Origin of the sequence: Streptomyces sp. MMG1121 (genome assembly GCF_001280015.1) — a bacterium.
In the GTDB taxonomy this organism is placed as follows: Bacteria; Actinomycetota; Actinomycetes; order Streptomycetales; family Streptomycetaceae; genus Streptomyces.
In genome coordinates this window covers 1-86,564 of record NZ_LGDV01000193.1, presented here as the reverse complement: position 1 = coordinate 86,564, position 86,564 = coordinate 1, and the positions used below count along the sequence as shown (strand labels likewise).

The 86,564-nt window shown below is 71.4% G+C and carries 73 protein-coding genes, 2 tRNA genes and 2 pseudogenes; 57 read left to right on the top strand and 20 right to left on the bottom strand.

The features are described from left to right. The 3 genes and pseudogenes from ADK64_RS45150 to ADK64_RS22320 all read right to left on the bottom strand — a co-directional run. A pseudogene (locus tag ADK64_RS45150) lies at positions 1 to 122 on the bottom strand (UTP--glucose-1-phosphate uridylyltransferase); the annotation flags it as partial. A gap of 64 nt (positions 123 to 186) precedes the next feature. Next, the gene (locus ADK64_RS22325) at positions 187 to 2,487 is read right to left on the bottom strand and encodes a bifunctional glycosyltransferase/CDP-glycerol:glycerophosphate glycerophosphotransferase (RefSeq protein WP_053661616.1); all 2,301 of its coding nucleotides are present in this window, start codon (positions 2,485 to 2,487) and stop codon (positions 187 to 189) included. A 204-nt stretch (positions 2,488 to 2,691) separates the two neighbouring features. Further along, a complete protein-coding gene (locus ADK64_RS22320; protein ID WP_053661615.1) occupies positions 2,692 to 3,789 on the bottom strand; it encodes a hypothetical protein in 1,098 nt (365 codons plus the stop codon). Positions 3,790 to 4,162: 373 nt separating this feature from the next. On the opposite strand from ADK64_RS22320, the gene ADK64_RS22315 reads away from it, so the two are divergent. The 7 genes from ADK64_RS22315 (at position 4,163) to ADK64_RS22285 (ending at position 16,496) form a co-directional block, all read left to right on the top strand. Continuing rightward, entirely contained in the window at positions 4,163 to 10,711 is a 6,549-nt protein-coding gene (locus tag ADK64_RS22315; RefSeq protein ID WP_053661614.1) for an RHS repeat-associated core domain-containing protein, read from the top strand. Then, positions 10,701 to 11,423, top strand: coding sequence for a hypothetical protein (locus tag ADK64_RS22310; RefSeq protein WP_053661613.1), 723 nt, complete (start codon positions 10,701 to 10,703; stop codon positions 11,421 to 11,423). Before ADK64_RS22315 ends, ADK64_RS22310 begins: the two co-directional genes overlap by 11 nt. 146 nt (positions 11,424 to 11,569) lie before the next feature. Next, complete coding sequence (gene proB, locus ADK64_RS22305; protein WP_053661612.1) at positions 11,570 to 12,676, top strand: glutamate 5-kinase; 1,107 nt, start codon at positions 11,570 to 11,572, stop codon at positions 12,674 to 12,676. A gap of 165 nt (positions 12,677 to 12,841) precedes the next feature. Further along, positions 12,842 to 13,267 (top strand): hypothetical protein, encoded by a 426-nt coding sequence (locus ADK64_RS22300; RefSeq protein ID WP_053661620.1) that lies wholly within the window; start codon positions 12,842 to 12,844, stop codon positions 13,265 to 13,267. Positions 13,268 to 13,337: 70 nt separating this feature from the next. Next, complete coding sequence (locus ADK64_RS22295; protein WP_053661611.1) at positions 13,338 to 14,624, top strand: glutamate-5-semialdehyde dehydrogenase; 1,287 nt, start codon at positions 13,338 to 13,340, stop codon at positions 14,622 to 14,624. Between the two features lie 72 nt (positions 14,625 to 14,696). Further along, on the top strand, positions 14,697 to 15,326 hold the full coding sequence (locus tag ADK64_RS22290) for a hypothetical protein (protein WP_199829686.1): 630 nt from the start codon (positions 14,697 to 14,699) through the stop codon (positions 15,324 to 15,326). A 90-nt stretch (positions 15,327 to 15,416) separates the two neighbouring features. Beyond that, positions 15,417 to 16,496, top strand: a complete 1,080-nt coding sequence (locus ADK64_RS22285) for a hypothetical protein (RefSeq protein ID WP_053661609.1) — start codon at positions 15,417 to 15,419, stop codon at positions 16,494 to 16,496. A 55-nt stretch (positions 16,497 to 16,551) separates the two neighbouring features. On the opposite strand, the gene ADK64_RS22280 is transcribed toward ADK64_RS22285, so the two are convergent. After that, on the bottom strand, positions 16,552 to 17,649 hold the full coding sequence (locus ADK64_RS22280) for a M48 family metallopeptidase (RefSeq protein WP_053661608.1): 1,098 nt from the start codon (positions 17,647 to 17,649) through the stop codon (positions 16,552 to 16,554). A gap of 102 nt (positions 17,650 to 17,751) precedes the next feature. Between ADK64_RS22280 and ADK64_RS46685 the strand changes: the two genes are divergently transcribed. The 10 genes from ADK64_RS46685 (at position 17,752) to ADK64_RS22245 (ending at position 22,878) form a co-directional block, all read left to right on the top strand. Further along, positions 17,752 to 17,916: a hypothetical protein gene (locus tag ADK64_RS46685; protein WP_199829685.1), complete on the top strand. Its 165-nt coding sequence runs from the start codon at positions 17,752 to 17,754 to the stop codon at positions 17,914 to 17,916. 119 nt (positions 17,917 to 18,035) lie between these two features. After that, positions 18,036 to 18,194 (top strand): hypothetical protein, encoded by a 159-nt coding sequence (locus tag ADK64_RS46070; protein WP_159046315.1) that lies wholly within the window; start codon positions 18,036 to 18,038, stop codon positions 18,192 to 18,194. A 56-nt stretch (positions 18,195 to 18,250) separates the two neighbouring features. Then, positions 18,251 to 18,877: a nicotinate-nucleotide adenylyltransferase gene (gene nadD / locus ADK64_RS22275; RefSeq protein ID WP_053661607.1), complete on the top strand. Its 627-nt coding sequence runs from the start codon at positions 18,251 to 18,253 to the stop codon at positions 18,875 to 18,877. A gap of 16 nt (positions 18,878 to 18,893) precedes the next feature. After that, positions 18,894 to 20,621 carry an LCP family protein gene (locus tag ADK64_RS22270; protein ID WP_053661606.1) on the top strand — a complete coding sequence of 576 codons (1,728 nt, stop codon included), beginning with the start codon at positions 18,894 to 18,896 and terminating at the stop codon, positions 20,619 to 20,621. A 157-nt stretch (positions 20,622 to 20,778) separates the two neighbouring features. Continuing rightward, positions 20,779 to 21,222: a ribosome silencing factor gene (rsfS, locus tag ADK64_RS22265; RefSeq protein ID WP_053661605.1), complete on the top strand. Its 444-nt coding sequence runs from the start codon at positions 20,779 to 20,781 to the stop codon at positions 21,220 to 21,222. After that, positions 21,222 to 21,890, top strand: a complete 669-nt coding sequence (locus tag ADK64_RS22260) for a histidine phosphatase family protein (RefSeq protein WP_053661604.1) — start codon at positions 21,222 to 21,224, stop codon at positions 21,888 to 21,890. The genes rsfS and ADK64_RS22260 overlap by 1 nt, the downstream gene beginning before the upstream one ends. A 92-nt stretch (positions 21,891 to 21,982) precedes the next feature. Continuing rightward, positions 21,983 to 22,055, top strand: a tRNA-Ala gene (locus tag ADK64_RS22255). Between the two features lie 194 nt (positions 22,056 to 22,249). Further along, positions 22,250 to 22,423, top strand: coding sequence for a hypothetical protein (locus tag ADK64_RS46065; RefSeq protein WP_159046314.1), 174 nt, complete (start codon positions 22,250 to 22,252; stop codon positions 22,421 to 22,423). Between the two features lie 3 nt (positions 22,424 to 22,426). After that, the gene (locus ADK64_RS22250) at positions 22,427 to 22,660 is read left to right on the top strand and encodes a hypothetical protein (RefSeq protein ID WP_006136074.1); all 234 of its coding nucleotides are present in this window, start codon (positions 22,427 to 22,429) and stop codon (positions 22,658 to 22,660) included. A 145-nt stretch (positions 22,661 to 22,805) separates the two neighbouring features. Next, a tRNA-Ala gene (locus tag ADK64_RS22245) sits at positions 22,806 to 22,878 on the top strand. 131 nt (positions 22,879 to 23,009) lie between these two features. Here ADK64_RS22245 and ADK64_RS22240 read toward each other — a convergent pair. Both ADK64_RS22240 and ADK64_RS22235 read right to left on the bottom strand, forming a co-directional pair. Then, entirely contained in the window at positions 23,010 to 24,620 is a 1,611-nt protein-coding gene (locus ADK64_RS22240; protein ID WP_053661603.1) for an NADH-quinone oxidoreductase subunit NuoF family protein, read from the bottom strand. After that, positions 24,617 to 25,885, bottom strand: coding sequence for a cytochrome b/b6 domain-containing protein (locus tag ADK64_RS22235; RefSeq protein WP_199829684.1), 1,269 nt, complete (start codon positions 25,883 to 25,885; stop codon positions 24,617 to 24,619). The genes ADK64_RS22240 and ADK64_RS22235 overlap by 4 nt, the downstream gene beginning before the upstream one ends. Positions 25,886 to 26,308: 423 nt before the next feature. Here ADK64_RS22235 and leuS point away from each other — a divergent pair, with 423 nt between their 5' ends. From leuS to holA, 9 genes are all read left to right on the top strand, one after another. Continuing rightward, complete coding sequence (gene leuS, locus ADK64_RS22230) at positions 26,309 to 29,182, top strand: leucine--tRNA ligase (protein ID WP_053661601.1); 2,874 nt, start codon at positions 26,309 to 26,311, stop codon at positions 29,180 to 29,182. Between the two features lie 116 nt (positions 29,183 to 29,298). Then, a complete protein-coding gene (locus tag ADK64_RS22225; protein ID WP_053661600.1) occupies positions 29,299 to 29,991 on the top strand; it encodes a hypothetical protein in 693 nt (230 codons plus the stop codon). A gap of 72 nt (positions 29,992 to 30,063) precedes the next feature. Further along, complete coding sequence (locus ADK64_RS22220) at positions 30,064 to 30,909, top strand: DegV family protein (RefSeq protein ID WP_053661599.1); 846 nt, start codon at positions 30,064 to 30,066, stop codon at positions 30,907 to 30,909. Positions 30,910 to 31,011: 102 nt separating this feature from the next. After that, positions 31,012 to 32,076 (top strand): ComEA family DNA-binding protein, encoded by a 1,065-nt coding sequence (locus ADK64_RS43285; RefSeq protein ID WP_107093050.1) that lies wholly within the window; start codon positions 31,012 to 31,014, stop codon positions 32,074 to 32,076. Beyond that, entirely contained in the window at positions 32,073 to 34,742 is a 2,670-nt protein-coding gene (locus ADK64_RS22210; protein ID WP_078992778.1) for a ComEC/Rec2 family competence protein, read from the top strand. The genes ADK64_RS43285 and ADK64_RS22210 overlap by 4 nt, the downstream gene beginning before the upstream one ends. 4 nt (positions 34,743 to 34,746) lie before the next feature. Next, complete coding sequence (locus tag ADK64_RS22205; RefSeq protein WP_053661597.1) at positions 34,747 to 35,583, top strand: arylamine N-acetyltransferase family protein; 837 nt, start codon at positions 34,747 to 34,749, stop codon at positions 35,581 to 35,583. 126 nt (positions 35,584 to 35,709) lie between these two features. Further along, entirely contained in the window at positions 35,710 to 36,591 is an 882-nt protein-coding gene (locus ADK64_RS22200) for a YceI family protein (RefSeq protein ID WP_053661596.1), read from the top strand. A 41-nt stretch (positions 36,592 to 36,632) separates the two neighbouring features. Continuing rightward, positions 36,633 to 36,878, top strand: a complete 246-nt coding sequence (locus tag ADK64_RS22195; protein ID WP_053661595.1) for a hypothetical protein — start codon at positions 36,633 to 36,635, stop codon at positions 36,876 to 36,878. A 70-nt stretch (positions 36,879 to 36,948) separates the two neighbouring features. Next, positions 36,949 to 37,938 (top strand): DNA polymerase III subunit delta, encoded by a 990-nt coding sequence (gene holA, locus ADK64_RS22190; protein WP_199829683.1) that lies wholly within the window; start codon positions 36,949 to 36,951, stop codon positions 37,936 to 37,938. A gap of 242 nt (positions 37,939 to 38,180) precedes the next feature. Here holA and rpsT read toward each other — a convergent pair whose 3' ends face one another. Next, positions 38,181 to 38,447 (bottom strand): 30S ribosomal protein S20, encoded by a 267-nt coding sequence (gene rpsT / locus ADK64_RS22185; protein ID WP_053661593.1) that lies wholly within the window; start codon positions 38,445 to 38,447, stop codon positions 38,181 to 38,183. A 226-nt stretch (positions 38,448 to 38,673) separates the two neighbouring features. Here rpsT and lepA point away from each other — a divergent pair, with 226 nt between their 5' ends. The 4 genes from lepA to hemW all read left to right on the top strand — a co-directional run bounded on the left by lepA (position 38,674) and on the right by hemW (position 45,907). After that, positions 38,674 to 40,548 (top strand): translation elongation factor 4, encoded by a 1,875-nt coding sequence (lepA, locus tag ADK64_RS22180; RefSeq protein WP_053661592.1) that lies wholly within the window; start codon positions 38,674 to 38,676, stop codon positions 40,546 to 40,548. A gap of 283 nt (positions 40,549 to 40,831) precedes the next feature. After that, entirely contained in the window at positions 40,832 to 42,706 is a 1,875-nt protein-coding gene (locus tag ADK64_RS22175) for an AMP-dependent synthetase/ligase (RefSeq protein WP_053661591.1), read from the top strand. A 121-nt stretch (positions 42,707 to 42,827) separates the two neighbouring features. Beyond that, the gene (locus ADK64_RS22170; RefSeq protein ID WP_199829687.1) at positions 42,828 to 44,648 is read left to right on the top strand and encodes an ATP-binding SpoIIE family protein phosphatase; all 1,821 of its coding nucleotides are present in this window, start codon (positions 42,828 to 42,830) and stop codon (positions 44,646 to 44,648) included. 26 nt (positions 44,649 to 44,674) lie between these two features. After that, positions 44,675 to 45,907 carry a radical SAM family heme chaperone HemW gene (gene hemW, locus ADK64_RS22165; protein WP_053661590.1) on the top strand — a complete coding sequence of 411 codons (1,233 nt, stop codon included), beginning with the start codon at positions 44,675 to 44,677 and terminating at the stop codon, positions 45,905 to 45,907. Positions 45,908 to 46,130: 223 nt separating this feature from the next. Here the strand turns inward: hemW and ADK64_RS22160 are convergent, their stop codons facing one another. Together ADK64_RS22160 and ADK64_RS22155 are read right to left on the bottom strand one after the other, a co-directional pair. Continuing rightward, positions 46,131 to 46,946 (bottom strand): DUF3097 domain-containing protein, encoded by an 816-nt coding sequence (locus ADK64_RS22160; protein WP_053661589.1) that lies wholly within the window; start codon positions 46,944 to 46,946, stop codon positions 46,131 to 46,133. 34 nt (positions 46,947 to 46,980) lie between these two features. Continuing rightward, positions 46,981 to 47,703 carry an MBL fold metallo-hydrolase gene (locus ADK64_RS22155; RefSeq protein ID WP_053661588.1) on the bottom strand — a complete coding sequence of 241 codons (723 nt, stop codon included), beginning with the start codon at positions 47,701 to 47,703 and terminating at the stop codon, positions 46,981 to 46,983. Between the two features lie 169 nt (positions 47,704 to 47,872). Between ADK64_RS22155 and hrcA the strand changes: the two genes are divergently transcribed. The 10 genes from hrcA (at position 47,873) to ADK64_RS22105 (ending at position 58,600) form a co-directional block, all read left to right on the top strand. Further along, positions 47,873 to 48,889, top strand: coding sequence for a heat-inducible transcriptional repressor HrcA (hrcA, locus tag ADK64_RS22150; protein ID WP_053661587.1), 1,017 nt, complete (start codon positions 47,873 to 47,875; stop codon positions 48,887 to 48,889). After that, positions 48,890 to 50,026 (top strand): molecular chaperone DnaJ, encoded by a 1,137-nt coding sequence (dnaJ, locus tag ADK64_RS22145; protein WP_053661586.1) that lies wholly within the window; start codon positions 48,890 to 48,892, stop codon positions 50,024 to 50,026. Between the two features lie 123 nt (positions 50,027 to 50,149). Next, on the top strand, positions 50,150 to 51,226 hold the full coding sequence (locus ADK64_RS22140; protein ID WP_053661585.1) for a nitronate monooxygenase: 1,077 nt from the start codon (positions 50,150 to 50,152) through the stop codon (positions 51,224 to 51,226). Next, positions 51,223 to 51,960 (top strand): 16S rRNA (uracil(1498)-N(3))-methyltransferase, encoded by a 738-nt coding sequence (locus ADK64_RS22135; protein ID WP_053661584.1) that lies wholly within the window; start codon positions 51,223 to 51,225, stop codon positions 51,958 to 51,960. The genes ADK64_RS22140 and ADK64_RS22135 overlap by 4 nt, the downstream gene beginning before the upstream one ends. A 16-nt stretch (positions 51,961 to 51,976) precedes the next feature. Beyond that, on the top strand, positions 51,977 to 52,369 hold the full coding sequence (locus tag ADK64_RS22130; RefSeq protein ID WP_053661583.1) for a VOC family protein: 393 nt from the start codon (positions 51,977 to 51,979) through the stop codon (positions 52,367 to 52,369). A 71-nt stretch (positions 52,370 to 52,440) separates the two neighbouring features. Further along, entirely contained in the window at positions 52,441 to 52,995 is a 555-nt protein-coding gene (locus ADK64_RS22125; protein ID WP_053661582.1) for a hypothetical protein, read from the top strand. 45 nt (positions 52,996 to 53,040) lie between these two features. Beyond that, positions 53,041 to 56,256 carry a S41 family peptidase gene (locus tag ADK64_RS22120; RefSeq protein ID WP_107093049.1) on the top strand — a complete coding sequence of 1,072 codons (3,216 nt, stop codon included), beginning with the start codon at positions 53,041 to 53,043 and terminating at the stop codon, positions 56,254 to 56,256. Positions 56,257 to 56,305: 49 nt separating this feature from the next. After that, positions 56,306 to 56,659, top strand: a complete 354-nt coding sequence (locus ADK64_RS22115; RefSeq protein WP_053661580.1) for a histidine triad nucleotide-binding protein — start codon at positions 56,306 to 56,308, stop codon at positions 56,657 to 56,659. Between the two features lie 6 nt (positions 56,660 to 56,665). After that, positions 56,666 to 57,571 (top strand): ribonuclease Z, encoded by a 906-nt coding sequence (locus ADK64_RS22110; protein ID WP_053661579.1) that lies wholly within the window; start codon positions 56,666 to 56,668, stop codon positions 57,569 to 57,571. A 21-nt stretch (positions 57,572 to 57,592) separates the two neighbouring features. After that, positions 57,593 to 58,600, top strand: a complete 1,008-nt coding sequence (locus ADK64_RS22105; protein ID WP_053661578.1) for an adenosine deaminase — start codon at positions 57,593 to 57,595, stop codon at positions 58,598 to 58,600. Here ADK64_RS22105 and ADK64_RS22100 read toward each other — a convergent pair. After that, a complete protein-coding gene (locus ADK64_RS22100; RefSeq protein WP_053661577.1) occupies positions 58,549 to 59,781 on the bottom strand; it encodes a hypothetical protein in 1,233 nt (410 codons plus the stop codon). The two genes, ADK64_RS22105 and ADK64_RS22100, sit on opposite strands and share 52 nt — an antisense overlap. A gap of 209 nt (positions 59,782 to 59,990) precedes the next feature. Here ADK64_RS22100 and ADK64_RS22095 point away from each other — a divergent pair, with 209 nt between their 5' ends. The 8 genes from ADK64_RS22095 (at position 59,991) to ADK64_RS22060 (ending at position 67,952) form a co-directional block, all read left to right on the top strand. Next, positions 59,991 to 60,947 (top strand): 5-dehydro-4-deoxyglucarate dehydratase, encoded by a 957-nt coding sequence (locus ADK64_RS22095; protein ID WP_053661576.1) that lies wholly within the window; start codon positions 59,991 to 59,993, stop codon positions 60,945 to 60,947. Continuing rightward, positions 60,944 to 62,233, top strand: coding sequence for a glucarate dehydratase family protein (locus ADK64_RS22090; RefSeq protein ID WP_053661575.1), 1,290 nt, complete (start codon positions 60,944 to 60,946; stop codon positions 62,231 to 62,233). Before ADK64_RS22095 ends, ADK64_RS22090 begins: the two co-directional genes overlap by 4 nt. Before the next feature lie 97 nt (positions 62,234 to 62,330). Next, positions 62,331 to 63,488, top strand: coding sequence for a carbohydrate kinase family protein (locus tag ADK64_RS22085; RefSeq protein ID WP_053661574.1), 1,158 nt, complete (start codon positions 62,331 to 62,333; stop codon positions 63,486 to 63,488). 150 nt (positions 63,489 to 63,638) lie between these two features. Continuing rightward, positions 63,639 to 64,718, top strand: a complete 1,080-nt coding sequence (locus ADK64_RS22080; protein WP_078992776.1) for a PhoH family protein — start codon at positions 63,639 to 63,641, stop codon at positions 64,716 to 64,718. A gap of 12 nt (positions 64,719 to 64,730) precedes the next feature. After that, positions 64,731 to 65,228: an rRNA maturation RNase YbeY gene (ybeY, locus tag ADK64_RS22075; RefSeq protein WP_053661572.1), complete on the top strand. Its 498-nt coding sequence runs from the start codon at positions 64,731 to 64,733 to the stop codon at positions 65,226 to 65,228. Between the two features lie 12 nt (positions 65,229 to 65,240). Continuing rightward, positions 65,241 to 66,527: a hemolysin family protein gene (locus ADK64_RS22070; RefSeq protein WP_053661571.1), complete on the top strand. Its 1,287-nt coding sequence runs from the start codon at positions 65,241 to 65,243 to the stop codon at positions 66,525 to 66,527. Further along, entirely contained in the window at positions 66,524 to 66,883 is a 360-nt protein-coding gene (locus ADK64_RS22065; RefSeq protein WP_053661570.1) for an MmcQ/YjbR family DNA-binding protein, read from the top strand. Before ADK64_RS22070 ends, ADK64_RS22065 begins: the two co-directional genes overlap by 4 nt. Before the next feature lie 43 nt (positions 66,884 to 66,926). Further along, positions 66,927 to 67,952 (top strand): S66 family peptidase, encoded by a 1,026-nt coding sequence (locus ADK64_RS22060; protein ID WP_053661569.1) that lies wholly within the window; start codon positions 66,927 to 66,929, stop codon positions 67,950 to 67,952. On the opposite strand, the gene ADK64_RS22055 is transcribed toward ADK64_RS22060, so the two are convergent. After that, positions 67,931 to 69,364: an MFS transporter gene (locus ADK64_RS22055; protein ID WP_053661568.1), complete on the bottom strand. Its 1,434-nt coding sequence runs from the start codon at positions 69,362 to 69,364 to the stop codon at positions 67,931 to 67,933. The genes ADK64_RS22060 and ADK64_RS22055 overlap by 22 nt on opposite strands. Positions 69,365 to 69,517: 153 nt before the next feature. On the opposite strand from ADK64_RS22055, the gene ADK64_RS22050 reads away from it, so the two are divergent. From ADK64_RS22050 to ADK64_RS22030, 5 genes are all read left to right on the top strand, one after another. Then, the gene (locus ADK64_RS22050; RefSeq protein WP_053661567.1) at positions 69,518 to 70,339 is read left to right on the top strand and encodes a helix-turn-helix transcriptional regulator; all 822 of its coding nucleotides are present in this window, start codon (positions 69,518 to 69,520) and stop codon (positions 70,337 to 70,339) included. A gap of 28 nt (positions 70,340 to 70,367) precedes the next feature. After that, positions 70,368 to 70,721, top strand: coding sequence for a cytidine deaminase (locus ADK64_RS22045; protein ID WP_053661566.1), 354 nt, complete (start codon positions 70,368 to 70,370; stop codon positions 70,719 to 70,721). Positions 70,722 to 71,111: 390 nt separating this feature from the next. Beyond that, positions 71,112 to 71,588 carry a hypothetical protein gene (locus tag ADK64_RS22040; RefSeq protein ID WP_053661565.1) on the top strand — a complete coding sequence of 159 codons (477 nt, stop codon included), beginning with the start codon at positions 71,112 to 71,114 and terminating at the stop codon, positions 71,586 to 71,588. A 216-nt stretch (positions 71,589 to 71,804) separates the two neighbouring features. After that, on the top strand, positions 71,805 to 73,133 hold the full coding sequence (locus ADK64_RS22035; protein ID WP_053661564.1) for a beta-xylosidase: 1,329 nt from the start codon (positions 71,805 to 71,807) through the stop codon (positions 73,131 to 73,133). A gap of 59 nt (positions 73,134 to 73,192) precedes the next feature. Continuing rightward, entirely contained in the window at positions 73,193 to 74,203 is a 1,011-nt protein-coding gene (locus ADK64_RS22030) for a WxL protein peptidoglycan domain-containing protein (RefSeq protein ID WP_053661563.1), read from the top strand. Here ADK64_RS22030 and ADK64_RS22025 read toward each other — a convergent pair. After that, positions 74,097 to 74,435, bottom strand: coding sequence for a P-II family nitrogen regulator (locus ADK64_RS22025; RefSeq protein WP_053661562.1), 339 nt, complete (start codon positions 74,433 to 74,435; stop codon positions 74,097 to 74,099). The genes ADK64_RS22030 and ADK64_RS22025 overlap by 107 nt on opposite strands. Then, positions 74,432 to 75,742 (bottom strand): ammonium transporter, encoded by a 1,311-nt coding sequence (locus tag ADK64_RS22020; protein ID WP_053661561.1) that lies wholly within the window; start codon positions 75,740 to 75,742, stop codon positions 74,432 to 74,434. The genes ADK64_RS22025 and ADK64_RS22020 overlap by 4 nt, the downstream gene beginning before the upstream one ends. 201 nt (positions 75,743 to 75,943) lie before the next feature. On the opposite strand from ADK64_RS22020, the gene era reads away from it, so the two are divergent. Continuing rightward, positions 75,944 to 76,897 carry a GTPase Era gene (gene era / locus ADK64_RS22015; protein ID WP_053661617.1) on the top strand — a complete coding sequence of 318 codons (954 nt, stop codon included), beginning with the start codon at positions 75,944 to 75,946 and terminating at the stop codon, positions 76,895 to 76,897. Between the two features lie 21 nt (positions 76,898 to 76,918). On the opposite strand, the gene ADK64_RS22010 is transcribed toward era, so the two are convergent. Then, positions 76,919 to 77,770 carry a helix-turn-helix transcriptional regulator gene (locus ADK64_RS22010; protein ID WP_053661560.1) on the bottom strand — a complete coding sequence of 284 codons (852 nt, stop codon included), beginning with the start codon at positions 77,768 to 77,770 and terminating at the stop codon, positions 76,919 to 76,921. 128 nt (positions 77,771 to 77,898) lie between these two features. On the opposite strand from ADK64_RS22010, the gene ADK64_RS22005 reads away from it, so the two are divergent. Beyond that, positions 77,899 to 78,756, top strand: coding sequence for an NAD-dependent epimerase/dehydratase family protein (locus ADK64_RS22005; protein ID WP_053661559.1), 858 nt, complete (start codon positions 77,899 to 77,901; stop codon positions 78,754 to 78,756). A gap of 32 nt (positions 78,757 to 78,788) precedes the next feature. On the opposite strand, the gene ADK64_RS22000 is transcribed toward ADK64_RS22005, so the two are convergent. The 4 genes from ADK64_RS22000 to ADK64_RS21985 all read right to left on the bottom strand — a co-directional run bounded on the left by ADK64_RS22000 (position 78,789) and on the right by ADK64_RS21985 (position 82,792). Beyond that, positions 78,789 to 80,042 carry an MFS transporter gene (locus ADK64_RS22000; protein WP_053661558.1) on the bottom strand — a complete coding sequence of 418 codons (1,254 nt, stop codon included), beginning with the start codon at positions 80,040 to 80,042 and terminating at the stop codon, positions 78,789 to 78,791. A 10-nt stretch (positions 80,043 to 80,052) separates the two neighbouring features. Next, positions 80,053 to 81,366: a GH1 family beta-glucosidase gene (locus tag ADK64_RS21995; protein WP_053661557.1), complete on the bottom strand. Its 1,314-nt coding sequence runs from the start codon at positions 81,364 to 81,366 to the stop codon at positions 80,053 to 80,055. A gap of 70 nt (positions 81,367 to 81,436) precedes the next feature. Next, entirely contained in the window at positions 81,437 to 81,703 is a 267-nt protein-coding gene (locus tag ADK64_RS21990) for a protealysin inhibitor emfourin (protein WP_053661556.1), read from the bottom strand. A 21-nt stretch (positions 81,704 to 81,724) separates the two neighbouring features. Beyond that, positions 81,725 to 82,792, bottom strand: a complete 1,068-nt coding sequence (locus ADK64_RS21985) for a M4 family metallopeptidase (protein WP_053661555.1) — start codon at positions 82,790 to 82,792, stop codon at positions 81,725 to 81,727. Positions 82,793 to 83,121: 329 nt separating this feature from the next. Between ADK64_RS21985 and leuA the strand changes: the two genes are divergently transcribed. Together leuA and ADK64_RS21975 are read left to right on the top strand one after the other, a co-directional pair. Continuing rightward, complete coding sequence (gene leuA / locus ADK64_RS21980) at positions 83,122 to 84,843, top strand: 2-isopropylmalate synthase (protein ID WP_053661554.1); 1,722 nt, start codon at positions 83,122 to 83,124, stop codon at positions 84,841 to 84,843. Between the two features lie 183 nt (positions 84,844 to 85,026). Then, on the top strand, positions 85,027 to 85,722 hold the full coding sequence (locus tag ADK64_RS21975) for a TerB family tellurite resistance protein (protein WP_053661553.1): 696 nt from the start codon (positions 85,027 to 85,029) through the stop codon (positions 85,720 to 85,722). 14 nt (positions 85,723 to 85,736) lie between these two features. Here the strand turns inward: ADK64_RS21975 and ADK64_RS21970 are convergent, their stop codons facing one another. Both ADK64_RS21970 and ADK64_RS21965 read right to left on the bottom strand, forming a co-directional pair. Beyond that, complete coding sequence (locus tag ADK64_RS21970; protein WP_053661552.1) at positions 85,737 to 86,381, bottom strand: response regulator; 645 nt, start codon at positions 86,379 to 86,381, stop codon at positions 85,737 to 85,739. After that, positions 86,378 to 86,564: pseudogene (locus tag ADK64_RS21965) on the bottom strand (hypothetical protein); the annotation flags it as partial. The pseudogene ADK64_RS21965 and the gene ADK64_RS21970, both read right to left, overlap by 4 nt.

The following is an 86,564-nucleotide window of genomic DNA, read 5'->3' as shown; positions in this document are numbered from 1 at the left end:
ATCGCCGGCTTGTCGACAACCGGCAGCATCTCCTTGGGAGTGGCCTTGGTGGCCGGCAGGAACCGGGTGCCAAGGCCTGCCGCGGGAATGACAGCCTTGGAAATGGTGGGGCGGGAAACCATGCGCTGCTCGTCTTTCTCGTTCTGCACGTCAATCCGTACGTCAGGCTGCACGTCAGACCGCAGGTCAGGCGCCGATGAGGCCACGCTCGCCGGTCGGCTGCCGCGGGATGTGCGCCGCGGTGACGACGTCCGGCGCGGGCGCGGGAGTCCGCTCGTCCAGCGGCAGCACCGCGGGGGCGGGCTTCTCGCCGAGGAACAGGTGGCGCACCACGCGCTCCGCCGCGTTTCCGTCGTCGAACCGCACGAACCGCTCCCGGAACGCCGCCCGCAGCTCGGCGGCCTCGGCGCCGTTCCAGGCACCGGAGCGGAAGGCCTCGATCAGCTCGTCCTCCGTGCCGGCGGTCGCGCCGGGGGTCTCGCCCGGCTTCCCGGACAGGACGTCGAAATAGACACCGCGGGCCTTGCTGTAGACCTCCCAGTCGTCCGCGTAGGTGACGATCGGGCGGTCGAGGCACGCGTAGTCGAACATGATGGAGGAGTAGTCGGTGATCAGCGCGTCGGCGGCCAGGCAGAGGTCCTCCACGACCGGGTACTTCGACACGTCCTTGATCAGCCCGCGCTCCTGCAGGGCCTCCAGCCGGGGGTCGGCACCGTAGAAGTAGTGGGTGCGCACCAGGACGACGAAGCCGGGCCCGAGCTCGCGGCAGAAGCGCTCCAGGTCGATACGGGGCACGTAGCCCTTCTGGTAGTCGCGCACCGTCGGGCAGTAGAGGATGGCGGTCTTGCCGTCCTCGATGCCGAGGTCACGGCGAACCCGCAGGACGTCCTCGGCGGTGGCCCGGAAGTAGACGTCGTTGCGCGGGTAGCCGTACTCGACCGCCTCGAACGCGCAGGGGTAGACCCGCTCCCATATCTCGGTGGAATGCTGGTTGGAGGTGAGGCTGAGATCCCACTTGTCGGCCCGCTCCAGCATCTTGGCGAAGCTCATGTTCTTGGCGGCCGCGGGGTACTTCTGCTGGTCGATGCCCATCTGCTTCAGCGGGGTGCCGTGATGCGTCTGCAGGAAGACCTGCTCGGGGCGCTTGACGATGTTGTTGGGGAAGTTGACGTTGTTGACCAGGTACTTGGCCCGGGCCATGACCTCCCAGTAGCGCGGCGAGTTGGCGACCACGTAGTCGACCCCCGCGGGGACGCTCTCCACCATGTCGCGTCGGACGACCCAGACACCGTGGACGTTCGGAGCCAGTTCCTTCGCCTTCTCGTACACGGCTGCCGGGTTGCAGGCCACGCCGCGGTTCCAGTAGGCCGCGTAGACCGCGAGGTTCTCGTCGACGGGGCGGCGCAGGTGCAGCTGGTACAGCCGGTTGTAGGCGGTCTTGCCGAGCTTGGTCTTGACCCTGGCGGCCCGCCGGATCATCTGGCGACGGGTGTTGCCGGCGGCCATCACCGCCGCGTAGGCCGTGTAGGAGCCGCGCTCCAGCAACTGGAACCTGGTGCCCTGCGTGCCCTCCGGAAGGACGAGGTTCTTCGGCCTGAAGCGCTTGTACTGGGCGGCCGACAGCTTGAAGAACTCCGTGCGGTCCTTGGGGACGATACGGTCCTCGCGGGCCAGGGTGAACAGGAAGTGGCTGACCATGCGCTCGAACAGCAGTGTCCGCACCGGCTCCAGGTGGGGACGCTCGTCGAGGAACTCGAAGAGCCGGGCGTACTGCTCGAAGATCCCGAAGTGCTTGCGGCCGGGCGTGCGCATGGAGTTGCCCTGGCGGCGCTGGCGGTACTCGACGCAGACGTGGTCGGTGGCGGCGATGCGCTCCGCGGTCAGCATGGTCTTGTAGACCATGAGCGCGTCCTCGTAAATGCCGTCGGTGAAGATGAAGTTGTTGCCGACGTAGAACTCGCGGCGGTACGCGCGGTTCCAGACGACGGCGAACATGCCGAGGAACTCCGGCCGTTCGAGGGCGGTGAAGACATCCGTGCCCGCGCCGGCGAGCAGTTCACCGGCCGCGCTCTCCTGGACGCGGTTGTTCCAGTACGTGCGGACGTGGTTGAGCAGGAGGATGTCCGGGTTGCCGGTGTCGGCCAGACGGTCGGCCATCGCCTGCAGCGCGCCGTCGGCGAGCGTGTCGTCGCTGTCGAGGAAGAGGATGTACTCGCCGCGGGCCTTCAGCGCACCGGCGTCCCGCGCCTTTCCGATGCCCTGGTTCTCCTCGAAGTGCACCGGTATGACGCGCTCGTCCAGGGCCGCGTACTCATCGAGTATCCGGCCGCAGGAGTCGGGGGAGTGGTCGTCGATGGCGACGATCTCGAAGTCCTCGAAGGACTGGGAGAGAATGGAGTCCAGGCATGCGCGCAGATATCCCTGAACTTTATAGACAGGGACGACAACGCTTATTTTCGGCGAAGCGTTTCCATTCGCGAGGGGCATGCTCGGGACTCCTGGGCTGTCGGTCAGACTCAACCGCGTCCCGCTGCTGGCCGGCGGTACGGGCGGCGAGAGGCACAAGTGGTGCAAGGTTAAGGTTGGTTTAAGCCTACCCTAACGTGAATCGTGGGACGTTCTTACTGCAGCCCTTCCGTCACTGGTCAGCCGGGGTGTGGCAGGACTCACCCCCCGGCCCCTGTGTCCGATTTAGACAAGAAGATCCTTGTAATAGATGCTCACCCTCTTACTCTGGTCCGTGTCGGACGTGTAGGAGGCGAAGCCGCTGCACAGTCGCAGCGACTGCGGGTTGCCCGGGTCGGGGATCTGGATGGCCATGCCCTCGGGCTCGCGGTAGAGCAGGGTGTACGCGGCTTTCGTCAGCTTCTGTTCCGCGACGGTGCCGGTGTTCCAGTTCACGCTGGTGATGTACGTGTTGCCGTTCGGGGAGGCGGACCCGTCCACGCCGTAGGCGGAGCCGGCCAGCAGGTAGAGGTAGCTGCCGTAGCTGGCGAAACCCTGGAAGGTGTCGGTGTAGCCGGGCTGGAGATCCGCGGGCTGGGCGACGTCGGCGAGCGTGGTCCTGCCGCCGGCCTTGAAGGCGGCGAGGTCGTAGAGGCGGAAGCGGAAGGCGCCGGCCACCCGGCAGCGGACCGCGAGCAGGTTGTTGACCGGGTCGATGGTGCAGGTGGTGCGGTCCACGCCGCTTTCCAGGGTGTACTGGGTGAGTGCGGGGGAGTCCGCGGTGAGCACCGCTCCGTTGGCGAACTTGAACCGGGCGAGCCGGTCACCCCATCCGGTGTACGTGCCGTCTGAATTCGCGGTGCGAATGTTGTGCGTCTCGGTCCACAGATAAGTGCCGTAAGTGGTGGATTCGACCCCGATCTGCACGCCGTGCCCGAATCCGCGGAGATACATGGTGCCGAGAATGTTCCCCGAGGCGTCCAGTCGCGTCAGGCACAGGTCGCCGTCCGCCTCGCGGTCGGCACCGGAGTAGGTCTGCGTCTCTCCCGGGAGCTGGAGTCCGCCGTCGACCAGCTGCACGGCGAACAGGTGCCCGCGGGTGTTGTCGAAGGCGAAGGACTGGAGCACGCGCGTTCCGGTGAGCGGGACTTCGCGCAACAGCTCGACGGACGGATCGGTCAGATCGAACCGCTTGCTCGCGGTCACCGCACCGGGAGTGGCACCGTCCCGTGCCGTGTGCCGGGAGTGCGTGACGGCTTGTGCCGCGCCGATGGCGACGGTCGGAACGGCCGCCGCGCCGATGACGATGCCGCCGGTGCGCAGAAAGCGTCTGCGATCGAGCATGGCGATGGAACCCCCAAGACCGGAAGAGAAAAGCGCCAATGTCCGCGCCTTTGGCATGCAAATAGGACATGCCGTACCAAGGGGGAGTTGGCTGGATTGCTGGCCGGTCATTAAAGCACCTGGTAAGAGATCGCGGTAGCGACGCTGGAATCAGATGTTCCGTTGACCATGAAGGCGTAAATCTTCCGCCAAGGCGCTGGTGACATTTGAGGGATCACGAGTCGATTTGACGGAAATGGGCCGATTAAGTTTCTGGTTAATCTCCGGCCTGCGTGTGTTCGCCATGTGTTGGCTTTGTGACGTCTCGCGTCGCGGACCCGCTCTTTTTGACCGTTTGGGGTCGATATTCGGCCAGAGGGGTGGGGGGTTCGTGATGCGTGCGTCGTACAGACGCGGCTTCGTCGTAGCGGTCTCCGGTGTGTTGTTGTCGGGTCTCGTGTCGGTTCCCGCGTTCGCCGTGGCCGACGCCGTGGCCAAGGCGAAGGACCGGACCGTCAGTGTGTCGGCCCGCAAGGGCACGGCCGTGCCCAGGCAGCAGGCGGAGCCGACCATGACCAAGGCACCGAAGGTGGCCTGGCCGAAGGGGGTGAGCGCGCGGGTCGACCTCTCGAGGACCGGGACGGGACACGCCCGGGCGGTGTCCCCGTCGGGCACCGTTCTCGACGCCCAGGCCGGCACCGCCGCGGCCAAGTCGGCCGTGGTGTCGGTGCAGACCCCGACGGCGGCGGAGATCCGGACCGCCGGGCTGCCCCCGCAGTCCGCGTTCGCGCTCGGCCAGAAGGCCGCGAAGGACGCCATGGCCGGGGGCGGGAAACTCGCCTTCAGTCCGTCCGGCGGTGCTCCCGGCGACGTCGACGTGCAGGTCCTGGACCACACGAAGATCAAGGCGATCGGCGGCGTGGGCATGGCGCTGCGCCTGACCCGCAAGGACAAGAGCGCCGCCCCGGGACCGGTCGGCGTCACCGTCGACTACAACGCCTTCAAGAACGCCTACGGCGGTGACTTCGCCTCCCGGCTGCGGCTGGTGCAGATGCCGGCCTGTGCGCTCACCACTCCGAAGAAGCGCGGTTGCTCGCCGGACACCCGCCGCTATCTCCCGGTCCACAACGACGTGAAGTCGGGCAGGCTGACGGCGACGGTGTACGCGGACGCGGACCCCGCCGCGACGACCGCCGCCCCGAAGCCCGGCATCGCGATGATGTCGGCCGCCACCACCTCGACGGTGACGACGCTGGCCACGGGCTCGTCCTCGGACACCGGTGACTACCGGGCCTCCACGCTCAGCCCGACCGGCAAGTGGAGCGTGTCGAACGGCTCCGGGGACTTCACCTACGACCTGCCGATCACCCTGCCGAAGGCCCCCTTCGGCGCCACGCCCGACCTGTCCCTGTCCTACGACTCCCAGTCCGTCGACGGCCGTACCTCGGCGACGAACAACCAGGCCTCCTGGGCGGGCATGGGCTGGGACCTGGACGTCGGCTACATCCAGCGCATCTACCGGAACTGCTCGCAGGACGTCAACAACACCGTCGGCGACCTGTGCTGGCAGTCGCCGAACCACAGCACCGAGCCCGATGGCGCCAAGTACGTCATCAGCCTCAACGGCGTGAACTCGGCGCTCATCCAGGACGGCAACGGCACCGGCTCCTACCACGTGCAGGACGACCCGGGCTGGCGCGTGCAGCACCTGACCGGCGGCCACGGCTCGGACGACGAGTACTGGGTGATCTCCTCCCAGGACGGCATGCGGTACTACTTCGGCTGGGGCCGCGCGGAGCGCACCAAAGACGCGACGAACTCCGTCCTGACCGTCCCGGTGGCCGGCGACGACGCGGGCGAGCCCTGCCACGACGTGTTCCCCGAGCCCTGCACCCAGGCCTGGCGCTGGAACCTGGACCGCGTGGTCGACCCCAACGAGGTCGAGAACGCCTACTTCTACGACAAGCAGACCAACCACTACCGCTCGGTCATCAACACCGACAAGGCGCGCGCGTACGACGCGGCCGGCTACCTGACCCGCATCGAGTACGGCTGGGCCTCCCAGATCACCGGCGCGAAGCTGCCCGCCAAGGTCGAGCTGCGCCATGTCGGCCGCTGTGTGGAGCGGATGAGCGACGCCGACCCGCTGGGCAAGGAGCCCGCGGACTGCCCGGGCATCTCGTCCAACCCCGACTCGTACCCCGACGTGCCGACCGACCTGATGTGCGACGGCACCGCGGCGGACAACTACTGCGCGGGCAAGACGTACTACCCCACGTTCTTCACCACCGACATGCTGTGGGACATCAAGACCTACGTCAGCGACGACGGCGGTACGACGTGGGACCCGGCGATGCAGTACCAGATGAAGTACGGCCTGCCGAACCCCGACGGCACCGTCGGCAAGACCCTCTGGCTCGACTACGTCCAGCGCGAGGGCTACGGCGACGGTCCCGACCAGCGTCTGCCGGTCATCAACTTCAACGGTGAGTGGCTGGACAACCAGGTCGGCTCCTCGACCCTCAACTTCCGCCGGGTCGACAAGATCTACGGCGACCTGGGCTCGGTGACCAGCGTCACCTACAGCCAGCCCGACGCCTGCGACATCAACAGCCTGCCGAGCGAGTCGTCCAACGCCCAGGACTGCTTCTGGCAGAAGTGGACACCGGAGGGCGCCGGCGCGGCCAAGACGGGCTGGTTCAAGAAGTACCTCGTCAGCCAGGTCTCCGTGGACCCGGGCGTGGGCCAGGGGGCCGGCACCGACGGCGACCCGGTCATGACGACCCGCTACGAGTACCACGGCGGCGCCGGCTGGGCGTTCACCAACGACCCGCTGATACCCGACTCCGACGAGACCTGGTCCGAATGGCGCGGCTATCCGCAGGTCGAGGTCTTCACCGGCACGAAGAGCAACGCGGCCTCCACCTACTACTGGCTCTACCGGGGCCTGGACGGTGACCGCACTTCCAAGACGGACACCTCCGCCACCCGCAGCGTCTCGGTCACCGACGGCTACGGCACGTCCTGGACGGACTCCGCGTGGCTGGCCGGCAAGACCCTGGAGTACTCCAAGCGCGACGGCGACGGCGGCTCGCACCAGCGGGTCCGCCAGGAGTACTGGGTCCATGACACGGCCCAGTACGACGGCCTGCCCGACGCCCGCTTCGTGCGTGAGAGCAAGACCACGACCGACGACCTGACCTCCACGGGCTGGCGCGAGCACGTCGTCAACAACGAGTTCGACGACACCAGCTCCACCAGCACCACCTACGGCCTGCCCCTGCGCACCAACGACTGGGGCCAGGTCGACGTCGACGACAACCGGTGCACCACCTACGGCCGCGCGTACAACACGTCCAATTTCCCGGACTCGGACGTCAAGCGCTGGATGGTCTTCCAGGACGAGGTGCGCCACTACGACGCCGACTGCGCCTCGCGCGGCTCCGCCAACCAGGACTCCTACAAGGTGACGCTGTACGACGGCTCGACGTCCGTCGCGAACAACGACGCGGCGCTGGTCGACGGCAACGCGACGGAGACGCGGACCTATACGGACGCCTCCACGTACCGCTCGACCAAGGCCGACTACGACGGTGCCGGCCGCGTGATCGCCGCCTACGACGGCAAGGGCAACAAGACGACCACGACGTACTCGCCGGCTACGTCCTGGCCGACCAGCGGTGTCACGGTCACCACCCCGGACCCGGACGGCGGCGCCGGTCCGGGTCCGGCGGAGTCCACCACGACCTGGTACTCGCGTCTGTGGGGCACCCCGTACGAGGTGCTCGACGCCAATGGTCACACCACCCGACTTGTGCACGACTCGGTGGGCCGCTATGTCCAGGTCTTCAAGCCGACCGAGATAGCGAACTATCCCGACGGCCACCCGTCGATGCAGTTCAGCTATGACACGCCCACCGCCACCAACAGCGACGGAGTACCCGACACGGTGGCCGGGCCGAGCCAGGTGACCACCGGGGTTCTCCAGTCCGGCACCACGTACGTGAACTCCCACGACTACCTGGACGGCCTGGGCCGAATCCGCGAGGACCAGTCCACGGCGCCGGACGGCACCGGCCGCGACGTGGTCTCCACCCGCTACGACACCTCGGGCAACGTCACCGGCAGCTCCGCGGCCTTCTACAACTCCAGCGCCGCGGGCTCCGGGATGGTACTCCCGACGGTGGACGACCTGCCCTCCTACACCGACCCGATCATCGACTGGGCCGGCCGGACGACCGAGACGCAGATCCTGGTCAACGGCACCCCACAGGCGACGGGCCACACCCGCACCTACTACTACGGCGACCACACCACCAGCGTCCCGGCGAGCGGTGAGCCCACCGACACCTTCACCGATGTGTTCGGTCAGGTGACCAAGGTCGTCGAACACGGTCCTCAGGGGGCGCAGACGACGTCGTACGCGTACACGCGCAGCGGCAAGCTGAAGCAGATCACGGACGCCAAGGGCAACGTCACCACATACGGCTATGGCTGGGCCGGTGACCGGACCTCCGTGAACGACCCGGACGCCGGAACCTCCTCGACCCAGTACGACGAGAACGGCAAGGTCGGCACGGAGACCGTCAACGGCACGACACTCACGTACCAGTACGACAACATCGGCCGGCAGACGACGGTTTCCCAGGGTTCCACCGTGCTGTCGCAGTTCGCCTACGACACGGCCCCGGGCGGTCTGGGGCAGCTCGCCTCGTCGACCAGTTACGCGAGCGGCAAGGCCTACACCGTCGCTGTCACCGGCTACGACAACCGCGGCCGCGCGACGGGCAAGCGGGTCACCGTCCCGGACGACGGCTCCGGCTTCGCCGGCAGCTACACCGTGGGCTACGGCTACGACCAGGCCGACCACATGACGTCGGTCTCCTACCCGGCGGTCGGCGGTCTGCCCGCGGAGACGGTCACCACCGCCTACACCGCCCAGGGACGGCCTTCGACGGTGTCCTCGCCGCTGGCCACCTATCAGTCGTCCTTCGGTTTCGACCGCGTGGGACGTCTCGACGCCCGTACGTACGGCACCAGCGGCGGCACGGACGCCACGGTCAACCGCGCCTACACCTTCGACGACACGAACGGCACCGGCGCACTGGCCGACATCCGCACCACCGTCACCGCCGACAGCACCACGAAGACAGCACAGGACGACACCTACACCCGTGACCTCGCCGGCCAGATCACCGGCATCACCGACGGCGTGACCCAGCAGAGCGAGTGCTACACCTACGACGAGCTCAACCGGCTCAGCCAGGCCTGGACCACCGAGGCGACCGACGGCTGCACCGGCGCGGCCACGCCGGACCTGAGCAGCAGCCTGGACCCCTACGACCAGACGTACACCTACGACGAACTCGGCGATCTGATGTCCGTCAAGGACACCACCGCCAGTGGTTCGACGACCAGGAGCTACACCTACCCCGGCTACAGCACCGACGGCACCGCCTACACGGCCGGGCAGGCGCACCCGCACGCGGTGACTCAGGCCGGCTCCGACACCTTCTCCTACAACACGTCCGGGCAGATGACCGCCCGCACGGTGAACGGGGTCAGCTCCAGCATCGACTGGACCGCGCAGAACAGGGTCAGCCGGATCACCCAGCACAAGACCGGCGGCGACGAGACGTCCACCTACGTCTACGACACCGACGGCACCGTCCTGCTGCGCACGTCGCCGCAGGAGAACGTGCTCTACCTCGACGGCCAGGAACTCCACAAGGCCACCGGCGGTGGCGTCGAGGCCACCCGCCTGTACTCGGCCGCCGGGACGACGGTGGCGATGCGCCAGGACGACGGCACCAGTGGCGGAAAGCTGACCTGGCTGTTGAGCGACACCCAGGCCTCCACCTCCCTGCTGATCGCCGCGGGCGGCGCGGTCACCCGCCGCAAGTACACGCCGTTCGGCGAGCAGCGCGGCAGCACCGCCCTTCCCTCCGCCACCGACCGGGGCTTCCTCGGCAAACCCGAGGACGACTCCACCGGCCTGTCCATCCTCGGCGCCCGTATGTACGACGCGGCACTCGGCCGCTTCATCAGCCCGGACGACCTGACCAAGCCGTACGCACCGCAGAACCTCTCGGCCTACAGCTACAGCGGCAACAACCCGGTCAACTTCGCCGATCCCAGCGGGCTCATGAGAGCCCCGCTGCCGGGTGATTCCTATGGGCCTCCGGAGCAGCCGAAGGGTTCGAGCGCCCTGGTGGACACGGGCGCGATCAGCAGCGGCACGTCCTCCGGCGGCGGTGGCGGCTGTGACGCCGCGTGCGTACGGAGTCTGAACTCTCTCGTCACCAATGAAAAGCCCGGCCTGCACAAGCAGCTGGCGATTCAGCTGCGCGAGTACATCGAGGCTGTCGCCGGAAACACGCGTCCTTGCACTCCGGGCGCCTCGGTCAAAAGCGGAGAAGCCGCCGCATGTAATTATCTTGGCGGTAATTCTCCGCAGCTCAGCTGGCGGGATCTCTTCTACCTGTGGGCCGATGGGAAGGGAGACGTGAACAACATTCCCTTCGATGACGGCAGTCCATTGACTCAGCAACTGATGCTGGACTCGTCCCACAAGAAAGTCATAGAAGGTCTGGCTCGCAAGATCCTCAGCGCCGACTTCGATGCTCCGGCGAGCGAGCTCGGAGGCAACGCGGATCACGCGGACGCGAAGTCGAACATCGGTAAGGACCTGCTTGGTATGATCACGGACGGCGGGGCCGGGAGCGAGACTCCGGCCGCGTTCCTCGGTAGCTACAACATCGAGTACCAAGTGATCGCACAGTCGAGGGAATCCCACTCCTTCACGGTTGCTTTCGCCTCCTACAACAAAACGGGCATGGCCTCACTATCACATGCCCCCCTGGTGGGAGACGTTCCTTCCGGTCACGCCTTCTCCAGCATCGCGCAGGAGTTCTATGGAACGGTGACGGTAAGTGTCCAATGACTCCGGCATCAGCACGCCGCTCAGCCTTTCTGGATCGTTGACCAAGGCGGCCCGATTCATCGCTCTGGCGGTCTTGGTCGCGTCCTATGTGGCGTGCCTGTTCCAGTTCTTTCCGATTCCGAGTACCCAGGAGGACCTGCTGAGTGCTCTCCGGTCGGACAGGCCCCCGGTCGTCGAGATCGGCTATGACGACCAGGGAGTGAACCTGCTCTGGGAGGCCGCCCCGCTGATCTACCGCGAAGTGCACACCGGAGTGCCGGGCGCGCTCCCCGGTAGCGGCGATGTGGCCGCTGTCGAGAAAGTGATCGCCGCCAAGGCGGGCATGCCCGTCGACGACCTCCCGTTCCGCGACCGGTCGGCCGGTCAGGGGCCAGGCGCGTTGGACGTTCTCCTGCCCGCCACTTATCCGCTCTTTCTGCGGTCCGCAGTCCTGCGCTGGGCTGCGGTCGGCGTGGGCGTGGCCGTACTGACCGCGGCCTACGCGCTGCCGAGGAGGTACACGCGGGTGAAGAATCGAGGGGTGTGGTTCGCCGTCTGCCTGGTCACCGGCTTCGGATTCTTCGCCTTCCTGCTGCTCGAACCCTGTGTGGCTCCCGATACCGGCGAGCCGCCCGAGCTCAAGCCGCGCTACGCATGGGGGGCATCCGTTACGACGGGGGTGCTACTTGCGCTGGGCGGGTGGGGTCTGATGCGCGGGGTGCGGCTGATGTAGGAACGCCTGTCACCTCGCGGTGGTGCCGCGGGCGTCCATGCCTTGAGCGCATGGGCGCCACCCGGCCCACGTCGCGTAGATTGCCGCACAGGCAGCCGGACCTACGCGAGGGGACAGACAGCAAGGTGACAAGGGCAAGGCAGGCCGTGAACGAGGCCCGCAGGATCGTCGTCAAGGTGGGCTCCTCCTCCCTGACCACCGCCGCCGGCGGCCTCGACGCCGACCGTGTCGACGCACTCGTCGACGTGCTCGCCAAGATCCGCAGCGGCGGAGAGCGGGAGATCGTCCTCGTCTCCTCCGGTGCCATCGCCGCCGGGCTCAGCCCGCTCGGCCTGCGCCGCCGCCCCAAGGACCTCGCCCGCCAGCAGGCCGCCGCCAGCGTCGGCCAGGGCCTGCTCGTCGCCCGCTACACCGCCTCCTTCGCCCGCTACGGCGTCCGCGTCGGCCAAGTCCTGCTCACCTCCGACGACATGAGCCGCCGGGCCCACCACCGCAACGCCTCGCGCACCCTCGACCAGCTCCTCGCGATGGGTGCCTTCCCGATCGTCAACGAGAACGACACCGTCGCCACCGACGAGATCCGCTTCGGCGACAACGACCGCCTCGCCGCCCTCGTCGCCCACCTCGTCCACGCCGACCTGCTCGTCCTGCTCTCCGACGTCGACGGCGTCTACGACGGCGACCCCAGCAAGCCCGGCACCTCGCGGATAGCGGAGGTGAAGGGTCCCGGGGACCTCGCCGGCGTCGAGATCGGCAGCGCGGGCAAGGCGGGCGTCGGCACCGGCGGCATGGTCACCAAGGTCGAGGCCGCCGGGATCGCGGCCGCCGCCGGCATTCCCGTCGTCCTCACCAGCGCCGTGCACGCGGCGGAGGCGCTGAGCGGCGGCGACACCGGCACCTACTTCCACCCCACCGGCAAGCGCTCCGCCGACCGGCTGCTGTGGCTCCAGCACGCCTCCACCCCGCAGGGCGCGCTGACCCTGGACGACGGGGCCGTCGAGGCCGTGGTCAAGGGCCGCAAGTCGCTGCTCCCCGCCGGAATCGCCGCCGCGGAGGGCGAGTTCAGCGCCGGCGACCCCGTCGAACTGCGCGACATGGCCGGCCGCGCGGTCGCCCGGGGACTCGTCAACTTCGACGCCAAGGAGATTCCCCGGCTGATCGGGCGTTCGACCCGGGAGCTGGCCCGCGAACTCGGACCGGCGTACGAACGCGAGGTCGTACACAGGGACGACCTGGTGCTCCTGCACCCGTAACACTCGCAAAACCGCTCGTAAAACGGGGCGTAAGGAACGCCCCCGGTGGGGGACGTTCCGTAAAACCACCACGCGAAGGCCTGCAGCCTGCTCAACTTTGTCTCTGGGACATGTTGAAAGGACACGTTCCGTCAAGGGGCCGAGCGAGTCATGAAGGAGGCCGTCGTGAGACGAGTGCGCCCTAAGGCGACGTCCCGCGGTGCTCTGACGAGCGTCGTGGCCGGGGACACCTACGAGGAGCCCAGAGACCTGCCCCGGCTGTGGCACGTCACCCTCAGCGTCTCCGGGAAGGCGGTCCCCCTGCCCGACCTGCGCCGTGCCCTGGAACAGCTGGCCCACGACCACCCCTTCCTCCTGACCAGCAGATACGCGACCGACCACGCCGAGATCCGGTACTGGGAGGAGGCCCGCGACCTGCACGACGCCGCCGCCGTCGCCCTGCGCCTGTGGGGCGAGCACCGGCAGAGCGCCGGACTGCCCCCGTGGGAGATCGTCGGCCTGGAGGTCATCGACCGCGAGACCTACCACCACCGCATCGCCGAGGGCTACGGCCCGGCGCCCGCGACACCGGTGGGAGTGCACCCCTTCTGAGCCCCTTTGGGGTGTCTCGGGGTGTGGGACGACCGCGGAGCGGTCCGGCCCCGCGCACTACCCTTCCCTCATGACCACGCTCTCGCCGTACGACTCGATGTCCCCGGTCACCCAGGCCGCCTACCGGGCCAAGGCCGCCGCCGCCGACCTCGCGCCGCTGCCGCGTGCCGTGAAGGACGACGCGCTGCTCGCCATCGCCGACGCCCTGGAGGTCCGGACCGCCGAGATCGTCGAGGCCAACGCCAAGGACGTGGCCAAGGCCCGGGAGAACGGCACCAGCGAGTCCGTCGTCGACCGGCTCACCCTCACTCCCGAGCGGGTCCGCGCCATCGCCTCCGACGTCCGCGACGTCGCGGGGCTGCCCGACCCGGTCGGCGAGGTCGTCCGTGGCTCCACCCTCCCCAACGGCATCGACCTGCGCCAGGTCCGCGTCCCGCTCGGCGTCGTCGGCATCATCTACGAGGCCCGCCCGAACGTCACCGTCGACGCCGCCGCCCTCTGCCTGAAGTCCGGCAACGCCGTCCTGCTGCGCGGCTCCGCCTCCGCCTACGAGTCCAACACCGCCCTCGTCCGCGTCGTCCGGGACGCCGTCGGCGGCGCCGGGCTGCCCGCCGACGCCGTGCAGCTCGTGCCCGGCGAGAGCCGCGACTCCGTGCGCGAGCTGATGCGCGCCCGCGGCCTGGTCGACGTCCTCATCCCGCGCGGCGGCGCCTCCCTGATCCAGACCGTGGTCAGCGAGTCCACCGTCCCCGTCATCGAGACCGGCACCGGCAACTGCCACGTCTACGTCGACGCGCACGCCGACATCGACATGGCCATCGGCATCCTGATCAACTCCAAGGCCCAGCGGGTCAGCGTCTGCAACGCCGCCGAGACCCTCCTGGTCCACCAGGACATCGCCGCCGAGTTCCTGCCGCGCGCCCTCGACGCCCTCGCCGAGGCCGGCGTCACCGTCCACGCCGACGAGCGGGTCATGGCCTACGCCAAGGACTCCGAGGCGACCGTCGTGGAGGCCGTGGCCGAGGACTGGGAGACCGAGTACCTCTCCTACGACATCGCCGCCGCCGTCGTCGACTCCCTCGACAAGGCCGTCGAGCACATCCGGCTGTGGACCTCCGGCCACACCGAGGCGATCGTCACCACCTCCCAGCAGGCCGCCCGCCGCTTCACCCGGCTGGTCGACTCCACCACCGTCGCCGTGAACGCCTCCACCCGCTTCACCGACGGCGGCCAGTTCGGCTTCGGCGCCGAGATCGGCATCTCCACCCAGAAGCTGCACGCCCGCGGCCCGATGGGCCTGCCGGAGCTGACCAGCACGAAGTACATCGTCACCGGCGACGGCCACCTGCGCCCCTGAGAATCACCTGTTCGGCTGAACGTTCCGGCCGCGGCCGCATGTTCGGGGAGCGTCCGGAAAGCGTCTCAGCAGATGGATGAATTTCCCTACCGTCTGCCCAAATTGACCCCCCAGGTCTACTCTGGAGAGGTGCCGGAGGACGTGGGGGGCACGCCGTTCCCTGACGGCTGGGAGCCCGACGACGACCACGACCACGGGGTGCCGGACGAAGAGTTCGCCTCCGTGGTCTTCGACGAGGCCTTCGTACAGGCGGCCACGATCCATGAACCGAGCGCCGTGGAACGCCTCCTGGCCGCCGCACAGGCCAGAGCCGAGGCCTCCGAGGCGGAGGCCCGCCGCGCCCGCGCCCGAGGCGAGCGCTACAGCGAGAAGTACGCTCCCGAGGGAACCGATCTCAGCCAAGATCGGGACGAGGACGAGCTGGACGACACCTACGTCCTCGGCGACGGCCACGGTCCCTTCGGCGCCTACGGCAGACAGGTCCGCTGGCATCGCCCCGTGGCCTGGCTGCTCGCCGTCGTGATGGGCATAGGCATGGTCGCCCTCGCCTTCGCCGCCGTCTACCGGGGCGGCTCCTCCGGCCCCCGCGACCGGGTGCCCGCCCCCGCCTCGACCGGCGTGGAACAGGGCAGCGCCGCCGCTCCCTCCGTCTCCGCCGACACGGGCCGGCCGGTCGCCTCGGCCGTCCCGCGCACCCCCTGAGTGCCCTCACCCGCTTCTTGCTGAGCACCTGTCAGAAGTTGTCGTGTACCAGGGCGTTTACCTGAGGCTCATGAGACCTACTCTGAAAGTATGGGCGGGCCAGGAGACCCACCGGAGGGGACACCCGAGGGCGGCCCCGTGGGTGGCGAGGACGAGTACCGATCCGTCGTCTTCGACGAGTCGTTCGTCCGCGCTGCCCGTCTCCAGGAGTACTCCGCCGAGGAGCGGATGGCCGACCACGCGCCCGCCGTGCGCCGCCGTCCGTCCCTGCACCGCGGACTCGCACGGCAGTTGATGGCCCTCGTCGTGCTGATCGCCGTCGCCATGGGCACCGCGGTCTATCTGAGCGTCCGCCACCCCTACGGCTCCCCGCAGGCCCGGCGCCCCGTCGAGCCCCTGCGGATGACGGTGATCCCGCTCGCCCCGACGGGCAAGGTGCCCGGCGCCGTCGACGCCGAGCGCCTGTACGCGCACAGCCCCGCCCGCCAGTTCGCCGTCGGCGCCGAGGGGATACCGCTGCCGGTCGTGAGCGGTACCGCCCACTTCTCCGACAGCCAGGTCATGACCGCACTCACCGCCACCAAGGACTACATCGTCCGCTCCGCGCTCTACCCCGAGGTGCTGACCGGCGGACAGGTCAACCCCGCCCGGGCCCTCCTCGACGGCGACCAGCTCGACCAGTTCGACCAGAGCGTCCAGAGCACCCCCCACCCGGCGGCCGACGGCCGGCACGCCGCCACCGGCTGGCTGGTCCGCTTCGACCCCACCCGCGTCCAGCTCGCCGACAAGGGGATCCGCGTCCAGGGTGACCTGCAGGCCGTGGAGGCCGACGCGGACTCGCTGGAGGTCACCGCCGACCACACCCTGGTCTACGCCGTGCGCCCCGCCGGCGCCGCGGCCGGCGCGCCCGTCTCCCTCTTCACCGTCCGCCGCGAGCTGACCTTCCGCTTCAGCCGCGACGATCTGCGCACCCACCAGGTCCAGCTGGTCACGTCGTACGTCCAGGCGGGTCCCATGGCCTGCGCCGAGGACTCCAGCGCCTACCTCCGGCCGCTGCTGGCCGGCCAGACGGCCCGCAGCGGCGTCCCCGCGGGCAGCGACCCCTACGCCACGGACAGCCCGGCGGCCCTGTGCGGGACGCTGGCCGTCCGGGCCCAGCCGACGGTCTGAGCGGCGTTTCCGTGCCGAGCGCAGTGACAGCCGCCGGGGTGCGGCGGGGAAAGGGCTACTCCGTGTCCTGCGGCCCCCCCTTGTCCTGCGGCCCCTCCTTCGCCGTCGGCGGGCTCCTGAAGCCGTCGAAGCCGCGCCGCACCCTGCCGCCCAGGTCTCCCGCGCCGCCCGCGAGGTCCGAGACCAGCTTCATCAGCGGGTCCTTGGAGCTCTTCACATCGCTCGCGTAGGTGGCCGCCGACTCCCGGAAGGAGTCGCTGACCTTGGTGTCCTTGTCCTCGTCGCGCCGCGTGTAGTGGCCGTCCATGATCCGCTGGAAGTCCCGGGACTCGGCCCACTTCTTCAGCTCGGCCGCCCGCACCGTGGTGAACGGGTGCGAGCGGGGCAGCACGTTCAGGATCTTCAGCACCGAGTCGCGCAGATCGCCCCCGGAGTCGTACTCCTCGGCCTGCTCCAGGAAGGCGTCCACGTTCATCTCGTGCAGGTGGTTGCCGCCCGCGATCTTCATCAGGCCGCGCATCGAGGCCTGTACGTCCTGGCCCACCAGCAGCCCCGCCCGGTCCGCGGACAGCTCCGACTTGCGGAACCACTCCCGCAGCGCCGTGATGATCGCCATGATCGCGACGTTGCCCAGCGGGATCCAGGCGACCTTCAGCGCGAGGTTGGTCAGGAACAGCAGGATCGTGCGGTACACCGAGTGGCCGGACAGCGCGTGGCCCACCTCGTGCCCGACGACCGCGCGCATCTCCTCCTCGTCGAGGAGTTCCACGAGCCCCGTGGTGACCACGATGATCGGCTCGTCCAGGCCGATGCACATCGCGTTCGGCTGCGGGTCCTGGTTGACGTACATCGGCGGGACCTTCTCCAGGTCCAGGATGTGACAGGCGTCCAGGAGCATGTCGTTCAGGTGCTGGAACTGCCGCTCGGAGACGCGCACCGAGTCGGACAGGAACAGCAGTCTCAGGCTCCGCTCCGGCAGCAGCCCGCTGAGCGCCTTGAAGACCGTGTCGAATCCGCTCAGCTTGCGCAGCGCGACCAGGGCCGAGCGGTCGGCCGGGTGCTCGTAGGCACGCGAGGAGATCCCGGGGAAGCTCCTGCGCTGCCGGCTCGGCACGCGCTCGTGCCCCGTCTGCTGCTCACCGTCGTCGGACATGTCTTCCCCCAAGTACGTGTGAGTGCCCACTGTGCCCCCGAGGCAGGGCCCAGCCTAGGCGGAGATACCGTGGACGGGCAGTACAGCCGAAGGAGTCCACTGATGGATCACCACCCCGCAGCCGCCCGGCTGACCGAGGCCGCCACGCTCGCCGTCCAGCAGCACGGGACGGGGAATCTGCTCCGCATCGTGCTGATCGTGATGTTCCTGGGCTGTGCGCTGACCGCCTGGTTCCTGCTTCGCGGCTACAAGCGGAAGGACGACTGACGGGCGGCGGAAGTTCCCCGCCCGCCCCAACGGCGGAGTCGGCGTGATCGTCGCCGGGCCGCCCGCATACGATGAGCCGACATCTTTATCCCGCCCACACGCGATAGGTCCTGACGAAGATGATGAGCCTTCACAGCACGGCAGCCCAGCTGGCCACCCTCGCCGAGAGCGAGGGCGGTCACCACAACAGCCTCAACCCGGCCATCACCGGCGGCGGCGCCTTCATCGTCCTGCTGCTCCTGCTGTGGATCACCACCCGCTTCAACCGCGACCGCTGAGCCCGGACCCCGTCCCGGGCGGGAGCCTCCAGGCCGGGCCGGTAGGGTCTGCACGCATGGGAGAGCAGGACATGCCTACCGGTCCGGTGCACGCGGGCAAGCGTCGCCTGGGCGTGATGGGCGGAACGTTTGACCCGATCCACCACGGGCACCTCGTGGCGGCCAGTGAGGTCGCCGCGCAGTTCCAGCTGGACGAGGTGGTGTTCGTGCCCACCGGCGAGCCGTGGCAGAAGTCCCACCGCAAGGTCTCCCCGGCCGAGGACCGCTATCTGATGACGGTCATCGCGACCGCTGAGAACCCCCAGTTCTCCGTCAGCCGCATCGACCTCGACCGCGGCGGCCCCACCTACACCGTGGACACCCTGCGCGACCTGCGCGTCCTCAACCCCGACACCGACCTGTTCTTCATCACCGGCGCCGACGCCCTCGCCCAGCTGCTGACCTGGCGCGACAGCGAGGAGCTGTTCTCCCTCGCGCACTTCATCGGCGTCACCCGCCCCGGCCACCACCTGACCGACCCGGGTCTGCCGGAGGGCGGTGTGTCGTTGGTCGAGGTTCCGGCGCTCGCCATCTCCTCCACAGACTGCCGTGCGAGAGTCGCGAAGGGGGACCCCATCTGGTACATGGTGCCGGACGGAGTCGTGCGCTACATCGCCAAACGCGAGCTGTACCGCGGCGAGTGAGCCGAGAGGGGCACCGGTGAACGACCGATACGACGCGGGTGACGCCGGCTACGGCGCGAGCCCGTACGAACTCGTCGGCTACGACGAGTACGGCCAGCCCATGTACCGGCAGGTCCCGGCACAGCAGGCACCGCAGGCCACCTACGACCCGTACGCCCAGCAGCAGGGCTACGGCTACGACCCGTACGCCACCGGCCAGCAGCCGCCGGTACCCGCCTACGACTCCGGGCAGCAGCCGGTGTACGACCCCTACGCCGCCCAGAGCCCGTACGACCCCTACGGGACCGGCACCGCAACGGACACCCAGCACACCGCCGGCCACGACCCCTACGGGCAGGCCGCGAGCAGCGGGCAGCAGCCCCGGGTCGCCGGGCAGACCGCCTACATCCCGCAGCAGACCGGCCCGGCGCAGGAGCCGAAGAGCGCGGGGGAGGGGCACGAGGCGCCCCGTGAGGAGGGCGAACGGGACTACCGCACCGAGCAGTTCGCCTTCGTCGAGGAGCCGGACGGCGACTCCGAGGACGTCATCGACTGGCTGAAGTTCACCGAGAACCGCACCGAGCGCCGCGAGGAGGCCCGCCGCCGCGCCCGCAGCCGGATCATCGCCCTCGCCGTCGTCCTCGCCCTCGTCGCCGCCGGCGGCGTCGGCTACCTCTGGTACGCCGGAAAGCTGCCCGGCCTGTCCTCCGACGGCTCCGGGCCCGGCGCGGCCACGCCCGTCGGCGCCCAGAAACGCGACGTGATCGTCGTCCACCTGCACAACACCGGCAAGGGCGGCACCTCCACGGCGCTGCTGGTCGACAACACCACCACCAAGCAGGGCAGTACCGTGCTGCTGCCCAACAGCCTCGCCCTGAGTGACGACTCCGGCGCCACGACGACCCTCGCCAAGTCGGTGGACGACGACGGCTCCTCCGGCACCCGCGACCAGCTCGACACCGTGCTCGGCACCAGCATCCAGGGCACCTGGCGCCTCGACACCCCGTACCTGCAGAACCTCGTCGACCTGGTCGGCAACATCGTCATCGACACCAACACCGACGTGCCCGACCCGGACACCGAGAAGAAGGGCGCCGAGCCGCTCGTCACCAAGGGCAGCCAGCAGACCCTCAGCGGCAAGATGGCCGTCGCCTACGCCACCTACCGCGCCTCCGGCGAGTCCGAGAACGCCCAGCTGGAGCGGTTCGGACAGGTCATGCAGGGGGTGCTGCGCAAGCTGTCCTCGGACCCGTCGTCGGCCGTCACCACCGTGCAGACCCTGGCGCAGATCCTCGATCCGCCGCTCACCGACAAGGACCTCGGCACCTTCCTCGCCAAGCTCTCCGACCTCGCCAAGAGCGGCGACTACAAGACCGCCCTGCTGCCCGTGCAGACCGACGGCACGCTGAGCGCGAAGACCAGTGACAGCGTGGTGAAGGACATCCTCGGCGGCACCGCCAAGAGCCCCGCCGCCGGCTCCGCGGTCCGGGTCTCCGTGCAGAACGCCACCGGTGTGAAGGACGACACCGAGAAGGCCCGCGTGGTGCTCCTCAACGGCGGCTTCACGTTCCTGGAGGGCGGCAGCGCCGCCGGCACCCAGACCGCCTCGAAGGTGCTCTACGCGGACGCCTCCGACAAGGAGAACGCCACCGAGGTCGCCAAGACCCTCGGACTGCCGGACGGCTCCGTGACCAAGGGCACGGTCTCCTCGGGCGCCGACGTCTCGGTGGTCCTGGGCCAGGACTACAAGCCGTCCGCCTCCTGACAGCGGCCGGGGGCACTCCGCGCGATCCGTTTATCACGTGGGGTGCCCAGGGCGGTCCGTGAGACCCTTGAGGGCAAGACCGCCGACGGGCTGTGCCCTGTGGGGGCCGCCTCCACACCCCCAGCCGATCTCCTGTTCCCCGACCGAAAGCTTCGTAGTGACCGCCACCGACCGTTCCCTTGAGCTCATCAACACCGCCGCCCAGGCGGCGGCCGACAAGCTCGCCCACGACGTCATCGCCTACGACGTCAGCGACGTGCTGTCGATCACGGACGCCTTCCTGCTCGCCTCCGCGCCCAACGACCGCCAGGTCAAGGCCATCGTCGACGAGATCGAGGAGCGCCTGCAGAAGGAACTCGGCGTCAAGCCGGTGCGCCGCGAGGGCGACCGCGAGGCCCGCTGGGTGCTGCTCGACTACGTCGACATCGTCGTCCACGTCCAGCACAGCGAGGAGCGGGTCTTCTACGCCCTGGAGCGGCTGTGGAAGGACTGCCCCGAGCTGGAGCTGCCCGCCGACGCCAAGGCCACCCGCGGCAAGGCGAAGGAACACGCCGAGCTGCAGGCCGAGGAGGCCGCCGCGGAGCCGGGCGGGGAGTGGTGATGAGCGCCACCGGTGAGGTGACCGACCGCACGAGCCGGGGCCGTCGCGTCATCCTGTGGCGCCATGGCCAGACCGCCTGGAACGTCGAGCGCCGCTTCCAGGGCAGCACGGACGTCGCGCTGACCGAGACCGGCATCGGCCAGGCCCGCCGCGCCGCCCGGCTGCTGGCCTCCCTGGGGCCGGACGCGATCGTCTCCTCGGACCTTCAGCGGGCGGCCGACACGGCCGCCGAGCTGGCCTCCCTCACCGGCCTCGACATCACCCGTGAGGAGGGCCTGCGCGAGACCTACGCGGGCGTCTGGCAGGGGCTGACGCACGAGGAGATCATCGCCCGCCACGGCGAGGAGTACGCCGCCTGGAAGCGCGGCGAGGCGATCCGTCGTGGCGGTGGCGAGCTGGAGACCGAGGTCGCCGACCGGGCCGCACCCGTCGTACTGCGGCACGCCGAGAAGCTGCCCGAGGACGGCACGCTCGTCGTGGTCAGCCACGGCGGCACCATCCGCACCACCATCGGCCGGCTGCTCGGCCTGGGGTCACAGCACTGGGAGAGCCTCGGCGGTCTGTCCAACTGCTGCTGGTCCGTGCTGGGCGAGGGCGCCCGCGGCTGGCGTCTGCTGGAGCACAACGCGGGCACCCTCCCGGAGCCCGTCCTCGGCGACGACGACTGAGCTTCCGGACCCTCCGGCCCCCGGATTTCACTTTCTGGCAGGTCACAGGCTAGAGTTCTTCTTGTTCGCCCCGCCGAGCGGGAAGAACGCAAGGGGCTATAGCTCAGTTGGTAGAGCGCCTGCATGGCATGCAGGAGGTCAGGAGTTCAATTCTCCTTAGCTCCACTGATCGACACTCTGTCGAGTGGTCAAAGATCGGTGATGAAGATCCCGTCCCTCAGGGGGCGGGATTTTCTGCGTTGGTACCTGTGCCAGGTGCTGAGTCGCTCGGGGCCCTCGCTCGTATACCCCCGTGGAGGCGTTCCCGTGGCAGAATCAAACGGCCGGAAGGGGGCGCGGCCCGACGGGAGGGAGTAGCGATGCCTGCGAGCATCCTTGGGGAGGGCGGCCACCTCCTCGGTGCGGCGTTGATACGGGGCACGATCACCCGGCTCAGCTGCCCTTCCTGCGGTTCCGCGCACGTGGCCCAAGTCCTCGGCGACAACGGCGGAATCTCCTACGTGTGCACGGCCTGCGGCCACAGCTGGAGCTGATCGATGGGTGCACACAGGCGAAAGTGCGACTGGTGCGGCAGCGGTACGCCGATCGTCCGTGACATGGAGCCGATCAACCCCGACTACCAGTACTGGTGCGAGGAATGCGCGCGGGCGCTGATCATAAAGGGCGACCCGATCGAGACGTACCGGGAGCTGGAGGGCGAGCCGATCTACGGCCGGCTGCTCGAAGAGCACTGCACGCTCAAGCGGTTCTACTCCTTCGTGACGGCTTGAGGCGCCCCGCGCGCGGGGCGCCGCGCGACACGGAATCCGACATCAGGGACGTATCGGGGCGGACGGGAAACCGATTTGGTGCTGCGTCGAGCGGCCTGTAATGTTTACGACGTCGCCAGGGAGACCGGGCGGGACAACAAAACAAGGGGCTATAGCTCAGTTGGTAGAGCGCCTGCATGGCATGCAGGAGGTCAGGAGTTCAATTCTCCTTAGCTCCACAGAAGTAGAAGGCGGACCATCCCTCGGATGGTCCGCCTTCTGCGTGTTGCCACGCTGTACGGAGGCTGGGCGGGGGGAGACGGAAAGGGGCGGGTCACCCGGCTCGGGTGACCCGCCCCTTTCCGTGTGCTCAGCGGCCGAGCGCCCGCCGGCCGCGGCCCTGGGAGAGGACCGGAAGGTTGCGCGACGGCGCCTGCCCGCGCGTGTCCTCCTCGAGGCGCAGGGCGAGCGCCGGGCAGCGGCGTACCGCGCGCAGGGCCTTCGCCTCCGCGTAGCGCGGCACCTGCGCCTGGGCGACGGTCGGGAAGCCGTCGGCGCCGAGTTCGAACACCTCGGGCAGGATGTCGGCGCACAGACCGTGGCCCCGGCACAGTGTCCAGTCGACGTGGATCTTCTGGCGGCTGGCGCCGGTCTCCTCGGGCTCCGCGCCGCCCGGGATGCCCGTGGGGGCCCTGCCTCCCTCGAAGAGCGGCAGAACGCCCTCCACGGGCCGTCCGCAGCCGTTGCCGAGGACATGGGCGGCCAGGTCGTCGGTGAACGCCTTGATGGTCGACTCCAGGAACATCGCCGAGCCGTCCGGGTGCGAACACGCGCCCCGGCGCTTGACGTTCTTCGCGACCTGCTTCAGCGCCTCCAGAGCGGCCGGACCGCCACCGTTGAGGATGTCCTCCAGCCCGCGCGCGGCGGCGGGCAGTCCGAGGTAGCAGGGGCCGCACTGGCCGGCGCTCTCCTCGGCCAGCCACTGCGCCACCCGCAGCGACTCGCCCAGCGGGCAGGTCTCCTGGCTGATCGGCAGGATCGCGCCCGCGCCCAGCGAACCGCCCACCGCGTCAAGGGAGTTGCGCGAGACGATCGCCTCGTCGACGGTCGCCGCGTCGATCCACTTGCCGTGGTAGCCGCCGGTCAGCACGCCCTGCGGCACCGGCGGGGCGCCCGCCAGCTGGAGCACGTAGCGCAGCGGCACGCCCGTGGGGACCTCGAGCACCATCGGGCGGGCCACCGCGCCGGACACGGTCAGCATGACGGTGCCCGGCTCGTCGTACAGGCCGGTGTTGCCGTAGCGCTCGGGGCCGATGCGGGCGGCGATGGCCAGCTGCGCGAACGTCTCCGCGTTCGACAGCAGTGTGGGCGCTCCGCCGACGCCGGACTGCGAGGCGCTGATCTTGCGGCCGGGCGGGATCGCCGGGCCGCCGTCGACCGAGCGGATCAGCGAGGCGGCCGCGCCCGTGACCATGCGCACGGGGTTGCGCTGCACCCACGCGCGCAGCGCCGATCTACGGCTGTTGCTCAGCCCGCGTTCGGCGAGCGCGGCCTCCATGGAGCGCTGCGTGGACTCGCGGGTGACACCGATCACCAGCGTGCGCGCGCCGAGCGCTTCGGCGCACAGCAGCGCGCCGTCCAGGATCAGGTGCGGGGCGCGGTTGATCAGCACCGTGTCCTTGCGGCAGGCCGGCTCGTCCTCGCTGCCGTTGACCACGACGACCGGCCGCACCCCGCGTTTGATCGCCGACTCGGCGACCGAGCGCAGCTTCCTGTGGAAGGGGAAGCCCGCGCCGCCGCGGCCCTTGAGATTGATGTTCTCGGCGAGCTGTGCGAGCTGTTCGCCGCCCAGGGGGTCGAGCGGCCCGTGCACCTTCAGGTGCATGGGCAGGTCGAGTCGTTCCACAAGGTCGAAGCCCGACGTGAGCTGCGGAAGGCCGACCACGCGGACTTCGGGGACGTCGGGCAGGGCCTCGTTCACTTAAAGCCTCCGGAGGGCGTGTTCCAGGGTTCGCCCGAACCCGGCGTCTCGAAGGACGCGCCGGGCAGTGTTTCGGTCGCGGGACCGCTGTCGAACGTGTCACTCGGGTTGTACGTGCCATAGCGGCCGTTTGTCTCACCGGTGTCGTACATGTCACTTCCGCCGTATCCGGACGTGTCTGCATTGCCATAGACCGGGATGGTGTGTCCGGTGTCCTGGAGCGGGTCGTACACGGACGGCGGGGCCTCGCCGACCGGCGGCGGGGACGGGATCGGCCAGCTGCCCGAGGTGCTGGAGGGGCCGTCCACGCGCGGGACGGGCTGCGTGGCCTGGAAGTCCAGCGGCAGGTCCGTGCGGGCGCTTTGGCCGGCCGCGAACGGCGGCTGGGCGCCGCCGCGCGGGGACACCGCGCGGTAGGCGGCGGCGAAGCCCGACGCGGGCTGGGCGGCGGGGGCCGCGGGTGACTGGTACAGCGGGGCGGCGGCCGCCTCGGGTCCGCGCCTGCTCCCGAAGCCCGGCGGCGCCGCCTCGGCCATCCGGGAGCGGCTGGTGTCCAGCTCCTCGCGGCCGGGCCGCTCCGGGCTGCCGAACAGCGTCACCAGCCGGTCGGCGACCCTGCGCTTGACCGGGCGCGGGGCGGCGCGCAGCGCGAGGGCGCCCATGACGCCCAGCAGTGACGCGCCGTAGAGGATCACGAAGACCGGCTTGGCCGAGCGGCCCGCGTACAGGCCGTGGACCAGCGCCGCGCACCAGGCCGGGTAGGCCAGCATGTGCATCGCGCGCCAGCGGGCGGCGACCGGGGCCGGAGTGGCGAAATTGCTGCGCAGGGCGCCGGTGACGCCCACGAAGATCATCAGCAGGCCCGCCAGGGAGCCCAGTCCGATCAGGCCGCCGAGTCCGGTGACGCCGAGCGAGAACGGAATGACCGCGGCGATGAGCTGGGTGTGGCCGAGCACGATCTTTGTGGTGATGTGCAGCAGCAGGAATGCGATCGACGCGACCGCGGTCGTGCGGTGCACCGCCTGGCCGACGATCCGCTGCCGGGTGTTGAGGAAGATCCGGTCCTGGGCGAACAGGCCCCAGATCACCGAGCAGCTGAGCGAGACCAGGGACAGCACGCCCGCGCCGAAGTTCAGGAAGTCGCGGACCGGGCCGCCTCCGACCAGCACGACCACGGGTATCAGCAGCAGGGCGACGGCGGTCGCCACCCCATAGGCCGAGCGGCCTGGTTTGGGGAGTGAGCTGGTACTACGACGAGGGTTCATGGGGGCAACTCCGAGCAGTTTCGGGAAAGCGGTCCCGCTGCCGAACTCTAAGTGGCGCCATACCGATCGGTACGGGGTTTCAGTTATTGCGTTGTTATCAACGGGCAATATGACTAGGGCGATGTCCCAAAGGGGACAGTACGCGAAGTAATTTTTGACCTTGGTTCAGTTCCGGCGGGCTTCCTGGCATGTCCACAGGGGATACGGAAGCGCGTCGCCGCTTGCTCAAGGCCGTCGCGGCCCGCTCAGGGCCTGCGGTACCCTAGCGCCATGCGTGCCGTACGCCTTCTGCTTAGCGGGCCGCGCTGATCAGTACCGACCCCCGGTCGAACCCGTGAGGTCGGCATCGGCGCGGCGTCCCCTCCTGTGCGAGGGGATTTTTCATTTCCGCAGGCAGAGACGATCGATGGAGCTTTGAGGATCATGAGCGAGACGAACCCCGCTGCCACCGCCGAGGTGGCCGCGCCGCACCGCTACACGGCCGCGATGGCAGCCGAGATCGAGGCACGCTGGCAGGACTTCTGGGACGCCGACGGCACCTACGCGGCGCCGAACCCCAAGGGTGACCTCGCGGGCGACCCCGAGCTGGCCGCCCGGCCCAAGAAGTTCATCATGGACATGTTCCCGTACCCCTCCGGTGCGGGCCTGCACGTCGGCCACCCGCTGGGCTACATCGCCACCGACGTCTACGCCCGGTTCCAGCGCATGACCGGCCACAACGTCCTGCACACCCTGGGCTTCGACGCCTTCGGCCTGCCCGCCGAGCAGTACGCCGTGCAGACCGGCACGCACCCGCGTGTGTCCACCGAGGCCAACATCGAGAACATGAAGTCCCAGCTGCGTCGGCTGGGCCTGGGCCACGACAAGCGCCGGTCCTTCGAGACGATCGACCCGGACTACTACAAGTGGACCCAGTGGATCTTCCTGCAGATCTTCAATTCCTGGTACGACCCGGAGGCGGGGAAGGCCCGCCCGATCTCCGAGCTGATCGCCCGGTTCGAGTCCGGTGAGCGCGCGATTCCGGGCACCACGCGCGCGTGGAGCGAGCTGAGCACCGGCGAGCGCGCCGACATCCTGGGCGAGTACCGCCTGGCCTACGCCTCCGAAGCACCCGTGAACTGGTGCCCGGGCCTGGGCACCGTGCTGGCCAACGAGGAGGTCACCGCCGACGGCCGCTCCGAGCGCGGCAACTTCCCCGTCTTCAAGAGCAAGCTGCGCCAGTGGAACATGCGCATCACCGCCTACGCCGACCGGCTGCTGGAGGACCTGGAGGAGCTGGACTGGCCCGAGGCCATCAAGCTGCAGCAGCGCAACTGGATCGGCCGCAGCGAGGGCGCCCGCGTCGACTTCCCGATCGACGGCGAGCGCATCACCGTCTTCACCACCCGCCAGGACACCCTGTTCGGCGCGACCTACATGGTGCTGGCGCCCGAGCACCCGCTGGTCGAGAAGTTCACCCCCGAGGCGTGGCCCGAGGGCACGCACGCGGTGTGGACCGGCGGCCACGCCACCCCCGCCGAGGCCGTCGCCGCCTACCGCGCGCAGGCCGCGTCGAAGTCCGACGTCGAGCGGCAGGCCGAGGCCAAGGACAAGACCGGTGTCTTCATCGGCGCGTTCGCGACCAACCCGGTCAACGGCGACCGGATCCCGGTCTTCATCGCCGACTACGTCCTGATGGGCTACGGCACCGGCGCGATCATGGCCGTCCCCGCGGGCGACCAGCGCGACTTCGAGTTCGCGCGCGCCTTCGAGCTGCCGATCCACTGCGTCGTCGAGCCGACCGACGGCCGCGGCACCGACACCTCGACCTGGGACAACGCCTTCGGGTCGTACGACGCGAAGATCATTAACTCCACGAACGACGCCATCTCGCTGGACGGCCTGGGCGTCGTCGAGGCCAAGGCACGCATCACCGAGTGGATGCGGGCGAACGGCGTCGGCGAGGGCACCGTCAACTTCCGCCTGCGCGACTGGCTGTTCAGCCGCCAGCGCTACTGGGGCGAGCCCTTCCCGATCGTCTACGACGAGGACGGCGTCGCCCACGCGCTGCCCGAGTCGATGCTGCCGCTGGAGCTGCCCGAGGTCGAGGACTACAGCCCGCGCACCTTCGATCCGGACGACGCCGACACGCAGCCCGAGACGCCGCTGTCGCGCAACGAGGACTGGGTCAACGTCACCCTGGACCTGGGCGACGGACCGAAGAAGTACCGCCGCGAGACCAACACCATGCCCAACTGGGCCGGTTCCTGCTGGTACGAGTTCCGTTACCTGGACCCGCACAACGACCAGAAGCTGGTCGACCCCGAGATCGAGCGGTACTGGATGGGCCCGCGCGAGGGTCAGCCGCACGGCGGTGTCGACCTGTACGTCGGCGGCGCCGAGCACGCGGTGCTGCACCTGCTGTACGCGCGCTTCTGGTCCAAGGTCCTGTACGACCTGGGGCACGTCTCCTCCGCGGAGCCGTTCCACAAGCTGTTCAACCAGGGCATGATCCAGGCCTACGTCTACCGCGACAGCCGCGGCATCGCGGTGCCGGCCGCCGAGGTGGAGGAGCGCGACGGCGCCTACTACTACCAGGGCGAGCAGGTCAGCCGTCTGCTGGGCAAGATGGGCAAGTCCCTGAAGAACGCGGTGACTCCGGACGAGATCGCCGCCGAGTACGGCGCCGACACGCTGCGCCTGTACGAGATGGCGATGGGCCCGCTGGACGTCTCCCGGCCGTGGGACACGCGCGCGGTGGTCGGCCAGTTCCGGCTGCTGCAGCGGCTGTGGCGCAACGTCGTCGACGAGGACACCGGCGAGCTGACCGTGGTGGACGCGGCGCCCGACGAGGACACGCTGCGTGCCCTGCACAAGGCCGTCGACGGCGTCCGCCAGGACCTGGAGGGCCTGCGGTTCAACACCGCCATCGCCAAGGTCACCGAGCTGAACAACCACCTGACCAAGGCGGGCGGCCGGGTGCCGCGCTCGGTCGCCGAGCCGCTGGTGCTGATGGTGGCCCCGCTGGCCCCGCACGTCGCCGAGGAGCTGTGGCGCAAGCTGGGCCACACCGACTCCGTCGTGCACCGGGACTTCCCGGTCGCCGACCCGCGGTACGTGGTCGACGAGACCGTGACCTGCGTCGTGCAGATCAAGGGCAAGGTCAAGGCTCGTCTGGAGGTGCCGCCGGCCATCTCCGAGGAGGAGCTGGAGAAGGCGGCGCTGACCGACGAGGGCGTCGTCCGGGCGCTGGGCGGTGCCGACATCCGCAAGGTGATCGTGCGCGCGCCGAAGCTGGTGAACATCGTCACGGCGTAATCCCCTACGGGCAGATTCGGGGCAGGCTCGGGGTTCTTCCGGAACTCGGGGCCTGCCCGCCGCGTTTACCGTGGAGAGCGCAGCGGCGAGTGCCGCGTCGGTCGAGGAGGAGCGTCATGGAAGCAGTGATCGCCGTGTTCGCCCTGCTCTTCCTGCTGCTCATCGGCCTGGGCGCGTACGCCACGGTGAAGGCCGTCGGCGCCGCCAAGCGGGGAGTGGACCGGACGATCGAGCAGGCCCGGCGCACGGTCGAGGACCACACCCTGCGCGCGAAGTCCTTCGTCCAGATCGGCCCGGCCGCCGAGATCGCCCAGCTGAGGCTCGCGCTGCGCACGTCCATGCGCGCCACCCAGGACGCGCTGCGCACGGGCGCGGCCGAGGACGAGTCGCTGAAGGAGTCCCTCGGCCTCTTCGAGCGGCTCAGCGCGCACGGACACCAGTTGGACGCCGACCTGAGGCGTCTGGAGGCCGAGCCCGACCGGGCCGAGGTCAGCGCGCGGCTGGCCGAGCTGCGCGAGCGCACCGAGCGCATCACCAAGTCCGCGGACTCGCTGCGCAGGGCCGTCCGGGACCGGGAGCGCCGCTTCACCGACGACGATCTCGGCGCGCTCAGCGACCAGATCGACATAGAGGCGGACGCCCTGCGCCACTGGACCCCGGCCGGACCCGCCGGGACACCCCCGCAGTGGACCGATGCCCCGGCCGCTTCGTCCACCGCCGAGGAGCCGCCCCCGCAGGCGATCACTCCGCCGTCGGCCCGCCCCGTCCACCCCTGGCAGAAGAAGCCCCGCCCCGAGAGCACCGCCTGAGCGGAGCGCTCCGCTCCCGCACCGCAGGGGCCGGGCTGCCGCGTGAGTAATACGGCAGGTAACCTCCAGCTCATGTCCCGCCATGTCGCGATCGTCACCGATTCAACGGCCTACCTGCCGCCACGGACGATGGAGCGTCACGGCATCACCGCGGTACCCCTGACCGTGGTCCTCGGCGACGAGGCGCTCGAAGAGGGCACCGAGATCTCGACCCGCTCGCTGGCCCAGGCACTCCAAAAGCGCCGCCCCGTCACGACGTCCCGCCCGAGCCCCGAGATGTTCGCGCAGACCTACCGCAGGGTCGCCGAGTCCGGCGTGAGCGGAATCGTCTCGCTGCATCTGTCCGCCGAGTTGTCCGGCACCTACGACGCGGCGGTCCTCGCGGCGCGCGAAGCACCGGTGCCGGTACGGGTGGTGGACACGGGCATGGTCGCGATGGCCCTCGGCTTCTGCGCGCTCGCCGCGGCCGAGAGCGCGGAGGCCGGCGGCACGGTGGACGAGGCCGTCACGGCCGCCGAGAAGCGCGCCGCGGGCACGTCCGCCTACTTCTACGTCGACACACTCGACTATCTGCGTCGCGGCGGCCGCATCGGCGCCGCCCAGGCCCTGCTCGGTTCCGCCCTCGCCGTCAAACCCCTGCTCCAGCTGGACGGCGGCCGTATCGAGCTCCTGGAGAAAGTCCGTACGGCCTCCAAGGCCATCGCGCGCCTGGAGGAACTGGCCGCGGAGCGGGCGGGCGGCGCCGCGGTCGACATCGCCGTCCATCACCTCGCCGCCCCTGAGCGTGCCGCCGCGCTGGCCGACCGGCTCCGGGCACGAGTGCCGGGCCTGGCCGATCTGCATGTGAGCGAGGTCGGGGCGGTGATCGGGGCACACACCGGCCCCGGTCTGCTGGGAGCGGTGGTCTCGCCGCGTTGAGTCCTCACTCGTGCGAGTGGCGGAGTTTTCCACAACTGGGCGGTAACCCCCGGGAATTGACCAAGATCATCGCGAATCGGCGGGATGACCCATTCTCGTCGCATGGCACTTCGATCACGTACACGCACCGTCACCGCGAGCAGTGGACCCGGCCGCGGGCCGTCCTCGGACGGCCGCGTCCGCTATCGCCGTGCCCGTGCCCGTCCGCCGGCACCCGCTGAGGAACTGCGCCGGCGAGCGGAACTTCTCTTCGGTGAACGGGCCGTGCGGCGGCGGGAGTCGGACCATGGCGCTGCGGCTGCGGCTGCGGCTGCGGCTGCAGCGACGGCGACGGCGACGGCGACGGGTCCGGCGCCCGGGCTGAGTCCGGCGAGGACGCTGATCAGCACCCTGGCCCTCGACTCCGAACTGGCCGATTCCGCCCGCCCGTCGGAGCCGCCCTGTTCCGCTGCTCCCGGCTGGCGGGAGCGGGTCGGGCCGGCGGTGCGGGAGCGGATGCCGGTGTGGTGGCAGGCGCGGTGCGGGATGGAGCGGCGGGGCGTCGTGGCGCTCGCCGTGGTGCTCGCGGCTGCCGCCGTGTTCGCCGTACAGCACTTCTGGACCGGGCGGACCGAGTCCCTGAAGGCACCTCAAGTGGTCCGCGCCGAGGCGCCTTTCGTCAAGAAGGGCGCGGAGGCGAAGGACGGTGCGCGGGCCTCGGCGGCTTCCCCGGCGGCGCCGGGCGGGCAGATCGTCGTGGACGTCAGCGGCAAGGTCCGCGAACCGGGGATCCGGCGGCTGCCGGCCGGTTCGCGGGTGGCCGACGCGCTGCGGGCGGCCGGCGGTGTCCGTCCGGGCGTGAGCACCGAGGGGCTCAACCGGGCCCGGTTCCTGGTCGACGGCGAGCAGGTTGTCGTCGGCGCACTCGTCGGCGCGGTCGCCCCGCCCGGGCCGGCGGACGCGGCGGCATCCGGAGCGGCGGGCGCGGGCCCCATGGCCCCGGTCTCCCTCAACACGGCCACGGCGGACCAGCTCGACGCCCTGCCCGGGGTCGGCCCGGTGCTGGCCCGGCACATCATCGACTACCGCACCCAGCACGGCGGTTTCCGCTCGGTGGACGAGCTGCGCGAGGTCAACGGCATCGGCGACCGTCGCTTCGGCGATCTGCGCGAGCTGGTACGGCCATGAGCCGCGCGATCGATGCCGGACCGCCCGAGGCCGCCGCAGGCCGTGGGCCCGAGGGGCGGCAGGGTCCGGGTGCGGCGCGGGGGGCTTCACCCGGCGGCGACCGGGCGGGTCCCCTGGACCTGCGCCTGGTGCCACCCGCGCTCGCGGCCTGGGCCACGGCGGCCCTGACGCTGGACGCACCGGCCGGCTGGACCGCCGTGCTCGCGGGCGTCTGCGCGCTGGGCGGGGTCGTGCTGCTGTCGGCCCGGTCCGGGCGGGGGATGCGGACCGCAAGGACGGGGCGGGCGGCCGGGCTGCCGGGCCGGTTCATGTGGGCCCGGACCTCGGTCGCCGCCGTGCTGCTCTGCGTCGCCGCGGCGGGCGTCTCCGCCGGGCTGCACGGCGCGGATGTGCGGCGCGGCCCGGTGCCTGAGCTGGCCCGGCGGTTCGCGACCGTGACCGCCGAGGTCGAGGTGAGCGACGATCCCCGGCTCAGCCGGGCGCGGGTGCGCGGCGATCACCCGGCGCCCGTGGCGGTCCTGGTGCGGGCGCAGGTGCGCGTCGTGGAGGAGAGCGACGGGACGCGGGTGCGGACCCGCAGTTCCGTGCTGCTGGTCGTCGACGCGGACGTCCCGGCGGCGGAGAGCGCCGGGCACGGCACGGCCTCCGGGACGGCTGGCGCCCGGCGTACCCGGGAGGCGCGGGCCGCCTGGCTCGGGCTGGTGCCGTCCACGCGGCTGCGGGTGAGCGGGCGGCTGGCGCCCGCGCTGTCGGGTGGGGAGCGGACCGCGGCCGTGTTGCGGGTGCGCGGGCGGCCGGGGCCCCGCATCGTGGCGGGGCCCAGTGGGCCGCAGCGGCTGGCGGCACGGCTCAGGGCCGGGTTGCGGGAGGCGACCGACGGCCTGCCGGGGGACGCCCGGGCGCTGCTGCCCGGGCTGGTCGTCGGGGACACCGCGCGGATCACACCCGAGCTGGACGACGCGTTCAAGGAGACGGACCTGGCGCACACACTCGCCGTGTCCGGCAGCAACCTCACCGTGCTGCTCGCCCTGCTCATCGGACCGCCCGGGCTGGCCCAGCGGGCCGAGCGCCGAGGCCTGGCCCCGCGCCTGGGGCTCTCGTTGCGGGCGACCGCGCTGGTCGCCGGGGTGCTCACGCTGGGATTCGTGGTCGTGTGCCGGCCCGACCCCAGCGTGCTGCGGGCCGCCGCCTGTGGCGCGGTCGCGCTGCTCGCGCTGGCCACCGGGCGCCGCAGATCCCTGGTCCCGGCCCTCGCCACGGCCGTCCTGCTGCTGGTGCTCTACGACCCGTGGCTGGCCCGGAGTTACGGCTTCCTGCTCTCCGTGCTGGCCACCGGCGCGCTGCTCGTCCTGGCGCCGGGCTGGAGCGAGGCGCTGCGGCGGCGCGGGCTGCCGCCGAGGCTCGCGGAGGCGCTGGCGGCGGCCGCCGCGGCGCAGGCGGTGTGCGCGCCGGTCGTGGTGGTGCTGTCGGCACGGGTGAGCCTGGTGGCGGTGCCGTGCAACCTGCTGGCCGAGGCGGCGGTGGCGCCGGCGACGGTGCTGGGGTTCGCGGCACTGGTGACGGCACCCGTGGCGATGCCGGTGGCCAAGGTGCTGGCCTGGTGCGCGAGTTGGCCCGCCGGGTGGATCGCACAGGTCGCCCGGACGGGGGCGGCGCTGCCCGGCGCGGGCATCGACTGGCCCGGTAGCTGGCCGGGGGCGCTGGTGCTCGCGGCGCTCACCGTGGCCGTCGTCCTGGCGGGGCGGCGGTTGGCACGGCACCGGTGGTGGTGCGGGCTGCTCGGGCTGCTGCTCGTGCTGGCGGTGGTGCGGCCGGCGCCGCTGACCCGGGTGCTCACGGGCTGGCCGCCGCCGGGCTGGAGATTCGCGATGTGCGATGTCGGCCAGGGCGACGCGACCGTGCTGGCGGCGGGCGACGGCACCGGGGTGGTCGTGGACGCCGGACCCGATCCGGCGCCGGTCGACCGCTGTCTGCGACAGCTGGGCATCACCCGCATCCCGCTCCTCGTCCTGACCCACTTCCACGCCGATCACGTGGCGGGACTGCCCGGTGTGCTGCGGGGCCGCGCGGTGGCCGCGATCGAGACCACGGGCTTCGAAGAACCCGCCGACCAGGCCGAGTTCGTCAGGAAGGAGGCGGCGCGACGGCACATCCCGCTCACGCGGGCCGTGGCCGGGGAGGAACGGTGCACCGGTCCGCTCGCCTGGCGGGTCCTGTGGCCGCCGCCGAGCGGCGGGGCGTCGCCGGATGCGGGGGTTCCGGCGTGGCCGGGCCCGGTGCCGGAGCCGGACGGGCCGAACGACGCCAGTGTCGCGATGCTGGTCCGCTCCGGCGGCCTGCGGCTGTTGCTGCTCGGCGACCTCGAACCCCCGGCCCAGCAGGCGCTGTCCCGGTCCCCGCTGGCGGCCGAACTGGCCGGTGTGGACGTGCTGAAGGTGGCCCACCACGGCTCGGCCTACCAGGACCCGGCGCTGATACGGCTCGCGGCTCCCCGGGTGGCCCTGATCTCCGCGGGCGCCGGCAACCCCTATGGCCACCCGGCACCGGCGACCGTGGCCGCGCTGCGGGCGGGCGGCGCGCTGGTGCTGAGCACCGACCGGGAAGGCGGGCTCGCGGTCACCGGGGCGGCAGGGCCGGGCGGTCAGGTGCGGGTGACGGGAGACTGAGCGCATGGACTCATCCCAGGTCGACGCCTATCTCCACCGGATCGGGGCCGCGCGCCCGCAGCGGCCCACCGGCCAGGCGCTGCGCGAACTGCAGCTGTGCCATCTGCGATCCGTGCCCTTCGAGAATCTCTCCATCCACCTCGGCGAGGAGATCGTGCCGACGGAGGAACGGCTGCTGGCCAAGGTGGTCGGGGCACGCCGGGGCGGTTTCTGCTACGAACTGAACGGCGCCTTCGGCGCGTTGCTCACCGCCCTCGGCTACGAGGTCGAGCTGCTCGCGGCACGCGTGTACGGCGACGAGGGGCGGCTCGGCATCCCGTACGACCACCTCGCGCTGCGGGTGCGGTCGGCGGAGGGGGTCAGCTGGCTCGTCGACGTCGGGTTCGGGGCCAACAGCCACCGTCCGCTGAGGTATGCGGAACGCGGGGAGCAGGCCGACCCGGCCGGGGTGTTCCAGCTCGTGGAGGCCGGGCCGGACGCGGCAGGGGTGCGTGGCGACGGGCCGGCCGGGACCGGGGACCTGGACGTCGTACGGGACGGCGAGCGGCAGTACCGGCTGGAGGGGCGGCCCCGGGCGCTCGGGGACTTCAGGGCCGGTGTCTGGTGGCACAGCACCTCGCCGCTGTCGCACTTCACGGGGTCGCTGGTCTGTTCACGGGCCACCGAGGACGGGGGGAGGATCACGCTCAGCGGGCGCACGCTGACGACGACGGCAGCCGACGGCGCGCGCGAGACACGGGAGTTGGAGACGGACGAGGAGGTGCTGGCGGTGTACCGGGAGCGGTTCGGGATCGAACTGAGCTGTGTGCCGACCGTACGAAACCGGAACCCGCACGACTAATTCGGATCACTTCCGGCGCATGTGCTGGATTCCCGCGATGTGGTCCCGTGTTGCCTCGAAAGCCGCATCAGTGATCGAATGGATCTTCGGCTACGGATGATGTCGAGGCGCACAGGGGAGTCGTGGATGTTCGGCCGCTGGCTCGGTAACGGGACGAACCGGAAGCAACGGACGAGTCCTCTGGGGGCGGTGCAGACACCTCCCGACGCCGGGGTGCTCAGCTGCCGGGTGGTCGATCCGGTCAACGAACCCGTCCGGGGCGCCGAGTTCGCGGTCAGCGACACCATGGGCCGCAAGGTCATGACCGGCGGCACGGATCCCTACGGGACGTTCCTGGCGACGGTGCCGGCGGGGAAGTACCGGCTCGCGGTGTCCGCCGAGGGCTACACGCCCTACCGGGCCACCGCGCTGGTCGGCGAGAACTCCCTCGCCTCGCTGGGCGATGTGACCCTCCAGGTGTCCCAGCCGCCAAAGCCGCCGGGACCGGGCGACTGGGAGATCGAGTCCATGCACTCCTCGATCGGCTTCACCGCGCGACACATCGGGCTGGCCCGGATCCACGGGAAGTTCGGCTCCTTCGCCGGAGCGGTGCGGATCGGCGAGCGGGTGGAGCGGTCGGCGATGCACGTCGTGATCGACGCCGCGTCCATCGACACGGGGGTGCGGATGCGGGACGACCATCTGCGGTCGGCGGACTTCCTGGACGTGCAGCGGTTCCCGACGCTGGAGTTCTACAGCGACCGGTTCGCGCACAAGGGCGGCAACCGGTGGGCGGTCACCGGCGCGCTGTCGCTGCACGGGGTGACGCGCACGGTCACGCTCGACACCGAGTACCTCGGGCTCGGCAACGGCATGGAGGGCGAGATGCGGGCCGCCTGCCGGGCCACCACCGAGCTGCACCGCGACGACTTCACGGTCAGCTGGCAGTCCATGCTGGCGCGGGGCATCGCGGTGGTCGGATCGAGCATCCGGGTCGACCTCGACGTGCAGCTCGTGGCCAAGGGCTGACCTGGCGGTCCGGTGCTCCTGCGGTGCCGGAGAATGGGCCCGTGAGCGATGTGAGACATGTGCTGGTGCTGCCCGACCGGGAGGCCGCGCAGGAGGCGGCCGAGGTGCTCCGGGAGCGGTTCGGCCTGGAGGAGGAGCCCCGGCTGGTGCGGGACGCACTGGCCGGCGAGGACGACGCCGAGGACGCGCAGTGGCTGGTGGTCCTGCGGGACGAGAGCGAGCGGCTGGACCCCGCCGAACTGGACGCGTTCGCCGGCGAGTGGGACGGCTGGCGCGAGGAGCCGTAGGCCCTGCCCGAGCCCTGCCGGCCGGTCGGGCCCGGGGGCGTTGTCAGTGGGGCGTGGGATGCTTGTCCCGATGGCCAGGAAGACTGCGAACGACGACCCTCTCGCCCCGGTGACCCTCGCCGTGGGCCAGGAGGACCTGCTGCTCGACCGTGCCGTGCAGGAGGTGGTGGCCGCCGCCAGGGCCGCCGACGCCGACACGGACGTACGGGATCTGACCCCGGACCAGGTGCAGCCCGGCACGCTCGCCGAGCTGACCAGTCCGTCGCTCTTCGCCGAGCGCAAGGTCGTGGTCGTACGCAACGCGCAGGACCTCTCGGCCGACACGGTCAAGGACGTGAAGGCGTACCTCGGCGCGCCCGCCGAGGAGATCACGCTCGTGCTGCTGCACGCGGGCGGCGCCAAGGGCAAGAGCCTGCTGGACGCCGCGCGCAAAGCGGGGGCGCGGGAGGTGGCCTGCCCGAAGATGACCAAGCCGGCGGACCGGCTGGCCTTCGTGCGCCAGGAGTTCCGGGCGGTCGGGCGCTCCGCGACACCCGAGGCGTGCCAGACGCTGTGCGACGCGATCGGCAGTGATCTGCGGGAGCTGGCCTCGGCGGTGTCCCAGTTGGTCGCCGACGTGGAGGGGACGATCGACGAGGCGGTCGTCGGGCGCTACTACACCGGCCGGGCCGAGGCCTCCAGTTTCACGGTCGCCGACCGGGCCGTGGAGGGGCGTACGGCGGAGGCGCTGGAGGCGCTGCGGTGGTCGCTGGCGACGGGGGTGGCGCCGGTGATGATCACCAGCGCGCTGGCCCAGGGGGTGCGGGCGATCGGGAAGCTGTCGTCGGCCCGGGGCGGGCGGCCGGCCGATCTGGCGCGTGAGCTGGGGATGCCGCCGTGGAAGATCGACCGGGTGCGGCAGCAGATGCGGGGGTGGACGCCGGACGGGGTGGCGGTGGCGCTGCGCGCTGTCGCCGACGCGGACGCGGGCGTCAAGGGGGGCGGGGACGATCCCGAATACGCCTTGGAGAAGGCGGTTGTGATCATCGCCCGGGCCGCTCGGTCCCGCGGGCGCGGATAGCTGTCCCCGGGGCTGTGCCGCAGCCCCCGCCCGCTCACCAGCGGGCGGGATAAGGCGGAAGCCCAACCAAGAACCCCGCCACCACCCTGGGGAAGGGAAAGGTGCCGGGGTTCCGGTTCAAGCTGATGAGCCCGTACCCGCGTGGCGAACGCAGGCCGCGTACAGGCTCGGGGGTGCCGGACGGGAGCGGATGAGAGAGGGCCCGCTCTGGGTCCATCCGGCGGTCAGATCAGAAGGAAAGCTCAGCCCTTGAGGGACGCGACCTTGGAAGCAAGCGCCGACTTCTTGTTGGCGGCCTGGTTCTGGTGGATGACGCCCTTGGAGACGGCCTTGTCGAGCGCACGCGCGGCAGCGCGCTGCAGCTCGGTGGCCTTCTCGAGGTCACCCGCGGCAGCGGCCTCACGGGCCTTGCGGATCGCGGTCTTGAGGGAGGACTTGACGGCCTTGTTGCGCAGCCGAGCCTTCTCGTTGGTCTTGATCCGCTTGATCTGGGACTTGATGTTCGCCACGAAGGAGCCTTTTCAGGTTCAGGTGCGGGGCCGCTCGGGTCCCGTACCGGTGATCCAAAATTTCTCGGACATGCCTCACGCTGAGAGGGCATGAGGCACAGCCATCCACACTACCAGCGGTCCCCGGGGCGGCCCAAAACGGTCCTCGGTCCCTCCGCGTGGGACCATGGAGACTACGTATCGATCCGACCCGAGGCATAAGGCGCCTCAAGAGACAGGACCCTGCGTGCCCGCGACCCCTAACCATGTGCCCGAGCCGAGCCGTACCGCCCCGGCGCTGATCCGCAATTTCTGCATCATCGCGCACATCGACCACGGCAAGTCCACGCTCGCCGACCGGATGCTCCAGCTGACCGGGGTGGTCGAGCAGCGGCAGATGCGTGCTCAGTACCTCGACCGGATGGACATCGAGCGCGAGCGCGGCATCACGATCAAGTCCCAGGCGGTGCGTCTGCCCTGGGCCCCCACCGAGGGCCCCGACCAGGGCACGACCCACATCCTCAACATGATCGACACCCCGGGGCACGTCGACTTCACCTACGAGGTCTCGCGGTCGCTGGCCGCCTGTGAGGGGACCGTCCTCCTCGTCGACGCCGCCCAGGGCATCGAGGCGCAGACCCTCGCCAACCTCTACCTGGCGATGGAGAACGACCTCACGATCATCCCCGTGCTGAACAAGATCGACCTGCCGGCCGCCCAGCCGGAGAAGTTCGCCGAGGAGCTGGCGAACCTCGTCGGGTGCGACCCGTCCGACGTGCTGAAGGTCTCCGCCAAGACCGGACTCGGCGTCGACGCGCTGCTGGACAAGGTCGTCAAGGAGATCCCGGCCCCGGTCGGCGTCGCCGACGCGCCCGCCCGCGCGATGATCTTCGACTCGGTCTACGACTCCTACCGCGGTGTCGTGACGTACGTCCGTGTCATCGACGGCCAGCTCAACAAGCGCGAGCGCATCAAGATGATGTCCACCGGCGCCACGCACGAGCTGCTGGAGATCGGTGTCAGCTCGCCCGAGATGCTGCCGGCCGACGGCCTCGGCGTCGGCGAGGTGGGCTACCTCATCACCGGCGTGAAGGACGTCCGCCAGTCCAAGGTCGGTGACACCGTCACCAGCCAGCACAAGGGCGCCACGGAGGCGCTCGGCGGCTACAAGGACCCGAAGCCCATGGTCTTCTCGGGTCTGTATCCGCTCGACGGCTCCGACTACCCCGAGCTGCGCGAGGCCCTGGACAAGCTCCAGCTCAACGACGCCGCCCTCGTCTACGAGCCGGAGACCTCCGCGGCCCTCGGCTTCGGCTTCCGCGTCGGTTTCCTCGGTCTGCTGCACCTGGACGTGATCCGGGAGCGGCTGGAGCGCGAGTTCGGCCTCGATCTCATCGCCACCGCGCCGAACGTGGTCTACCGGGTGGTCATGGAGGACGGCAGCGAGCACGTCGTCACCAACCCGAGCGAGTTCCCCGAAGGCAAGATCAACGAGGTGTACGAGCCGGTCGTGCGGGCCACCATCCTCGCGCCGACCGAGTTCATCGGCTCGATCATGGAGCTGTGCCAGACCCGGCGCGGCACGCTGCTCGGCATGGACTACCTCTCCGAGGACCGGGTCGAGATCCGCTACACCCTGCCGCTCGCCGAGATCGTCTTCGACTTCTTCGACCAGCTGAAGTCGAAGACGCGCGGTTACGCGTCGCTGGACTACGAGCCCACCGGCGAGCAGACCTCCAGCCTGGTCAAGGTCGACATCCTGCTGCACGGCGACAAGGTGGACGCCTTCTCGGCGATCACCCACAAGGACGCCGCGTACGCGTACGGGGTGCGGCTCGTCGCCAAGCTGCGCGAACTCATCCCGCGGCAGGCGTTCGAGGTGCCGATCCAGGCCGCCATCGGCTCCCGGGTCATCGCCCGCGAGACCATCCGCGCCATCCGCAAGGACGTCCTCGCCAAGTGCTACGGCGGTGACATCTCCCGTAAGCGGAAGCTGCTGGAGAAGCAGAAGGAAGGCAAGAAGCGGATGAAGATGGTGGGTTCCGTGGAGGTTCCGCAGGAGGCCTTCATCGCGGTCCTGTCCAGCGATGACAGCGCGGGGTCGGGCAAGGGCAAGAAGTAACCACTGGTAACAGTGGGGCGTGTCCGCAAACCGGGCATGACGGGGCTCGTCGTACGAAAGCGCGACGGGCCCCTACGCGTGCGTAACGTCGCTCTGCGTGGAGCAGGCGGGGAAACAGACAGGCCGATGCCCCTTACGCAGCGGCCGGTCGCGGCTTACTCTGATCCCTGCTCGATAGTTACTCGCGAGTTAAACAACCGCGCGATCACCGCGCGGACCCCCACCCGTGAGTAGACCCAGCCGCACTGAGCCAGCCGCACCGTCGCGGGCCCCGGAGGATGTCGTGAGCGACACACAGACCCTGATCGAGAACCGTCCGCCGTCCGTGGCGGCCCTCTTCCTGGAGCGCGTGGCGGCCACACCGGACGCCGAGGCCTACCGCTATCCGGTGCCGCCGGCCTCGGGCCAGGGCCCCGACGAGTGGAAGTCGCTGAGCTGGGCACAGGCGGCCGAGCGGGTGTACGCGATCGCGGCCGGCCTCATCGAACTGGGCCTGGAGCCCGAGCAGCGCGTGGCGCTCGCCTCCTCCACCCGCGCCGAGTGGATCCTCGCCGACCTCGGCATCATGTGCGCCGGCGGTGCGACGACCACCATCTACCCGCAGACCAACGCCGACGAGTCGGCGTTCATCCTCTCCGACTCCGAGAGCCGGGTGCTGATCGCCGAGGACGCCGCCCAGGCCGCCAAGGCGGTCGCGAGGCGCGCCGAGCTGCCCGACCTGACCAAGGTCGTCGTCATCGACCCGGCCGGTGTCGCGACGGACGACTTCGTGACCACCCTCGCCGAGCTGGAGCTGCGCGGCGCCGCCCACCTGGAGAAGCACCCGGAGCTGATCGAGGAGCGGGTCGGCGCGATCACCAAGGACCAGCTCGCCACCCTCATCTACACCTCCGGCACCACCGGCCGCCCCAAGGGTGTGCGCCTGCCGCACGACAACTGGGCGTACATGGCGAAGGCCATCGCCGCGACCGGCCTGGTCACCATCGACGACGTGCAGTACCTGTGGCTGCCCCTCGCGCACGTCTTCGGCAAGGTGCTCACCTCCGGACAGATCGAGGTCGGGCACGTCACCGCCGTCGACGGCCGCGTCGACAAGATCATCGAGAACCTTCCGGTGGTGCAGCCGACGTACATGGCGGCCGTGCCCCGCATCTTCGAGAAGGTCTACAACGGCGTAGCGGCCAAGGCCCGCGAGGGCGGCCCGGCCAAGTACAAGATCTTCCAGTGGGCCGCGGACGTCTCGCGCGAGTACGCCAAGGCCAGCCAGGACAACTTCCGGCGCACCGGCACCGCCTCCGTGCCCTTCGGTCTCGCCGCCAAGCACAAGGTCGCCGACACCCTCGTCTACGCCAAGCTCCGCGAGGCCTTCGGCGGCCGGCTGCGCGCCTGTGTCTCCGGCGCCTCCGCGCTCGCGCCGGAGATCGGCTACTTCTTCGCCGGCGCCGGCATCCACATCCTGGAGGGCTACGGCCTCACCGAGTCCTCCGCGGCCTCCTTCGTCAACCCTGGCGAGGCCTACCGCACCGGCACGGTCGGCAAGCCGCTGCCCGGCACGGAGGTGCGCATCGCCGACGACGGCGAGATCCTGCTGCGCGGCCCCGGCATCATGCAGGGCTACCACGGGCTGCCCGACAAGACCGTCGAGGTGCTGGAGTCCGACGGCTGGTTCCACACCGGGGACATCGGCGAGCTGTCGCCCGACGGCTATCTGCGCATCACCGACCGCAAGAAGGACCTCATCAAGACCTCCGGCGGCAAGTACGTCGCCCCGGCCGAGGTCGAGGGCCAGTTCAAGGGGGTGTGCCCGTACGTCTCCAACATCCTGGTGCACGGCGCCGACCGGAACTACTGCACCGCCCTCATCGCGCTGGACGAGCCCACGATCCTCGACTGGGCCAAGGAGAACGGGCTGGAGGGCAGGTCGTACGCCGACGTCGTGGCCGCGCCGCAGACGGTCGAGATGGTCGACGGGTACGTCCAGCAGCTCAACGCCGGGCTCCAGAAGTGGCAGACGATCAAGAAGTTCCGGCTGCTGCCCAGGGATCTCGACGTGGAGCACGGGGAGATCACGCCCAGCCTGAAGCTGAAGCGGCCGGTGGTGGAGCGGGAGTACAAGCACCTCATCGACGAGATGTACGCCGGGGCGAGGGAGAAGTGAGGGGCGGTTCGGCCCCGCGCCCCGTCGCCAGTCACGGGCGTTCAAAAGCTGCCGTCTTCTGGCCACTTCGGTAACTCACCGCTTTCGTACACCCCCTGTCTGTCACCCTGGCCGCATGGACATGGCGGCCATACCGACGCAGCGGGACAGCGAGCCCCGGCTCCGTGAGGTGCGGGGGCGGGCCGTGCTGCCCGGGAGTCCGCTGGCGCCCGGGTCCGCGCGGGCGCTGGTGCGGGCCGCGCTGGTCGACGTGCCGGAGGTCGCGCCGCGGCTCGTCGACGACGCCATGGCCGTCGTCAGCGAGCTGGTCACCAACGCCGTCGTGCACGCCGGTACGGACGTGGAGGTCGACTGGCGGCTGGAGGAGACCGGCGCGCTCGTCGTGGAGGTGCGCGACCGGCATCCCTCGCGCGCCCCGCGCGATCCCCTCGGCGGCGAGGCGCCGTACGAGACCCCCGAGTACGGGCGCGGCCTGCGGCTGGTCAGCACGCTCGCCGAGTCCTGGGGCGTCACCTACCGCCCCGGCGCCAAGACCGTCTGGGCGCGGCTGCCCCCGGGCGGCGTCGACGAGCCGGACGGACCGGCCCCCGGCCCCGCCCTGGAGGTCGCCGAGGACCTGGCCCCGCAGCCGCACCGCGCCGACGGCGACGCGGACTGGCTCGGCCGGGGCGCGCTGTCCTTCCTCGCCGAGGCCTCCGACCTGCTCGCCGGACAGCTGGACGAGACCCTGGTCACCGCCCTGACCGGCCAGCTCATCGTGCCCCGGCTCGCCGACTGGTGCGCGGTGTGGCTGGAGGACGAGGCGAGCGTGCGCGGTGGCGCCGGCGGCGGGCCCGCCCGGGTCTGGCACACCTGCGAGGGACGCGTGGAGGACCTGCACCGCGTCCTGGAGAAGGAGCCGCCCGCCCCGCGCGACGGGCTGCGCTCGGGCCCCGAGCCGTACCCCTGGCCCGGGGACGCGCTCGGCGCGCGCGGCGCCGAGGGCACCGCGCTGGCCTACCGGCTGATCGCGGGCGGCCGGCCGCTCGGCACGATGGTCATCGGCCGCTGCGGGCCCGCCGGGTTCCCCGACGAGGTCACCGGGCTCGTGGAGGACCTGAGCCGCCGGGTGGCCCTCGCCATCGGCGCGGCCCGCCAGTACGCCCGCCAGGCCACCATCAGCGCCGTCCTGCAGCGCGGACTGCTGCCCGGCGCGGTCGCCGAGATCCCCGGGATGCGCAGCGCGCTCGTGTACGAGCCGTGCGACAAGGGCGGCCCCAGCGGCGACTTCTACGACCTGTTCCCGGCGGGCGACGGCCGCTGGTGCTTCGCCGTCGGCGACGTCCAGGGCAAGGGCCCGGAGGCGGCGGTCGTGATCGGTCTCGCCCGCCCCTGGCTACGGCTCCTCGCCCGCGAGGGCTACCGCGTCGCCGACGTCCTCGACCGCCTCAACCAGCTCCTCCTGGACGACGCCACCGAGGCCGCCGACGCCGCCGCCCGCGCCCTGGTCGCCGTCGGCGGCCGGCCCATGGCATCCGGGGACGGCCCGCAGACCCGCTTCCTGTCCCTGCTCTACGGTGAGCTGACGCCGCACGAGGGCGGGGTCCGCTGCACCCTCGCCTCCGCCGGGCACCCGCTGCCGCTCGTCCTCGCCCCCGACGCCACGGTGCGTACGGCGGCCCGCCCGCAGACCCTGCTCGGCGTGATCGAGGACGAGACGTACACCAGCGAGACAGTGGAGCTGCGGCCCGGCGACAGCCTGCTGTGCGTCACCGACGGGGTGACCGAGCGGCGCTGCGGAACCCGCCAGTTCGACGACGGCGACGGGCTCGCCCGCGCCCTGTCCGGCTGTGCGGGCCTGAGCGCCGAGCTGATCGCTGAAAGGATCCGCCACCTGGTGCACGACTTCGGCGGCGGCCCGCCCGAGGACGATCTGGCCCTGCTGGTGCTCCAGGCCGAGTAACACCCGGCGTGCTGGACAATGGGGACATGCCTTCCGCACTCCCCGACGGCGAGCCCGTCCCCGCCGACGGCGCGCTGCCCGCGTCCGCCCTCGCCGGGGCGGCCGACCGCCCGCTCGGCTTCTATCTGCATGTGCCGTACTGCGCGACCCGCTGCGGCTACTGCGACTTCAACACCTACACCGCGACCGAGCTGCGCGGCACCGGCGGGGTGCTGGCGTCCCGCGACAACTACGCCGAGACGCTCACGGACGAGATCCGCCTGGCACGCAAGGTGCTCGGCGACGACCCGCGCGAGGTCCGCACGGTCTTCGTCGGGGGCGGTACGCCGACGCTGCTGGCCGCCGACGATCTGGTACGGATGCTGGGCGCGATCCGCGACGAGTTCGGCCTGGCGCCGGACGCGGAGGTGACGACGGAGGCGAACCCGGAGTCCGTCGACCCGGCGTACCTGTCGACCCTTCGCGAGGGCGGCTTCAACCGCGTCTCCTTCGGCATGCAGAGCGCGAAGCAGCACGTGTTGAAGATCCTGGACCGGACCCACACCCCGGGCCGCCCCGAGGCATGCGTGACGGAGGCGCGGGCGGCGGGCTTCGAGCACGTGAACCTGGACCTGATCTACGGCACTCCGGGGGAGAGCGACGACGACTGGCGGGCGTCCCTGGAGGCGGCGCTGGGCGCGGGCCCCGACCACGTCTCCGCGTACGCCCTGATCGTCGAGGAGGGCACCCGGCTCGCGCGTCGCATCCGCCGGGGCGAGGTCCCGATGACCGACGACGACGTCCACGCGGACCGCTATCTGATCGCGGAGGAACTGCTGTCGGCGGCGGGCTTCGACTGGTACGAGGTCTCCAACTGGGCCACCTCGGAAGCGGGGCGCTGCCTGCACAACGAGCTGTACTGGCGCGGCGCCGACTGGTGGGGCGCGGGCCCCGGGGCGCACTCGCACGTGGGCGGGGTGCGGTGGTGGAACGTCAAGCATCCCGGCGCCTACGCGACGGCCCTGGCCTCCGGCCGCTCACCGGGGGCCGGGCGCGAACTGCTCTCCGAGGAGGACCGGCGGGTCGAGCGCGTCCTGCTGGAGCTGCGCCTGCGGGAGGGCGTGCCGCTGTCGCTCCTGAAGGAGGCGGGGCTGGCGGCTTCCCGGCGCGCGCGGGGGGAGGGGCTGCTGGAGGCGGGTCCGTATGAGGACGGGCGGGCGGTGCTGACGCTGCGGGGGCGGTTGTTGGCGGATGCGGTGGTGCGGGACCTGGTGGACTGATCACTGCGGCGAGTGAACCGCCCCGGAACCCCGGTTCGGTCCCTGACCTGGTTCGCAGGCTGCCGCCGACAGGACGCGGCGGATGTGGAGGCCACGGAGACGATGGCTGTGGACGAGCGTGGGGTGACCAGGTTCTTCGAGGGGTTCGAGCCGCCCGAGGGACTCAAGGCGCAGCGTCCGGGGCTGGAACCGGACACCAGCGAGTTCGGAACCTTCCCCGACGTCAGACCCCGCCGCCACCCGTGACGAAGTCGATCAACTCCTCCACCCGCCCCAGCAGTTCCGGCTCCAGGTCCTTGTAGGAGCCCACCCGCTTCAGGATCGCCTGCCACACCGCGCCGGTGTTGTCCGAGGGCCAGCCAAGGGCGCGGCACACGCCCGTCTTCCAGTCCTGGCCGTGCGGCACCCGAGGCCACCCGGCGATCCCCAGTGCGGCGGGCTTCACCGCCTCCCAGATGTCGATGTACGGGTGGCCGACGACCAGCGCGTGCCCGCTCGTCACCGACTCGGCGATCCGCCATTCCTTCGTACCCGGCACCAGGTGGTCCACGAGCACACCGAGCCGGGCGTCCGGGCCGGGCCCGAACTCCGCGACGATCGCCGGGAGATCGTCCACGCCCTCCAGGTACTCCACGACCACGCCCTCGATGCGCAGGTCGTCGCCCCAGACCTTCTCGACCAGCTCGGCGTCGTGGCGGCCCTCGACGTAGATGCGGCCGGCGCGGGCCACGCGGGCGCGGGCGCCGGGGACGGCGACCGAGCCGGACGCGGTGCGGGCGGGCCGTGCCGGACCACCCGACGACGGCCGTACGAGGGTGACCACCTTGCCCTCCAGCAGGAAGCCGCCTGGCTCCAGCGGGAAGACGCGGTGCTTGCCGAACCGGTCCTCCAGGGTCACCGCGCCCGCCTCGCAGCGGATCACCGCCCCGCAGAACCCGCTGCCGGGCTCCTCCACCACCAGACCCGGCTCCGCCGCCACCTCCGGCACGGGCGGGGACTTCTTCCACGGCGGGGTCAGGTCGGCGGAGTACTGGCGCATTCGAGTGACGATAGGAGAAGTCGGGGAGCGGTGCTCACGACACGCCGAAACGCGTCGCCAGCCGATCGCGTTGCCGGCGTACGAACCCCGCGTCCACCACCGCTCCGTGACCGGGCACGTACAGCGCGTCCTCCCCGCCCAGCGCCAGCAGCCGGTCCAGGGCGGCGGGCCACTGCGACGGGACCGCGTCCGGGCCCGCCTGCGGGTCGCCGGATTCCTCGACCAGGTCGCCGCAGAAGACCACCTCCCGCTCGCCGGGGACGAGGATCGCCAGGTCGTGGGCGGTGTGGCCGGGCCCGACGTTGGCCAGCAGCACCTGGCGGCCGTCGCCCAGATCCAGCGTCCACTCGCCGCAGACCTGGTGACCGGGCGCTACGAGCGCCGCGACCGCCTCGTCGGCCTCCGCCACCGGCAGACCGTTCCTGATCGCGTCCAGGCGCAGCTCCTCGCGCTCGTGGGCGAACACCGCGGCCACGCCCACCGCCGCGTACACCTCCGCCCCGGCGAACGACGGCACCCCGAAGACGTGGTCGAAATGGGGGTGCGTGAGCGCGAGATGGGTCACATCGCCGCCGGCCAGCTCCCCCGCCTGCGCCCGCAGCAGCGCGCCTTCGGCCGGGCTCGAGCCGGCGTCCACCACGAGCGCCGTACCCTCTCCGAGGACCAGCCCCACGGTGCAGTCCCAGCCGGGCAGCCGGCACCGCCCGACCCCGGCGGCCAGCCGCTCCCATCCCAGCTCTTCCCAAGTCACCGTCATACCGCGACGCTAGCGGTACGACCCGGTACACCGTGGACGACCTTGCCCAGGGCGTACCCGACAGCCGTACACTGGGCCCGGGAAACGCTGGCACTCGCACGGGAGGAGTGCCAGGCGGCCGACCTGACGGACGAGCGGGACGAGGGGACGACGTGCTGGAGGTGTGCGCATGCTGAGCGAACGCAGGCTTCAGGTGCTGCGCGCCATCGTCCAGGACTACGTCGGCACCGAGGAGCCGGTCGGCTCGAAGGCCCTGACCGAGCGGCACAACCTCGGCGTCTCCCCGGCGACCGTCCGTAACGACATGGCGGCCCTGGAGGACGAGGGGTTCATCGCCCAGCCGCACACCAGCGCCGGGCGGATTCCGACCGACAAGGGTTACCGGCTGTTCGTCGACAAGCTCGCCGGCGTCAAACCGATGACCGCGCCCGAGCGGCGGGCCATCCAGAACTTCCTGGAGGGCGCCGTCGACCTCGACGACGTCGTGGCGCGGACCGTGCGGCTGCTCGCGCAGCTCACCCGGCAGGTCGCCGTCGTGCAGTACCCCTCCCTGACCCGGTCCACCGTCCGGCACGTCGAGCTGCTCTCGCTCGCTCCGGCGCGCGTGATGCTCGTGCTGATCACGGACACCGGCCGGGTCGAGCAGCGGATGGTCGACTGCCCGGCGCCGTTCGGCGAGGCCTCGCTGGCGGATCTGCGGGCCCGGCTGAACAGCCGGGTCGCGGGACGCCGGTTCACGGACGTGCCGATGCTGGTCGAGGACCTCCCGGACGCCTTCGATCCGGAGGACCGCGGTACGGTCTCCACAGTGCTCTCCACTCTGCTGGAGACACTGGTGGAGGAGAACGAGGAGCGGCTGATGATCGGCGGAACCGCCAATCTCACCCGCTTCGGACATGACTTTCCCCTCACGATCCGGCCGGTGCTGGAGGCGCTGGAGGAGCAGGTCGTGCTCCTCAAGCTCCTCGGCGAGGCGAAGGATCCGGGCGTGACCGTGCGCATCGGCCACGAGAACGCCCACGAGGGACTCAACTCCACCTCCGTCGTGTCGGTCGGCTACGGTTCGGGCGGCGAGGCGGTTGCCAAGCTCGGCGTGGTCGGACCGACCCGCATGGACTACCCGGGAACGATGGGAGCGGTACGCGCAGTGGCACGGTACGTCGGACAGATCCTGGCGGAGTCGTAAGTGGCCACGGACTACTACGCCGTTCTCGGCGTGCGCCGCGACGCGTCGCAGGATGAGATCAAGAAGGCGTTCCGTCGGCTCGCGCGCGAGCTGCACCCGGACGTCAACCCGGATCCGAAGACCCAGGAGCGGTTCAAGGAGATCAACGCCGCTTACGAGGTGCTGTCGGACCCGCAGAAGAAGCAGGTCTACGACCTCGGCGGCGATCCGCTCTCCCAGTCGGGCGGCGCGGGCGCGGGCGGTTTCGGGGCCGGTGGCTTCGGCAACTTCTCCGACATCATGGACGCGTTCTTCGGCACGGCGTCGCAGCGCGGACCGCGCTCGCGCACCCGGCGCGGCCAGGACGCGATGATCCGCATCGACGTCGAGCTGGACGAGGCGGCCTTCGGGACGACCAAGGACATCCAGGTCGACACGGCGATCGTCTGCAACACCTGCAACGGCGAGGGCGCGGCGCCGGGCACCACGGCCCAGACGTGTGACATGTGCCGCGGCCGTGGTGAGGTCTCGCAGGTCACCCGGTCCTTCCTGGGCCAGGTCATGACCTCGCGCCCCTGTCCCCAGTGCCAGGGCTTCGGCACGGTCGTGCCGACCCCGTGCCCGGAGTGCGCCGGCGACGGCCGCGTCCGCTCCCGCCGGACCCTGACGGTGAAGATCCCGGCCGGTGTCGACAACGGCACCCGGATCCAGCTCGCCGGCGAGGGCGAGGTCGGCCCGGGCGGCGGTCCGGCCGGTGACCTGTACGTCGAGATCCACGAGCTGCCGCACACCACCTTCCAGCGGCGCGGCGACGACCTGCACTGCACGGTCACGATCCCGATGACCGCGGCGTCGCTCGGCACGAAGGTGCCGCTGGAGACCCTGGACGGCATGGAGGAGGTCGACATCCGGCCCGGCACCCAGTCCGGCCAGTCGATCCCGCTGCACAACCGGGGCGTCACGCATCTGCGCGGCGGCGGCCGGGGCGACCTGATCGTCCACGTCGAGGTGCAGACCCCGTCCAAGCTGGACCCCGAGCAGGAACGCCTCCTGCGCGAGCTGGCCAAGCTGCGCGGCGAGGAACGGCCGACGGGGCAGTTCCAGCCCGGTCAGCAGGGGCTGTTCTCGCGCTTGAAGGACGCGTTCAACGGCCGCTGAGCCGTTGCGGTCAAGAGCATGGTCAGGGGCGTGCGGCGGTGCTTCGGCACCCCGTATGCCCCTGGCCTATGCCATGGGAAGCCCGGATTCGGACTTGTACGGAGGACGTGACAACATGCGGTCATGTCCTCCGCACTGACCGATCTCTTCCCTCACCCGATCGTGCAGGCCCCCATGGCGGGCGGCGTCTCCGTCCCGCAGCTCGCCGCCGCCGTCTCCGAGGCCGGTGGCCTCGGGTTCCTCGCCGCCGGTTACAAGACCGCCGACGGGATGTACCAGGAGATCAAGCAGCTGCGGGGGCTCACGAGCCGCCCCTTCGGTGTGAACGTGTTCATGCCGCAGCCCGAGTACGCCGAGTCGGGCGCCGTCGAGGTCTACGCCCAACAGCTGGCCGGTGAGGCCGCCTGGTACGAGACCGAGCTGGGCGACCCCGACAGCGGCCGGGACGACGGCTACGACGCCAAGCTCGCCGTGCTCCTCGACAACCCGGTGCCGGTGGTCTCCTTCCACTTCGGCGCTCCGGACCGGGACGTCCTCGACCGGCTGCGCAGGGCCGGCACCTTCACCCTGGTCACCGCCACCACCGCGGAGGAGGCCCGCGCGGTCGAGCGGGCCGGGGCGGACGCGGTGATCGCGCAGGGCGTGGAGGCCGGCGGCCACCAGGGCACGCACCGGGACCTCGCCGAGAACGACGGCTCCGGCATGGGCCTGCTGTCGCTGGTCGCGCAGATCCGCGAGGCCGTGAACCTCCCCATCGTCGCCGCCGGCGGCATCATGCGCGGCAGCCAGATCGCCGCCGTCCTCGCCGCGGGCGCGAGCGCGGCCCAGCTGGGCACCGCCTTCCTCGCCACCCCCGAGTCCGGCGCCAACGCTCTGCACAAGCAGGCGCTGACCAACCCCCTGTTCGCGCGCACCGAGTTGACCCGCGCCTTCTCCGGCCGGCCGGCGCGCGCACTGGTCAACCGCTTCGTGCGCGAACACGGCCCGTACGCCCCCGCCGCCTACCCCGAGATCAACCACCTGACCGCGCCGCTGCGCAAGGCCGCCGCCAAGGCCGCGGACGCGCAGGGCCTGTCGCTGTGGGCGGGCCAGGGCCACCGGCTGGCCCGGGAGCTGCCGGCCGGGGAGCTGGTGGAGACGCTGGTGGCCGAACTCGCCGCCGCCCGGACAGCGTTGTCGGCCGGAGGTGACCGGCGATGACCGCCCCGGTCTTCGTCGTGGACCAACTCGGCGGCGCCGCGTCGGAGTTCGTGCTCGACGGGCCCGAGGGGCGGCACGCCGTGTCCGTGAAGCGGCTGCGGCCGGGCGAGGACGTGGTCCTCACCGACGGGCTCGGGCACTGGGCCGAGGGGGTCGTCAAGGCCGCCGAGGGCAAGGACCGGCTCGTCGTGGACGTCGAGTCCGTCCACGAGGAGCCGGCTGTCGCGCCGCGCATCACCGTCGTACAGGCCCTGCCCAAGGGCGACCGGGGCGAGGTCGCCGTCGAGACGATGACCGAGGTCGGCGTCGACGCGATCGTGCCCTGGCAGGCGTCCCGCTGCATCACCCAGTGGAAGGGCGAGCGCGGGCTGAAGGCGCTCGGCAAGTGGCGGGCCACCGCCCGCGAGGCCGGCAAGCAGTCCCGCCGGGTCCGCTTCCCCGAGGTCGCGGACGCCGCCACCACCAAGGAGGTCGGCGCGCTGCTCGCCACCGCCGACTTCGCCGCCGTGCTCCACGAGAGCGGCGAGGAGCGCCTCGCCACCGCCGAACTCCCCACGGACGGCGAGATCGTGCTGGTGGTGGGCCCCGAAGGGGGTGTCTCGCCCGAGGAGCTGGCGCTGTTCGCCGAGGCGGGCGCGAAGCCGTACGTCCTGGGGCCCACCGTGTTGCGCACATCCACCGCCGGCACCGCCGCCGCGGCCCTTCTGCTGGGCCGCACCGGCCGCTGGTCCTGACTTGCCTGGGGGTATCGTGGAACTCGCCCAAGTCCGGCTCCTGGTCACCGACTTCGCCGCCTGTTACCGGTTCTACGCCGACGTCCTCGGCCTGAAGTCGCAGTCCGGCGCGACCGAGGGGCCGTACGAGAAGTTCAGCCCGCACACGGGCTCCGCCGGGATCGCCCTGCAGGACCGGGCGATGATGGCCGAGATCCTCGACGAACTGGGCGAGGCCGCCAACGGGCACCGCTCCCTGGTCGTCCTGCGCGTCGACGACCTGGACGCCTACTGCGCGAAGATCACCTCCCGCGGCGCCACCCTCCTGCACGGACCGTCCCCCATGACCGACCGTATGCGCGTGGCCTACCTCAAGGACCCGGAGGGCAACCTGGTGGAACTCCAGGAGTGGCTGCTGCTGCGCGGCTGACGGGCCCTCGAACGGGTGAGTGGCCGTAAGCGGCCTTCCCCCGTGCTCCTGCCGGTGGCACTCTGCCCTGCATGGGGGTATTGAGAGGAATTCGCCTTCGGCGGCCCGCACGGGCCGTGGCCGTGGCCGGGCTGGTCGTGGTCGGTGGTGGGGCCGTCGTGGGCTGTCAGCCGACCGATCTCAACTCCTCGGCCGCCGCCTACACCACTCGGACGACCGCGACGGCCGCGCTGAAACGACAGCACGTGGACGTCAGTTGGCTCAGCTGCGTCGGCAACTACGGGGGCAGGGCGGGCCGGACCCCTTCGCCCAGTGAGACCACCGTCGTCTCCGTCGGCTGCCAGGGCGAGACCACCGACCGGAAGAAGATCACTGTCTCCGGGAAGGTCACCAAGGCCGTGGACGGGGCCTGTGTGCGCGGCGATCTGACCGCCAGGGTCGGCGGCCGGCAGGTGTTCCACGTCGACGGGCTCGGTGACTGCGACGCCACGCCCGGGCCGACGTACAAGACGCCCACCTACCACCCCGGCGGCGGGCGGCCCACCGTGACGGTCACGGTCACCGAGACCGGAGCCTCCCCTCCCCGCAAGGGCGACCCCACCTGCTGGCCCGTCGAAGGCAAGTGATCGGAATCAGGAGCGGGGTGCACCGGCGCTGCGTACAGTGACGGGGTGACTCAGGGTGCTTCGACGGGAACCACGGCGTCTTCCGGCTATCTCCGATTCCCCCACGTACACGGCGACTTGGTGGCCTTCGTCGCCGAGGACGACGTATGGCTCGCGCCCCTCGACGGCGGCCGGGCCTGGCGGGTGAGCGCAGACAACCGGCCCGTGACCCAGCCCCGGATATCCCCGGACGGGCGCCGGCTCGCCTGGACCTCCACCCGGGACGGAGCGCCCGAGGTACATGTCGCCCCCGTCGACGGCGGCCCCGCCGAACGGCTGACGTACTGGGGCAACAGCCGTACCGAGGTGCGTGGCTGGACCGGCGACGGACGGGTGCTCGCGCTCGGCGCGCAGGGCCGGCACAGCTCCCGGCACACCTGGGCGCACGCCGTCCCGCTGGACGGCGGCCCCGCCGAGACCCTGCCGTACGGCCCGGTCGGCGACGTGGCCCTCGGCCCGGCCACCGTGCTGCTCTCCGCGCTGATGGGCCGTGAGGCCGCCTACTGGAAACGCTACCGGGGCGGTACGGCGGGCAAGCTGTGGATCGACCGGGAGGGCGGCGGGGAGTTCGTACGGCTCCACGAGGAGATCGACGGGAACATCGAGTGCCCGGTCTGGACCGGCGACCGCATCGCCTTCCTCGCCGACCACGAGGGCACCGGCGCCCTGTACTCCTCCCTCGCCGACGGCTCCGACCTGCGCCGCCACACCCCCCTCGACGGCTTCTACGCCCGGCACGCCGCCGGTGACGGCACCCGCGTCGTCTACAGCTCGGCCGGTGAACTGTGGCTGCTGGACGACCTGGACGGCGCCGAGCCGCGCCGGCTGGACGTGCGCCTCGGCGGCCCCCGGATCGACCTGCGCCCCCGCCCGGTGAACGCCGCCCGCTGGTTCAGCGCGGCCTCGCCCGACCGCACCGCCCGCGGCAGCGCGGTCTGTGTGCGCGGCGGCGTCCACTGGATCACCCACCGTTCGGGCCCCGCCCGCGCCCTCGCCGCCACCCCCGGCGTCCGCGCCCGGCTGCCCCGCACCTTCCGCGCCGAGGGCGAGGAGTGGGTGGTGTGGGTGACGGACGCCGAGGGCGACGACGCCCTGGAGTTCGCCCCCGCGACCGGGAACGTGCCCGGCGCCACCCCGCGCCGGCTCGCCGCCGGACAGCTCGGCCGGGTCCTGGAACTGGCCATGGCGCCCGACGGCAGCCGGGCCGCCGTCGCCGCGCACGACGGCCGGCTGCTGCTCGTCGAGCGGGAGACCGGCGAGGTCCGCGAGGTCGACCGCAGCGACGACGGCGAGGTCTCCGGTCTCGCCTTCTCACCCGACTCCGCCTGGCTCGCCTGGGCCCACCCCGGCCCCAGCCCGCTCTCCCAGCTGCGCCTCGCCCACACCACCGACCTGTCGGTCACCGAGGCGACCCCGCTCCGCTTCCAGGACTACGCCCCCGCCTTCACCCTCGACGGCAAACACCTCGCCTTCCTCTCCCACCGCGCCTTCGACCCGGTCTACGACGAGCACGTCTTCGACCTCGCCTTCGTGGTCGGCGCCCGCCCGCACCTGATCACCCTGGCCGCCACCACCCCGTCCCCGTTCGGCCCGCAGCGCCACGGCCGCCCCTTCGAGACCCCGGACAAGGAGGAGACCCCCGACAGCGAGGGCACCCCCGCCACCCGTATCGACCTCGACGGCCTCGCCGACCGCATCGTCCCCTTCCCGGTCGAGGCCGGCCGCTACTCCACGCTGCGCGCCGCCAAGGACGGCGTCCTGTGGCTGCGCCACCCCGTGCACGGCGTCCTCGGCGCCGCCCGCGCCCACCCCGAGGACCCCGACCCGCACACCGAGCTGGAGCGCTACGACCTCGCCCAGCGGCGCCTGGAGCACCTCGCCTCCGACGCCGACCACTTCGAGGTCAGCGGCGACGGCAAGCGCGTCCTGCTGTGGAGCGACAGCCGGCTGCGGGTGGTGCCCAGCGACCGCCGTACCGGCACCGACGACGACGGCGACACCAGCGTCACCGTCGACCTCGCCCGCGTCCGGCAGACCCTCGACCCGGCCGCCGAGTGGCGCCAGATGTACGACGAGACCGGCCGCCTCGTGCGCGACCACTTCTGGCGGCCCGACCTCGGCGGCGTCGACTGGACCGGCGTCCTCGACCGCTACCGCCCCCTGCTGCGCCGGCTGGCCACCCATAGCGACCTGACCGACCTCCTGTGGGAGGTGCACGGCGAACTCGGCACCTCGCACGCCTTCGTCATCCCCGCCGGCGGACGCGGCGGCGCCCGGCACGGCCTGCTCGGCGCCGACATCTCCCGCCATCCGGACGGCAGTTGGCGCATCGACCGCATCCTCCCCGCGGAGACCTCCGATCCGCACGCCCGCTCCCCGCTCGCCGCCCCCGGCGTCGCGGTCCGCCCCGGCGACGCGATCATCGCCGTGGCCGGCCACTCCGTCGACCCGATGACGGGTCCGGGCCCGTTGCTCGTCGGCACCGCGGGCCACCCCGTGGAGCTGACCGTCTCCCCGGCGGGCGGTGGCGAACCCCGCCACACCGTGGTCGTCCCCGTCGCCGACGAGGAACCCCTGCGCTATCACGCCTGGGTCGCCGACCGCCGCGCCCACGTCCACACCGCCTCCGCCGGCCGCCTCGGCTACCTCCACGTCCCCGACATGCAGGCCCCCGGCTGGGCCCAGATCCACCGCGACCTGCGCGTCGAGGTCGCCCGGGAGGGTCTCGTGGTCGACGTGCGCGAGAACCGCGGCGGCCACACCTCCCAGCTCGTCGTGGAGAAGCTGGCCCGCCGCGTCATCGGCTGGGACGTCCCCCGCGGCATGCGCCCCACCAGCTACCCCCTCGACGCGCCGCGCGGCCCGGTCGTCGCCGTCGCCAACGAGTTCTCCGGCTCCGACGGCGACATCGTCAACGCGGCGATCAAGGCCCTCGGCATCGGCCCGGTCGTCGGCACCCGCACCTGGGGCGGCGTCATCGGCATCGACAGCCGCTACCACCTGATCGACGACACCCTGGTCACCCAGCCGAAGTACGCGATCTGGCTGGAGGGTCACGGGTGGGAGGTGGAGAACCGCGGGGTGGAGCCGGACGTGGAGGTCGTCCAGCGGCCGCAGGACTGGGCGTCCGGCACGGACACCCAGTTGGACGCGGCGGTGCGGCTGGCGCTCGAGGCGTTGGAGAGGGCACCCGCGAAAACGCCTCCGGGGTTGCCTGCCTGAAGCGACTACGATGCACCGGTATTGATCACCAGCGTGAGGAGGCACACGCGTGACAGGCGAACCGCAGCCCGACTGCCTGTTCTGCAAGATCGTCGAAGGACACATCCCGGCGACGATCGTCCGCGAAACAGACACCACCGTCGCCTTCCGGGACATAAATCCCCAGGCCCCCACCCACGTTCTGGTGATCCCCAAGGTCCACTACGAGAACGCGGCCGCCCTCGCCGCCGGGGCACCGCAGGCGGCCGCCGACGTCCTGCAGGAAGCCCAGGCCGTGGCGGACGAGGACAAGCTCGACAGCTACCGCATCGTCTTCAACACGGGAGCCGGCGCCGGCCAGACCGTCTGGCACGCCCACGCGCACGTCCTCGGCGGGCGCGGCATGGAATGGCCCCCGGGATAGGACGCCATGTCCGTACGTGAACTGGTGGTCCTCGGCACCGCCAGTCAGGTCCCCACCCGGCACCGCAACCACAACGGCTATCTGCTGCGGTGGGACGGCGCGGGCATCCTGTTCGATCCCGGCGAGGGCACCCAGCGGCAGATGGTGCGCGCCGGGGTCGCCGCCCACGACCTGAACCGGATCTGCGTCACGCACTTCCACGGCGACCACAGTCTCGGCCTCGCCGGTGTCATCCAGCGGATCAACCTCGACCAGGTGCCGCACGAGGTCACCGCGCACTACCCGCGTTCCGGGCAGCGCTTCTTCGACCGCCTGCGGTACGCGACGGCCTACCGGGAGACGGTCGGCATCACCGAGGCACCGGTCGCCGCCGACGGCATCCTCGCGGTGACCCCGTCGTACACCCTGGAAGCCCGCAAGCTGTCCCATCCTGTCGAGTCCTACGGCTATCGCCTCATCGAGCCCGACGGCCGCCGCATGCTGCCCGACCGGCTCGCCGCGCACGGGATCAAGGGGCCGGACGTCGGCCGGCTCCAGCGGGAGGGCCGGCTCGGGGACGTGACGCTGGAGGACGTCAGCGAGGTCCGGCACGGGCAGCGCTTCGCGTTCGTCATGGACACCCGGCTCTGCGCGGGCGTGCACGCGCTCGCAGAGGGCTGCGACCTGCTCGTGATCGAGTCCACCTTCCTCGACGAGGACGTCGAACTGGCGGTGGAACACGGGCACTTGACGGCCGGACAGGCCGCCGCCGTCGCCCGGGACGCGGGCGTACGACACCTTGTCCTCACCCACTTCAGCCAGCGCTACTCCGAGCCCGAGGAGTTCGAGCGGCAGGCGCGGGCGGCCGGTTTCGAGGGGGAGCTGACCGTGGCGCACGATCTGCTGCGAGTGCCGGTTCCGAAACGGCGCTGAAGCACGCCGTACGATGCTTCGATGCCTCTCCCGAAAGCAGAACTGCACCTCCACATCGAAGGCACCCTGGAGCCGGAGCTGGCGTTCGAGCTGGCCGCCCGCAACGGCGTGAGCCTGCCGTACGCGGACACGGACGAACTGCGCAAGGCGTACGACTTCGAGGATCTCCAGTCCTTCCTGAACCTGTACTACGAGCTGATGGCCGTCCTGCGCATCGAGCAGGACTTCGCGGACCTGGCGGACGCCTATCTCGCCCGCGCCGCCGCCCAGGGCGTCCGGCACGCGGAGATCTTCTTCGACCCGCAGGCCCATCTCGTGCGGGGCGTGTCCCTGGGGACGGTCGTGCAGGGACTGTGGCGGGCGCTCGGGAGCAGCGAGCAGAGCCATGGCGTCTCCACGAAGCTGATCATGTGCTTCCTGCGCGACGAGTCCGCCGAGTCGGCCCTGGAGACCCTTCGGGCCGCCGAGCCCTACCTGGACCGGATCACCGGGGTCGGCCTGGACTCCGCCGAGGTCGGGCATCCGCCGGTGAAGTTCAAGGAGGTGTACGAGGCCGCCGCCGCGCTGGGGCTGCGCCGGGTCGCCCATGCCGGTGAGGAGGGGCCGCCGGAGTACATCACCGAGGCGCTGGACGTGCTCGGCGTCGAGCGCGTGGACCACGGGCTGCGCTGCGTGGAGGACCCGGCGCTGGTCGAGCGGCTGGTCCGGGAGCGGATCCCGCTGACCCTGTGCCCGCTGTCCAACGTCCGCCTGCGCACCGTCGACACGCTCGCCGAGCACCCGCTGCCGGCCATGCTGGACGCGGGCCTCATGTGCACGGTCAACTCCGACGACCCGGCCTACTTCGGCGGCTACGCGGGCGACAACTTCACGGCCGTGCACCAGAGCCTGGGCCTGTCCGAGGACCGGCTGCGCGAGCTGGCCCGCAACTCCTTCCTCGCCTCCTTCCTGGAGGACGACGAGGAGCGCCGGGCGCGCTATCTCGCCGAGGTGGACGCGTACGAGTTCGACGGCGACGCGGTGTCATAAGCCCGCTGCGCGGGTACGGCAGGCGCCTCCACGGGGAGTTCCACGACCGACAGGGGGCGCTTTGCCGTACGCAGCGCGACCGCCGTCATCGGTACGGCGATCACCAGCAGCCCGGCGCCGAGCAGGTCGCCCGTGACCGGGAAGCCCACCCCGGCCGCCAGCACGCTCCCGGTCAGCGGGCCCGCCGCCGTGCCCAGCGAGGACGCCGAGCCGACCAGGACCGCCCAGCGGCCCCGGGGGTCGAGGGAGGCGGCGAGGCCGAGGACGTACGACAGCACGATCGGGTAGAGCAGGTTCCAGGAGATCTCGCCGGCCGCGAAGGCGGGCAGGTCCCGGGCCGAGGCGCTGAGCGCGACACAGGCCGCGATCAGTGCCGTACCGGCGCCGATGGGCAGCGCCCGGCCCAGCCGGGAGCCGAGCACCCCCGCACCCAGCACCCCGAGCAGCCCGGCGCCGAGCGCGACCGCGAACACCGCGCCCACGGTGACCTCGCCGAGGCGGGCCTGGGCGAGGCCGATCCTGCCGCTGACGCCCCACAGGGCGTTCTGCGCGAGGGACCAGCACGGCATCGCGGCGGCGAGCAGCAGACCGGCGCGGAGGTGGGGGAGGCGGCCGTACCCGACAGCCGTACGGGCCGCCGGTGCCGTACGGCGGGGCAGGCGGCCGGTGAGCGGCCAGACGGCGAGCGCGGTGAGCGCGATCGCGGCCAGAGGGAGGCCGTGGCCGGGGCCGAGGTGAGGAATCGTCAGATACAGGGCGGCGGCCAGGCCGGAGACGCCGAGCAGGCCTCGCGTGGTGACCCGGTGCGGGTCGCGTTCGGCGGCGATGCCGCTCGCGGCGACCGCCGTGACCGTACCCGAGCCGAAGCCGCCGGCGACCGCGCCCGCGACGACGGCCGGTACGACGCCGGTGAGGGCGGCACCGCCGTAGCCGAGGAAGGCGAGGGCGAGGCCCGCGCGGGCGAGGGTGCGGGCGCCGATCCGCTCGACCCGCGAGGCCAGCAGGAAGCCCGCCGCCGCCGAACTCAGCAGCAGGGCACTGCCGATGGCCCCGGCCTGGGTGGCGGTGAGCGGCAGCCCGGAGTCGAGCCGGCCGACGGTGGTCGGCAGCAGATAGGGCGCGAGATACCCGGCCGTGAACAGGGCGACGAGGGGCCAGGGCAGGGTGCGGGGGGCGGACACGGGCGTTCCCGGAAGGTGACTCAGAAAGGGGGAGTGGGGCGACGACCGTCGACGGACAGGAACGCGCGAGCAAGTTGTATCAAGCAGGCGGTTCCGGAAGAAGGCGGGGTCGCGTGATCCGAGTCACCTTTTGGTTTGCCAGGTGTCGCTGCGGGTAGCAGCTGTTTCCAGATACTGTTCTCATATATAGACGGCATTCACAAGGGGAGATGATCAGGGTGGGCGGCGATCCGAGTCCGCAGGATGTGGCGCGGCGGCTGCGGGAAGGCATGGCGCGGGGTGTGCTGTCCTTCCCGCTCACCGCCTTCCACGACGACGGCTCCCTCGACCCCGACGGCTTGCGCGCCCACGTCGCCGACCGGCTCGCCTCCGGGCCGGGCGCCCTCTTCCCCGCCTGCGGCACCGGGGAGTTCTTCTCGCTGGACGAGGAGGAGTACCGGACCGTGGTCGCGATCACCGTCGAGGAGGCGGCCGGGCGCGTGCCCGTCGTGGCCGGGACCGGGTACGGCTGGGCGCAGGCCGCCCGGTTCGCGCGGATCGCCGAGGAGGCCGGCGCCGACGCCCTGCTCGCGCTGCCGCACTACCTGGTCGACGCCCCGCAGGACGGCCTCGCCGCCCAGCTGGAGCACCTCGCCGCCCGCACCCCGCTGCCGATCGTGGCCTATCAGCGCGGCCAAGTCGCCTACGGCACGGACACGTTGCGCCGCATCGCCCGCATCCCGAACGTCATCGGCGTCAAGGACGGGCACAGCGACCTCGACCGGCTCCAGCGCCTCACCCTGGCCGCCCCCGACGGCTTCCTCTTCTTCAACGGCGCCGCCACCGCCGAGATCCAGGCCCGCGCCTACGCCACCGTCGGCGTCCCTGCCTACTCCTCCGCCGTGCACGCCTTCGCCCCCGAGATCGCCGGCGCCTTCTTCGCCGCGCTCCGGGAGGGGGAGGAGGGGACGGTCGACAAGCTGCTACGGGACTTCTACGTTCCCTTCGTGGAACTCCGCGACCGTGCGCCCGGATACGCCGTGTCCCTGGTGAAGGCCGCGGCCCGGCTGCGCGGACAGCGCGTCGGGCCCGTGCGCGCCCCGCTCACCGACCCCGCACCCGCCGACCTCGCCGACCTCAAGGCCCTCCTCACCGCCGGACTCGACCTCGTAGGAGCCTCCCTGTGACCCGTGACCTGACCATCACCGAGGTACGGCTGACGCCGATCCTGGTGGCCGACCCGCCGCTGCTCAACACCCAGGGCGTGCACCAGCCGTACACCCCCCGGCTGATCGTGGAGATCGTCACGGCCGACGGGATCACCGGGCTCGGCGAGACCTACGGCGACACCAAGTACCTGGAGCTGGCCCGTCCGCTGGCCGAACGGCTCACCGGACGGTCGGTCATGGATGTGAACGGTCTGTTCGCTCTCGACCTCGGCGTGGACGCGTCCCGGGTCGACGCAGAGGTGGACGCCGGCGGGCTGCGCGGGGTGCAGAGCGCCGACAAGCTGCGGCTGTCCGTGCTCTCCGCCTTCGAGGTCGCCTGCCTCGACGCCCAGGGCAAGGCGCTCGGACTGCCCGTGCACGCGCTGCTCGGCGGCAAGGTGCGCGACGGGGTCGAGTACAGCGCCTATCTGTTCTACAAGTGGGCCGCACACCCGCGGGGCGTCGCGGCCGAGCCCGACGACTGGGGTGCCGCCCTCGACCCGGCCGGAGTCGTCGAACAGGCGCGGCGGTTCAAGGACCGCTACGGCTTCACCTCCTTCAAGCTCAAGGGCGGCGTCTTCCCGCCCGACGAGGAGATCGCGGCCGTACGTGCCCTCGCCGAGGCCTTCCCCGGGCACCCGCTGCGCCTCGACCCCAACGGCGCCTGGTCCGTCGAGACCTCGCTGAAGGTGGCGAAGGAACTCGGGGACGTCCTGGAGTACCTGGAGGACCCGACCCTGGGCACACCGGCGATGGCCGAGGTGTCGGCGGCGACGGACATCCCGCTCGCCACCAACATGTGCGTCACCGCCTTCGGCGAGATCAAGGAGGCGTTCACGAAGGACGCCGTGCAGGTGGTGCTCTCCGACCACCACTACTGGGGCGGGCTGCGCAACACCCAGTACCTCGCCGCGATCTGCGCGACCTTCGGGGTCGGGGTGTCCATGCACTCCAACACCCACCTCGGCATCAGCCTCGCCGCGATGACCCACGTGGCCGCCACCGTCCCGAACCTGCACCACGCCTGCGACTCCCACTACCCCTGGCAGTCGGAGGACGTCCTCACCGAACGGCTCGCCTTCGACGACGGCCGGGTCGTGGTGTCCGACGCACCCGGACTCGGCGTCGCGCTCGACCGGGACGAACTGGCCCGGCTGCACCGCAGGTGGACCGAGGACGACGGCACGCTGCGCGACCGGGACGACGCGGCGGCGATGCGCGCGGGCGAACCGGGGTGGCGGCAACCGGTGATGCCGCGCTGGTGAGACCGGTGAGGTAGCGGGGGAAGCGGGCGCGACCGGCGATTCCGGTGCGTGACCTGGTGCACACTGGCCAGACCCGCACCACGCCAGGGAGCGCACCGTGACCGCCTCGCACACCTTCGCCGGAGAGGAACCGGACCACCTCACGCAGGCCGGGCGCCGGCAGGCCCACGTCGACCCGCTCGCCGCGCTGCGCACGCCCGGCGACCCGCCCTGGGACGTCTATCTGACGGGCACGGTCTTCCTCGACATCATCTTCACCGGGCTGGACTCGGCGCCCGTGCGCGGCACCGAGTCCTGGGCCCGGGGCATGGGCTCCAGCCCCGGCGGGGTCGCCAACATGGCCACCGCGCTGGCCCGGCTCGGCCTGCGGACCTCCCTCGCCGCGGCGTTCGGGGACGACCACTACGGCGAGTACTGCTGGGACGCGCTCGCGCAGGGCGAGGGCATCGACCTGTCGGCCTCGCGGACCGTGCCCGGCTGGCACTCGCCGGTGACGGTGTCGATGGCCTACGAAGGCGAGCGCACGATGGTGTCCCACGGGCACGAGCCGCCGCCGGAGGCCGTGTTCCTCCACGAGGGCGCCCCCGACCGGCCGCCTCACGCGCGTGCCGCCGTCGCCTCGCTGACGCCGGGCATGCGCGCGTCCTGGATCGCACAGGCCGCCCGGGAGGGGACCCGGATCTTCGCCGACGTCGGCTGGGACGACACCGGGGCGTGGGACCTGTCGGGCCTCGCGGATCTGGAGCACTGCGAGGCGTTCCTGCCGAACGCGGAGGAGGCGAAGCGGTACACGGGGGCCGAGTGCCCGCGGCTCGCCGCGCACGCCCTGACCGAGCACGTGCCGGTGGCCGTGGTGACGCTGGGGTCCGAGGGGGCGTACGCGGTGGACCGGCGGACGGGGGAGGCGGCCGAGGTGCCCGCGATCGCCGTGGAGGCGCTGGATCCGACCGGGGCGGGGGACGTGTTCGTCGCCGGGTTCGTGACCGGGTCCCTGGCGGGGTGGCCGCTGGCCGACCGGCTGGCGTTCGCGGGGCTCACGGCGGCCTTGTCGGTACAGGAGTTCGGGGGGTCCCTGTCGGCGCCGGGGTGGTCGGAGATCGGCGCCTGGTGGCGCAGGGTGCAGTCCCTGCCCGGGCAGGAGCCGGCGGCGCTGGAGAGGTACGCGTTCCTCGAGGGCCTGGTTCCCGAGCGGCTGGACCGGGTGTGGCCGCTGCGCAGGGCCGTACCGACCATCGGTTTCCGGCGCTCGACCTGAACCCCTGGTCTCCCACCTGGCCTGCTCCGGAATCCGGACCCCGAAAAGCCCTACGGCGTTGTCAGCCCCCCGTCGTACTCTGGAATCGCGAGGCCACCCTCAGCCAGGTGGCCGTGACGAGGAGGAAGCGCAGGCCTTCAGCGCCGGCCCATGACACAGACATCCACAGCTCATACCCCCGCGCAGGAGCAGGCGAGAGCGCAGTTCACCGTCCCCGCCCAGCACCCCATGGTGACCGTGCTGGGTTCTGGCGACTCCCTCCTGCGTGTGATCGAGAGGGCCTTCCCGGCGGCCGACATCCATGTCCGGGGCAATGAGATCAGCGCGGCCGGCGACCCCGCCGACGTCGCCCTCATTTCGCGCGTGTTCGACGAGATGATGCTGGTGCTCCGCACCGGGCAGCCGATGACGGAGGACGCAGTGGAACGCTCGATCGCCATGCTCAAGGCGAGCGAGAACGGGACCAGCGACGGCCCGGAGACCCCGGCCCAGGTGCTGACGCAGAACATCCTGTCCTCGCGTGGCCGCACGATCCGCCCCAAGACGCTCAACCAGAAGCGGTACGTCGACGCGATCGACCAGCACACGATCGTCTTCGGCATAGGCCCCGCCGGTACCGGCAAGACCTACCTGGCCATGGCCAAGGCGGTCCAGGCCCTGCAGTCCAAGCAGGTCAACCGGATCATCCTCACCCGCCCCGCGGTGGAGGCCGGTGAGCGCCTCGGCTTCCTGCCCGGCACGCTCTACGAGAAGATCGACCCCTACCTGCGTCCGCTGTACGACGCGCTGCACGACATGCTCGACCCGGACTCGATTCCCCGGCTGATGGCGGCGGGGACCATCGAGGTGGCGCCGCTCGCCTACATGCGCGGCCGCACGCTGAACGACGCCTTCATCATCCTGGACGAGGCCCAGAACACGAGCCCCGAACAGATGAAGATGTTCCTCACCCGCCTCGGCTTCGACTCGAAGATCGTGATCACCGGTGACGTGACGCAGGTCGACCTGCCGAACGGCACCAAGTCCGGTCTGCGACAGGTGCAGGAGATCCTGGAGGGCGTCGAGGACGTCCACTTCTCCCGGCTGTCGTCGCAGGACGTCGTACGGCACAGGCTGGTGGGCCGTATCGTCGACGCGTACGAGAAGTACGACAGCAAGAACGGCACCGAGAACGGCACCCACAGGGGCGGCCACGGCAAGCCCGGTGCCAAGGGCCCCAAGGGGAAGTAGACCAGCACGACCATGTCGATCGACGTCAACAACGAGTCCGGTACCGAGGTCGACGAGCAGGCGATCCTCGACATCGCCCGCTACGCGCTCGCGCGGATGCGCATCCACCCGCTGTCCGAGCTCTCGGTGATCGTCGTGGACGCCGACGCCATGGAGCAGTTGCACATCCAGTGGATGGACCTGCCGGGTCCCACCGATGTCATGTCGTTCCCGATGGACGAGCTGCGGCCGCCCGCGAAGGACGACGACGAGCCGCCGCAGGGCCTGCTCGGCGACATCGTGCTGTGCCCGGAGGTCGCCGCCAAGCAGGGGACCGAGGCGCCCACCCAGCACTCCATGGACGAGGAGCTCCAGCTCCTCACCGTCCACGGCGTGCTGCACCTGCTCGGGTACGACCACGAGGAGCCCGACGAGAAGGCCGAGATGTTCGGGCTCCAGGCCGCCATCGTGGACGGCTGGCGGGGCGAGCGGGGGCTGACCGGGCCGTCCCCGGCGCCGACCGTCTCGTAAGCGGCGGGCCGCATGTCTCCGCAGATCGTCCTCGGCGCGATCGCGCTGGTCGTCGTCGCCTGGCTCGCCGCCTGCGCGGAGGCGGGCCTCGCGCGCGTCTCCAGCTTCCGCGCCGAGGAGGCCGTACGCACCGGGCGGCGCGGCAGCGCCAAGCTCGCCCAGGTCGCTGCCGACCCCACCCGCTATCTGAACGTGGCCCTGTTGGTCCGCGTCGCCTGCGAGATGGCGGCCGCGGCCCTCGTGACGTACGCCTGCCTGCAGGAGTTCGCCGCCACCTGGCAGGCGCTGCTCGTCGCCATCGGGGTCATGGTGCTGGTGTCGTACGTCGCCGTCGGGGTCTCCCCGCGCACCATCGGCCGTCAGCACCCGCTCAACACGGCGACGGTCGCGGCGTACGTGCTGCTGCCGCTCGCCCGGGTGATGGGGCCGATCCCCTCGCTGCTCATCCTCATCGGCAACGCCCTCACCCCCGGCAAGGGCTTCAGGCGTGGCCCGTTCGCCTCCGAGGCGGAGCTGCGCGCGCTGGTCGACCTCGCCGAGAAGGAGTCGCTGATCGAGGATGACGAGCGCCGGATGGTGCACTCGGTCTTCGAACTCGGCGACACGCTCGTGCGCGAGGTGATGGTGCCGCGCACCGACCTCGTCGTCATCGAGCGGTACAAGACCATCCGCCAGGCCCTCACCCTCGCCCTGCGCTCCGGGTTCTCCCGGATCCCGGTGACCGGCGAGAGCGAGGACGACATCGTCGGGATCGTGTATCTGAAGGACCTGGTCCGCAAGACGCACATCAGCCGGGACGCCGAGAGCGACCTGGTGTCCACCGCCATGCGGCCCGCCGTCTTCGTGCCCGACACCAAGAACGCCGGTGACCTGCTGCGCGAGATGCAGAAGGAACGCAACCACGTCGCCGTCGTCATCGACGAGTACGGCGGCACCGCCGGCATCGTCACCATCGAGGACATCCTCGAGGAGATCGTCGGCGAGATCACCGACGAGTACGACCGGGAACTGCCGCCCGTGGAGGACCTCGGCGACGACCGCTACCGGGTCACCGCCCGCCTCGACATCACCGACCTCGGCGAGCTGTACGGCCTGGAGGAGTACGACGACGAGGACGTGGAGACCGTCGGCGGACTGCTCGCCAAGGCCCTCGGCCGGGTTCCCATCGCGGGCGCGTCCGCCGAGGTCGAACTGCCCGACGAACGCCGGCTGAAGCTGACCGCGGAGGCCGCCGCCGGCCGCCGGAACAAGATCGTCACGGTCCTGGTGGAACCCGCCGGGAAGGAGGGACCCGAGTGACCCCCGAGGAGCTGCGCGCCTTCTGCCTGTCGTTCAACGCGGCCGTGGAGGACTTCCCGTTCAATCCGGAGACCTCGGTCTTCAAGGTGCTGGGCAAGATGTTCGCCCTGACGGCGCTGGGCGCGCGGCCCCTGACGGTCAACCTCAAGTGCGACCCGGACGACGCGGTCCGGCTGCGCGCGGAGCACGAGGGGCTGGTCGTGCCGGGCTGGCACATGAACAAGCGGCACTGGAACACCGTGACGGCCGACGGCGCGCTCCCCGGACGGCTGCTGAAAGAGCTGATCGAGGACTCGTACGACCTCGTCGTCGCGGGGCTGCCGAGGGCGGAGCGGCTGCGGCTGGACCGGCCGTAAACCCGGTTGCCCGGGGCGGTCGGCGCGGGGTCGGATGCTCTGCATGACCCTCAGATATCCGCGCCCTCTGCGCCCCGGTGACCGTGTCGGTGTGACCTCTCCCTCCGCCGGAGTGGCCAGGGAACTCCGGGGGCGGCTCGACGTCGCGATCAAGGAGATCGAGGCGCGTGGCTACGAGGTGGTCGTCGGCCGGTGCATGGACGGCTCGACGCACCTCAGCGCCCCGGCCGCCGAGCGCGCCGCCGAACTGACCGGGATGCTCACCGACCCGGTGATCCGGGCCGTCGTACCGCCGTGGGGCGGTGAGCTGGCGATCGATCTGCTGCCCTTGCTCGACTTCGAGGCGATCGGCCGGGCCGAGCCGACCTGGGTCGTCGGCTACTCGGACATGTCCACGATCATCACACCGCTGACCCTGCTCACCGGCGTGGCGACCGTGCACGGAAACAACCTCATGGACACGCCGTACCGGGCGCCCGAGGGGCTGTCGTCCTGGCTGGACATCGTGGCCGCGCCGCAGGGCGAGCCGTTCGCACAGACCCCGCCCGGGCGGTACCGGTCCGGGGGCTACGACGACTGGACCGCCGACCCCGGGATCCGCCAGTTCACCCTCGACGCCGAGGGCGGTTGGACCCGGCTCGACGGGGACGGGGACGTCGATGTCGAGGGGTGGCTGATCGGCGGCTGCATCGAGACGCTCGGCCCGCTCGCGGGCACGCGCTACCTCGACACCTCGCGCCTCGCCGGGGACGAGCCCCAGCTCGTCTACGTCGAGGCCTGCGAGGACAACGCCTTCACCATCTGCCGTCACCTGCACGGCATGCGCCTCGCCGGCTTCTTCGACCGCGCGGCCGCCGTCCTCGTGGGCCGCACACACGCCCCCGACAGCCCTGCCCTCACCCAGCACGAGGCCGTGCTCGACGCGCTCGGGCCGCTCGGGGTGCCGATCGTCGCCGACGTCGAGTGCGGGCACGTCGCGCCCTTCCTCCCGCTGGTCAACGGCGCGCGCGGCCGTGTGGTGCACACGGCCGCGCGGAGCGGGATCGTTCAGACCCTGGGCAGGCCCTGACGCCGGCCCCGGCGCAGGCCCAGGCCGACCAGGACGGCGGCGGCCAGGACGATCGCCGCGTCCAGGGCGAGCACCGTGTGCACACCGGTCAGCAGATCGGGGGACGTGGTGGCCAGCACGCCCAGCAGCGGGATGCCGATCGTGATGCCGACCTGCTGGGTGGAGGTCACCAGCCCGGTGGCCAGGCCCTGCTCCTCGTCCGGCACCCCGGAGGTGACGGTCAGGCCGTACGAGATGATCGCGCCCAGGTGGCACATGCTGGCCAGGGACACGGCGGCCGTGGCCGGCCACACCGACCAGGTGTGGGCGTTCAGCAGGAGCAGCGTCGCGACCAGCGCGCCCTGGCCGGCCAGCGAGCCGACCAGGGTGCGGCGGGCGCCGAAGCGGCCGATCACCTTCGGGGCGAGCGTGCCCGCGACGGCCGACAGCACGCCCTGGACACCGAAGACCAGGCCCGTCTCGAACGCCGACAGCCGCAGGGTCTCCTGGAAGTACAGGGTCAGGACGAAGACGACCGTCGACATCATCGAGAAGGTGACCAGACCGCCCACGTTGCCCCAGGCCACCGTGCGCCGGCGCAGCATCGGCAGGGAGACGAGCGGGGCCGCCGAGCGGGCCTCCACGAACCCGAAAGCGACCAGCAGCAGTACGCCGGCGAGCAGCGCCGTGATGACGTCCGCGCGGGCGAAGCCGTGGTCTGCGGCGGTGGACAGGGCGTAGATCAGCGACAGCAGACCACCCGTGACGGTGACGGCGCCGGGCACGTCCAGGCGGGGGCGGTCCGGGGTGCGCGACTCCGGCAGCAGGCCCGGGGCCAGCGGCAGCACGATCAGCGCGAACACCGACAGCAGGGCCATGGTGGAGCGCCAGCCGAGCGCGTCGGTCAGCACACCGCCCGCGACCATGCCGACGGTGAAGCCCAGCGACAGCAGCGTGCCGGAGATGCCGAGGGCGCGGTCACGGGCCGGGCCCTCCGGGAAGGTGGTGGTCAGCAGGGACATGCCGGTCGGGACGATCGCCGCCGCGCCGAGGCCCTGCAGCGCGCGTCCGGCGAGGAAGGACGCCGGGTCCCAGGCCAGGGTCGCCAGCAGCGAGGCCGCGCCGAACAGGGCCAGGCCGGCCAGGAACAGCTTCCGGCGGCCGTACAGGTCGCCGATGCGGCCGAAGAGGAGCAGGAAGCCGCCCGAGGGCAGTGCGAACGCGGTGACCGCCCACTGCAGCGCCGAGCGGCTCATGCCGAGGTCGGAGCCGAGTGCGGGCAGGGCCACGTTCAGCACGGAGAAGTCGAGCGCGACCATGAACTGGGCCGCGCACAGCACGAACAGGACGAGCTTGTCACGCGTCGACAGCCGGGGGGTGTCGAGCGGTGTGCCCGTGGAGACGGTGGGTTGCGTGGTGGTGTCGATCGCCATGTCTTGAGCTTCGGGCAGCCGGAATACGAGTGGGGAGTCGGAACTTATGGTGGTGGTGGCACCACCAGACAGAATCGACGGGGGAGGGGCCGGTACGTGCCTGCTGCTGAGGCGACACGAAGTCAACGGCGTGACGAACTGCGGGAGTTCCTGATGAGCCGGCGGGCCCGGGTCAGCCCCGAGGAGGCGGGACTGCCGGTCGGCGGGGGCCGGAGGCGTACGCCCGGACTGCGCCGGGAGGAGGTCGCCGTGCTGGCCGGGGTCGGCGCCTCCTGGTACCAGTGGCTGGAGCAGGGGCGGGAGATCTCCGTCTCCTCGCAGGTCCTGGACGCCGTGGCCCGGGTGCTGCGGCTGAGCGACGCCGAGCGCCGGCATCTGTATCTGCTGGCCGAGATGAACCCGCCGACGCCCGAAGTGGCGCCGGAGAAGCGGGACATGTGTGACGGACTGCGGCGGCTGATCGACACCTGGATGCCGTATCCGGCGCACATCATGGACCTGTACTACAACTGCGTGATGTACAACGACGCCGCCGCGATGGTGCTCGGCATGCGGCCGGACATCACCCAGAACTGCCTGATCGACTTCTTCCTCGATCCGATGTACCGGGCGCGCAGCCACAGTTGGGAGCGGAACGCGCGCACGGTGGTGGCGCAGTTCCGGGCCGCGTGTGCGGCGCGGCCGGACGACGAGGGGTTCCGGGAGGTGCTCACCGAGGTGAGCGCGTCCAGCGCCGAGTTCCGGGAGATGTGGGCGCAGCGGGACATCGAGGACCAGGGGCAGATCCGCAAGGAACTGGACCATCCGCTGGCCGGTCTGCTGGTCGTGGAGTCGACGGTGCTGAAGGTGCCGGCCCGACCCGATCTGATGATCGTGCTGCACACTCCGCTGAACGAGGCCGACACCGCGGAGAAACTGGAGTGGCTGGCGTCTCCGGAGGGGCGCCGCGGCGCGATGTACCCCGTGGCGGGGTGAGCGGGGCGTGGGTTCGTATGCTCGGGGCATGACCGAGAGCAACGCGCTTGATCCCGAGGACCGCAAGATCGTGACTCTGGCCCGTTCCGCGCGGGCCCGTAACGGGGTGCCCGAGGGGGCGGCCGTACGGGACGAGACCGGGCGTACGTATGTCGCCGGGTCGGTGGAGCTTGCCTCGCTGCGGCTGAGCGCGCTGCGTACCGCCGTGGCCATGGCGGTGGCGTCCGGGGCCACGTCGCTGGAGGCGGCGGCGGTGGTGAGCGAGGCGGAGTCCGTGCCGGCGGAGGACCTGGACGCCGTGTCCGACCTCGGCGGGCCGGGAACGCCGGTGCACCTCGCCGGGCTGGACGGCGTTGTCCGCCGGACCGTCTCCGCCGGCTGACACACCAGGGGCTCCGCCCCCTGGCCCGCACGTCGCCCACCCACCCGTGGCCGCCGGCCGAAAGGGCGCCGAGACGGGCTGGTGGGCGGGCGGCACGGCGGTGCGTGGGCCCTGCGCCGGGACACCGGCCGGGGCGGCGGGGCCGAGCGGGCGGGTGGACTCTGCGCCGGCGGGGCGTCCGCCCTGGGCGGGCGATTCCGCCGAACGAAAGGTCGGCTGGAATTCAACCTTGTTCGGTTCTTGCCCTTGCGCATCAATGGAGCCGTAAGTATCCGACGGACCGTCAGATCCGCACCGCCGTGCAGTGTGCCCGCATCCGCCTGCTCAGGCCTCTTGTCCGTCGGCCCCCCACATGGCACTCCCCCCACCAGGAAAGGGAAGCGGATCCCCATGAGAGGCAAGCGCACGGCAATGAGTGCGGCACTGGCTGCCGGGGCCCTCGCGGTCACCGGGCTCGCCTTCGCACCCTCTGCGGCCGCCGTCACCCCACAGACGGCGACCATCACCGCGGACTGCGGTATCTACGGCGGCGGTGCCGCCACCCTCACGGCCACCCAGACCGGCACCTCGGCCACCATCACCCTCAGCTCCTCGGCGGTCACCGTGCCGATCGCGGTGGCGCAGGACTCCGTCGCCTCCACGCTCACGATGGTCAAGGCGAGCGGCGGCACCACCGTCTTCAGTGGCACGAAGAACCCGGCGATGGCGGCCGGTTCCGCGGTCAGCGTCGGCCCGCTCAGCGGCACCGTCGCCTCGGGCGACAGCCTGGAGGCGCACGGCGGCTCGCTCAAGATGACGGTCTTCGGGATCACCATCACCTGTACGGCCACCGGCAACCAGTCGCCCGGCCCCTTCGTCTTCGACTGACCGACTCCGGCCGGCCGGTTCCGGCTGACACGGGCTCCGGCCGGCCGGACTGAGCGATCTGTTCCGGTTCCATACGGAAGTCCCCTGGATGCCGCAGAAACTGATGATCCGTCAGATTTCTGCGGCATCTCCATTGACTTCTCACCCCCGCTCCACATCAATGCCCCCTGTCGGCGCAGCCGAGCCGCTGCGCCAGCAACCCTCAGGAGGGGGCCCATGGGTTCCACACCCCGAAGATCCCGACGGTGGCGCTGGGCGTCACTGTTCGGGGCGACCGCCCTGGCGGTCACCGCGGGCGGCGCGCTGGCCTGTCCGGCCGGTGCCGCCGGCGCGAACGTGGACTTCGCCACGCACTGCATCCCGCCCGCCGTCGCCGGCCTCCCGCCGATCGACGGCACCACCACCGCCAGCGTGTCGGTGGACAACACCAGCCCGAAGGTCGGCGACACGGTCACCGTGACGTACACCGTGGTCACGGCCGCCGCCGGCAATCCGACCGATCTCGCGCTGCCCGCCGACATCATGACCCCGACCGGGAAGGTCACCCTCGGTGGCGCCCAGACGGGGGACGTGACCGTCGCCGGGCCGAAGAAGAACCCGCCGGTGCCGGGGAAGGCGGCCTTCCCGTCCTTCTCCATGACCGGCACGTTCACCGTCACCAAGCCCGGCCAGATCACCCTCTCGCCCGGCGACTACAACATCCACACCAGCTACATCCTGGAGCTGGACACCCCCTGCACGGTCACCAGCCCGCCCGCACCCACCTCGCAGACCGTCACGGCGACCGATGGCACCCCGGCCAACACCCGGGCCATCTCGCTGAGTTCGGCCTCCGGCGACCAGGGCGCCAAGGTCACCGTCAACGGCAGCAACTTCACGCCGGGCGCGACCGTCACCCTCGCCGGGCGGGCCGGGGACCAGCAGACCGCGGACACGGCCACCGTGACCGCGAACGCCCAGGGCTCCTTCAGCGGTTCCCTCGTCGTCAACGACAGGACGACGACCGGGATCGTGGCCTACGAGGGCGGCTCCTGGAGCGCGGACCAGGGTGCGGGTCCGGCCGCCTACGTCGTGAACGACAACTCGCCCGTTCCGCCCGGCAGCCAGAAGCTGACGGCCTCCGTCAAGGCGGGCACGCTGTCCATGTCCCAGGCCGGGGACTCCGTCGCGCTGTCGTCGGTCGACTTCGGCAACGGCGGGGCCTCGACCGGCGCTCTCCAGACGGTGACCGTCAAGGACTTCCGCGGCGGACCGGCCGGCTGGTCGCTCACCGGCAAGGTCACCGACTTCACCGGTCCCGGCGCCAAGATCGATGCCGGGAAGCTCAGCTGGACCCCCGCCTGCGCCACCAAGGCGGGCAGCCCCAGCACCTGCAAGGCCGGTTCGGCGGGCGCCGTGGGCAGTTCGGGAGCGACCCTCGCGTCGACCCCCGACGGCACGCTCACCGGCGGTGAGTTCACCGTCGACGCCGGACTCTCCCTGGACGTGCCGGCGTTCACGCCTCCGGGCTCGTACTCCGGTGTGCTCACGCTGACGCTCACCTGAGCGTGCGGGCGTCCGCACCCGCCCGTTCTCCTGTCTCTCGTCCGTGGGGGTCCGCACCCATGCGCAAGCTGTACGTCCTCCTCCTGGGCCTGATGCTGGCATGGCAGGCCGCGCCCGCGCACGCCGCCGACAACGGCAGCTGGTCCGTCTACCCGGTCGCCTCGAAAGTCGCCGCGCGGCCGTACTTCTACCTCTCCGCCGACCCCGGCCAGACCCTCACCGACAAGGTCGCCGTCACCAACAAGACCGGCGGCCCGCTCACCTTCCGGCTGTACGCGGCCGACGCCTACAACACCGCCCGCGACGGCGGATTCGCCGTACGGAGCCCGGCGGAACCGATGCGCGGGGTGGGCGCCTGGGGGAAGCCCGCGCGGTCCCGGGTCACCGTGCCCGGACACGGGACCGTCACCGTGCCCTTCACCCTGCGGGTGCCGCAGGGCGCCGAACCGGGTGACCACCCGGGCGCGATCGTCGCCCTCGACGAGCGGGTCGAGACCGGCAGCGGCTCCCTCGCCCTCGGTGTACGTCAGGCCGTCGGTGCCCGTGTCTATCTCCGGGTCAGCGGGCCCACGCTTCCGGCACTCTCGGTCGGGCAGGTGCGGATCGGCCGGCACCAGCCGCTGGTGCCCGGACTCGGCGCCAGTACGGCGATGATCTCCTACACCCTGCGCAACACCGGGAACGTCACCGTCGACCCCGAGGTGGAGCTGCGGGCGCGCGGGCTGTTCGGCCGTACGCTGCTCGACCGCACCCTCACCCGCGTCCCCTCCGAACTGCTGCCGGGCCAACAGGTGCGGCTCACCGAACCGTGGTCCGGGGCGCCCCAACTCGACTGGGGGAACGTGACGTTGACCGCGAGCGCGCCGGGCACCCGGCAGTCGGCGAGCGCCTCCTTCCTCGCGCTGCCGTGGCTGCTCGCCGGGCTCGTGCTCGCGGCCGCCGTGGTGTGCGGGGTGCTGCTGGTCAGAGCGCGTCGGGGCCGTGTTCGCCGGTCCGTACGCGTACGACCGTCTCCACGGGCACGGACCACACCTTCCCGTCCCCGATCTTCCCCGTCCGCGCGGCCCTGACGACCGCCTCGATCACGGCGTCGGCGTCCGCGTCCTCCACCACGACCTCGATGCGCACCTTCGGCACCAGGTCGACCCGGTACTCGGCCCCCCGGTACACCTCGGTGTGGCCGTGCTGCCGGCCGTAGCCGCTCGCCTCGGTCACGGTCAGGCCGCGCACGCCCAGCTCCTGCAGGGCGGTCTTGACCTCGTCGAGGCGGTACGGCTTGACGATGGCGGTGATCAGCTTCATGCCCGGGGCTTGACCTTCCGGTCGGCGACGACGGAGTGGGAGACCGGGGCGCCGGCGCCCAGGACCCCGTGATCGTAGGCCGTCTCGGCGTGCACCGTAAGGTCCAGGCCGGTGTACTCCTGCTCCTCGCCCGCACGGAAGCCCATCGCCTTGTCGAGCAGCTTGCCGAGGCCGTACGTCACCGTGAAGGCGTACCCGGCCACGACCACCACGGCGAGCAGCTGCTTGCCGAGCTGGGCGAGCCCGCCGCCGTAGAACAGGCCCTCGGTACCGCCCGTCATCGCCTTCTCGGCGAACAGGCCGATCAGCAGGGTGCCGATGACACCGCCGACCAGGTGGACGCCGACGACGTCGAGGGAGTCGTCGTAGTTCAGCCTGAACTTCCAGCTCACCGCGTAACTGCAGACGACACCGGCGGCCAGGCCCACGACGAGGGCGCCGAGCAGGGAGACCGTGCCGCAGGACGGGGTGATCGCGACCAGGCCGGCGACCGCGCCGGAGGCGGCGCCGAGCGTGGTCGGGTGGCCGTCGCGCCGCTGCTCGACGAAGAGCCAGCCGAGCAGGCCGGTGCAGCCGGCCGCGAGGGTGTTGAGGAAGGCGGCCGCCGCGAGACCGTTCGCGCCGAGCGCGCTGCCCGCGTTGAAGCCGAACCAGCCGAACCAGAGCAGACCGGCGCCGAGGATCACCATGGGCAGGTTGTGCGGGCGCATGGCGTCCTTCTTGAAGCCCAGGCGCGGGCCGAGGACCAGGCACAGGGCGAGCCCGGAGGCACCGGAGGTGATCTCGACGGGCAGCCCGCCCGCGAAGTCGAGCGCGCCGAGCCCGGCCGCGATCCAGCCGCCGGGCCCCCAGACCCAGTGGGCGACGGGGACGTATACGACGAGGGCCCAGACGGGGACGAAGACCAGCCACGCCGAGAACTTCGTACGGTCCGCCACCGCGCCGCTGATCAGGGCGGCCGTGATGATCGCGAAGGTCAGCTGGAAGGTGGCGAAGAGGAGGGTCGGGACCGTGCCGTGCACGTCGGCCGGGCCCACGCCGTTCATGCCGGCGTGGTCGAGGGTGCCGATGAGCCCGCCGAAGGCGTCGTTCCCGAAGGCCAGGGAGTAGCCGGCCGCCAGCCAGACCACCGTGACCAGGGCGATCGACACGAAGCTCATCATCAGCATGTTGAGGACGCTCTTCGTGCGGACCATGCCGCCGTAGAACAGGGCCAGGCCCGGCGTCATCAGCAGCACGAGGGCGGTCGCGGCGAGCAGCCAGGCGGTGTCGCCGGTGTTCACTTGGGGCGCGGCGGCGAGGGTCACGGGCGTCTCCAACGAGGTGGGGGCTGCGTCAGAGGGTCACCGGTGCGGGTTTCCGGTCGCGTACGGGTGTGTTTCCGTGGCGTTTCGTTGCGTGCGGGTTTCCGGAAGCTCACGGGGAGGCGGTGTGGGCGGGGGCCACTGGGGCGGCACCGAGGCACCGCTGGTACGGCGCGGTCGCGTGGATCAGGGACAATGGGCGGCATGAGCGTGCGTACCCAGTCATCCGAGCAGCCGGCCGAGGCCGCCCACCGCGCCGGCTTCGCCTGCTTCGTGGGCCGCCCCAACGCGGGCAAGTCCACCCTCACGAACGCTCTGGTCGGGCAGAAGGTGGCGATCACCGCGAACCAGCCGCAGACGACGCGGCACACGGTGCGCGGCATCGTGCACCGTCCCGACGCCCAGCTGATCCTGGTGGACACCCCGGGGCTGCACAAGCCGCGCACGCTGCTGGGCGAGCGCCTGAACGACGTCGTCCGTACGACCTGGGCCGAGGTCGACGTGATCGGCTTCTGCCTGCCGGCGAACGAGAAGATCGGACCGGGTGACCGCTTCATCGCCAAGGAGCTGGCCGGGATCCGCAAGACCCCGAAGGTCGCCATCGTCACCAAGACCGACCTGGTCGACTCCAAGACCCTCGCCGAGCAGCTGATCGCGATCGACCAGCTGGGCAAGGAGCTGGGGATCGAATGGGCGGAGATCGTGCCGGTGTCGGCGGTGGGGTCCAAGCAGGTGGACCTCCTGGCCGACCTGCTGATCCCGCTGATGCCCGAGGGGCCGGCGCTCTACCCCGAGGGCGATCTCACCGACGAGCCCGAGCAGGTCATGATCGCGGAGCTGATCCGCGAGGCGGCGCTGGAGGGGGTCCGGGACGAACTGCCGCACTCCATCGCGGTGGTCGTGGAGGAGATGCTTCCGCGCGAGGACCGCCCTGCCGACCGGCCGCTGCTGGACATCCACGCCAACGTCTACATCGAGCGCCCCAGCCAGAAGGGCATCATCATCGGCCCCAAGGGCAAGCGCCTGAAGGACGTCGGCATCAAGTCCCGCAAGCAGATCGAGGCGCTGCTGGGGACGCCGGTCTTCCTGGACCTGCACGTGAAGGTGGCGAAGGACTGGCAGCGGGACCCGAAGCAGCTGAGGAAGCTCGGCTTCTAGTTCCTTCCCCGCCCCGTGCCGTCACGGAGCGGTGTCCGTCGTCATGTCCTGTACCCCCACCACCCTCAGCAGCTGAAGCCGTTCGTGTGAGGCCGTTCCCGGGCGGGCCGTGTGGAGGATCAGTTGGTGGCGGCGGTCGTCGGTCAACAGGACCTCGCAGTCCAGTTCCAGCAGGCCCACCACGGGGTGCCGGAAGCGTTTGGCCGAGGCGCGCCGTACCGCCACCTCGTGGGTTTCCCAGAGGCGGGCGAACTCCTCGCTGGCGGAGCGGAGTTCGGCCACCAGGGCGGCCGGTTGCGGGTCGTCGGGGCGGGCGGCGGTGACCGCGCGGAGGTTCGCCACGTGCGCCCGCGCGTGTTCCGGCCGGTCCTCCGGCGGAAGCAGCTCGCGCGCCGCCGCGTCCAGGAAGAAACGGCGGACCAGGTTGCGCTCGCGCGGCGGCCGGGCCAGCGCGTCTCCTGACAGTGCCCGCGACAGCGCGTTCTGCGCCAGCACCTCGCCGCAGTCCGTGATCACCATCGCGGGCGCGTCGTGCAGCCGGTCCAGGACCAGCAGCAGACCCGGGCGGACATGCGACGAGGCCCCGTCCCGGCGGGGCGGCTCCTCACCCGCCAGATGGAACAGGTGGTCGCGTTCGTCGTTCGTCAGGCGGAGCGCACGGGCCAGCGCCGTCAGCATCTGCCGGGACGGGCGCGGGCCCCGGGACTGTTCGAGGCGGGTGTAGTAGTCCACCGACATGCCCGCGAGCGAGGCGACCTCCTCCCGGCGCAGGCCCGGGGTGCGGCGCCGGGCACCCGGTGCGAGACCCACGTCGGAAGGCTCCAGCCGGGCACGGCCGCGGCGCAGGAAGTCGGCGAGTTCGGCTCGGTTCACCCCACCAGCGTGACCCGTCACGCCCGGCTTATCCAGGGACTGCCGATCCCCTGATCGACGGGTCTCTCCCGCCCCTGCCGGCTCCGTTCCAAGGTGGGGGCATCGGACAGCCACGAGAGGAGCAGACGATGCTGACACTGGTGACCGGAGGGACGGGGCAGGTCGGGCGGCGCTTCGTGCCGAGGCTCGTCGCACAGACCCGGCCGGGGGAGCGCGTACGGGTCCTGGTGCGCGACGCGGCGCGCGCCGAGCGGTTCGCGGAGCTGGGGGCCGAGGTCGTGACCGGGGACCTGCGGGACGAGGAGGTGCTCGGCAGGGCCGTGGCGGGGGCGGACGCCGTCGTGAACGTCGCCGCCTCCTTCCGCGGCGTTCCCGACGAGGAGGCCCGCGCCGTCAACCGGGACGCGGCCGTGGCTCTGGGACGCGCCGCGCTGGCCTCCGGCGTACGACGGTTCGTGCAGGTCAGCACGGGCCTCGTCTACGGCATCGGACGGGGCCGCCCGATGACCGAGGACGACGAGAGCCGGCCCGGCGGCGAGATGTGGGGCGCTTACCCCGAGGCCAAGGCGGCGGCCGAGCGGGAACTGCTCGCACTGGAGGGCGGCATGGAGGTGCGCATCGGCCGCCTCCCCTTCGTGTACGGCGAAGGCGACCCGCATCTCGCCGACTCCCTGCGCTGGGCCGCCGGCTGGGCATCCGGCCAGCGGCTCCAGATGGGCCATCACGTCGATGTCGCCCAGGGCCTGCTGCGCCTGTTGTACGCCCCGGCGGTCCACGGGCCCGTCCACAACATCGCCGACGACGCCCCCGTCACGGCGGTCGAGCTGCACCTGCTCAACGGCGTCGAGGTGCCCGCCGACCTGTACACGCGGACCGACCCCGACCCCTGGTTCGGGATCATGTCCACCCAGAAGATCCGCCGGGACCTCGGCTTCCGGCCCGTCCACCCGAGCGTCTGGTCCGCCCGCGACGCCGGCGCCCTCTGACCACCCGGCGGGCGCACCTGCTCGACGCGCGCCTACCCGACTCCCCTGATCCGGCCCACCAGCACCGCCCCCGCCAGCCCGACCACCGCCGCCACCAGGTACAGCACCCGGTAGCCGCCCAGGTACGTCACGATCGGCGCGGCCAGCGCCGGAGCCGCCACCTGGGGCAGGGCGTTGGCCACGTTGATCACGCCGAGGTCCTTGCCCCGGTCCAGGGCCTTCGGCAGGACGTCCGTCATCAGCGCGAAGTCGACCGAGGTGAACACGCCGAAGCCGACCCCGAGGACCGCGGACGCGACGATCGCCCCGGGCCAGGTCTGCCAGCCGGACAGCGCGGCCGTCGCCACCGCCATCAGCACGCCCGACCAGACGACGAACGGCTTGCGCCTGCCCGTACGGTCCGACCACACCCCGCCCGCCACGACGGTCGCCACCAGCGTCAGGCTGTTGACGGCCGTCAGGATCAGCACCCCCTGGCCGGGGTCGTGGTAGTGGAGGCGGTCCCGTAGGTAGTACAGCAGGTACAGCAGCACCAGCGAGTTGCTGAGGTTGATCAGGAACCGGGTCAGCCAGGCCCAGCCCAGGTCCGGGTAGCGGCGCGGGCTCAGCCAGAAGCCCGCCACGAACGCCCGCCAGGACCACGGCGGCCGGTCCTCCTTCGCGAGCCGCAGATCCTCGTGGCGCAGGACGTACGGCAGTACGCCCGCCACCGTGCACACCGCGCAGGCCGCGTACCCGGCCCCGATCCCGCCCGCCGCGGTCGCCAGGCCCGTGCCGCCGACCACGCCGAGGATCTGCGCGGCCCCCAACCAGCCGCCCACCACGCCGCGTTGGAGCCTCGGCACCCGGTCCGGGACGGCCGCCGTCACCGCCGCGAACGCCGCGTTCAGGGTGAGCTGCACCAGGCACCAGCCCGCCGCCATCGACCACATCCCGCCCGCCCGCGCGAGCAGCAGCAGGGAGAGCGCGCCGCCCGCCGCCCCGGCCACGATCCACGGCGTACGGCGGCCCCGGCGGGACGTCGTCCGGTCGGACAGGGCGCCGAAGAAGGGGTTGGCGAGGAGGGAGACCACCGCGCCGGCGCCGGTCACCCAGGCCAGCATCGTCTCCTTGGACATCCCGGCGCCGGGCGCGAAGTCCTTGGCCTGGGAGGCGAGCAGGATCTGCAGCGGGCCGAACCAGCCCACCCAGATGGCCCCGTTGGCCAGGGAGAGGGTCGCTGTCCAGCCCCGGCCGACCCGCTCCTCCGGCTCGGTCAGCGCGGCCGAGGCGCGGGCCACGGTCATCTCCGTGCCGTCAGCCCTGGGCCCGGAGCACGTCCCGGAACCAGTGGTAGGAGGCCTTCGGGGTGCGCTTGAGCGTCGTGTAGTCCACGTGCACCAGGCCGAAGCGGCGCGCGTAGCCCTCCGCCCACTCGAAGTTGTCCATCAGGGACCACACGAAGTAGCCGCGTACGTCCACCCCGGCCGCCAGCGCCGCGTGCAGGGCGCGCAGGTGGGCGTCCAGATAGCCGATGCGGTCCTGGTCGTCGAGGCCCTCGTACGAGCAGCCGTTCTCGGTGATGACGATCGGGGGGAGCCGGTCGCCGTAGCGGTCACGGAAGCCGCACAGCAGCTCGGTGAGGCCCTCGGGGACGACCGGCCAGCCGAAGTCGGTCTTCGGACGGCCCTCGATCTCCCGCACGGAGAAGGGGAGTTCGGCCGGCAGGGTCAGGCCGCCGTACTCGCTGTCCGAACCGCCCGGCGCGCCCACCCGGGTCGGCGCGTAGTAGTTGATGCCGTACCAGTCGACGGGCTCGGCGATCACCTTGAGGTCGGCCGACACGTCTCCTGGCATCAACTCACCCGTTCCGTCCGGGTATTCACCAAGGAGGACCGGCTCGGCGAACAGGCGGTTGAGGAGGAGGTCGTAGAAGCCCGCCGCCTCGGCGTCGGCCGGTTCGTCCGAGGCGGGCCAGGTGGGGCCGTGGGAGTTGGCGATGCCGATGTCCGCCGCCCCGGCCGCGCGCAGGGCCCGTACCGCCAGGCCGTGGGCGAGGAGCTGGTGGTGGGCGACCGGGAGCGCGTCGAAGAGGAGCCGCCGGCCGGGGGCGTGGGCGCCCAGGGCGTGGCCCAGCAGGGTGTGTTCCGCGGGCTCGTTGAGGGTGATCCACTTCTTCACCCGGTCACCGAGGCGCTCGGCCACCACGGTCACGTGGTCGGCGAACCGGGCTGCCGTGTCCCGGTCCAGCCAGTCCAGGGAAGCGGGCAGGTCCCAGTGGAAGAGCGTGGGCACGGGCCGCACGCCCGCCGCGCACAGCTCGTCCACCAGGCGGTCGTAGAAGTCCAGTCCGCCGGGGGAGTTCACCCGGGGCCAGGAGACCGAGAAGCGGTACGCGTCCACGCCGAGGCCGGCGAGCAGGGCCACGTCCTCGCGGTAGCGGTGGTAGTGGTCGCAGGCCACCGCCGCCGTCGAGCCGTCCTTCACCCGGCCCGGCCCGTCCGTGAACACGTCCCACACGGAACGCTCGCGCTCCTCGGCGGCTCCTTCGATCTGGTGGGCGGAGGTCGAGACACCCCACAGGAAGCCGTCCGGGAACCGAGGTATCGGGTCGCCTGCGTCAGTCACCATGGCCGGGATCATCCTTACCCCCGGTAACGGAAGTCAATGCCCCGGCGCGAACCGGCGCCCCCGCCCCCGCCTACGCCCCTTCCTTCAGTAGTCGGCTCACCAACTCCCGCTGGTCCTCGGTGAGTCGGGGATCGGCGGCGTACACCGTCCGGCCGTCCACGGTGATCTCGTACCGGAAGCCGTCCGGGACGCCGGTGGGCGGGGTGCCCGGGCCGGACGCGAGGACGCGCTCGGCCAGGGCCTGCCACTCGGGGGCGTCGGCCCGGCCCGAGGTGTCCACCTCGGCCCGGCGCTCGATCCCCGCGAAGCCGCCTGTGCGCCGTACCTGAATTCGCATGGGGCTCTGTCTAGTACGGAACTACGACGTCCGCACCCCGACCTGTTCCCAGGCCTTCTGCGCGCCCTGGAGCTCGTCCCCGGTGCCGTACCGCTTCCGGGCCGCCTTCACCGTCAGCGTGGCGAAGTCGGCGAACTGCGCGTCCGTCTTCAGCTCGCCGCCGGTCAGCACGTCGTACCAGATCTGCCCGGCCTTCTCCCAGGCGTGCCCGGTGAGGGCCGTGGCGAGCAGGTAGAAGGCGTGGTTCGGGATGCCGGAGTTGATGTGCACGCCGCCGTTGTCGGTGTTGGTCTGCACGTAGTGCGCCATGGTCGCGGGCTGCGGATCCTTGCCGAGCCTGGGGTCGTCGTACGCCGTGCCCGGGGCCTTCATCGAGCGCAGCGCGGTGCCGTGGACGCCCGGCGCGAGCAGGCCCTCGCCGATCAGCCAGTCGGCCTGGTCGGCGGTCTGGCCGAGCGTGTACTGCTTGATGAGGGAGCCGAAGACGTCGGAGACGGACTCGTTGAGGGCGCCGGATTGGCCGTAGTACTCCAGGTTCGCGGTGTACTGGGTGACGCCGTGGGTGAGTTCGTGGCCGATGACGTCGACGGAGGTGGTGAAGTCGGTGAAGACCTCGCCGTCGCCGTCCCCGAAGACCATCTGCTCGCCGTTCCAGAAGGCGTTGTCGTAGTTGGTCTCGTAGTGCACGGACGCGTTCAGCGGCAGCCCGTTGCCGTCGATGGAGTCCCGCTCGTACGCTTTCAGGTACAGCTCGAAGGTGGCGCCGAGGCCGGCGTAGGCGCGGTTGACGCTGGCGTCCTGGCTCGGCTCCGAGCCCTCCTCGCGGACCTGGGTGCCGGGCAGGTCGCTGCCGTGCCGGGCGTCGTAGATCGTGCGGTGCGGCCGGCTGGCGGCGGGCGCCGGGGCGGCGACGGCGGCCTGGGTGCGGACCGCGGTCACCCGGCGGCGGGTGCGCAGCGCCGAGTCGTGCTGGAGGGTGTGCAGCGCGGAGTCGGAGAGCGCCTGGTCCTCGTGCCGGGCGAGCCGGTCGAGGATGTGCGGCGGCACGATCGTGCAGAAGACGGGCCTGAAGCCCCCGTTGGTCGTCATGGCAGAAAACCCTGGCACTGCGTGATCTGACTGTCACTACCCGCAACCATGATTGGTGAAGTGTCGCGACATGCGACCACCCTCTGTGACCGGGAGTGGTATGGCGCACGTTTTGTCCCTTTTGTGACCCCGGTCCCGCATACTGGAACGCGTTCCCGCCTCCGGCACGGCTCGGCTACGCTGCTCAGCATCATGCGTTTCGGGCTGCTTCTTCTTAGCTGCCGCGGCGAGGGCCTGTAGTCCAGGTCGACTCCCTCCCCGCGGAGCTTTGGCGTTGTCTCGTCGGCCGACCACTCGGACATGCGGACATCCTGAGGAGCCCACGCATCATGGCGAACCGCCAGCAGCCCAGCACCATGCCGATCCACAAGTACGGCCGCTACGAGCAGGTCGACATCCCGGACCGCACCTGGCCCCAGCAGCGGATCACCGTGGCCCCCCGCTGGCTCTCCACCGACCTGCGCGACGGCAACCAGGCCCTGATCGACCCGATGTCGCCCGAGCGCAAGCGCCGGATGTTCGACCAGCTGGTCGCGATGGGCTACAAGGAGATCGAGGTCGGCTTCCCCGCCTCGGGCCAGACCGACTTCGACTTCGTGCGCTCGATCATCGAGGAAGAGGGCGCGATCCCCGAGGACGTGACCATCTCCGTCCTGACCCAGGCCCGCGAGGACCTGATCGAGCGGACCGTGGAGTCCCTCAAGGGCGCCCGCCGGGCCACGGTCCACCTGTACAACGCCACCGCCCCGGTCTTCCGCCGGGTCGTCTTCCGCGGCTCCAAGGACGACATCAAGCAGATCGCCGTCGACGGCACCCGCCTGGTGATGGAGTACGCGGAGAAGCTGCTGGGCCCCGAGACGGAGTTCGGCTACCAGTACAGCCCCGAGATCTTCACCGACACCGAGCTGGACTTCGCGCTGGAGGTCTGCGAGGCGGTCATGGACGTCTACCAGCCGGGCCCGGGCCGCGAGATCATCCTCAACCTGCCCGCCACGGTGGAGCGTTCGACCCCCTCCACGCACGCCGACCGCTTCGAGTGGATGAGCCGCAACATCTCCCGTCGCGAGCACGTCTGCATCTCCGTCCACCCGCACAACGACCGCGGTACGGCGGTGGCGGCGGCCGAGCTGGCGCTGATGGCCGGCGCCGACCGCGTCGAGGGCTGCCTGTTCGGGCAGGGCGAGCGCACCGGCAACGTCGACCTGGTCACCCTGGGGATGAACCTGTTCTCGCAGGGCGTCGACCCGCAGATCGACTTCTCCGACATCGACGAGATCCGTCGTACGTGGGAGTACTGCAACCAGATGGAGGTCCACCCGCGCCACCCGTACGTGGGCGACCTGGTCTACACGTCCTTCTCCGGCTCCCACCAGGACGCCATCAAGAAGGGCTTCGACGCCATGGAGGCCGACGCCAGGGCCAAGGGCGTCACGGTCGACGACATCGAGTGGGCGGTGCCGTACCTGCCGATCGACCCCAAGGACGTCGGCCGCTCCTACGAGGCCGTCATCCGGGTCAACTCGCAGTCCGGCAAGGGCGGTATCTCCTACGTCCTGCAGAACGACCACAAGCTGGACCTGCCGCGCCGGATGCAGATCGAGTTCTCCCGGCTCATCCAGGCGAAGACGGACGCCGAGGGCGGCGAGATCACCCCGAAGGAGATCTGGGCGGTCTTCCAGGACGAGTACCTGCCGAACCCGGACAACCCGTGGGGCCGTATCCAGGTCAGGACGGGCCAGTCGACCACGGACACCGACGGGGTCGACACCCTGACGGTCGAGGCCACGGTGGACGGCGAGGACACGGTCCTGTCCGGCTCCGGCAACGGTCCGATCTCGGCCTTCTTCGACGCCCTGCAGTCCGTCGGCGTCGACGTACGCCTGCTGGACTACCAGGAGCACACGATGAGCGAGGGCGCCTCCGCGCAGGCCGCCTCCTACATCGAATGCGCGATCGACGGCAAGGTCCTGTGGGGGATCGGCATCGACGCGAACACGACGCGTGCGTCGCTGAAGGCGGTCGTCTCGGCCGTCAACCGCGCGGCCCGCTGACCCCTCTGACCGGGGGTTTCGACGCCCTGACCGCTGTATACGGCGGTCAGGGCGTCGCCGTTTTCGGCCACCGTGCCGATCAGGTCACAGAAAGGTCTCTTCCGGGGTACTGACTCAGCCTGCGTGATGTGGCTAACATCACGCCAGCACGGCGATGTTGCCGCGCGGTTACGGAGGTGCGACGTGCTGCCAGTACGGGGACGAAACGACCGTGCCACCAGGGCTGTGCACATCCTGGGCACCCGCACCGCATGGACCCCCGTGGGGGACGGTGAGTTCTACTGCCCCGGCTGCGGAGGGGACCGCAACTACCAGCGGCTGACCGGCCGCCGCCGGCTCACCCTGCTCGGGCTGCCGGTGCTGCCGCGCGGGACGGCCGGGCCGGTCGTGGAGTGCGCGGCCTGCCGTCACCATTACGGCACCGACGTCCTCGACCACCCCACCACGCGCCGCTTCTCGGCGATGCTCCGCGACGCCGTGCACACCGTCGCCCTCGCCGTGCTCGCCGCGGGCGGCACCTGTTCCCGTACTGCCCTGGAGACCGCCGCCGGCGCGGTCCGCGCGGCCGGCTTCGACGACTGCACCGAGGACCAGCTGGCCGCCCTGGTCGAGGCCCTCGCCGCCGACACCGGCCGGGTCTTCGAGCAGCCGTGCGGTGCGGGCCTGACGATAGAGCTGCACGAGGCCCTGGACCCGCTCGCCCCGCACCTGGCCCCCGCCGGCCGTGAGTCCCTCCTCCTCCAGGCCGCCCGTATCGCCCTCGCCGACGGCCCCTACACCCCTGCCGAGCGGGACGCGCTCACCACGGTCGGCGCGGCCCTGACCATCTGCGCGGACGACGTCACCCGGCTGCTGGCCGCCGCCCGGACCCCGTCCTGAGCCGGCCACCGGTGTCAGCGGCGGATGAGCCCGAGGTCGGTAGCGGCGGCGACGGCGGCGGTGCGTGAGTCGACGCCGAGTTTGGCGTAGACGCGGGCCAGATGGGACTTGACGGTGCCCTCGGTGAGGTGGAGGCGCCGGCCGACGGCCTGGTTGGACAGCCCCTCGGCGACCAGGGTGAGGACCTCGGTCTCGCGCCGGGTCAGCGCGGTGCCCGGGGTGCGCAGCCGGTTCATGAGCCGGTCCGCGACCGCGGGCGCCAGGGTGGTGCGTCCGCTCGCCGCCGAGCGCACCGCGGCGGCCAGCTCCTCCGGCGGGGCGTCCTTGAGGAGGTAGCCGGTGGCGCCGGCCTCGATGGCCGGGAGGGTGTCGGCGTCGGAGTCGTAGGTGGTGACGATCACGACCCTGGGGGCACCCGGGCGGGCGGTGATCTGGGCGGTGGCCTCCGCACCGCCCATCCCCCTGCCGAACTGCAGGTCCATCAGCACGACATCGATGCCGCCCGCCGCGGCGCGGGCGACGGCCTCCTCGGCGGTGGCGGCCTCGGCCACCACCACGAGCCCCGGCTCGGTCTCCAACACGGCCCGCAGCCCGGCCCGCACGACGGGGTGGTCGTCGGCGAGGAGCAGACGGACGGGGAGCTCGGGGTGGTCGGTCACGGGCGGGCCTCGGTCTCGACGGGCGGGGTCGTGTGGTCTGCGGGCGCGTGCGCGGTCGGCGTGGTGTGCGGCGGCATGGCGGTCGGGCCGGAGCTGTCCGTCGCGGGGGCGGGCCGGGGCCGGGGCTCGGCGGGCTGGGGCCGGGGCTCTGCCGGGGCGGTCTCGGTCTCGGTGGGGGCGGTG

Coding starts and splice junctions, on each gene's coding strand:
- ADK64_RS22170 (WP_199829687.1), top strand. CDS start 42,828: ATGGCGGCCATACCGACGCAGCGGGACAGCGAGCCCCGGCTCCGTGAG.
- ADK64_RS22055 (WP_053661568.1), bottom strand. CDS start 69,364: ATGGCGATCGACACCACCACGCAACCCACCGTCTCCACGGGCACACCG.
- ADK64_RS22325 (WP_053661616.1), bottom strand. CDS start 2,487: ATGCCCCTCGCGAATGGAAACGCTTCGCCGAAAATAAGCGTTGTCGTC.
- ADK64_RS22320 (WP_053661615.1), bottom strand. CDS start 3,789: ATGCTCGATCGCAGACGCTTTCTGCGCACCGGCGGCATCGTCATCGGC.
- ADK64_RS22205 (WP_053661597.1), top strand. CDS start 34,747: ATGGACTCATCCCAGGTCGACGCCTATCTCCACCGGATCGGGGCCGCG.
- ADK64_RS22040 (WP_053661565.1), top strand. CDS start 71,112: ATGAGAGGCAAGCGCACGGCAATGAGTGCGGCACTGGCTGCCGGGGCC.
- ADK64_RS22220 (WP_053661599.1), top strand. CDS start 30,064: ATGTCCCGCCATGTCGCGATCGTCACCGATTCAACGGCCTACCTGCCG.
- ADK64_RS22070 (WP_053661571.1), top strand. CDS start 65,241: ATGTCTCCGCAGATCGTCCTCGGCGCGATCGCGCTGGTCGTCGTCGCC.
- ADK64_RS22030 (WP_053661563.1), top strand. CDS start 73,193: ATGCGCAAGCTGTACGTCCTCCTCCTGGGCCTGATGCTGGCATGGCAG.
- hemW (WP_053661590.1), top strand. CDS start 44,675: ATGCCTTCCGCACTCCCCGACGGCGAGCCCGTCCCCGCCGACGGCGCG.
- ADK64_RS22095 (WP_053661576.1), top strand. CDS start 59,991: ATGATCAGGGTGGGCGGCGATCCGAGTCCGCAGGATGTGGCGCGGCGG.
- ADK64_RS22210 (WP_078992778.1), top strand. CDS start 32,073: ATGAGCCGCGCGATCGATGCCGGACCGCCCGAGGCCGCCGCAGGCCGT.
- ADK64_RS21995 (WP_053661557.1), bottom strand. CDS start 81,366: ATGGTGACTGACGCAGGCGACCCGATACCTCGGTTCCCGGACGGCTTC.
- ADK64_RS22125 (WP_053661582.1), top strand. CDS start 52,441: ATGGGGGTATTGAGAGGAATTCGCCTTCGGCGGCCCGCACGGGCCGTG.
- era (WP_053661617.1), top strand. CDS start 75,944: ATGAGCGTGCGTACCCAGTCATCCGAGCAGCCGGCCGAGGCCGCCCAC.
- ADK64_RS22235 (WP_199829684.1), bottom strand. CDS start 25,885: ATGAACCCTCGTCGTAGTACCAGCTCACTCCCCAAACCAGGCCGCTCG.
- ADK64_RS43285 (WP_107093050.1), top strand. CDS start 31,012: ATGGCACTTCGATCACGTACACGCACCGTCACCGCGAGCAGTGGACCC.
- ADK64_RS22315 (WP_053661614.1), top strand. CDS start 4,163: ATGCGTGCGTCGTACAGACGCGGCTTCGTCGTAGCGGTCTCCGGTGTG.
- ADK64_RS22140 (WP_053661585.1), top strand. CDS start 50,150: ATGTCCTCCGCACTGACCGATCTCTTCCCTCACCCGATCGTGCAGGCC.
- ADK64_RS22135 (WP_053661584.1), top strand. CDS start 51,223: ATGACCGCCCCGGTCTTCGTCGTGGACCAACTCGGCGGCGCCGCGTCG.
- nadD (WP_053661607.1), top strand. CDS start 18,251: ATGGGAGAGCAGGACATGCCTACCGGTCCGGTGCACGCGGGCAAGCGT.
- ADK64_RS22105 (WP_053661578.1), top strand. CDS start 57,593: ATGCCTCTCCCGAAAGCAGAACTGCACCTCCACATCGAAGGCACCCTG.
- ADK64_RS46685 (WP_199829685.1), top strand. CDS start 17,752: ATGGATCACCACCCCGCAGCCGCCCGGCTGACCGAGGCCGCCACGCTC.
- ADK64_RS22060 (WP_053661569.1), top strand. CDS start 66,927: ATGACCCTCAGATATCCGCGCCCTCTGCGCCCCGGTGACCGTGTCGGT.
- leuA (WP_053661554.1), top strand. CDS start 83,122: ATGGCGAACCGCCAGCAGCCCAGCACCATGCCGATCCACAAGTACGGC.
- leuS (WP_053661601.1), top strand. CDS start 26,309: ATGAGCGAGACGAACCCCGCTGCCACCGCCGAGGTGGCCGCGCCGCAC.
- ybeY (WP_053661572.1), top strand. CDS start 64,731: ATGTCGATCGACGTCAACAACGAGTCCGGTACCGAGGTCGACGAGCAG.
- ADK64_RS22280 (WP_053661608.1), bottom strand. CDS start 17,649: ATGTCCGACGACGGTGAGCAGCAGACGGGGCACGAGCGCGTGCCGAGC.
- ADK64_RS22050 (WP_053661567.1), top strand. CDS start 69,518: ATGAGCCGGCGGGCCCGGGTCAGCCCCGAGGAGGCGGGACTGCCGGTC.
- ADK64_RS22250 (WP_006136074.1), top strand. CDS start 22,427: ATGGGTGCACACAGGCGAAAGTGCGACTGGTGCGGCAGCGGTACGCCG.
- ADK64_RS22025 (WP_053661562.1), bottom strand. CDS start 74,435: ATGAAGCTGATCACCGCCATCGTCAAGCCGTACCGCCTCGACGAGGTC.
- ADK64_RS21990 (WP_053661556.1), bottom strand. CDS start 81,703: ATGCGAATTCAGGTACGGCGCACAGGCGGCTTCGCGGGGATCGAGCGC.
- ADK64_RS22155 (WP_053661588.1), bottom strand. CDS start 47,703: ATGACGGTGACTTGGGAAGAGCTGGGATGGGAGCGGCTGGCCGCCGGG.
- ADK64_RS22035 (WP_053661564.1), top strand. CDS start 71,805: ATGGGTTCCACACCCCGAAGATCCCGACGGTGGCGCTGGGCGTCACTG.
- ADK64_RS46070 (WP_159046315.1), top strand. CDS start 18,036: ATGATGAGCCTTCACAGCACGGCAGCCCAGCTGGCCACCCTCGCCGAG.
- ADK64_RS22260 (WP_053661604.1), top strand. CDS start 21,222: ATGAGCGCCACCGGTGAGGTGACCGACCGCACGAGCCGGGGCCGTCGC.
- ADK64_RS22290 (WP_199829686.1), top strand. CDS start 14,697: ATGGATGAATTTCCCTACCGTCTGCCCAAATTGACCCCCCAGGTCTAC.
- ADK64_RS22000 (WP_053661558.1), bottom strand. CDS start 80,042: ATGACCGTGGCCCGCGCCTCGGCCGCGCTGACCGAGCCGGAGGAGCGG.
- ADK64_RS46065 (WP_159046314.1), top strand. CDS start 22,250: ATGCCTGCGAGCATCCTTGGGGAGGGCGGCCACCTCCTCGGTGCGGCG.
- ADK64_RS22200 (WP_053661596.1), top strand. CDS start 35,710: ATGTTCGGCCGCTGGCTCGGTAACGGGACGAACCGGAAGCAACGGACG.
- ADK64_RS22080 (WP_078992776.1), top strand. CDS start 63,639: ATGACACAGACATCCACAGCTCATACCCCCGCGCAGGAGCAGGCGAGA.
- ADK64_RS22285 (WP_053661609.1), top strand. CDS start 15,417: ATGGGCGGGCCAGGAGACCCACCGGAGGGGACACCCGAGGGCGGCCCC.
- ADK64_RS22005 (WP_053661559.1), top strand. CDS start 77,899: ATGCTGACACTGGTGACCGGAGGGACGGGGCAGGTCGGGCGGCGCTTC.
- ADK64_RS22295 (WP_053661611.1), top strand. CDS start 13,338: ATGACCACGCTCTCGCCGTACGACTCGATGTCCCCGGTCACCCAGGCC.
- ADK64_RS21985 (WP_053661555.1), bottom strand. CDS start 82,792: ATGACGACCAACGGGGGCTTCAGGCCCGTCTTCTGCACGATCGTGCCG.
- ADK64_RS22045 (WP_053661566.1), top strand. CDS start 70,368: ATGACCGAGAGCAACGCGCTTGATCCCGAGGACCGCAAGATCGTGACT.
- ADK64_RS22110 (WP_053661579.1), top strand. CDS start 56,666: ATGTCCGTACGTGAACTGGTGGTCCTCGGCACCGCCAGTCAGGTCCCC.
- ADK64_RS22160 (WP_053661589.1), bottom strand. CDS start 46,946: ATGCGCCAGTACTCCGCCGACCTGACCCCGCCGTGGAAGAAGTCCCCG.
- hrcA (WP_053661587.1), top strand. CDS start 47,873: ATGCTGAGCGAACGCAGGCTTCAGGTGCTGCGCGCCATCGTCCAGGAC.
- ADK64_RS22225 (WP_053661600.1), top strand. CDS start 29,299: ATGGAAGCAGTGATCGCCGTGTTCGCCCTGCTCTTCCTGCTGCTCATC.
- holA (WP_199829683.1), top strand. CDS start 36,949: ATGGCCAGGAAGACTGCGAACGACGACCCTCTCGCCCCGGTGACCCTC.